Annotated in this window: 110 protein-coding genes, 1 tRNA gene and 2 pseudogenes (2 of these 113 cut by a window edge); 68 read left to right on the top strand and 45 right to left on the bottom strand. The window is 72.7% G+C overall.

Annotation, left to right across the window (positions count from 1 at the left end; all coding sequences use genetic code 11):
* Positions 1-173, top strand: the final stretch of a protein-coding gene (locus G5V58_RS19215; protein ID WP_165236368.1) for an enoyl-CoA hydratase/isomerase family protein. 640 nt of this gene lie to the left of the window's left edge; 173 of the gene's 813 nt are visible here — the last part of the coding sequence; its start codon lies off the left edge, out of view; the stop codon is at positions 171-173.
* A gap of 241 nt (positions 174-414) precedes the next feature.
* Here the strand turns inward: G5V58_RS19215 and G5V58_RS19210 are convergent, their stop codons facing one another.
* The 6 genes from G5V58_RS19210 to G5V58_RS19185 form a co-directional block, all read right to left on the bottom strand.
* Positions 415-2,103: a P-loop NTPase gene (locus G5V58_RS19210; RefSeq protein ID WP_456237808.1), complete on the bottom strand. Its 1,689-nt coding sequence runs from the start codon at positions 2,101-2,103 to the stop codon at positions 415-417.
* Between the two features lie 85 nt (positions 2,104-2,188).
* Positions 2,189-3,064, bottom strand: a complete 876-nt coding sequence (locus tag G5V58_RS19205) for an SIR2 family protein (RefSeq protein ID WP_165236364.1) — start codon at positions 3,062-3,064, stop codon at positions 2,189-2,191.
* A 385-nt stretch (positions 3,065-3,449) separates the two neighbouring features.
* Complete coding sequence (locus G5V58_RS19200) at positions 3,450-4,013, bottom strand: carboxymuconolactone decarboxylase family protein (protein ID WP_165236362.1); 564 nt, start codon at positions 4,011-4,013, stop codon at positions 3,450-3,452.
* A 4-nt stretch (positions 4,014-4,017) separates the two neighbouring features.
* Positions 4,018-4,803, bottom strand: a complete 786-nt coding sequence (locus tag G5V58_RS19195) for a crotonase/enoyl-CoA hydratase family protein (RefSeq protein ID WP_165236360.1) — start codon at positions 4,801-4,803, stop codon at positions 4,018-4,020.
* A complete protein-coding gene (locus G5V58_RS19190) occupies positions 4,800-5,564 on the bottom strand; it encodes an SDR family NAD(P)-dependent oxidoreductase (RefSeq protein ID WP_165236358.1) in 765 nt (254 codons plus the stop codon). The genes G5V58_RS19195 and G5V58_RS19190 overlap by 4 nt, the downstream gene beginning before the upstream one ends.
* Complete coding sequence (locus G5V58_RS19185; RefSeq protein WP_165236356.1) at positions 5,561-6,742, bottom strand: thiolase family protein; 1,182 nt, start codon at positions 6,740-6,742, stop codon at positions 5,561-5,563. The genes G5V58_RS19190 and G5V58_RS19185 overlap by 4 nt, the downstream gene beginning before the upstream one ends.
* A gap of 95 nt (positions 6,743-6,837) precedes the next feature.
* On the opposite strand from G5V58_RS19185, the gene G5V58_RS19180 reads away from it, so the two are divergent.
* Genes G5V58_RS19180 through G5V58_RS19165 form a run of 4 tightly spaced genes read left to right on the top strand, consistent with a single transcriptional unit; the run spans position 6,838 to position 8,981 of the window.
* Complete coding sequence (locus G5V58_RS19180; RefSeq protein WP_165236354.1) at positions 6,838-7,362, top strand: pyridoxamine 5'-phosphate oxidase family protein; 525 nt, start codon at positions 6,838-6,840, stop codon at positions 7,360-7,362.
* Positions 7,363-7,366: 4 nt separating this feature from the next.
* Entirely contained in the window at positions 7,367-7,756 is a 390-nt protein-coding gene (locus G5V58_RS19175) for a hypothetical protein (RefSeq protein WP_165236352.1), read from the top strand.
* A gap of 29 nt (positions 7,757-7,785) precedes the next feature.
* The gene (locus tag G5V58_RS19170) at positions 7,786-8,526 is read left to right on the top strand and encodes an SDR family NAD(P)-dependent oxidoreductase (RefSeq protein WP_230486753.1); all 741 of its coding nucleotides are present in this window, start codon (positions 7,786-7,788) and stop codon (positions 8,524-8,526) included.
* A complete protein-coding gene (locus G5V58_RS19165) occupies positions 8,523-8,981 on the top strand; it encodes a nuclear transport factor 2 family protein (RefSeq protein WP_165236350.1) in 459 nt (152 codons plus the stop codon). Before G5V58_RS19170 ends, G5V58_RS19165 begins: the two co-directional genes overlap by 4 nt.
* A 3-nt stretch (positions 8,982-8,984) precedes the next feature.
* On the opposite strand, the gene G5V58_RS19160 is transcribed toward G5V58_RS19165, so the two are convergent.
* Entirely contained in the window at positions 8,985-9,569 is a 585-nt protein-coding gene (locus tag G5V58_RS19160; RefSeq protein WP_230486752.1) for a nuclear transport factor 2 family protein, read from the bottom strand.
* A gap of 103 nt (positions 9,570-9,672) precedes the next feature.
* Here G5V58_RS19160 and G5V58_RS19155 point away from each other — a divergent pair, with 103 nt between their 5' ends.
* From G5V58_RS19155 to G5V58_RS19130, 6 genes are all read left to right on the top strand, one after another.
* Complete coding sequence (locus tag G5V58_RS19155) at positions 9,673-10,446, top strand: SDR family NAD(P)-dependent oxidoreductase (RefSeq protein ID WP_165236346.1); 774 nt, start codon at positions 9,673-9,675, stop codon at positions 10,444-10,446.
* Between the two features lie 4 nt (positions 10,447-10,450).
* The gene (locus tag G5V58_RS19150; protein ID WP_165236344.1) at positions 10,451-11,503 is read left to right on the top strand and encodes an LLM class flavin-dependent oxidoreductase; all 1,053 of its coding nucleotides are present in this window, start codon (positions 10,451-10,453) and stop codon (positions 11,501-11,503) included.
* An 89-nt stretch (positions 11,504-11,592) separates the two neighbouring features.
* Positions 11,593-12,639, top strand: a complete 1,047-nt coding sequence (locus G5V58_RS19145; protein WP_230486751.1) for an LLM class flavin-dependent oxidoreductase — start codon at positions 11,593-11,595, stop codon at positions 12,637-12,639.
* A gap of 2 nt (positions 12,640-12,641) precedes the next feature.
* Positions 12,642-14,300 (top strand): AMP-binding protein, encoded by a 1,659-nt coding sequence (locus G5V58_RS19140; protein ID WP_165236340.1) that lies wholly within the window; start codon positions 12,642-12,644, stop codon positions 14,298-14,300.
* Positions 14,300-15,790, top strand: coding sequence for an aldehyde dehydrogenase family protein (locus G5V58_RS19135; protein WP_165236338.1), 1,491 nt, complete (start codon positions 14,300-14,302; stop codon positions 15,788-15,790). The genes G5V58_RS19140 and G5V58_RS19135 overlap by 1 nt, the downstream gene beginning before the upstream one ends.
* Entirely contained in the window at positions 15,790-16,998 is a 1,209-nt protein-coding gene (locus tag G5V58_RS19130) for a CaiB/BaiF CoA transferase family protein (RefSeq protein WP_165236336.1), read from the top strand. Before G5V58_RS19135 ends, G5V58_RS19130 begins: the two co-directional genes overlap by 1 nt.
* A gap of 3 nt (positions 16,999-17,001) precedes the next feature.
* Here the strand turns inward: G5V58_RS19130 and G5V58_RS19125 are convergent, their stop codons facing one another.
* The 3 genes from G5V58_RS19125 to G5V58_RS19115 are packed head-to-tail and all read right to left on the bottom strand — an operon-like array spanning position 17,002 to position 18,658.
* Positions 17,002-17,511 carry a carboxymuconolactone decarboxylase family protein gene (locus G5V58_RS19125; protein ID WP_165236334.1) on the bottom strand — a complete coding sequence of 170 codons (510 nt, stop codon included), beginning with the start codon at positions 17,509-17,511 and terminating at the stop codon, positions 17,002-17,004.
* Complete coding sequence (locus tag G5V58_RS19120; RefSeq protein ID WP_165236332.1) at positions 17,508-17,885, bottom strand: carboxymuconolactone decarboxylase family protein; 378 nt, start codon at positions 17,883-17,885, stop codon at positions 17,508-17,510. The genes G5V58_RS19125 and G5V58_RS19120 overlap by 4 nt, the downstream gene beginning before the upstream one ends.
* The gene (locus G5V58_RS19115; RefSeq protein ID WP_165236330.1) at positions 17,882-18,658 is read right to left on the bottom strand and encodes an SDR family NAD(P)-dependent oxidoreductase; all 777 of its coding nucleotides are present in this window, start codon (positions 18,656-18,658) and stop codon (positions 17,882-17,884) included. Before G5V58_RS19115 ends, G5V58_RS19120 begins: the two co-directional genes overlap by 4 nt.
* Before the next feature lie 162 nt (positions 18,659-18,820).
* On the opposite strand from G5V58_RS19115, the gene G5V58_RS19110 reads away from it, so the two are divergent.
* The 14 genes from G5V58_RS19110 to G5V58_RS19045 are packed head-to-tail and all read left to right on the top strand — an operon-like array spanning position 18,821 to position 33,388.
* Positions 18,821-19,987, top strand: coding sequence for an acyl-CoA dehydrogenase family protein (locus G5V58_RS19110; RefSeq protein ID WP_230486750.1), 1,167 nt, complete (start codon positions 18,821-18,823; stop codon positions 19,985-19,987).
* Positions 19,984-21,141 carry an acyl-CoA dehydrogenase family protein gene (locus G5V58_RS19105; protein ID WP_230486749.1) on the top strand — a complete coding sequence of 386 codons (1,158 nt, stop codon included), beginning with the start codon at positions 19,984-19,986 and terminating at the stop codon, positions 21,139-21,141. The genes G5V58_RS19110 and G5V58_RS19105 overlap by 4 nt, the downstream gene beginning before the upstream one ends.
* A 34-nt stretch (positions 21,142-21,175) precedes the next feature.
* On the top strand, positions 21,176-21,943 hold the full coding sequence (locus G5V58_RS19100) for an amidohydrolase family protein (protein WP_230486748.1): 768 nt from the start codon (positions 21,176-21,178) through the stop codon (positions 21,941-21,943).
* Positions 21,940-23,307 (top strand): acyclic terpene utilization AtuA family protein, encoded by a 1,368-nt coding sequence (locus G5V58_RS19095; RefSeq protein ID WP_165236326.1) that lies wholly within the window; start codon positions 21,940-21,942, stop codon positions 23,305-23,307. The genes G5V58_RS19100 and G5V58_RS19095 overlap by 4 nt, the downstream gene beginning before the upstream one ends.
* Position 23,308: 1 nt before the next feature.
* A complete protein-coding gene (locus G5V58_RS19090; protein ID WP_165236324.1) occupies positions 23,309-23,620 on the top strand; it encodes an AtuA-related protein in 312 nt (103 codons plus the stop codon).
* The gene (locus G5V58_RS19085) at positions 23,617-24,411 is read left to right on the top strand and encodes an enoyl-CoA hydratase/isomerase family protein (RefSeq protein WP_165236322.1); all 795 of its coding nucleotides are present in this window, start codon (positions 23,617-23,619) and stop codon (positions 24,409-24,411) included. The genes G5V58_RS19090 and G5V58_RS19085 overlap by 4 nt, the downstream gene beginning before the upstream one ends.
* Complete coding sequence (locus G5V58_RS19080) at positions 24,404-25,555, top strand: acetyl-CoA C-acyltransferase (protein ID WP_165236320.1); 1,152 nt, start codon at positions 24,404-24,406, stop codon at positions 25,553-25,555. Before G5V58_RS19085 ends, G5V58_RS19080 begins: the two co-directional genes overlap by 8 nt.
* A gap of 23 nt (positions 25,556-25,578) precedes the next feature.
* Positions 25,579-26,991 (top strand): MFS transporter, encoded by a 1,413-nt coding sequence (locus G5V58_RS19075; protein ID WP_165236318.1) that lies wholly within the window; start codon positions 25,579-25,581, stop codon positions 26,989-26,991.
* 49 nt (positions 26,992-27,040) lie between these two features.
* Positions 27,041-28,315, top strand: coding sequence for a cytochrome P450 (locus G5V58_RS19070; protein ID WP_165236316.1), 1,275 nt, complete (start codon positions 27,041-27,043; stop codon positions 28,313-28,315).
* Positions 28,312-29,835: an AMP-binding protein gene (locus G5V58_RS19065; protein WP_165236314.1), complete on the top strand. Its 1,524-nt coding sequence runs from the start codon at positions 28,312-28,314 to the stop codon at positions 29,833-29,835. The genes G5V58_RS19070 and G5V58_RS19065 overlap by 4 nt, the downstream gene beginning before the upstream one ends.
* The gene (locus G5V58_RS19060) at positions 29,832-31,268 is read left to right on the top strand and encodes an acyclic terpene utilization AtuA family protein (protein WP_165236312.1); all 1,437 of its coding nucleotides are present in this window, start codon (positions 29,832-29,834) and stop codon (positions 31,266-31,268) included. Before G5V58_RS19065 ends, G5V58_RS19060 begins: the two co-directional genes overlap by 4 nt.
* Positions 31,255-31,575: a DUF4387 family protein gene (locus G5V58_RS19055; RefSeq protein WP_165236310.1), complete on the top strand. Its 321-nt coding sequence runs from the start codon at positions 31,255-31,257 to the stop codon at positions 31,573-31,575. The genes G5V58_RS19060 and G5V58_RS19055 overlap by 14 nt, the downstream gene beginning before the upstream one ends.
* Positions 31,572-32,576 carry an LLM class flavin-dependent oxidoreductase gene (locus G5V58_RS19050; RefSeq protein WP_165236308.1) on the top strand — a complete coding sequence of 335 codons (1,005 nt, stop codon included), beginning with the start codon at positions 31,572-31,574 and terminating at the stop codon, positions 32,574-32,576. The genes G5V58_RS19055 and G5V58_RS19050 overlap by 4 nt, the downstream gene beginning before the upstream one ends.
* On the top strand, positions 32,573-33,388 hold the full coding sequence (locus G5V58_RS19045) for an SDR family NAD(P)-dependent oxidoreductase (RefSeq protein WP_165236306.1): 816 nt from the start codon (positions 32,573-32,575) through the stop codon (positions 33,386-33,388). The genes G5V58_RS19050 and G5V58_RS19045 overlap by 4 nt, the downstream gene beginning before the upstream one ends.
* A gap of 169 nt (positions 33,389-33,557) precedes the next feature.
* Here the strand turns inward: G5V58_RS19045 and G5V58_RS19040 are convergent, their stop codons facing one another.
* Both G5V58_RS19040 and G5V58_RS19035 read right to left on the bottom strand, forming a co-directional pair.
* Positions 33,558-34,322 carry an SDR family NAD(P)-dependent oxidoreductase gene (locus G5V58_RS19040; RefSeq protein WP_165236304.1) on the bottom strand — a complete coding sequence of 255 codons (765 nt, stop codon included), beginning with the start codon at positions 34,320-34,322 and terminating at the stop codon, positions 33,558-33,560.
* Between the two features lie 20 nt (positions 34,323-34,342).
* Positions 34,343-36,346 carry an oxidoreductase gene (locus G5V58_RS19035; RefSeq protein WP_230486747.1) on the bottom strand — a complete coding sequence of 668 codons (2,004 nt, stop codon included), beginning with the start codon at positions 36,344-36,346 and terminating at the stop codon, positions 34,343-34,345.
* An 89-nt stretch (positions 36,347-36,435) separates the two neighbouring features.
* On the opposite strand from G5V58_RS19035, the gene G5V58_RS19030 reads away from it, so the two are divergent.
* The gene (locus tag G5V58_RS19030; protein ID WP_165236302.1) at positions 36,436-37,308 is read left to right on the top strand and encodes an amidohydrolase family protein; all 873 of its coding nucleotides are present in this window, start codon (positions 36,436-36,438) and stop codon (positions 37,306-37,308) included.
* Positions 37,305-38,732: an MFS transporter gene (locus G5V58_RS19025; RefSeq protein WP_165236300.1), complete on the top strand. Its 1,428-nt coding sequence runs from the start codon at positions 37,305-37,307 to the stop codon at positions 38,730-38,732. Before G5V58_RS19030 ends, G5V58_RS19025 begins: the two co-directional genes overlap by 4 nt.
* Before the next feature lie 115 nt (positions 38,733-38,847).
* Here G5V58_RS19025 and G5V58_RS19020 read toward each other — a convergent pair whose 3' ends face one another.
* The 3 genes from G5V58_RS19020 to G5V58_RS19010 form a co-directional block, all read right to left on the bottom strand.
* Entirely contained in the window at positions 38,848-39,303 is a 456-nt protein-coding gene (locus G5V58_RS19020) for a MaoC family dehydratase (protein ID WP_165236298.1), read from the bottom strand.
* 49 nt (positions 39,304-39,352) lie between these two features.
* Entirely contained in the window at positions 39,353-40,060 is a 708-nt protein-coding gene (locus tag G5V58_RS19015) for an HpcH/HpaI aldolase/citrate lyase family protein (protein ID WP_230487380.1), read from the bottom strand.
* A gap of 199 nt (positions 40,061-40,259) precedes the next feature.
* Positions 40,260-41,426 carry an acyl-CoA dehydrogenase family protein gene (locus G5V58_RS19010; RefSeq protein WP_165236296.1) on the bottom strand — a complete coding sequence of 389 codons (1,167 nt, stop codon included), beginning with the start codon at positions 41,424-41,426 and terminating at the stop codon, positions 40,260-40,262.
* Positions 41,427-41,541: 115 nt separating this feature from the next.
* Between G5V58_RS19010 and G5V58_RS19005 the strand changes: the two genes are divergently transcribed.
* The 4 genes and pseudogenes from G5V58_RS19005 to G5V58_RS18995 all read left to right on the top strand — a co-directional run bounded on the left by G5V58_RS19005 (position 41,542) and on the right by G5V58_RS18995 (position 44,398).
* Complete coding sequence (locus G5V58_RS19005) at positions 41,542-42,300, top strand: SDR family NAD(P)-dependent oxidoreductase (RefSeq protein WP_165236294.1); 759 nt, start codon at positions 41,542-41,544, stop codon at positions 42,298-42,300.
* A gap of 91 nt (positions 42,301-42,391) precedes the next feature.
* Positions 42,392-42,964: pseudogene (locus G5V58_RS26765) on the top strand (acyl-CoA dehydrogenase family protein); the annotation flags it as partial.
* Between the two features lie 46 nt (positions 42,965-43,010).
* Entirely contained in the window at positions 43,011-43,559 is a 549-nt protein-coding gene (locus tag G5V58_RS26110; RefSeq protein ID WP_230486746.1) for an acyl-CoA dehydrogenase family protein, read from the top strand.
* 2 nt (positions 43,560-43,561) lie between these two features.
* The gene (locus tag G5V58_RS18995; protein WP_165236292.1) at positions 43,562-44,398 is read left to right on the top strand and encodes an SMP-30/gluconolactonase/LRE family protein; all 837 of its coding nucleotides are present in this window, start codon (positions 43,562-43,564) and stop codon (positions 44,396-44,398) included.
* A 17-nt stretch (positions 44,399-44,415) separates the two neighbouring features.
* Here the strand turns inward: G5V58_RS18995 and G5V58_RS26425 are convergent, their stop codons facing one another.
* Positions 44,416-44,544: a hypothetical protein gene (locus tag G5V58_RS26425; protein ID WP_268991233.1), complete on the bottom strand. Its 129-nt coding sequence runs from the start codon at positions 44,542-44,544 to the stop codon at positions 44,416-44,418.
* A 29-nt stretch (positions 44,545-44,573) separates the two neighbouring features.
* Positions 44,574-46,463, bottom strand: coding sequence for a translational GTPase TypA (gene typA / locus G5V58_RS18990; protein ID WP_165236285.1), 1,890 nt, complete (start codon positions 46,461-46,463; stop codon positions 44,574-44,576).
* A 75-nt stretch (positions 46,464-46,538) separates the two neighbouring features.
* Here typA and G5V58_RS18985 point away from each other — a divergent pair, with 75 nt between their 5' ends.
* Genes G5V58_RS18985 through G5V58_RS18975 form a run of 3 tightly spaced genes read left to right on the top strand, consistent with a single transcriptional unit; the run spans position 46,539 to position 48,985 of the window.
* The gene (locus G5V58_RS18985; RefSeq protein ID WP_165236283.1) at positions 46,539-47,165 is read left to right on the top strand and encodes a hypothetical protein; all 627 of its coding nucleotides are present in this window, start codon (positions 46,539-46,541) and stop codon (positions 47,163-47,165) included.
* Between the two features lie 48 nt (positions 47,166-47,213).
* Positions 47,214-47,687: a PPOX class F420-dependent oxidoreductase gene (locus G5V58_RS18980; protein ID WP_165236281.1), complete on the top strand. Its 474-nt coding sequence runs from the start codon at positions 47,214-47,216 to the stop codon at positions 47,685-47,687.
* Positions 47,684-48,985, top strand: a complete 1,302-nt coding sequence (locus tag G5V58_RS18975) for a protealysin inhibitor emfourin (protein WP_165236279.1) — start codon at positions 47,684-47,686, stop codon at positions 48,983-48,985. The genes G5V58_RS18980 and G5V58_RS18975 overlap by 4 nt, the downstream gene beginning before the upstream one ends.
* Here G5V58_RS18975 and G5V58_RS18970 read toward each other — a convergent pair.
* Both G5V58_RS18970 and G5V58_RS18965 read right to left on the bottom strand, forming a co-directional pair.
* Positions 48,982-49,689, bottom strand: a complete 708-nt coding sequence (locus G5V58_RS18970) for an aspartate/glutamate racemase family protein (RefSeq protein ID WP_230486745.1) — start codon at positions 49,687-49,689, stop codon at positions 48,982-48,984. The genes G5V58_RS18975 and G5V58_RS18970 overlap by 4 nt on opposite strands.
* A gap of 43 nt (positions 49,690-49,732) precedes the next feature.
* The gene (locus G5V58_RS18965) at positions 49,733-50,485 is read right to left on the bottom strand and encodes an SDR family oxidoreductase (RefSeq protein WP_165236277.1); all 753 of its coding nucleotides are present in this window, start codon (positions 50,483-50,485) and stop codon (positions 49,733-49,735) included.
* Positions 50,486-50,515: 30 nt separating this feature from the next.
* Here G5V58_RS18965 and G5V58_RS18960 point away from each other — a divergent pair, with 30 nt between their 5' ends.
* The 3 genes from G5V58_RS18960 (at position 50,516) to G5V58_RS18950 (ending at position 52,801) form a co-directional block, all read left to right on the top strand.
* Entirely contained in the window at positions 50,516-50,902 is a 387-nt protein-coding gene (locus tag G5V58_RS18960; protein ID WP_165236275.1) for a hypothetical protein, read from the top strand.
* A gap of 97 nt (positions 50,903-50,999) precedes the next feature.
* A complete protein-coding gene (gene mshA, locus G5V58_RS18955; RefSeq protein WP_165236273.1) occupies positions 51,000-52,256 on the top strand; it encodes a D-inositol-3-phosphate glycosyltransferase in 1,257 nt (418 codons plus the stop codon).
* The gene (locus G5V58_RS18950; RefSeq protein ID WP_165236270.1) at positions 52,253-52,801 is read left to right on the top strand and encodes a type III secretion system chaperone family protein; all 549 of its coding nucleotides are present in this window, start codon (positions 52,253-52,255) and stop codon (positions 52,799-52,801) included. The genes mshA and G5V58_RS18950 overlap by 4 nt, the downstream gene beginning before the upstream one ends.
* Here the strand turns inward: G5V58_RS18950 and G5V58_RS18945 are convergent.
* Positions 52,757-53,110 carry a DUF1304 domain-containing protein gene (locus tag G5V58_RS18945; RefSeq protein ID WP_196240526.1) on the bottom strand — a complete coding sequence of 118 codons (354 nt, stop codon included), beginning with the start codon at positions 53,108-53,110 and terminating at the stop codon, positions 52,757-52,759. The two genes, G5V58_RS18950 and G5V58_RS18945, sit on opposite strands and share 45 nt — an antisense overlap.
* A gap of 77 nt (positions 53,111-53,187) precedes the next feature.
* Positions 53,188-54,135, bottom strand: coding sequence for a DMT family transporter (locus G5V58_RS18940; protein WP_230486744.1), 948 nt, complete (start codon positions 54,133-54,135; stop codon positions 53,188-53,190).
* A gap of 111 nt (positions 54,136-54,246) precedes the next feature.
* Here G5V58_RS18940 and G5V58_RS18935 point away from each other — a divergent pair, with 111 nt between their 5' ends.
* Together G5V58_RS18935 and G5V58_RS18930 are read left to right on the top strand one after the other, a co-directional pair.
* The gene (locus G5V58_RS18935; protein ID WP_165236266.1) at positions 54,247-55,680 is read left to right on the top strand and encodes an MFS transporter; all 1,434 of its coding nucleotides are present in this window, start codon (positions 54,247-54,249) and stop codon (positions 55,678-55,680) included.
* A complete protein-coding gene (locus G5V58_RS18930; protein WP_165236263.1) occupies positions 55,655-56,254 on the top strand; it encodes a TetR family transcriptional regulator in 600 nt (199 codons plus the stop codon). Before G5V58_RS18935 ends, G5V58_RS18930 begins: the two co-directional genes overlap by 26 nt.
* A gap of 1 nt (position 56,255) precedes the next feature.
* On the opposite strand, the gene G5V58_RS18925 is transcribed toward G5V58_RS18930, so the two are convergent.
* Together G5V58_RS18925 and G5V58_RS18920 are read right to left on the bottom strand one after the other, a co-directional pair.
* Positions 56,256-56,933 (bottom strand): response regulator transcription factor, encoded by a 678-nt coding sequence (locus G5V58_RS18925; protein WP_165236261.1) that lies wholly within the window; start codon positions 56,931-56,933, stop codon positions 56,256-56,258.
* On the bottom strand, positions 56,930-58,111 hold the full coding sequence (locus G5V58_RS18920; protein WP_165236257.1) for a sensor histidine kinase: 1,182 nt from the start codon (positions 58,109-58,111) through the stop codon (positions 56,930-56,932). The genes G5V58_RS18925 and G5V58_RS18920 overlap by 4 nt, the downstream gene beginning before the upstream one ends.
* 122 nt (positions 58,112-58,233) lie before the next feature.
* On the opposite strand from G5V58_RS18920, the gene phoU reads away from it, so the two are divergent.
* Complete coding sequence (phoU, locus tag G5V58_RS18915; RefSeq protein WP_165236254.1) at positions 58,234-58,890, top strand: phosphate signaling complex protein PhoU; 657 nt, start codon at positions 58,234-58,236, stop codon at positions 58,888-58,890.
* Positions 58,891-58,909: 19 nt separating this feature from the next.
* Here phoU and G5V58_RS18910 read toward each other — a convergent pair whose 3' ends face one another.
* From G5V58_RS18910 to G5V58_RS18900, 3 genes are read right to left on the bottom strand one after another with little or no spacing between them, the layout of a single operon-like run.
* Positions 58,910-59,653, bottom strand: a complete 744-nt coding sequence (locus G5V58_RS18910; protein WP_165239309.1) for a phosphoglyceromutase — start codon at positions 59,651-59,653, stop codon at positions 58,910-58,912.
* 5 nt (positions 59,654-59,658) lie between these two features.
* Positions 59,659-60,339, bottom strand: coding sequence for a hypothetical protein (locus tag G5V58_RS18905; RefSeq protein WP_165236251.1), 681 nt, complete (start codon positions 60,337-60,339; stop codon positions 59,659-59,661).
* 32 nt (positions 60,340-60,371) lie between these two features.
* A complete protein-coding gene (locus G5V58_RS18900; protein ID WP_230486743.1) occupies positions 60,372-61,178 on the bottom strand; it encodes a UbiA family prenyltransferase in 807 nt (268 codons plus the stop codon).
* 310 nt (positions 61,179-61,488) lie between these two features.
* Between G5V58_RS18900 and G5V58_RS18895 the strand changes: the two genes are divergently transcribed.
* Entirely contained in the window at positions 61,489-61,974 is a 486-nt protein-coding gene (locus G5V58_RS18895; RefSeq protein WP_165236245.1) for a CarD family transcriptional regulator, read from the top strand.
* 71 nt (positions 61,975-62,045) lie between these two features.
* Positions 62,046-62,591 carry a 2-C-methyl-D-erythritol 4-phosphate cytidylyltransferase gene (locus G5V58_RS18890; RefSeq protein WP_165236242.1) on the top strand — a complete coding sequence of 182 codons (546 nt, stop codon included), beginning with the start codon at positions 62,046-62,048 and terminating at the stop codon, positions 62,589-62,591.
* Between the two features lie 78 nt (positions 62,592-62,669).
* On the opposite strand, the gene G5V58_RS18885 is transcribed toward G5V58_RS18890, so the two are convergent.
* Both G5V58_RS18885 and G5V58_RS18880 read right to left on the bottom strand, forming a co-directional pair.
* Entirely contained in the window at positions 62,670-62,867 is a 198-nt protein-coding gene (locus G5V58_RS18885; protein ID WP_165236239.1) for a hypothetical protein, read from the bottom strand.
* A gap of 34 nt (positions 62,868-62,901) precedes the next feature.
* Positions 62,902-63,573 carry an IspD/TarI family cytidylyltransferase gene (locus tag G5V58_RS18880; RefSeq protein ID WP_165236236.1) on the bottom strand — a complete coding sequence of 224 codons (672 nt, stop codon included), beginning with the start codon at positions 63,571-63,573 and terminating at the stop codon, positions 62,902-62,904.
* An 84-nt stretch (positions 63,574-63,657) separates the two neighbouring features.
* Here G5V58_RS18880 and nirD point away from each other — a divergent pair, with 84 nt between their 5' ends.
* Positions 63,658-64,017, top strand: coding sequence for a nitrite reductase small subunit NirD (gene nirD, locus G5V58_RS18875; protein WP_165236233.1), 360 nt, complete (start codon positions 63,658-63,660; stop codon positions 64,015-64,017).
* Here the strand turns inward: nirD and G5V58_RS18870 are convergent.
* The 4 genes from G5V58_RS18870 to G5V58_RS18855 are packed head-to-tail and all read right to left on the bottom strand — an operon-like array spanning position 64,014 to position 74,346.
* Positions 64,014-65,759 carry a hypothetical protein gene (locus G5V58_RS18870; RefSeq protein WP_165236230.1) on the bottom strand — a complete coding sequence of 582 codons (1,746 nt, stop codon included), beginning with the start codon at positions 65,757-65,759 and terminating at the stop codon, positions 64,014-64,016. The two genes, nirD and G5V58_RS18870, sit on opposite strands and share 4 nt — an antisense overlap.
* Positions 65,756-68,578 (bottom strand): outer membrane protein assembly factor BamB family protein, encoded by a 2,823-nt coding sequence (locus tag G5V58_RS18865; protein WP_165236228.1) that lies wholly within the window; start codon positions 68,576-68,578, stop codon positions 65,756-65,758. Before G5V58_RS18865 ends, G5V58_RS18870 begins: the two co-directional genes overlap by 4 nt.
* A gap of 3 nt (positions 68,579-68,581) precedes the next feature.
* Positions 68,582-71,440, bottom strand: a complete 2,859-nt coding sequence (locus G5V58_RS18860; RefSeq protein WP_165236225.1) for a M4 family metallopeptidase — start codon at positions 71,438-71,440, stop codon at positions 68,582-68,584.
* Positions 71,440-74,346, bottom strand: a complete 2,907-nt coding sequence (locus G5V58_RS18855; protein ID WP_165236222.1) for a M4 family metallopeptidase — start codon at positions 74,344-74,346, stop codon at positions 71,440-71,442. The genes G5V58_RS18860 and G5V58_RS18855 overlap by 1 nt, the downstream gene beginning before the upstream one ends.
* A gap of 216 nt (positions 74,347-74,562) precedes the next feature.
* Here G5V58_RS18855 and G5V58_RS18850 point away from each other — a divergent pair, with 216 nt between their 5' ends.
* Together G5V58_RS18850 and G5V58_RS18845 are read left to right on the top strand one after the other, a co-directional pair.
* A complete protein-coding gene (locus G5V58_RS18850; RefSeq protein WP_165236220.1) occupies positions 74,563-75,759 on the top strand; it encodes a zinc ribbon domain-containing protein in 1,197 nt (398 codons plus the stop codon).
* Positions 75,756-76,670 carry a hypothetical protein gene (locus G5V58_RS18845; protein WP_165236218.1) on the top strand — a complete coding sequence of 305 codons (915 nt, stop codon included), beginning with the start codon at positions 75,756-75,758 and terminating at the stop codon, positions 76,668-76,670. The genes G5V58_RS18850 and G5V58_RS18845 overlap by 4 nt, the downstream gene beginning before the upstream one ends.
* On the opposite strand, the gene ispF is transcribed toward G5V58_RS18845, so the two are convergent.
* Entirely contained in the window at positions 76,667-77,131 is a 465-nt protein-coding gene (gene ispF, locus G5V58_RS18840; RefSeq protein ID WP_230487379.1) for a 2-C-methyl-D-erythritol 2,4-cyclodiphosphate synthase, read from the bottom strand. The two genes, G5V58_RS18845 and ispF, sit on opposite strands and share 4 nt — an antisense overlap.
* A gap of 103 nt (positions 77,132-77,234) precedes the next feature.
* Between ispF and G5V58_RS18835 the strand changes: the two genes are divergently transcribed.
* Positions 77,235-78,833, top strand: a complete 1,599-nt coding sequence (locus G5V58_RS18835) for a molybdopterin-dependent oxidoreductase (RefSeq protein WP_230486742.1) — start codon at positions 77,235-77,237, stop codon at positions 78,831-78,833.
* Complete coding sequence (locus G5V58_RS18830; protein WP_165236214.1) at positions 78,830-79,600, top strand: SDR family NAD(P)-dependent oxidoreductase; 771 nt, start codon at positions 78,830-78,832, stop codon at positions 79,598-79,600. The genes G5V58_RS18835 and G5V58_RS18830 overlap by 4 nt, the downstream gene beginning before the upstream one ends.
* 237 nt (positions 79,601-79,837) lie before the next feature.
* Here G5V58_RS18830 and G5V58_RS18825 read toward each other — a convergent pair whose 3' ends face one another.
* On the bottom strand, positions 79,838-80,389 hold the full coding sequence (locus G5V58_RS18825; protein WP_165236212.1) for a DUF6000 family protein: 552 nt from the start codon (positions 80,387-80,389) through the stop codon (positions 79,838-79,840).
* A gap of 10 nt (positions 80,390-80,399) precedes the next feature.
* A complete protein-coding gene (locus tag G5V58_RS18820) occupies positions 80,400-81,623 on the bottom strand; it encodes a peptidase C39 family protein (RefSeq protein WP_230486741.1) in 1,224 nt (407 codons plus the stop codon).
* 143 nt (positions 81,624-81,766) lie between these two features.
* Here G5V58_RS18820 and G5V58_RS18815 point away from each other — a divergent pair, with 143 nt between their 5' ends.
* The 3 genes from G5V58_RS18815 to G5V58_RS18805 are packed head-to-tail and all read left to right on the top strand — an operon-like array spanning position 81,767 to position 84,916.
* Positions 81,767-82,924 (top strand): SpoIIE family protein phosphatase, encoded by a 1,158-nt coding sequence (locus G5V58_RS18815; protein WP_165236210.1) that lies wholly within the window; start codon positions 81,767-81,769, stop codon positions 82,922-82,924.
* Positions 82,921-84,492: a sensor histidine kinase gene (locus tag G5V58_RS18810; protein WP_165236207.1), complete on the top strand. Its 1,572-nt coding sequence runs from the start codon at positions 82,921-82,923 to the stop codon at positions 84,490-84,492. The genes G5V58_RS18815 and G5V58_RS18810 overlap by 4 nt, the downstream gene beginning before the upstream one ends.
* The gene (locus G5V58_RS18805; protein ID WP_165236204.1) at positions 84,461-84,916 is read left to right on the top strand and encodes a response regulator; all 456 of its coding nucleotides are present in this window, start codon (positions 84,461-84,463) and stop codon (positions 84,914-84,916) included. The genes G5V58_RS18810 and G5V58_RS18805 overlap by 32 nt, the downstream gene beginning before the upstream one ends.
* Here G5V58_RS18805 and G5V58_RS26420 read toward each other — a convergent pair.
* Positions 84,871-85,005, bottom strand: a complete 135-nt coding sequence (locus tag G5V58_RS26420) for a hypothetical protein (RefSeq protein WP_268991232.1) — start codon at positions 85,003-85,005, stop codon at positions 84,871-84,873. The two genes, G5V58_RS18805 and G5V58_RS26420, sit on opposite strands and share 46 nt — an antisense overlap.
* A 266-nt stretch (positions 85,006-85,271) precedes the next feature.
* On the opposite strand from G5V58_RS26420, the gene G5V58_RS18800 reads away from it, so the two are divergent.
* Positions 85,272-85,844 (top strand): DUF6624 domain-containing protein, encoded by a 573-nt coding sequence (locus G5V58_RS18800; RefSeq protein ID WP_165236201.1) that lies wholly within the window; start codon positions 85,272-85,274, stop codon positions 85,842-85,844.
* A 137-nt stretch (positions 85,845-85,981) separates the two neighbouring features.
* Here the strand turns inward: G5V58_RS18800 and G5V58_RS18795 are convergent, their stop codons facing one another.
* Positions 85,982-87,454: an NHL repeat-containing protein gene (locus tag G5V58_RS18795; RefSeq protein ID WP_165236198.1), complete on the bottom strand. Its 1,473-nt coding sequence runs from the start codon at positions 87,452-87,454 to the stop codon at positions 85,982-85,984.
* 108 nt (positions 87,455-87,562) lie between these two features.
* On the opposite strand from G5V58_RS18795, the gene cysS reads away from it, so the two are divergent.
* The 9 genes from cysS (at position 87,563) to G5V58_RS18750 (ending at position 98,816) form a co-directional block, all read left to right on the top strand.
* Positions 87,563-88,939: a cysteine--tRNA ligase gene (gene cysS, locus G5V58_RS18790; protein WP_165236195.1), complete on the top strand. Its 1,377-nt coding sequence runs from the start codon at positions 87,563-87,565 to the stop codon at positions 88,937-88,939.
* Positions 88,939-89,889, top strand: coding sequence for a 23S rRNA (guanosine(2251)-2'-O)-methyltransferase RlmB (rlmB, locus tag G5V58_RS18785; protein ID WP_165236192.1), 951 nt, complete (start codon positions 88,939-88,941; stop codon positions 89,887-89,889). The genes cysS and rlmB overlap by 1 nt, the downstream gene beginning before the upstream one ends.
* Before the next feature lie 2 nt (positions 89,890-89,891).
* Positions 89,892-91,445 carry a metallophosphoesterase gene (locus tag G5V58_RS18780; protein ID WP_165236189.1) on the top strand — a complete coding sequence of 518 codons (1,554 nt, stop codon included), beginning with the start codon at positions 89,892-89,894 and terminating at the stop codon, positions 91,443-91,445.
* 106 nt (positions 91,446-91,551) lie between these two features.
* Positions 91,552-93,072, top strand: coding sequence for an ABC transporter substrate-binding protein (locus G5V58_RS18775; RefSeq protein ID WP_165236186.1), 1,521 nt, complete (start codon positions 91,552-91,554; stop codon positions 93,070-93,072).
* Between the two features lie 10 nt (positions 93,073-93,082).
* Positions 93,083-95,047, top strand: coding sequence for a branched-chain amino acid ABC transporter permease (locus tag G5V58_RS18770; protein WP_165236183.1), 1,965 nt, complete (start codon positions 93,083-93,085; stop codon positions 95,045-95,047).
* Positions 95,037-95,828 (top strand): ABC transporter ATP-binding protein, encoded by a 792-nt coding sequence (locus G5V58_RS18765; protein ID WP_165236180.1) that lies wholly within the window; start codon positions 95,037-95,039, stop codon positions 95,826-95,828. Before G5V58_RS18770 ends, G5V58_RS18765 begins: the two co-directional genes overlap by 11 nt.
* The gene (locus G5V58_RS18760; protein WP_165236176.1) at positions 95,825-96,532 is read left to right on the top strand and encodes an ABC transporter ATP-binding protein; all 708 of its coding nucleotides are present in this window, start codon (positions 95,825-95,827) and stop codon (positions 96,530-96,532) included. Before G5V58_RS18765 ends, G5V58_RS18760 begins: the two co-directional genes overlap by 4 nt.
* Entirely contained in the window at positions 96,529-98,256 is a 1,728-nt protein-coding gene (locus tag G5V58_RS18755) for a choice-of-anchor P family protein (RefSeq protein WP_165236173.1), read from the top strand. The genes G5V58_RS18760 and G5V58_RS18755 overlap by 4 nt, the downstream gene beginning before the upstream one ends.
* Positions 98,256-98,816, top strand: a complete 561-nt coding sequence (locus tag G5V58_RS18750; RefSeq protein ID WP_165236170.1) for a hypothetical protein — start codon at positions 98,256-98,258, stop codon at positions 98,814-98,816. Before G5V58_RS18755 ends, G5V58_RS18750 begins: the two co-directional genes overlap by 1 nt.
* 4 nt (positions 98,817-98,820) lie before the next feature.
* Here G5V58_RS18750 and G5V58_RS18745 read toward each other — a convergent pair whose 3' ends face one another.
* Complete coding sequence (locus G5V58_RS18745; protein ID WP_165236167.1) at positions 98,821-100,050, bottom strand: DUF4032 domain-containing protein; 1,230 nt, start codon at positions 100,048-100,050, stop codon at positions 98,821-98,823.
* A 17-nt stretch (positions 100,051-100,067) separates the two neighbouring features.
* Positions 100,068-100,508 carry a redox-sensitive transcriptional activator SoxR gene (gene soxR, locus G5V58_RS18740; RefSeq protein WP_165236164.1) on the bottom strand — a complete coding sequence of 147 codons (441 nt, stop codon included), beginning with the start codon at positions 100,506-100,508 and terminating at the stop codon, positions 100,068-100,070.
* Positions 100,509-100,564: 56 nt separating this feature from the next.
* Here soxR and G5V58_RS18735 point away from each other — a divergent pair, with 56 nt between their 5' ends.
* From G5V58_RS18735 to G5V58_RS18710, 6 genes and pseudogenes are all read left to right on the top strand, one after another.
* On the top strand, positions 100,565-101,005 hold the full coding sequence (locus G5V58_RS18735; protein WP_165236161.1) for a nuclear transport factor 2 family protein: 441 nt from the start codon (positions 100,565-100,567) through the stop codon (positions 101,003-101,005).
* Entirely contained in the window at positions 101,002-101,712 is a 711-nt protein-coding gene (locus G5V58_RS18730) for an SDR family NAD(P)-dependent oxidoreductase (protein ID WP_165236158.1), read from the top strand. The genes G5V58_RS18735 and G5V58_RS18730 overlap by 4 nt, the downstream gene beginning before the upstream one ends.
* 34 nt (positions 101,713-101,746) lie before the next feature.
* Positions 101,747-101,819: transfer RNA gene (locus G5V58_RS18725), tRNA-Thr, on the top strand.
* A 23-nt stretch (positions 101,820-101,842) separates the two neighbouring features.
* Positions 101,843-103,956: pseudogene (gene malQ / locus G5V58_RS18720) on the top strand (4-alpha-glucanotransferase).
* A 16-nt stretch (positions 103,957-103,972) separates the two neighbouring features.
* Positions 103,973-104,701, top strand: coding sequence for a DUF2510 domain-containing protein (locus tag G5V58_RS18715; RefSeq protein WP_230486740.1), 729 nt, complete (start codon positions 103,973-103,975; stop codon positions 104,699-104,701).
* Between the two features lie 57 nt (positions 104,702-104,758).
* Positions 104,759-105,364 (top strand): hypothetical protein, encoded by a 606-nt coding sequence (locus G5V58_RS18710; protein WP_165236152.1) that lies wholly within the window; start codon positions 104,759-104,761, stop codon positions 105,362-105,364.
* On the opposite strand, the gene G5V58_RS18705 is transcribed toward G5V58_RS18710, so the two are convergent.
* Complete coding sequence (locus G5V58_RS18705) at positions 105,361-105,957, bottom strand: trimeric intracellular cation channel family protein (RefSeq protein ID WP_165236149.1); 597 nt, start codon at positions 105,955-105,957, stop codon at positions 105,361-105,363. The two genes, G5V58_RS18710 and G5V58_RS18705, sit on opposite strands and share 4 nt — an antisense overlap.
* Positions 105,957-106,808 (bottom strand): pyridoxal kinase PdxY, encoded by an 852-nt coding sequence (pdxY, locus tag G5V58_RS18700; RefSeq protein ID WP_165236146.1) that lies wholly within the window; start codon positions 106,806-106,808, stop codon positions 105,957-105,959. Before pdxY ends, G5V58_RS18705 begins: the two co-directional genes overlap by 1 nt.
* A 62-nt stretch (positions 106,809-106,870) precedes the next feature.
* Here pdxY and G5V58_RS18695 point away from each other — a divergent pair, with 62 nt between their 5' ends.
* A complete protein-coding gene (locus G5V58_RS18695; protein ID WP_165236143.1) occupies positions 106,871-108,511 on the top strand; it encodes a GMC family oxidoreductase in 1,641 nt (546 codons plus the stop codon).
* Position 108,512: 1 nt separating this feature from the next.
* A complete protein-coding gene (locus G5V58_RS18690; protein WP_165236140.1) occupies positions 108,513-110,072 on the top strand; it encodes a succinic semialdehyde dehydrogenase in 1,560 nt (519 codons plus the stop codon).
* A 2-nt stretch (positions 110,073-110,074) separates the two neighbouring features.
* Here the strand turns inward: G5V58_RS18690 and G5V58_RS18685 are convergent, their stop codons facing one another.
* The 4 genes in view from G5V58_RS18685 to G5V58_RS18670 are tightly spaced (at most 50 nt apart) and all read right to left on the bottom strand, a layout consistent with a single transcriptional unit that may run on beyond the window.
* Positions 110,075-111,544, bottom strand: a complete 1,470-nt coding sequence (locus G5V58_RS18685) for a PAS domain-containing sensor histidine kinase (RefSeq protein ID WP_165236137.1) — start codon at positions 111,542-111,544, stop codon at positions 110,075-110,077.
* A gap of 50 nt (positions 111,545-111,594) precedes the next feature.
* Positions 111,595-112,368: a dioxygenase family protein gene (locus G5V58_RS18680; protein ID WP_165236134.1), complete on the bottom strand. Its 774-nt coding sequence runs from the start codon at positions 112,366-112,368 to the stop codon at positions 111,595-111,597.
* A 21-nt stretch (positions 112,369-112,389) separates the two neighbouring features.
* The gene (locus G5V58_RS18675; RefSeq protein ID WP_165236131.1) at positions 112,390-113,103 is read right to left on the bottom strand and encodes a uracil-DNA glycosylase; all 714 of its coding nucleotides are present in this window, start codon (positions 113,101-113,103) and stop codon (positions 112,390-112,392) included.
* Between the two features lie 31 nt (positions 113,104-113,134).
* A protein-coding gene (locus G5V58_RS18670) for a flavin monoamine oxidase family protein (protein ID WP_165236128.1) crosses the window boundary here: on the bottom strand, positions 113,135-113,617 show its final stretch. 1,029 nt of this gene lie beyond the right edge of the window; the window shows 483 of its 1,512 coding nt (coding positions 1,030-1,512); its start codon lies off the right edge, out of view; its stop codon occupies positions 113,135-113,137.

Genomic DNA, 113,617 nt, shown 5'->3' with positions numbered 1-113,617 from the left:
CCCGCTACATCGAGATCACCAAGATCAGCTCCAACCTCTGGTGGAACGCCGCCCGCGACTCCTTCAGCACCGGCCTGGGCATGCTCGTCCAGGCCATCGGCTCACCCGACATGCGCGAGGGCGCGCAGGCCTTCATCGACAAACGCAAGCCAGAGTTCCCCGACCCCGCCTGACGGCGGGCCCGGCGAACTCCGGCCCGCGTTTGTCGATGAAGGCCTGCGCGCCCTCGCGCATGTCGGGTGAGCCGATGGCCTGGACGAGCATGCCCAGGCCGGTGCTGACTTGCCGGGACGTCGAGCCCTGCTGCTGTCCAACTTCTCGGATCACAAATTCTCTGCCGAGCAAAGCGTTGTGTAGTTGGAATCCAGGAAGCGCCTCGTGCCTGTTAGTGCAATGGCCTCGGACGTGCGTCAGTCATCGACCTTGGCCGATTAGCGGTTCGATGGTCGCCGAAAGAAGCCCGGGGTTCGGAACGCGTAACGTCTGCAGGGCTGCGGCCTCCCTGGTAAGTTGAACGAGACATTTTTCAAGCAGTCTCAAGGCTAGTGAGGAGTCGAGTTGAGAAGTGGACGGAGCTTTTCCCTGACTTGATAAGTTTCGGCACGCCTCTAGATCGTCCGCGGGAACAAGGGTAGATTCGGCCAGCTTGAAGACGGCCGCGAGCCCGAGTCTTGCTCGCTCCGATCCGGTATCGCGTCCGATCCGAACGAGGGATCGAGCGATTACAACGAAGTACCGCCCGGCCTCGGTGCGAGTCAGTTTGGCCCGCTCGCGACTCAGGCCAACCGCGGCAACAAGAAGCGCGCTCGCAGGCTCGTCCGCGTCGAGATATGAGAGAGACCAATCGTAGAAGAATCCGCTTGCTGACCGCTCGCGATCACGATATAGGTGCATGCGAGTATACGCGGCGGCGTAGCGCTCTGCGGCAACCTCCGGCTGGCCCATCTTCCGATATAGTGATCCGAGATCGGTTTCGTACACGAGCAGACTCGGCTCTGCCTCCGCGGCCTCGCTGGCAGCGTTTACGGCGATTTGGTATGAGCTAATCTTGGAGTACCCAGCCTCCCGTAGACCGTCCGATATCTTCGTGGGTAGATGCACGACGCGCGAGTAATCGGCCAGCTCTAGGTGACGACCTAGGGCTATCGCCGACCGGACTATATCGCCGTATATCTCTCCGAGGTCAAGACCACGACTACGTCCTCGCAGCAGCCTGATGGCACTTCTTGCAATTTCGGGGTGGCGAACCTGAACAAGCCCTCCCGCTCGTGCGGTCGCGGCTTCGGTTCCTAGGCTGAATTCGACAGTTCGTCTCAGTTCCTTTACGTCGATGCCTAGCAGTTCAGCCCAAAGCCTGCGGTCGATCCCAGCGAGGCCACCGATCTCAAACGCGCACACATAGATAAATGCTTTAAGTAGTGAAACGTGCGAGCCGTCGATAGTGTGCTCTTCAAGATTGTCTAGCATTTCGTTGACGTGTGCATCGAGTCGCGACTGATCGAACCGTAGTCGAAAGAGCCCGCCGAGCAGCGAGCCGTTACTACGCTTATCTGATTCGACAGCGTCCAAAAGGCGTTTGAGTTGCTCGTCCAGACCGCCCTTGTCGCCGAGCAGGCCGAGACCCTTGGGAATCGACGACCAAGCGGCGATGATCGCCCGGCCCTCTCGCCTGCTCAAACGTCCAAAAGTCTCCTCAGACGCAGTAACGTTCGCGAATCGCGAGATATCACCGCGCGCATTCCGCCAGTCCGACAATCGGGCGCCCGCGACGACGTCGAGTTGGCGCCCTTCCAGGGCCCCTGCCAACTCTTCGAGGGCCGGTACGCAATTGTCAGCTTCGTCAACAATTAGTAGAGGGGCTTCCTCTGTAGCAAGGTCTGCGATGGCTGAGACGTCCAACGTGACGCCGGCGTGAGGTCGCCAATATACGTTCCTTCCCGCCTTATGCATCCTGTATGCAACCTGCATCAGCGCGGTCGATTTTCCGTCGCCCGCGGCAGCGAGGAGCATGAGCCACCGGGGCCGTGATTGCTTACCACTCTCTAACGTTGAGCAGATGCGGTCTACGACATCTAGGGATGGGATGGTTGAGGAACTCGCCAACGCCCAGTCAGGGGCGCGACCGTCGAAGAACGCCGACAGGTCCTGTTCGGAATGAAGAGCTTGGGCGCCTGAGATTAAGGAGTCGTCAAGTAGGACTAGACCCTTCGGCGCCCCGTGGACGGCAGGAACTGCCTCGTCCGAATATATCTCCAACTCTCGGGCTAAGCGGGGGGAAAAACGCGTGGCAGTCGATGCCCGAATATCTGTGAAAGAGGCCGTCAATAATCAATCGACCGACGCGGCCAAGGAGAGTCCGATGCCGCGCTTGAATAACGGCCTCGTCGGATTCATAAAAGCACCACATGACCTCGGCTGTGGCGCCATCGTCGACGGCTAGAGCCTCAAGCGCCCCGGTCACAACATCGTCCCAGCCGCCATAACCCACGACGAGAGCGTCTGCGTTCCCGATGGTCCGGACTATGGCAGTCTGTAGTCGAGGGCGCGAGTACATCAGCTGCTCGGGCGTGTGCATGGTCGGCGCTTGGTGCCAGAACCCATGAACGTACACGACCTCCACGACCCCGTCGACTGAGGCAGTCGTGTCATTGGCAATGGGCGCATCACCCGTTACGACCCGACGACGAGTCTGAACTCCAGCGCGAGCTAAGGCGACCTCGATTAGGGGATCGAAGTTGGTGGTTATGATCACCGAGAATGCCTCGGGGTTGGCCGCAATGATCTCGCCGAGCCCGATCAGGCCATCGGTCAGACTCCAATCGGCGTTCTCCGCGGCAGCGGTGCCGTCCCCAGTCGGAACTCCGTTTCCAGCCCATGCGGCGAGCACCGCGTCGCGTACGAGCCCGTCGGCGGCGGAGCGACCGCGGAACTTGATCAAGCGACCCATGAAGATTCGGTAGATCTCGCCGAGGTCGACGGCTGAACTCTCTAAAGCTCGCAAGAGCGACTGATCGGGATCGACATCGCCAAATTGGGCCAGTCCAGCCTGCACGATCCCTTTCACGCCTGTCACGCCTCTGCCATCTTGCTGACAGATTGCGGACCCAAGGATTAGCGCCAAGGGGCGCCGGCGCTGGCTGATCCGGTCCGAAAGCCTCCCCAAGAGGAGAGCTGACTCGTCTAACATCCAAGTCCCCATGCTCGATCCCGCGCTAAGGGTAGGACCGTACACCGCCGCGCCCTCGGAATCCGATAGAGCGAAGCGGTCGATCGACTTGACACTCTCAGTAGCTTTGCCGCACTTCTCGGCTCGCCGCCGGCAGACTCGGAGACGTCTGGTCTTGTCACAGATCCATCACTCTGACCGACGACCTCCCGCAGGAGTACGCCGATCCGGACGCGGTGCTGGCGCCGTGGACGCAGGCGCCGAGGGAGGGAGGCTGACGAAGTCAGACGACTGACTGAGGTGTTTGCGTCCACGGCGCCAGCACCGCGTCCGGATCGGCGTACTCCTGCGGGAGGTCATCGGTCATGGCGAGGGCGGAGCCCAGGCGGCCGTAGCCGACGAAGGTGGCGACCTGGAAGCAGAGGTCCATGCGTTCCTGGTCGGTGAAGTGGGCGGCGAGGTCTCTGAAGGTCTGGTCGTCGACCTGGAGGTGGTCGGTGGCCATCTTGTCGGCGAAGGCGAGGGCGGCTCGTTCGGCTGGGGTGAGGTCGTCTGCTTCCTGGGGCTTCTCGAGGCTGCAGACGAGGTCCTCGGTGAGGCCGTCGTCGATGCCGTCGGCGTAGCGGATGGCCATGCAGCTTCGGCACTGGTTGTGGAAGCTGATGCGGAGGCGGACGAGCTCGACGAGACGTCTCGCGAGGACGGAGTTGTCGCGCAGGGCCTTCATGAACTGCAGGTACGGGCCGGCAATGGCGGGGGCGTTGGCGTAGACCTGCTGGCGAAGCGGCGCTTGGTCGCCGAAGAGCGGTCCATAGACGTCGGGGCTGGCGGGTGGGATGCGGGTCATGTCTCTACCGGGCTTTCCACTGGGGGGCGCGCTTCTCCTTGAAGGCGGTGGCGCCCTCGCGGGCGTCCTCGGACTCGCGGACGGGGAGGGTGATCTCGCGCTGCTTGTCGAACATCTCCTCGCGCGTCCAGCCGGGGGACTCGACGATCACGCGCTTGGTGGCCCGTACGGCGAGGGGCCCGTTCTGGGCGATGGCGCGGCCGAGCTCGAGGGCGGCGTCGAGGGCTCCGCCCTTCGGGGTCAGGCGGTTGACGAAGCCGACCTCGTGGGCGCGGGTGGCGGGGACGAGCTCGCCGGTGAGGGACCACTCCATGGCCAGGTGGTACGGCACGCGCTCGGGGAGGCGCATCAGGCCGCCGCCGGCGGCGACCAGGCCGCGCTTGACCTCGGGGAGGCCGAACTTGGCGTCCTCGGCGGCGACGATCATGTCGCAGGCCAGGGCGATCTCGAACCCGCCCGCGAGGGCGTAGCCCTCGATGGCGGCGATGATCGGCTTGGCGGGCGGGCCCTCGACGATGCCGGCGAAGCCGCGGCCGGGGATGGAGGGCTTCTCGCCGGCGAGGAAGGCCTTGAGGTCCATGCCGGCGCAGAAGGTGCCCCCCGCACCGGTGAGGACGCCGGCGACGAGGGTCGGGTCGTCGTCGAGGCGGTCCATCGCGGCGCCGATCTCGACGGCGGTGGCGGTGTTGATCGCGTTGCGGGCCTCGGGCCGGTCGATGGTGACGACGAGGACGCCGTCGACGACCTCGGTGGTGACGTTCTCCGTCGCAGGTGCCTGGGTGTCGGTCATCGAGGGGTCATCCGGATGGCGCCGTCGAGGCGGATGGTCTCGCCGTTCAGCATGGCGTTGTCCACGATGTGCATAGCCGTGGCGGCGAACTCCTCGGGCCGGCCGAGGCGGGCGGGGTGGGGGATCTGGGCGGCCAGGCCGTCCTTGATCTCCTGGGAGAAGCGGTTGAGGATCGGGGTGTCGAAGACGCCGGGGGCGACCGAGCAGACGCGGATGAGCGCGCGGGACAGGTCGCGGGCGGCGACCAGGGTCATGCCCACCACGCCGGCCTTGGCCGAGGCGTAGGGGATCTGGCCGATCTGGCCCTCCCACGCGGCGACCGAGGCGGTGAGCACGCAGACGCCGCGCTCGTCGTCGACCGGCTCGTTGGCGGACATGCGGGCGGCGCTGAGGCGCAGCACGTTGAAGGTGCCGGCCAGGTTGATGTCGACGATCTCGCGGTAGAGGTCGTAGTCGCCCGGGCTGCCGTCCTTGTTGACCAGGCGCACGGTGCCGCCGCGACCGGCGCAGTGCACGAGCACGCGCAAGGGCGCCTTGCTGGTGGCGATGTCGAGGGCGCGGTCGACGCCCTCCTCGTCGCGGACGTCGGAGGGGGAGAACGACGCGAGGTCGCCCAGCTTCTCCGCGACCGCCTCGCCGTCGGAGGAGGGCAGGTCGACGATCGTCGTGTGCACGCCGCGGTCGACGAGCTGCTGCACGGTGGCCAGGCCGAGGCCGGAGGCCCCGCCGGTGACGAGGGCGGAAGCGTGGGTCAGGTTCATCGGAGCACCTCGAAGATCGTCGCGTTGGCCATGCCGCCCGCCTCGCACATCGACTGCAGGCCGTAGCGGCCGCCGGTCTGCTCGAGGTGGTTCAGCAGGGAGGTGAACAGGCGGATGCCCGAGGCGCCCAGCGGGTGCCCGAGCGCGATCGCGCCGCCACGTGGGTTCAGTCTGGCCATCTCGACGGGGAACTCCGCCTGCCAGGCGAGCGGCACCGGCGCGAAGGCCTCGTTGATCTCGACGGCGTCGATCTGGTCGATGCTCATCCCCGAGCGCTCCAGCACCTTGGCGGTGGCGGGGATCGGTCCGGTGAGCATGAGCGTCGGGTCGTCGCCGACGACCGAGGACGCGACCACCCGGGCCCGGGGCCGGAGGCCGAGAGCCGCGGCCCGCTCCGCGCTCATCACGAGTACGGCGCCCGCCCCGTCGGTGATCTGCGAGGCGTTGCCCGCGGTCACCTTCCAGTCGATGTGCGGCAGCTTGGCCCGGTTCTCCTCGGTGCCGAAGACGGCGTCGAGACCGGCCAGCTTCTCGGCCGTCGTACCGCGGCGGATGGACTCGTCGGCGGTGACCTTGGTGCCGTCGGGGGTGGTGATGGTGACGATCTCGTCGTCGAAGCCACCGGAGTCGGCGGCCGCGGCCGCGAGCTCGTGGGAGCGGGCGGCGTACTCGTCCAGCTGCTGGCGCGACAGGCCCCACTTCTCGGCGACCAGCTCGGCCGAGACGCCCTGGGGGACCAGGTCGGGGAACCGCTCGCGCACCGTCGGGCCCTGCGGGTCCTGGTCGAGCCGGTTCACCCCCATGCGCACCCGGCTCATCGACTCGATGCCGCCGGCGACCACGATGTCGTAGGTGCCAGCGACCACGCCCTGGACCGCGAACTCCAGCGCCTGCTGCCCCGAGCCGCACTTGCGCTCGATGGTCACCGACGGGACGTGGACCGGGTAGCCGGCGGCGAGCCACGCCTGGCGGCCCGGCGTCCCGGACTGCTCCCCGGCCTGGGTCACGCAGCCGACCATGAAGTCCTCGACCGTGCCCGGGTCGATGCCCGTGCGCTGCACGAGCGCGGCGAGGGTCTGGCTGAGCAGGTCGACCGCGTGCAGCCCGGAGAGCGCGCCACCCGGCTTGCCCTTCCCCATCGGCGAGCGGACGGCGTCGACGATCACGGCCTCAGGCATGCGTACCTCCGGGTTGCGGACTCTTGCGGTCCCGACTGTAGTCGGTAATCATGCTCATGAACATCATGGTTTTGCTCACAACCGGGAGGCGGGCGATGAGCGGCGAGCTCGGCACCAAGAACCTCGAGAAGCTCCAGGGCACCCACCTCGACGACGAGGCCCAGGAGGAGCTGCTCACCACCCAGACCGAGTGCAGCTTCGTCTTCAGCACCGCGGACGGCTGGCCGACCGGCGTCATCATGAGCTTCATCTGGGTCGACGGCCGCTTCTGGCTCACCGCGGTCGAGGGGCGCCGGCACGTCAAGGCCGCCGACCGCGACGAGCGGGTGACCGTGATCGTCTCCAGCGCCGGTGCGCTGCCCGGCCGCCGGATGGTCGCGGTCCGCGGCCGCGTGGTGGTGCACCGGGACCGGGAGACCCTCGACTGGTTCCTGCACGAGTTCACCCACCGCCTCCAACCCGAGGGCCCGGACCAGTGGCGGGCGCTGCTCGACAGCCCCCACCGCGTGGTGTTCGAGGTGGTCCCGGAGGCCAAGCCGACGAGTCACGACCAGCGCAAGATCCCCGGCAACGGCCGCGGCCTCGACACCGAGCCGGCCCGCCCGCACAAGGTTGTCTGACCCCGTGCCCCAGCACCTCATGCTCGTGCTGAGCAACGCCAAGGACGGCCGGGAGGCCGAGTTCCACGCGTGGTACGACGTGCACATGCGCGAGACCATCGACAAGCTCGACGGCTTCGCGGCGGCCCAGCGCTTCGAGCTCGCCGACCTCGAGGGCGCGCCCGACGTGCCCTACCGCTACCTCGCTCTCTACGCGATCGAGGACGACCGGGTCGCCCGCGCCTACGAGCAGTTCCTCCACGGCCGCCGGGAGCGCGCCGAGGCCACGGCGGCCGGCCGCGAACCCCTGATCGCGGTCAGCGACAGCCTGGACCCGTCGGCGTTCCTGGTCGGCTTCTTCTCCGCGCTCGGACCCGAGGTGCCCTCCCGGCGACTGGGCGGCGGCGGCGCGTGACCCCACGACCAGCGCGCCTCGAGGGGCGCGTGGCGCTCGTCGTGGGCGGCGGGTCCGGGATGGGGCGGGCGACCTCGCTGCGGCTGGCCGAGGAGGGTGCGCACGTCTACGTCGCGGACCTGTCGGCCGACGGCGCCGCGGCGGTGGCGGAGGAGATCGGCGACGCCGCGCAGGCCGTCACGCTCGACGCCACCGACACCGACGCGCTGCGCGCGCTGTACGCCCACATCGACGCCGAGCACGGCAAGCTCCACGTCCTGCACAACCAGGTGGGCATGCCCGGGGCCGGCGGCCTCGACGTCAGCGAGGCCGACTTCGACCTGGCCATCGACGTCAACGTCAAGCAGGCCTTCTACGTGGCCTCGCTCGGCTACGAGCTGGTCAAGAAGGCCGACCGCCTGGGCTCGATCTCGATGACCGCGTCGACCGCGGCCCTCGTCGGCTCGCCGTTCAGTCCGCTCTACTCGCTGACCAAGGGAGCGCTCACGGCGTACACCCGCGCGCTGGCGCTGGTCGGCGGGCCGGACGGCGTGCGGGTCAACGTGATCTGCCCCGGCCCGGTGGACACCCCGATGCTCCCCACGTTCTTCGGCCGCGACCCCGGTGCGGACATGGCCGACCTGATGGAGGCGTTCATCGCCCTCATCCCCCTGCAGAGGCCCGCGACCCCGGCGGAGATCGCCGGCGTGGTCGCGTTCCTCGCCAGTGACGACGCCGGCTTCGTGACCGGCGCGACCATTCCCGTCGACGGAGGACAGACAGCCCGATGAGCCACGACACCACGACCGACCTCGGCGTCCTGGGCGCCCAGAGCGCCCGTCTCTACTACCGCTACGCCCGCGCGGTCGACGAAGGCGACCTCGACGCGCTGCGCGCCATGGCCACCGACGACATCCAGATCACGCGCGGTGACCACCCGACCGAGGACGGGGTCGAGGCGTTCCTCGACGTCTACCGCGCGCACAACGCGCTCGAGATCCCGGTGTGCAAGCACGTGGTCACCAACGTGCTGGCCGAGCGCGACGGCGACGACGTCGTGACCCACGCCTACTTCGAGGCCACGATGCTCGAGGAGGGCCGGACCCGCGTGGTCATCGGGGTGTACGACGACGTGCACCGTGAGGTGGACGGCGAGCTGCGGCTCGCGCACAAGAAGATCCGCGTGCAGCGCCAGCTCGTGCTGCCGGCCGCCGAGGGCAGCTACGCCCACGTCGGCAAGGGCTGAGGCTCAGAGGAGGTCGCGGTACGTCGTCCAGGTGGGCAGCGTCTCGGGGATCGCGGCCTGGGCAGGCTCCGCGCCGGGCATCCGGACCCGGCGGGAGTCGGCGAAGCCGTGCGGCATCTCCTCGATCGGCATCACGTACATCGAGCGCAGGTCACGGGCGGCGAAGACCCAGCGGCCGTCCTCGAGCCGGACGTAGCGGTCGTCGTAGCGGAAGGCGGTCATGAGCAGCCGGCCCTCGAGCGCGAGCTCGCCGTGGCCGGTGGCCAGGCCGGTGCCGCTGCCGGCATGGGTGTCGAGATCGAGGACGTGCGAGTGCGACACGTGCAGGGTGGTCACGTAGCGGTCCATCATCGAGGCGTAGAACGGCCGCAGCTCGTCGTGGCCCCGGTAGGTCACGCCGGCGCGGGTGAAGGTGCCGTCCGCGGCGAAGCAGCGCACGACCGTGGCCAGGTCGTGGTCGTCGACCGCGACGGAGTAGAGCGCGTTGAGCGCGCGGACCGCCTCGGTGTCCGCGAGCCTCCGCACCTGCCGGGCGAGCTCCTCGGGCGAGGTGGCGAGGGTCGTGGTGGTGGCGAGGTCCAGATCCACGGGGCTCCAATCAAGGCGCATCATTGTCAGAGTAAGCACGCCGATGCTAGCGTCGCGGGACCCGGCCCGCCAGCCTCGTGGTGGGCCTGAGCGGAGGAGCGCGATGCCCAGCGGACGGCCCAACGGAGTGGTGGTCACTGGAGCCGCGCAGGGTCTGGGCAAGGGCATCGCCGAGTGCCTCGCGAGCGCTGGGCACACGGTCGTCGGGATCGACCTGCACGAGTCCGTGACCGACCTGGGCCTCGAGGGCGAGGGCCACCTCGGCCTCGTCGGTGACGTGACCGACCCGGCCGTCGTGGACCGTGCCTGCCAGGAGGCCGCGGCGCGGGGCGACGGTCTGCGCGCGGTCGTGTTCAACGCCGGCGTCGCCTCGCCGGGCGAGACCGTGACCTACGACGTGGCGGAGTGGGACCGCGTCCTGGGGGTCAACCTGCGCGGGGTCTTCCGCGGTGCCCAGGCCGCGCGTCCGCACCTGTCCAGCGGCGGCAGCATGGTGATGCTCTCCTCGATCGCCGCCCACCAGGGGTTCGCCGCGCGCGCGGCGTACTGCGCCTCCAAGTCCGGGGTCGACGGCCTGGTCCGCTCCCTGGCCATGGAGTGGGGTCCGGACGGCATCCGCGTCAACGCCGTCGCGCCCGGGACCATCGAGACCGAGATGCAGCGCGCGATGATAGCCTCGGGCCGGCTGTCCAACGAGCTCGCGCTGACCCGCATCCCGCTCGGCCACGTCGGGCACCCGCACGACATCGGCCACGCCGTGACCTTCCTGGTCTCCGAGCAGGCGCGCTACATCAGTGGTGTCGTCCTGCCCGTCGACGGTGGGTGGGACGGCGGCGGGCTGCCGGCGGTGGCGCCGGCGGTCGCCGGCCAGGCCTGAGCGCATGGTCCAGATGGGAGTCCACCTCAGCGACGTCCCGACCTCCCTGCCGCCCGCCGAGCACTTCGACGCGGTGCGGCGGATGGTCGAGGCCGCGCAGGAGGCCGGCTTCACCCACATCGCGATCGGCCAGCACTTCCTGTACGGCGAGCTGCGCTGGCTCCAGCCGGTCCCGCTGCTCGCGCGCCTGGCCGCGGACGTGGACCCCCACGTGCGGCTCGCCACCAACATCATGGTCGCGCCGCTCTACCACCCGGTGCTGCTGGCCGAGGAGCTCGCCACCCTCGACGTGGTGACCGAGGGACGGTTCACCTGGGGCTGCGGCCTGGGCTACCGACCCGAGGAGTTCGACCACCTCGACGTGCCCTTCAAGCAGCGCGCCAGCCGCTTCGACGAGATCCTCGAGCTCCTGCCGCGGCTCTGGACCGAGGACGAGGTCACCCACCACGGCCGGCACTGGCAGCTCGAGGGCGTGCGACCGCACCTGCGCCCGGTGCAGGACCCGCACCCGCCGATCTGGGTCGGCGCCCAGGCGCTCCCCGGCGTGCGCCGGGCCGCGCGGTACGCCGACGCCTACGCCTGCTCGCCGGAGGCGACGGTGGCCGAGATCGCCGAGCGGCACCAGGTCGTGATGGACGGCTTCGCCGCGCGCGGGAAGGCGTTCACGCCCCAGCCGGTGCGCCGCAACGGGATGGTCGCCGACACCACCGAGCAGGCGCGCGCGGAGTTCGCCCGGGTTGCGCAGGGGCGCTACGTGGCCTACGCCCAGACCGGCTTCGACGCGATGGACCTCGGCGAGCTCGAGCGCCGGTTCCTCGACACCGTCGCCGACCACGCGGTCATCGGCACGCCCGACGAGGTGGTCGCCCAGCTGACCGACCTCGCGACCCGCCTGCCCGTCGACCCGATCGTGTGGCGGCCGGGGTGGCCATCGATGTCGGCTGACGAGGTGTGCGCCGCGATCCGCCGGCTCGGGCGCGACGTGGTGCCCGGCGTACGCGAGCTGGAGGCGCGGACGACCATCGAGCCGTCGGCGTTCACCACGCCGACACATTGACGAATCCATGAGCATCAATATGATGGTTATGGCGTGAGCGGCACGGCCGCCCGTGACTCCAGGAACCGAGGGACAACAGCATGGTCAAGATGGGTCTGCTCCTGAGCGACGTGCCGAAGTCGGTGACCCCGGCTCAGCAGTTCAAGGACGTGCTCCGCATCGTCGAGGCCGCCCAGGCCAACGGCTTCACCTACATCGCGATCGGCCAGCACTTCCTGTACGGCGAGCTGCGCTGGCTCCAGCCGGTGCCGCTCCTGGCCCGCCTGGCGGCCGAGGTCGACCCCGACGTCAAGCTCGTCACCCAGATCATGATCGCGCCGCTCTACCACCCGGTGATGCTGGCCGAGGAGATCGCGACGCTCGACGTGGTCACCGAGGGCCGGCTCGTCTTCGGCGCCGGGCTCGGCTACCGGCCCGAGGAGTTCGACTACCTCGACATCCCCTACAAGCAGCGTGCCGGCCGCTTCGACGAGTCGCTGGAGCTGATGAAGCGGCTGTGGACCGAGGACGAGGTCACTCACCACGGGAAGTACTTCCACCTCGAGGACGTCCGCCCGCACCTGCACCCGGTGCAGGACCCGCACCCGCCGATCTGGATCGGCGCCCACGCCATCCCCGGCGTCCAGCGCTGCGCCAAGTACGGCGACGCCTACGCCTGCCCGCCCGAGACGCCCATGCACGAGATCGCTGAGCGGCACCAGATCGTCATGGACGGCTTCGCCGCACGCGGCAAGGAGTTCACGCCGCAGCCGCTGCGCCGCAACTGCCTAGTGGCCGACTCGCGTGACGAGGCGATCGTCGAGTTCGCCCGCGTCGCGCAGGGCCGCTACCTGACCTACGCCAACAAGGGCCTCGACGTCATGAAGGACCAGGACCTGCAGAACGAGTTCGCCAAGGCGGTCTCGGGCCACGCGGTCATCGGCACGCCCGACGACGTGGTCGCCACGCTCACCGACTACGTGCACAAGCTCCCGGTCGACCCGCTGCTGCTGCGCCCGCAGTGGCCGACGATGGACGGCGACGAGACCGTCGCGGCCATCCAGCGCCTCGGCAAGGACGTCGTGCCGGCGATGCTCGCGCTCGAGCCGCGCACCACCATCGACGAGTCGGCCTTCGCGGCGCCCGCGGAGGCCTGAGCATGCAGTACTACGAGGACCTCGTCCCGACGTTCCCGGACCCCGAGACCTGGACCTTCGGCCACGTGCTGCGCCACCACGCCGCCGAGCGACCGGACGCCGTCTGCCTCGACACCCCCGAGGAGCAGCAGACCTGGACCTACTCCGAGGCGCTGGACTTCTCCGAGCGCATCGCCTCCGCGCTGTACGCCGCGGGCGCGGCCCAGGGCGACCGGGTGGTCCTCATGGCCTACAACTCCTCGCGCTTCGTCCGCACCTGGTGGGGCATCTCCCTCGGCGGTCTGGTCGAGGTGCCGATCAACACCAACTACGAGGGCGAGTTCCTGCGCCACCAGCTCGACGTCGCGCAGGCGCGCTACGCCGTCATCGACGACGTGATGGCCGAGCGGTGGGTCGCGGTGGCCGAGCACGCCCGTGGCATCGAGAAGTTCTGGGTCATCGACTCCGGCGCCGGCATCCGCGACAAGGCCGTCGACCTGCTGCGCGAGCACGGCTGGGAGGCCGCCGAGTGGGAGGAGCTCGAGGCGGCCGAGAAGGCCGAGCTCCCGCAGGTCCGCCCGCAGGACCTGGGCGCGATCTTCTACACCTCCGGCACCACCGGCCCGTCCAAGGGCGTGGCCATGCCGCAGTCGCAGCTGTACTTCTTCGCCCAGATCGTCGTCTCCCTGTGCCGGCTCACGCCCGAGGACGTCTACCTGACGACCACGCCGCTGTTCCACGGCAACGCGACGTTCATGGCCGTCTACCCGGTCATCGTCGCGGGCGGCCGCGCCGTCGTGCGCCCCAAGTTCAGCGCCAGCCGCTGGATCGACCACGTCCGCGACTCCGGCGTGACCGCGACCAACTTCGTCGGCGTGATGATGGACTTCGCCTGGAAGCAGGACCCGCGCGCCGACGACCGCGACAACCAGCTGCGCGTCGTGTACGCCGCGCCGACGGCCAGCACGATCGTGGAGCAGTTCAGGGAGCGCTACGGCATCGAGGCGTTCGTCGACGCCTTCGGTCTGACCGAGACGTGCGCGCCGATCATGTCGCCCTACGCCGTGCCGCGGCCCGCGGGCGCGGCCGGGCTGCAGAACAAGGAGTGGTTCGACATCCGCCTGGTCGACCCCGAGACCGACCGTGAGGTCGCGGTGGGCGAGATCGGCGAGCTCGTGGTCCGCCCGGTGCACCCGTGGACCTGCTCGGGCGGCTACTACAACATGCCCGAGAAGACCGTCGAGGCCTGGCGCAACCTGTGGTTCCACACCGGCGACGCGCTGCGCCAGGACGAGGACGGCTGGTTCTACTTCATCGACCGCTACAAGGACGCTCTGCGGCGCCGCGGCGAGAACATCAGCTCCTACGAGGTCGAGCAGGCCCTGCTCGGCCACCCCGACGTGGTCGAGGCCGCCGTCGTCGGCGTGCCCGCCGACCAGGAGGCCGGTGAGGACGAGGTCCTTGCGGTCGTGGTCACGACGGGACCCGACGCGGTCAGCGCCGGCGACCTGCTCGCGTGGGCCCAGGGCAAGATCCCCGCCTTCGCGATCCCGCGCTACCTGCGCATCGTCGACGCGCTCCCCAAGACGCCCTCGGAGAAGGTCCGCAAGGCCGCGCTCCGCGACGACGGCGTCACCGCCGACACCTTCGACAGCACCCAGCCCCGAGGAGAGACCCGCTGATGTCCGTCACCACCGACCGCCCCCTGACCGAGGACGAGATGCGCACCTGGGTCCCCGACACCAGGACGCTGCTCATCGGCGGACACATGGTCGACCCCGAGGGGGAGCGCTGGGACGTGTTCAACCCGGCCACCGAGGAGGTCATCGCGACCGTGGGCGGCGCCTCGCCCACGCAGGTCGACGATGCCGTCGCCGCGGCCCGCACGGCGTTCCCGGCCTGGGCGGCCCTGTCCGGGGAGGAGCGGTCGCGCCACATCCACCGACTGGCCGACGTCCTCGAGGGCGCGGCCGACCGGCTGCTGCCCTCGATCGTCAACGAGGTCGGCACGCCCGTCGCGCTGGCGGAGTACCTCCAGGTCAAGATGGCCGTCGACGAGCACCTGCGCTGGGCGGCGGAGGCCGCGAAGCGCGACCGGACCGAGCACCTCGGCGGCTACGACAAGCCGGTGCCGACCGAGAGCGACGTGGTCCACCAGCCCGTCGGCGTGGTCGCCGCCATCACCGGCTACAACTACCCGCTCAACCTGGCCATCTTCAAGTTCGGTGCCGCGCTGGCCGCGGGGTGCACCGTCGTGCTGTTCCCCTCGCCGCGGACGCCGCTGACCACGCTGCTGCTCGGCGAGTTGATCCAGGAGGCCGGGCTGCCCGCCGGCGTCATGAACGTCATCGTCGGCGGCACCGAGGTCGGCGTGCAGCTCTCCTCGCACCGCGGCGTCGACCGCGTCTCCTTCACCGGCTCCGACGGCGTCGGCTCGAAGATCATGGCCCAGGCCGCGGAGAACCTCGCCGGCGTCACCCTCGAGCTCGGCGGCAAGTCGCCCAGCATTGTCATGCCCGACGTCGACGTCTCGAAGATCGCGGTCGAGATGCACCTGCGCTGGTCGCGCAACGGCGGGCAGGGCTGCGCGGCGCTCGCGCGGCTGCTGGTGCACAAGAGCCGCTACGACGAGTTCCTCGAGGCGGGCGCCTCGGCCTTCGACCAGATGGTCGTGGGCGACCCGTGGGACCGCGCGACCAACATCGGGCCGATGATCCGACCCGACCACCAGGCCCGCGTGCGGGGCTTCATCGACGGCTCCGTCGCCGAGGGCGGCACCAAGCTGCTCGAGGTGACCAAGCCGCTGCCGGAGAAGGGCTGGTTCGTGAACCCCGTCCTGCTCGGCGACCTGCCGCACGACGCGCGTGCGGTCCAGGAGGAGATCTTCGGTCCCGTCGCGGTGATCCTGCCGTTCGAGGACGAGGAGGACGCGGTCCGCCTGGCCAACGACACGGCGTACGGCCTGGCCGCGAACATCTGGTGCGACGACCCGGTCCAGGCCCGCCGGATGGCCGAGGCCGTCCGCGCCGGCACGGTGTGGATCAACGGCGGTGGCGCGATGCGTCCGGACGCACCGTTCGGCGGCTACGGCCGCTCCGGCGTCGGGCGTGAGCTCGGCGAGTGGGGGATGCGCGAGTACCTCGAGGTCAAGCACATCCAGTGGCGGCTGTGATGGCGCAGTCCCAGGGGCCGCTCGCGGGGGTCAAGGTCCTCGAGCTCGGGTCGATGTACGCCGCGCCGACGTGCGGGCGGATGCTGCGTGACTTCGGTGCGGACGTGGTCAAGGTCGAGGACCCGGCGACCGGTGACTACGCCCGCCAGTGGACGCCGATGAAGAACGGCCAGTCCTTCGGCTTCGGCCGGCTCAACTCCGGCAAGCGCTCGCTGGCCCTCGACCTGCGCACCGAGCAGGCCCACGACCTGATCCGCCGGCTGGCCACCGAGGTCGACGTGGTCATCGAGAACTTCCGGCCCGGGCGGGTCGACGCCTGGGGGATCGGCTACCAGGCGCTCTCGGAGATCAACCCGCGCATCGTGGTCACCAGCGTCTCCGGCTTCGGCCAGTTCGGGCCCAACAAGGCCAAGCCCGGGTTCGGCACGGTCGCCGAGACCGGCAGCGGCTTCGCCTACATCAACGGCTGGCCCGAGACCCCGCCGACGTCGCCGCCGTTCGGCTTCGCCGACTCGATCTCCGGCATCGCGGCCGCGATGGGCACCGCGATGGCGCTGTACCGCCGCGAGCGCGACGGCCGCGGGGACCAGGTCGACGTGGCGCTCTACGAGCCGCTCATGTTCATCGTGGGCGACATGATCATGAACTACACCGGCACCGGCTTCGTCCAGGGTCGGGTCGGCAACGGCACGGGCTCGGCCTCGCCGCGCGGGGTCTACCAGGCCGCCGACGGCAAGTGGCTGTCCATCGCCGCGTCGAACCAGCGGATCGCCAAGCGGCTCTTCGCGGCCATGGGTCAGCCCGAGCTCATCGAGGACCCGCGCTACGCGACCAACGCCGTCCGCATGCAGCACAACGACGAGCTCCAGGAGAAGGTGACCGCCTGGGTCGCCGAGCGCCCCCGCGACGAGATCCTCAAGATCCTCGACGAGCACGAGGTCGTCTGCTCCCAGGTCAACGACGCCAGCGACATCGTCCAGGACGAGCACTACCTGGAGCGCACCCTGGTCGAGCTCCAGGGCAGCGAGGCGCTCGGTCGCGTCCTCATGCCGGGCCCGGTCGTGCACCTGCACGACTACCACGGGCCGACGTACGACGGGATCCCGAGCATCGGCGAGCACACCGACGAGGTCCTCGAGCAGTGGCTGGGCCTGGGCCAGGCCGAGCGCGACGAGCTCGTGGCCGCGGGCGTCGCCGGCCGCGGCTGACATCTACAGCGCGCCGCCCACCCGCGCCTGTCCGTCGGCGTCGAAGGAGAGCTCGCTCAGACCCTCGCGCGGCGCGACCTCGATGCGCAGTGCGACCGAGGCCTTCTGCTGGCTCCACTTCACGACGTCGAGGAGCAGCTCGGCGATCTCGGTCTCGGTGAAGAGGCGGCGGGCGTCGGCGCGCAGCGCCTCGTCGGCCGCCGACGGGTCGAGGATCATCGCGTCGGTCAGGCGCAGCGCGACCCGGTGCCGCTCGCTGAGGACGCTCGTCTCGTGGTGGTCGACCTGGGTCGCGAGGGACTCGTCGACCTCGCCGGCCTCCACGTTGCGCACCGACTGGCACAGCCGGCAGTCGTGGACGCGCGCGCACCGCAGGCGCACCAGCTCGGTGGTGGTCGGGTCGAGCGCGCGCTGGCGCACGACCGCGGCGGCGAAGGCGGCGACGGCGAAGTCGACGGGGGTGCCGTACTTCGGGACGGACGGGTCGGTGGGGAGCGGGATCCGGCTGCTCACGACAGCACCACCCCGGCGACCAGGTCGAGCCGGGTGCCGAGGTCGACGGCCCAGACCAGGTTGCAGAGCTCGTGGACGCGGATCGGGTCGGCGTGCTCGAGCAGCGCGGCGACCTGGGCGTCGTCGAGGCTGGAGACCGAGAAGACGAACTGCTCGACGAAGTCGAGCACCGCGCGGTCGGCCGCGTCGAGGTCGGTGCGCGAGCGCCAGTCGTCGAGGTCGGAGGGGACACCGCCCAGCACGGAGGCCACCCGGTCGCGGACCAGCTCGAGGACGTGGGGGTCGACGCTCGCGGCCGCCACGCGCTCGACCTCGGCCAGTGCCGCGGTGGGCTCGGGGGCGAGCCGGGCCAGGGCCGCGCGAGGGGCGCTCACGGCTGACCGCCGTCGACGGTGAGCACCGAGCCCGTCGTGTACGACGCGAGGTCGCTCGCGAGGTAGAGCGCGGCGCCGACGATCTCGTCGGGCTGCCCGCCGCGCTGGGCCGCGAAGGTCTGTGCACGCCGGGCGAAGGCCTCCTCGTCCCAGGCCTTGCTGACGTCGGTGAGGAAGGTGCCCGCCATGATCGCGTTGACGCGCACGTCGGGGCCGAGGGCGTGCGCGAAGCCGACGGTGATGGCGTTGAGACCCGCCTTCGCCGCGGCGTACGGGAGGATGCCGGGGCGGGGGTGGACCGCGCCCGCGCTGGAGATGTTGATGACCGAGCCGCCGCCGGACTCGGCCATCCGGGTGCCGAGCAGGGCGGTGAGCCGGAACGGGCCCTTGAGGTTGACGTCGATGACCTTGTCGAACAGGGCCTCGGTGACGTCGACCTCGCGGTCGTAGACCGGCGACATCCCGGCGTTGTTGACGAGCACGTCGACCGACCCGAACGCCGACCAGGCCGCATCGGCGAGCGCATCGAGCTCGTCCCAGTGACCGACGTGGGCGCCGAGCCCCTGGGCGGGCACACCGGTGGTCTCCGAGAGCTCGGCCGCGAACTCCTCGCAGGCCTCGCCGTTGCGGCTGGCCACCACGACACGGGCCCCGCAGCGGGCGAAGCCGTAGGCCATCGCGCGGCCGAGGCCGCGGCTCCCGCCGGTGACCAGCACGGTCCGGCCGGCCAGGTCGAAGCCGGGTCCGGGGGGCGGGGTCGGGTCCTGCGTCATGGCCTCTCCTCGGGTCGGGCTCGCGGCGGGGCGGCCTGCCGGCCAGTGTGGCCGCCGCCTTGACGGGTGGCAATCTATCAGTACCATGATCATAGTTATCATCCACTCACGACGCCGGACCCGGCGTCCTCACGACGGGGAGCCGACGTGCAGGGCTTTCTCTTGTCCCCCGAGCAGCACCACCTCCGCGAGGTGGCGGCCGACGTGGCCCGCGAGTGCTACGCGCCCTACGCCGAGGCCTGGGACCGCGACCGGACCGCCCTGCCCGCCGAAGAGGTCCGTCGACTGGCCGAGCTCGGCTTCCTCGGCATCGCGATCCCCGAGCAGTACGGCGGCCACGGCGGCACCCTCATGGACGCGCTGATCGTCCAGGAGGAGCTGGCCAAGGAGTGCCGCCCGGCCGCGTTCCAGATCTTCGAGGCCAACGTGGGCCCGTGTCGCGTCATCGAGTTCTTCGGCACCGAGGAGCAGAAGCACTCGATCCTCCCGCGGGTGGCCACCGGTGAGGTCACGATGGCCATCGGCATCAGCGAGCCGGACGCCGGCTCGGCCGCCACCGACCTCAAGACGCGTGGACGTCGCGACGGCGACGAGATCGTCATCGACGGCAACAAGCGCTGGATCTCCAACGGCGGCCACGCCGACCACTACCTCGTCTACTGCCGCCTCAGCGACGAGCCGGGCGCGAAGGGCATCGGTGCGGTCATCGTGCCGGCCGACACCCCGGGGGTGAGCTTCGGTGCCCCCGAGCGGCTCATGGGCTTCCGGGGCATCCCCAGCGCCGACATCCACTTCGACGGGGTGCGCGTGCCGGCCTCGAACGTGGTGGTCGAGGCCGGCGGCTTCCACAAGCTCTTCGGCGTCTTCTCCATCGAGCGGCTCGGCAACGCCACGATGTCGCTGGCCATCGGCCAGGCTGCGCTGGACCGCACGCGCAGCTACGTCGAGCAGCGCGAGCAGTTCGGCCGCCCACTGGTGGAGTTCCAGAACGTGCAGATGGTCGTGGCGACCATGGCCATGAAGGTCGAGGCCGCGCGCCTGCTCATCCAGCGCGCCGCGACCAACGCCGGCACCGGCCTGCCCCACGCCTACGAGGTCTCGGTGGCCAAGTGCTTCGCCAACGAGATGGGCAAGGAGGTCTCCGACCTCGCCATGCAGATGCACGGCGGCAACGGCTACACCGAGGAGTACGGCATCGAGCGACTCCACCGCGACGCCCACGGGTGGGCGATCGCCGGCGGAACGCCCGCGATCCAGCGTGTCAGGATCGCCTCGGAGCTGTTCGGCCGGAACTTCAACCAGCGTCCCCCGGAGGCGATCGCCCAGTGAGCGTGACTGACGAGCAGACGGGTCTCTTCGAGCTCCCCCAGCGCTACGTCGACCTGCAGGCCGAGGCGCACCGGCTCGCCGCGTCCTGCGAGGACGTGGCCGACCGCGCCGACGAGGCCGACCGCTTCGACCCCGACGTCCGCGAGCGGCTCGCCGCCTCCGGTCTGTGCGAGGTCGTCGTCGCCGCGGAGTACGGCGGCCGCTTCGAGGCCGTCGACTCCCTCGCGGTCACGGTGGTGCGCGAGCAGCTGGCCGCGGTCAGCGACCACCTCGACTCGATGTTCGCGATGCAGGGCATCGGCAGCTTCGCGGTCTCGGTCGCGGGCTCCGACGCGGTCCGCAAGCAGTGGCTGCCGCAGGTCGCCGCGCTGGAGGCGATCGCCGCGATCGGGCTCACCGAGCCCGGGGTCGGCTCGGACCTCCGGGCCATCACCACCACCGTCGAGGAGCACGACGGCGAGCTGGTGGTGAACGGCCACAAGTCCTTCATCACCAACGCGCCCGACGCCTCGTTCTTCGCCGTCCTGGCCAAGGAGGACGACGGCTACTCCCTGGTGTTCGTGCCTGCCGACGCCCCGGGCGTGACCGTCACCACCCCGCACCAGATCCTCGCGCCCCACGTCCTCGGCGACGTCGTCCTCGAGGACGTCCGGGTGCCGGTCGACCACCGCCTCGGCGAGCCGGGCCAGGGGTTCCGGCTGATGCTGTCCACCCTGGCGACCTTCCGCGTGTCGGTCGCCGGCGCCTCCGTCGGCCTGGCCGAGGCGGCCCTGCACGAGGCGGTCGCGCACGCGACCACCCGCGAGCAGTTCGGCATGCCGCTGGCCAAGCTGGGCGGCGTACCGGCCAGCCTCGCGACCTGCTGGGTGGAGATCGAGGCCGCCCGGGCGATCACCTACCGCGCCGCGGCCGCCGCCGCCCGCGACCCGCTGGCCGGGTTGCACCTGTCCTCGATCGCCAAGGTGCACGCCACTGAGGCCTGCGGCCGCGTGGTCGACCGCTGCGTGCAGGTCATGGGCCGCTTCGGACTGGTCCGCGGCGGCAAGATGGAGCGGATCTACCGCGAGGCCCGCCCGATGCGCATCTACGAGGGCTCGACCGAGGTCATCCTCGACTCGCTGGCCAAGAAGCTCGTCAAGGACCTGGCTCAGTGAGGGCGGCCCGGTGATCGTCGACTGCCATCTCCACGTGTGGCCCGACCACATCGCCGACGCGATGCAGGCCCAACGCCCCTCGGGGATGCCGCTGCTGTTCAACGGCAAGCTCTCCGGGCTGCTGGAGACCATGGACGCGGCCGGGATCGACATGGGGCTCGCGCTCGGCGTCGGCATCAAGGCCTCGGTCGTGGCGCGGACCAACGAGTTCATCGGCACCGTGCCGCGCGACCGGCTCGTGCCGTTCGGCACCGTGCACCCCGAGCTCTCCGTCGAGGAGAACCTCAAGAGCCTGCGGGACAACGGCATCGTCGGGGTCAAGCTGCACCCGCTGTTCCAGGACGTCTCGCTGGCCGACTCCCGCGTCCACGAGATCCTCTCGGCCCTGGCCGAGGAGGGCCTGCCGGTGGTCTGCCACGTCGGCGCCGGTGGCGACGAGGCCGCCAACGAGCGCGGTCGCCCGCACCTGCTGCGCAAGATCGCGGACACGATCCCGGACCTGGAGCTAATCGCCTGCCACTACGGCGGCTACCACCTGCTCGACGAGGCCGAGGAGCACGTCGTCGGCAGCTCGGTCCACCTCGAGACCTCCTGGCCGCCCACCATGGCCGAGCTCGAGCCCGAGAGGGTCGTCCGCCTCATCCGCACCCACGGCGCGGACCGGGTCGTCTACGGCTCGGACTGGCCGATGGCCGACCCCGCCCGGGAGATCGCGGCCATCCGCGCCCTCGGCCTGACCCAGGAGGAGGAGGACGGGGTCCTCGGTGGCAACCTCGCCCGTCTCCTCGGGCTGCCCGCATGAGCGGCCGGACCGTCCGGCTCGGTGCCGGCATGGCCTTCTGGGGCGACCGGGTCCAGCCGGCCATCGAGATGGTCGAGCGCGGCGACATCGACTACCTGTGCTGCGACCACCTGGCCGAGCTGACCATGTCGATCCTGGCCAAGCAGCGCGCCAAGGCCAGCGACCGCGGCTACACCCGCGACATCCTCGACCTGCTGCGCGGCGCACTGCCGGCCATCGTCGAGAAAGGCGTCAAGGTCGTCACCAACTCGGGCGGTGCCAACCCCCGCGCGGCCGCCGAGGCGATCGCGACGATGGCCAAGGAGCTCGGGATCTCCGGGCTGCGCATCGGCGTGGTCACCGGCGACGACATCGAGGCCGACATCGACGACCTCATGACCTCGGGCGTGGGGTTCGAGAACCTCGACACGGGACGACCGCTGTCCGAGGTCCGCGAGCGGCTCACCCACGCGGCCGTCTACACCGGGTGCGAGGGCATCGTCGACGCGCTGCGCCAGGGCGCTCAGATCGTGGTCTGCGGCCGGGTCACCGACATCGCGCTCTATCTCGGCCCCCTCATCCACGAGTTCGGCTGGGCCCGTGACGACTGGGACCGGCTCGGCATGGCGACGGTGGTCGCCCACGCCATCGAGTGCGGCGGACAGGCCACCGGAGGGCTGTACGCCGGCGACTGGCAGGGCGTGCCCGGGCTGGAGGAGCTCGGCTACCCGATCGCCGAGGTCGCCGAGGACGGCACCGCCGTCTTGACCAAGACCCCCGGCACGGGCGGTCGCGTCGACGTCGGCACGGTCAGCGAGCAGCTCGTCTACGAGATCCTCGACCCCGGCAACTACCTCACCGCCGACGTCACCGCCGACTTCACCCAGGTGCACCTGGAGGACCTCGGCGACGACCGGGTCCGCATCACCGGCGGCACCGGCAAGCCCGCGCCCGCGACGCTCAAGGTCAACATGGGCTACCGCGCGGGCTTCGTCGGCGAGGCCGTGTTCACCTACACCTGGCCCGACGCCTACGCCAAGGCCCAGCGCGGGCTCGAGTTCCTGCGCACCCGCCTCGAGCGCGCCGACTTCCAGTACACCGAGGACCACGTGGAGTACGTCGGGCAGACCTCGATGTTCCCCGGCGTCGTGGCCGAGCCCGACGACCCCGAGCTGACCGAGATCGTGGTGCGCTACGCCGCGCGCTGCCCGGACGCGGAGAACGCCCGCAAGGTCTTCACCGAGAGCGTGCCGCTCTACAACAACGGCCCCGCCGGCGTGGCCGGCGTCGGCACCCGGCCGCCGCTCAAGGAGCTCTACGCGATCTGGCCCTGCCTGATCCCCCGCGAGCACGTCACGCAGTCCGTCGAGATGCTGGAGGTCTGAGGTGCCCACCCGTGTCGCCGACCTCGCCCACGGCCGCTCCGGCGACAAGGGCGACACCTGCAACGTCGGCCTGGTCGCGTGGGACGACGCCGGCTACGAGGTGCTGTGCCGGGAGGTGACCGAGGAGCGCGTGACCGCGCACTTCGGCGACCTCGTGCAGGGCAGCGTGACCCGCTACGAGCTGCCGGGCATCAGGGCGCTCAACTTCGTGCTCACCGGGGCCCTCGACGGTGGCGGCACCATGTCGTTGCGCTCGGACCACCTCGGCAAGGTCATGTACGCCTGGCTGCTGCGCATGGAGCTGCCCGGGTGAGCGCGCCCGTCCTGGTCTCCACCCGGGGCTCGATGACGGTCCTCACCCTGGACCGGCCCGAGGCCCGCAACCCGCTCAACGGCGAGCTCGCCGACGCGCTCCTCGACGCGCTGCGGACCGCGCTGGAGGACGACGGGACCCGGTCGGTGGCGATCGCGGCCCACGGCCCGGCGTTCTCCGCGGGCGGCGACCTGAGACAGATGAAGGAGCTCGCCTCGACGCCGGGCGAGGTGGCGTGGGCGTGGCCGCAGTCGATCGTGGACCTGCACCGGCTCGCGCTGCGCGCACCGAAGCCCCTGGTCGCCCTGGTCGACGGCCCGGCGTACGCCGGCGGGATGGGCCTGGCCGGGATGTGCGACGTGGTGCTGGCCACCCGGCGCGCGAGCTTCGCCATGCCCGAGGTCAAGATCGGGCTCTTCCCGATGATCATCGTCGCACCGCTCGTCCGCGCGCTGCCGCGCAAGCTGGTGATGGACCTGGTGCTCACCGGCCGGGCGATGGACGTGGCCGAGGCCGACAAGGCCGGCTTCCTCGCCCGCGTCTGCGAGGGCACCGAGGAGCTGTGGGCCGCCGCCGACGAGTACGCCGCGATGTTCGCCGACACCAGCCCGCTCGCCGTGCGCCTGGGTCGTCGCGCGTTCGCGCACCTGGCCGACCTGCCGGCCGACCAGGCCCTCGACGCGGCCCAGTTCATGAACCTGCCGTTCTTCCTCGGCAGCGACCTGCCCGAGGGGGCCGCGGCGTTCCTCGAGAAGCGACCACCCCGGTGGAAGGAGTCCCCCGATGGCTGAGCAGGCCTTCGTCGTCGGCGCGGTGCGGTCGGCGGTGGGCCGCCGCGGCGGCGCGCTGTCCGGTGTGCACCCCGTCGACCTCGGCGCCGCCGTGCTGCGCGAGCTCGTCTCCCGGACCGGGGTCGACCCCGAGGCCCTCGACGACGTCCTCTGGGGCTGCGTCGGTCAGGTCGGCCCGCAGGCCTCCAACACCGCCCGGATCACCGCCCTCTCGGCCGGGCTGCCCGAGCGGGTCCCCGGCACGACCATCGACCGCCAGTGCGGCTCCTCCCAGCAGGCGCTGCACTTCGCCGCGCAGGCGGTGCTGTCCGGCACCCAGGACGTCGTGGTCGCCGGCGGCGTCGAGGTGATGAGCCAGGTGCCGATCGCCTCGCCGACGCTGATCGGCCTGGAGAAGGGCATGGCCCACCCGCGCGGCGGCACCGGCTGGGCCCAGCGCTACGGCGACCAGGAGATCTCGCAGTTCCGCGGCGCCGAGCTGATCGCCGAGAAGTGGGCACTCCCGCGCGCGGCGATGGAGGCCTACGCGCTGGAGAGCCACGCCCGCGCGCTGCGATCGCAGGCGGCCGGGGACTTCGACGCCGAGATCGTGGACGTCGCGGGTCTGAGCCGCGACGAGGGCCCCCGCGCGGACACCACCGCGGAGAAGCTGGCCTCGCTCAACCCGCTGACCGAGGGTGGTCGCCTGACCGCCGCCCTGGCCAGCCAGGTCTCCGACGGCGCGGCCGCACTCCTCGTCGCCTCGAGTCGCGCGGTCGAGAAGCACGGCCTCGCTCCTCTCGCCCGGGTCCACACCATGGTGGTCGAGGGCTCGGACCCGGTCCTCATGCTCACCGGCCCGATCCCCGCCACCGCCAAGCTCCTCGACCGCTCCGGCGTGCCGCTGGACGAGATCGGCTCGTTCGAGGTCAACGAGGCCTTCGCGAGCGTCCCGATGGCGTGGCTCGCCGAGACCGGGGCGGACCCGGGGCGCACCAACCCCCAGGGCGGCGCCATCGCGCTCGGTCACCCGCTCGGCGGCACGGGCGCGCGGCTGACCACCACGCTGCTGCACCGGATGCGGCGCGAGGGCCAGCGCTACGGGCTGCAGACGATGTGCGAGGGCGGCGGCATGGCCAACGCCACGTTGTTCGAGCTGGTCTGACCCGCGGGGTGACCGCCGGCCAGGTGACGCACGCGGCGACCGACCGCGGACTCATCGCCTGCCTGTCCTTCGCCGCCCTCACCGGCGCCATCGTCGCCGGCCTGGGCAGCCCGATCGTCTACGAGGTCGCGGTGACCCGGGACGTGACGGTCGCCGACGCCCAGTGGGGACTCATCGTCACCCTGGTCGTCGGCGCGGTCTGCACTCCCGTGCTCTCGCGGCTGGCCGACGGCCGGTTGCGGCGACACCTGCTCGTGGGGTCGCTGCTCGTCGTCACCGCGGCGAGCCTCGTGGCCCTGGTACCGACGTTCTCGGCCCTGCTGACCGCGCGGTCCCTGCAGGGCTTCGGCTACGCGATGGTGCCGCTGACCGTCAGCATCGCCCGCGAGCAGCTCGAGGGCGCGGTGCTGGCCCGGACCCTCGGCGTGCTGTCGACGAGCGTGGCCGTCGGGGTCGGCCTCGGCAACCCGGCCATCGGCCTGTGCGTCCTGCTCGGCGGCTACCGGCTCGCGTTCCTGCTCGCCGCGGTCGTCGCGGGCAGCGCCGCGCTCTGGGTGTGGCGGCGGGTGCCCGTGTCGACCGGCGGCGGGGCCGTCGCCGTCGACCTGCCCGGTGCCCTCCTGCTCTGGCTCGGGCTCGCTGCGACGCTGCTGGCCATCGCCCGCGGCAGTGTCTGGGGCTGGACGTCGACGCCGGTCCTCGGCCTCGGCGCGTCGGGCGTGGTGCTGCTCGTGGCGTGGTCGGTGCTCGAGCTGCGGGTGCCGGCCCCGCTCATCGACCTGCGGCTGGCCACCGCCCCCGGCGTGCTGGCGGTGAACGTCGCGGCCCTGCTGCTCGGCGTCGGCATCTTCGGCGGGGTCTCGGTCGTGGTGCTCGTGGCGCAGTCACCGACGGCGACCGGGTTCGGGCTCGGCTACTCGGTCCTGGTCTACGGACTGTTGATGCTGCCCATGGCGTTGGCCAGCCTCGTGTGCCCGGGCCTCGCGCGGGTGCTCGCGCGACGCATCGGGTTCCGCGCGGTGCTGACCCTCGGCTCGGTGATGGTCGCGGCCTCCTTCGGCGTCTTCGCCCTGCGGCACGCCGGCCCGGTCGACGTGCTGCTGATGATGCTCCTGCTCGGCGTCGGTATCGGCCTGGCCTACTCGGTGATGCCCGCGCTGATCGTGGCCCGCACGCCCGACGAGCGCACCGCCAGTGCCACGGGCGTCAACCAGGTGCTGCGGCTGCTCGGCGGCGCCTTCGGTGCCGCGCTGGTGGCGACCGTCCTCGCGGCGTACACGCCCGTGGGCGAGGACGGGCCGCGGGAGACGGGCATCGTCGTGGCCTCGCTGGTCTCCTGCACCGGTGCCCTCGTCTCGGCCGGGGTCGCGTGGCTCCTGCTGCCGCGCCGCACGGTCGTCAGTGCGACGGTTGACAGCCACTTCACCGCGGAATAACGTGCTCGCAATCCATGATCAACATAAGCAGGGTAGAGAGCGAGCCGAGATGAGCGCGACGGCGACCGCCCGGGTCCGCGACGAGGAGATCACGGCCTTCTTCTCCGCCGACCCTGCGACCATCGCCTGGCCCTACCCGATGTACGAGCGCTGGCGCTCCGGCAGCGGTGTGGTGCGGTGGGAGAGCGGTCCGGCGACCGTGGTCACGCGCTACCGCGACGTGAAGGACGTGATGGCGGGCCGCTACCCGATCATCCAGAACGCCTACCGCTTCGGCGAGCTCGCCGAGGGCACGATCGCGCGGCTGCCGCTCGACCAGCACGACACGTTCTTCAAGGTGCTCGACTTCGAGAGCCTGTTCATGAGCCGGCAGGACGCGGAGTCCCACGCGCGGCTGCGCCGGATCTCGGCCCGCGGCTTCACCGCCCGCCGGATCGCCCAGCTGCGCGACTCGGTGCAGGCCCACGTCGACGACCTCATCGAGGAGATGAAGGCGGCGCCGGTCGCCGACGTGAAGCAGCACCTGGCCAACAAGCTCCCCGTCCGGGTGATCGTCGACATGCTCGGGGTGCCGCAGTCGGACCGCGAGCTGATCTGGGAGTGGTCGGAGGCCGTCGGCCGGCTGTTCTCGCTCGACGAGCGCTCGCTGCACGAGGCCGACGAGGCCATCGACGCCTTCCGGGAGTACGTCGGTCGGACCGTCACCCGCTTCCGCCAGACCGGTGAGGGCCCCGAGCTCGCCGCGGCGCTGCTGGCCTCGGCCGACGACGAGGTGCTCACCGAGGACGAGCTGGTCGCGATGTACCTGCTCATCCTCTTCGGTGGCAGCGAGACCACCACCAACCTGCTCGGCAACGGCTTCCTGGCCCTCCAGCGCAACCGGGACCAGTGGGACCTGCTGCGTGAGCGGCCGGAGCTGGTCAGTGGCGCGAGCGACGAGCTCATCCGCTACGACTCGCCGCACCACTACCTGCCGCGCGTCGCGGCCGGCGACTTCGAGATCGGTGGCGTGCCGGTGCGCGAGGGCCAGACGGTCGTCGTGGTGATGGGCGCCGCCAACCGTGACGAGACCGTCTTCGCGGACCCGGACCGGCTCGACCTCACCCGGGCCAACAAGAACGAGCACCTCTCCTTCGCCTTCGGTGCGCACTACTGCCTCGGGGCAGCCCTTGCGCGCCTCGAGGGCGACGTCGTCTTCTCCACGCTGTTGCGGCGCTTCCCCGACGCGCGGCTGCTCGACGAGGACCCGGCGTACGCCGGCAGCGCGATGCTGCGCGCGGTCCAGTCGCTGCCCACCGACCTGGGCGAGGACCGGGGCAGGTGAGCGGCCCGTACCGGCTGGCCGACCAGGCCCGGGAGTGGGCGCGGAGCCGACCGGACCACCCGGCGTTCGTGCGGGCCCGGCGGGTGCAGACCTTCGCCGAGCTCGACGCCCGCGCCGACCGCTTCGCGCGCGGGCTGCTCGCCGCGGGGCTGCGGCCGGGCGACCGCGTGGCGCTGATCCTGGCCAACGCGCTGGAGACGTTCGAGGCGCTGCTCGGGTGTGCGCGCGCCGGGGCCGTCGCCGTGCCACTCAACTGGCGGCTGGCGCCCGCCGAGCTGAGCGAGGTGGCGGCCGACGCCGCGCCCCGGGCCACCGTCCTCGAGCCGCGGACCGCCCACCTGTTCCCGGCGCTGCGCGCCGTCCCTGGCTCGCTGCTCGACCTCGAGCTCGGCCCGGCGTACGAGGCCTGGCTGGCCGCGGCCCCGGCCGTCGACCTGGCCGACCTGCCCGAGGACCTGGACCGCGTCGTCCTGCAGGTCTACACGTCCGGGACCAGCGGCCGGCCCAAGGGCGTGCTGCTCACCGACCGCAACCTCGGCACCAAGGCCACCGGCGTCGTGCCCTGGTGGCGCCTGGAGCCGGACTCGCGGACCCTGCTCGCCACGCCCCTGTTCCACGTCGGCGCGCTGAGCTGGGGCCTGGCCGGCCTGGTCGCGGGCTCCACCTCGGTGCTCGCCTCCGACGCCGACCCGGCGACCCTGCTCGGTCACCTCGAGCGCGACGAGATCACGCACACGTTCCTGGTGCCGGCGATCATCGACCGGCTGTGCGCGGAGGCCCCGGCCGGCTCACGCTTCCCGCACCTGAGCCGGGTGCTCTACGGCGCCTCGCCCATCAGCCCGGCCACCCAGCGTGCGGCCCACACCCTGTTCGGGCCGGTGCTGACCCAGCTCTACGGGATGTCGGAGACCACCGGCGCGTTCACCGAGATGCCGGCCGATCCGCAGATCGACCCGGCGTCGCCGCGCTGGCGCTCGGCGGGACGGCCCTACCCCTGGGTCGAGCTCGAGGTCCACGACCCGCAGACCGGGGCGCGCTGCGGGGTGGGGGAGTTCGGCGAGGTGTGGACGCGCTCCGCCCAGAACTCACCGGGGTACGCCGGGCGGCCCGAGGAGACGGCCGCGCTGTACGCCGAGGACGGCTGGCTGCGCACCGGCGACGGGGGTCACCTCGACGAGGAGGGCCTGCTCTACCTCACCGACCGGGTCAAGGACCTCATCATCTCCGGCGGCGAGAACGTCTACCCGGCCGAGGTCGAGCGCGTGCTCCGGGAGCACCCGGACGTCGCCGAGGCCGTGGTGGTCGGCGTACCCGACGAGCGCTGGGGCGAGGTCGTCGCGGCCGTCGTCGTGCCGCGCGACGGGCTGGACCCCGACGAGCTGACCGCGTGGGCCGGGACCCGGCTCGCGGGCTACAAGCGACCGCGCCACGTCGTGGTCGTCGAGGACCTGCCGCGCAACGCGGCGGGCAAGGTGCTCCGCCGCCGGCTGCGCGAGGAGCTGGTGGAGGTGCAGGCATGAGCGGACTCCCTGTCGAGCCGGTGCGCCTGCTCGGCTTCGTCAACCACATCGCGCCGTCCGCGGACGTCGAGGAGGCGATCGCGCGCGCCTTCGAGTGGGGTGTCGACGCGGTCGTCGCTCAGGGGACCGGGAGTGACTGGGGCCCCTACTGGCTCGGCTCGGGCGAGCAGGTCGCGGCCAACCAGGCCGCGAACGTGGAGCCCTACGTCCGCGCCGCGCTGGAGCACGGCGTGCCGTTCGTCTTCTCCTTCGGGATCGCCGGCGGCGACGTCCACCTCGAGAGCTGCCTGCGCCGGTTCGACGAGATGTGCGAGCGGAACGGCTGGCGGCCCCGGGTGGGCGTGATCCGCTCCGAGCTCTCCCGTGCCGACCTGCGGGCGGCCGTCGAGCAGGGCCCGCCGGTCGTGCCGTGCGCCGCGGGCGCCGGGCTCGCGGACCCGCTGACCGTCGAGGACGTCGACCAGGTCGAGCGCGTGGTCGCCCTGATCGGCCCCGAGCCGGTCATGGCCGGTCTCGAGCAAGGGGTCGACGGCGTCATCACCGGCCGAGCGCTCGACATCGGGCTGTTCATGGCCCTGCCGATGCTGCGCGGCATCCCGACCGCGATCGCCGCACACGCCGGCAAGATGCTGGAGTGCGGCGGGCTGGCGCTCGAGCCGGGCGACTCGGGGCGCTGCATCTGGGCCAGCCTCGACGCCACCGGCTTCACGGTGCGCTCGCCGCACGAGGGCGCGGCTCCCACGATCCGCTCGCTGGTCTCGCACACCTTCTACGAGCGCTCGCACCCGACGCAGGAGGACAACCCGGGCGGCACCCTCGACCTCTCGGCGGCCACCTACGCCGAGGTCGACGGCGGCATCCGCTGCGAGGGTGCCCAGTGGCACGAGGCGCCGTACACCCTGCTGCTCGAGGGGGCGCGGCGCGAGGGCTTCCGCGCCGTCTCGCTCCTCGGCGTCCGCGAGCCGGCGCTGCTGGAGCAGGCCCGCTCGTGGACCGACGCGGCCGAGCAGGCGACGCTGACCGCACCGCGCTTCGCCCAGGCCGTCGCCGAGGGCCGGCTGCGGCTGCACACGCGGATCTTCGGACTCGACGCGGTGCTCGGCGACCTGGAGCCGCACCACGCGGTGACCGGACACGAGGCGGGCGTGCTCGTCGACGTCGTCGCCGACACCGCGGAGCTGGCCCAGGAGGCGGCGTACTACGCGTTCATCCGGCTGTTCATCGGTCCCTACCCGGGACGCAAGACGACCGCCGGCAACGCGGCCGCGCCGCTGATGCCGGTGGTCGTGCCGGTCTCCGACGTCTACAGCTTCTCGATCTACCACCTGCTCCCCGTCGCCGATCCGGTGGCGGCGTTCCCGGTCGACGTCACCGCCTTCCCCCGGCGGGTGTCGGCACCCAGCAACCCGGAGGTGGCGCATGCGGCTCTATGACTGCGCAGACATCATCCGCAGCAAGAACGCGGGCCCGTTCGCGGTGACCATCGACCTGTTCTTCGGCGACGAGGAGCGCTACCGGATGGCGCGGGAGTCGGCGCTGCTGACCCCCGAGGGCGTGGCCGCGGCGTACGACGTCGCGGTGGACCGCGTGAAGGGCGTGTGGTGGGACGACCGCATCCGCGCGGCGAAGGTCTCGTTGATGCGCTGGTCGTCGAGCACCGATCCGTACTGCGCCGACCTGTTCGGTGCGCACCTGCACACGCCGCTCGCCGCCGGGTCGCTCACCGGGGAGGCGTCGTGAGGTTCGGGATCCTGCTCACCTCGGTGCACGACGCCACGACCGACCCGCGCCAGCAGGTCCGCGAGCACGAGGAGCTGGTGCGGACCTCCGAGGAGCTCGGCTTCGACCTCATGGTCTGCGGCCAGCACTTCCTCGGCTCCGAGCTGCGCTACTTCCAGCCCGTGCCCTGGCTGACGCACATGGGTGGCGTGGCACCGTCGATGCGGACCGCGACCGGCATCGTGCTGCTCTCGATGGTCAACCCGGTGGAGATCGCCGAGCAGATGGCGACCCTGGACGTGCTCACCGACGGGCGCGCCGTCTTCGGTGTCGGTCTGGGCTACAGCCCGCACGAGTTCGCGGCGTTCGGCGTGGAGAAGGGCAGCAAGGTCAAGCGCTTCGAGGAGTCCCTGGCTCTGGTGCGCCGGCTGTGGAGCGGCGAGGTCGTCGACTTCGAGGGCGAGTTCTTCTCCGTGAGCGGAGCGCAGCCCTCGGTGCGACCGCTGCAGCAGGGCGGGATCCCGGTGTGGATCGGCGGCCAGGCCGCGGGCGCGGTCAAGCGCGCGGCGCGGCTCGGCGACGCGTGGTACACCCCTCCCTTCCCGACGCACACCGAGCTCCGCGGGCTGCGCGAGCTGTTCCTGACCACCCGCGCCGAGGCCGGCCTGCCGCTGGACGGCGACTTCCCGGTGCGCCGCGAGCTGCTCATCGCGCCCTCGAGGGCGGCGGGCCTCGAGGCGGCGCTGGAGCGCTACCGCGCGCGCTACGAGGTCTACAAGAAGTGGGGGCTCTCGGGGGAGAACACCCCGGTCGAGGACGGCGCCGAGCTGCGCGCCGACATCGAGGACCGCTTCATCCTGGGCACCGCCGCCGAGTGCGTCGACCAGCTCGGTCAGCTCGGCGAGGACATCGGGATGACCCACTTCGTCTACAAGCCGCACTGGCCGGGGCTCTCGCACCGCGACGCGATGGCGCAGCTCGAGGAGTTCGGCTCCCAGGTGCTGCCGGAGCTGGCCTCGTGAGGCTCGAGGCGGGCCAGGTCGCGGTCGTCACCGGTGGTGCGTCGGGGATCGGTCGCGCGATCGTGGACGCCTTCGCGGCGCGCGGCCTGACCGTCGTCATTGCCGACGTGGAGCCCTCGTCGCTCGACGAGGCGGTCGTCGCGGTCAACGCGACCGGGGCGACGGCGGCCGGAGTCGTCGTCGACGTGTCCTCACCCGACTCGGTCTCGGAGCTCGCCGAGCACGTCCTGGCCGAGCTCGGACGGGTCGACGTGCTGGTCAACAACGCCGGCGTGATCGCCCCGCGCCGCCCCCTCTGGGAGCACACGCCCGACGACTGGCGCTGGACGCTCGACGTGAACCTGCTCGGCGTCGCGAACGGCGTGCGCGCCTTCGTGCCGGCGATGATCGCGGCGGGCCGCGGCCACGTCGTCAACACCGCCTCGATGGCCGGGCTGACCACGATCCCCGGCGGAGGCAACGGCGCCTACTCGGCTTCCAAGCACGCCGTCGTCGGGCTCTCCGAGACCCTGCGGGTCGAGCTCGACGACGTGGCGCCCCAGATCGGCGTCACCGTGCTGTGCCCGGGACCGGTCCCGAGCCGCATCCACGAGTCCTCGCGCAACCGGCCGGCGGCCCTGGCCGACACCGGCGCCACCCCCGTCCCGGCTCGCACGACCACGATGACCCCGCTGGCGGCCGTCGAGCCGGCCGTCGTGGGCCGGCAGGTGGTCGAGGCCGTCGAGGCCGACCGGATGTACGTCGTGACCTCACCCGAGGTCGCCGCACTCGCCCTCGACCGCCTGGACCGGGTCCGCGCCGACCTGACCTGAGCCACGACGACCCGAGGCCCCGCGGACTCCGTCCGCCGGGCCTCGTCGTCGGGACCGCTAGTGGTGCGAGAAGGGCCTGGGCGGCTCGCCCAGCGCCGTGAACCGGTGGAGCCGCGCGCCGCCGGCGCCGCCGGCGGTCACCTCGGCCTTGCCGGTGCGGCCAGGCGGGTCACTTGGCCGTGATGCCGCCGTCGACCGGGATCGTGACGCCGGTGACGTAGCTGCTCATGTCGCTGGCCAGGAACAGGGCGACCTGGGCGATCTCCTCGGGCTGGCTCGCGCGACCCATCGGGATGGTCGCGAAGAAGGCCTGCTTGCGCCTCTCGATCTCCTCGGGGTCGTCGATGCGGAAGAACCCGGGCAGGCCGGGGGTCTCGACCGAGCCGGGCGCGATGGCGTTGACCCTGATGCCCTCGGCAGCGTGGGCGAGCGCCATCGAGCGGACCAGGGCGATGACGCCACCCTTGGTGAAGGAGTACATGGGGCTGAACGGCGAGCCGACCAGCCCGGAGGTCGAGCTGGTGAAGATCACCGACGCGTTCTGGGCCGCCCGGAGCGAGTCCAGGAGGTAGCCGCTGAGGAAGAAGCTCGCACGGCCGTTGACCTCCAGCCCGAGGTCCCACTCCTCCTCGGTCAGCTCGAGACCGGCGGCGCCCGGGATGCCGACGTTGTTGTAGAGCACGTGCAGCTTGCCGTGGTCGCGGGTGACGCCGTCGGCGAGCTCCTTGAGCGCACCGAGGTCGCGCACGTCGACCACGGCGTACGCCGCGCTGCCGCCCTCGCTCTCGATGCCGGCCACGGTCTCCTTGGCCGCGGTCTCGTTCACGTCGACGACGATCACGTGGGCGCCCTCGCGGGCGAAGGCCTCGGCGCCGGACCGGCCCATGCCGGAGGCACCGGCGGTGACGAGGGCGACCTTGTCCTTGAGCAGCATTGCGTTCTCCTTCGGGTGGGTCAGGCGGGCTCGAGGGCCGAGCCGGCCGTCACGATCTGCTGGGCCAGGGCCCTGGCCTGCTGGGTGGCGAAGACGAGGCGGCGGGGGGCGTAGGCGTCACCGAGCACGTGCACGTCCGGGTGCCGGCCGCGCAGCTCGTCGTACAGCGTGGCGTCGGAGACGCTGCCGCACGCGAGCACGACGGTGTCGAACCCGCCCAGCTCGCGCTCCCTGCCGGAGTAGACGTTGCGGGTCGTCACGCTGCCGGCTCCGATGGCGACGACCTCCTCCATGAACACGAACCGCACGTCGGCGGCGTCGAGGCGGCCGAGGATCGCGCCGATGTAGTAGCGGCCGAGTAGTGGGGCGGGCTGGTGGGTCGCGTAGACCACGGTGACCTGCTTGCCCTGCTGGGCGAGGTGGTCGGCCACCGACAGCGGCGGCACGTGGTCGTCCTGCGCGACCACGAGCACCCGCTCGCCGGTCTCGACCTCGCCGGCCAGGACCTCGCGGACCTCGTGCACGTGCGCGCCGTCGACCCCCGGTACGGCGGGGCGCCGCGGCCCGGCGCCGGTCGCCACGGCGACCACGTCGACGTCGCGGGCGAGCACGTCGTCCACGCCCAGCCGCGAGCCGGTGTGCACCCGGACGCCGAGGGACCCCAGCCGGCGGACCTGCCAGTCGAGGTACTTCTGGTAGCCGTCGTGGCCGGGTGCTCGCACGACGTACCGCAGCTGGCCGCCGAGCTCCGGCCCGGCCTCGTGCAGCTCGACGTCCACGCCGGACTCCGCGCTGAGCGCCGCCAGCTCCATGCCGGCCGGGCCGCCGCCGACGACCAGCAGCCGCCGGCCGGGCCGCGGGTTGAGCCACACGCCCTCGACCTCGTGGCTGGTGCCGGGGTTGACCGCGCAGCCGAAGGGCAGGCCCTCGACGTAGCGCCGGCTGATGCAGTCGTTGCCGCCCACGCACGGGCGCACGTCCTGCGGCCGTCCCTCGCGCGCCTTACGGAGCAGGTCGCCGTCGGCGATGTGGGCCCGCGCCATGCCGACGAGGTCGGCGTGGCCCGCGGCCAGCACCCGTTCGGCCACGTCGGGGTCGGTGATGCGGCCGGTGTGCACGACCGGCAGCGACAGGGCCTGCTTGAGCCGGCCGGCGAGGGCGGCCCACTGGCCGGGCTCGAAGTACGTCGGCTGGATGTAGCTCGGGTTGCCCCAGGGCGTGCCCACCACACCGTGTACGTAGTCGATGAGACCGGTGGACTCCAGGTACTGCGCGATCGCGACGCCACCGTCGGTGTCGTAGCCGCCGGGCAGCTCCTCGCGGATGTTGAGCCGGACGCCGACCGTCATCGAGTCGCCGACCGCGTCGCGGATCGCGCGGAGGCACTCGACCGAGAAGCGGGCGCGGTTCTCCAGTGACCCGCCGTAGGCGTCCTCGCGCTGGTTGGTCAGCGGCGAGAGGAACCACTCGTGCAGGTCGTCGTGGTTGAGGTGCAGCTCGACCCCGTCGGCGCGGCCCTGCTGGGAGCGGACCGCGGACTCGGCGTACTCCTGGACGAACGCGGCGATGTCGTCGGTGTCCATCACGTGCGGCATGAGGTTGATCGTCGGCGCGCTCATGACCGGGCTGGGCGCGTGCGGCATGCCTCCCTGGTGGACCATCTGCACGGTCACCGCGGTGCCGCGCGCGTGCATAGCGTCGCAGAAGGCCTGGACCCGCTCGACGAAGTACGGCAGGCGGAAGAAGCCGGTGGTCGCGGCTCCGACGCCGCTGGGGTCGAAGCCGGGGACCACGCGGTTGCGCAGGTGGGTGCTCAGGCTGCCCACCCACGCGACGCCGGCGTCCGCACGCTGCTCGAAGTAGGCGATGTTGCGCGCCGCGTCCTCGTCGGTGCCGTAGATGTTGCCGATGGCGGAGGCGTGGGGAGGCAGCATGACGCGGCCGTGCAGGCTCATGGTCCCGACCTGGATGGGCTCGAACAGGTGGGGGTACGCCTCGCTCACCGTGACGCCTTCCATGTTCATGATTGGCAGGGTTAGGTCAATCTACGGCGCTGTGCCGACATCGGCAAGAGCGTTGACGCCTCCCGGATCCATGCACATGATGAGCCTTGATGTCCGAACCGGTGGTCGACGCCCACGTCCACGTCTGGGACCTGGCGCGCCGCCCGCAGCGCTGGATCGACCCGGTCACGATGTCCGAGATCGCCCGCGACCACCCCGTCGGTGAGCTCGAGGCCGAGCTGCGGTCCGCCCACGTCACCGGGTCCGTGCTGGTGCAGGTGCTCAACGACCCCGGCGAGACCGACGACTTCCTCTGGGCCGGCCGCTCGCCGGTGGTCGACGGGGTGGTCGGGTGGGTGGACCTGCTCGACCCCGGCGTGGGCGAGGCGCTCGACGCGCTGGGCGCGCACCCCTCGGGCACGCCGCTGGTGGGCGTGCGCCACCAGGCCCTCGCCGAGGCCGACCCCGCGGCCTGGCTCGCCCGGGCGGGAGCGGGTCCGGGCCTCTCCGCGCTGGAGGAGCGGGGGCTGGCCTGCGACCTGATCCTGCGACCGGAGCACCTCGACGTTGCCCGCGACGTCCTCGGCGCGCACCCGGGCACCACGTTCGTCCTCGACCACGCCGGCAAGGCGCCGGTGCTGAGCGGGTGGGGCTCCGCGGACGCCGACCACTGGGCCGCGCGGGTGGCGCGGCTCGCCCGTCTGCCGCACGTGCTGGTGAAGCTGTCGGGCCTGACCACGATGGGCGACCTCGCACGGTGGGAGGTCGCGGACCTGCGGCCCTGGGTCGAGCACCTGCTGGAGCTGTTCGGCGCGGACCGGGTGCTGTTCGGGTCCGACTGGCCGGTGAGCCGGCGCGCAGGGGACTACGCGCGGACGCTCGAGGCCGCGCGGGCGCTGGTCGCAGGGCTGAGCCCCGGCGAGCGCGCGGCGGTGATGGGCGAGACCGCGCGTCGGGCGTACCGCCTGGAGACGCCACGGTGAGCACGACCACCACCCGCGTCGACAACCAGGCCGGGCTGACCGCCGCGCTGGTGCTCGTCGTCGTGTGCGTCGGGGTGGTCAGCAGCCTGGGAGCCCCGCTCATCCCGGCCATTGCCGAGTCGCGTCACGTCAGCCCGAGCGCCGCGCAGTGGTCGCTCACCATCACCCTGCTCACGGGCGCGGTGCTGGCGCCCGTGCTCGGCCGGCTCGGCGACGGGCCGCGGCGCCGCGAGGTCGTGCTGGTCACCCTCGCCCTCGTGGCGGCCGGCTGTGTGCTGGCCGCACCGGACTGGGGCTTCGCGACCCTGCTGGTGGGTCGGGCGCTCCAGGGGCTCGGCCTGGGGCTGATGCCACTGGGCGTCGCGGTGCTGCGCGACCACCTCGACCCGCCGCGGGTGCGCCGGGCGGTCGTCCTGGTGTCGATCTCGTCGGTCGCGGGCGCCGGCGTCGGCTACCCGGTGAGCGGCGCCCTGGCCGCGGTCGGCGGCGTGGGGGCGAGCTTCTGGTTCGGGGCGGGGGTCGTCGTGGTCGCGCTCGCGGTGGCGGCGCGCGTGCTGCCGACCGGTCGCCACCTCGACCGCGCGCACCTCGACGTGCCGGGAGCGGTGCTGCTGGGACTGGGCGTGGCCGGGCTGCTGCTGGTGCTCAGCCAGGGCCGGCAGTGGGGCTGGTCGTCGCCCGAGGTGGTCGCGCTCGCCGTGCTCTCGCCGGCGCTGCTCGCGGTCTTCGTGCGGCACGAGCAGCGCGCGGCCACCCCGCTGGTCGACCTGCGGCTGCTGCGCCACGGGCCCGTGCTGGTCGCGGACCTCACCGCCCTGACCGCGGGCGTCGGCGTGTACCTGCTCATGTCGTCGGTCAGCTGGCTCCTGCAGTCGCCGGCCACCGGAGGCGGCTTCGGCCTGTCGACCCTGGTCGCGGCCGGCGCGATGGTGCCGTTCTCGGTCACGAGTGTCGCGACCGCTCAGCTCGCCGTCCCGCGCCTGGTCGAGCGGCTCGGGGACGCCTGGTCGATGCCGATCGGCTGCCTGGTCTTCGCGGTCTCGATGGGCCTGCTCGCGGTGCTGCGCGACCAGCCGTGGCAGGCCTACCTGGTGATGGGGGTCGGCGGCGTCGGCGCGGGCTGCACGTTCTCCTCGATGCCGAGCGTGATCGTCCGCGCCGTGCCTTCCGGCGAGGTGGGCAGCGCCACGGGTCTCAACCAGGTCATGCGCTCGATCGGCTACGCGACCGGAGCCGCGGCGTTCGCGGCCGTCCTCGCGGCGTACGCCGACCCACGCACCGGCTCGACCCCGCCCGGCGGGTTCGCGGTCGCCGCCTGGATCGGCGTCGCCGTCTTCGCCGGCACGGCGATGGTGGACCTGGTCCTGCTGCGGGGACGCCGCGCCCCGGCCCGTCACGAGCCCGAGCTGGTCACGCCGCCGTGATCGGGCCTTCGGGAGAGGACCAGTCATGGAGACCGAAGCCATCGTCAGGGTCATCACCGGCGGCGCGTCCGAGCTGGGACGGCGAGCGCCCGGGGGTGCGGAGGGCAGGCGCGCGTCAGTCGACCGGCTTCTTCAGCATCAGCCCGGCGCGGTGGGCGATGTGGACCACCTCGTCGCGCTGGTTGATGCCGAGGTGCTCGAAGTAGACGATGCCGGAGTCGGTGCGGGACTTGGACTCGCGCTTGTCCATGATCGTCGACTCCGCGCGCAGCGTGTCGCCGTGGAAGACCGGCTTGGGGAAGTCGAACTTCGTGTAGCCGAGGTTGCCCAGGGTGGTGCCGAGCGTCAGGTCGTTGACGATCATCCCGCCGATCACGCCCGCGGTCCACAGGCTCGGCACCAGCCGCTGGCCGTGGATCGTGCCCTCCATGTAGTGCTGGTCGAGGTGGATCGGCGCGGGGTTCATCGTGATGCCGCAGTAGAGGATCGTGTCGGTCTCGGTGACCGTGCGCGTCCAGTCGTGCTTGTACTGCGTGCCGATCTCGAACTCCTCGAACCACAGGCCGGTCATGGGTGCTCCTCGCGGGTACGTCGTGGGGTGGGCTGGGCAGGGGCGGCGGTCAGAGGCCGCCGTTGAGCGAGGCGAGCTCGTCGACGCGGGCCAGCCACTCGGTGGCCTTGTCGGCGTGCGCCTTGTCGATGTGGATCTCGCCGTACATGACGGCGCCGTCGCCGCGGGCGTCCGCCTCGTTATAGGTGTCGAGCAGCCCGCGGTAGAAGTCGATCTGCTCCTGGTCGGGCGTGTAGGCCTTGTTCACCACCGGCACGTGCGAGGGGTGCAGCACCACCTGGCCGCGGAAGCCCATCGCCCGGCTCCGGTCGCTGAAGACGGCGAGCCCCTCGAGGTCGTGGATCCGCTCCCAGAGCGCGGTCAGCGCGTGCCGGCCGGCCGCCTTGGTCGCCAGCATGATCTTGGTGCGGTGGTACGCCGACTCCGTGCCCTCCGGCGTCCACTCGTAGCCGACGGCCTTGGCGATGTCGGCGTGCTCCGCGGTCGGTCCGATCATGGCGCCGACGCGGGGCGACGCGGCCGCGATCTCCTCGCAGTTCTGGATGCCGTGGATCGTCTCGACCGGGACGATGTACTCCAGCCCCGAGGCCCCGTTCTCCCTCTCGAACAGGTCGACGAGCGCGTCGTACTTGTGCACGTCGATCGCGCTGTTGACCTTCGGCGCGAAGATGCCGGTCAGCCCCGGCACGACGGCTGCGCGCAGGTCGGCGCCCACGTGCTGGGTCGCCATCGCGTTGCACCGGACGAACAGGCCCAGGTCGGGGTGCGACGCGGACAGCCGCTCGATCCCGGCGGCGACCTCCTCGCGGGCCCCCCGGCTTGAGGTGCTCGGGGACCGAGTCCTCCAGGTCCAGGCACACCGCGTCGGCCCCGGCCTCGGCGGCGCGGTCGTACCAGCTGGTCTTGTGGGCGGGGACGAACAGGACGGTGCGGTAGGGGCGCATCGGCGACTCCGATCAGTAGGAGCGGGGGAGACCCAGCACGTGCTCGCTGAGGTAGTTCAGCACCATCTCCTGCGAGATCGGTGCGATGCGCTTGAGGCGGGCCTCACGGAAGTAGCGCTCGACGTGGAACTCCTTGCCGAAGCCGAAGCCGCCATGGGTCTGCAGGGCCACGTCGGCGGCGTTGAAGGCGGCGTCGGCGGCGAGGTACTTGCCCTGGTTCGCCTCCTTGCCGCACTCGAAGCCGTTGTCGAGCAGCCAGGCCGCCTGGTCGATGACGAGCTGGGCCGCGTCGAGCCGCATCGAGGCCTCGGCCAGCGGGTGGGCGATGGCCTGGTTCTGACCGATGGGCCGGCCGAACACGTGCCGCTCGTTGGCGTAGGCGACGCCCCGCCGGATCGCCGCGCGACCGATGCCGGTCGCGGCGTTGGAGGCGATGATGCGCTCGGCGTTGAGGCCGGCGAGGATCGCACGGAACCCCTTGCCCACCTCCCCCACGACGTCCTCGTCGGCGACGAAGAGGTCGTCGATGAAGACCTCGTTGGTGTTGACGGCGTTGCGACCCAGCTTGGGGATCTCGCGGATCTGCACGTGCTCGGGGTCCATCTCGGCGAAGAGCAGCGTCATGCCGTCCGTGCGCTTCGCGACGTCCTCGCGCTTGGTCGTGCGCACCAGCAGCAGCATCCGCTCGGCCTGCTGCGCCTTGGTGATCCAGACCTTCTTGCCGGTCACCCGGAAGCCACCGTCGACCTTGCGCGCGAACGTCGTGATGCCGGTCGTGTCGGTGCCGGCGTCCGGCTCGGTCACCGCGAACGAGATGTGCAGGTCGCCGTTCGGCACGCGCGGCAGGAAGCGCTCCTTGAGGCTGTCGCTGCCGTGCCGGATGATCGGGTCGAAGCCGAAGATGCCGATGTGCACGGCACTGCAGGCGTTCATGCCACCGCCGGAGGCGGAGATCTCGTGCTCGACGATCGCCGCCTCGGTCACGCCGAGCCCGCCGCCGCCGTACTCCTCGGGGATCGTGATGCCGAGCCAGCCGGCCTTGGCCACCGCGTTGTAGAACTCCCAGGGGAACTCGTGGTCGCGGTCGTGCTCCATCCAGTACTGGTCGTCGAACGGCTTCATCATGTCGCGCACACCGGCGCGGATGTCGTCGTGCAGAGGGTTCTTGCTGAAGTCCATGGTGACCGCCCGGTCTGTCGCTCGACTCGACCGCCGGTCTCGGAGGTCGCCAACTGATGCTAATTATGCGCATGATTGTCGTCAACATCGGGTGGAGACGACGAGGAGGTCCGTGGTGCGCAGAGCGGTGGTGGTGACCGGGGCGGCCCGGGGGATCGGAGCGGCGATCGGCCGGCAGCTGGCCGATGTCGGGTACGCCGTGACGGGGCTCGACCGGAGCGGGACCGTGCACGATACGGTCGCGTCGTGGCCGGGCGACGGCCACGTGGCGCTGGTCGGCGACGCCGCGGACGAGGACCTGCTGGCCCGGGCGTGCCTCGAGGCGCACGAGCGGGACGGCCTGCACGGCTTCGTGGCCAATGCCGGTCTCGCGCGCCCCGGGCCCAGTGCCGACTACGCGCGCTCGGACTGGGAGGAGCTGCTGACCGTCAACCTCACCGCGCCCTTCCTCGGCGCGCGGGCGGCTCGACCGCACCTGGTCGCGGGCGGCAGCGTGGTGATGATCAGCTCGGTCAACGCCACGTTGGGGATGGGCGGCCGGGCGGCGTACTGCGCGGCCAAGGCGGGGGTGAACGGGCTGGTCCGCTCCCTGGCCGTCGAGTGGGGGTCCGAGCGCATCCGGGTCAACGCCGTCGCACCCGGGACGATCCTGACCGAGATGGCGCGGGAGTTCGTGGCCACCGGCACCGCGACCTTCGAGCAGTACGCCGAGCGGGTGCCGATGGGCCACTCCGGCGGGCCGACCGACGTCGCCGGCGCGGTGGCGTTCCTGCTCTCGCCCGCGTCGACGTACGTGACCGGGACGGTGCTGCCGGTGGACGGGGGCTGGGCCGTCAACGGGGTCGGTGCTCCGTCGACCGCGGAACAGGGCTGAGGACCCCGGTTGCCAACCTCGCTCATTTGAGCATAATGGTGATCATCAATTACCGCCCGACTCCAGGGTCGGACATCGATCGGAGCACCAGATGAGCAGCGCCGCGCTGACCGATGAGCAGCAGCAGGTCAAGGAGACCGCTGCGCGCATCGCGCGGGAGGTGTACGCCCCACGGGCCCTGGAGTGGGACCAGGACCGCACCCCGTTCCCCGTCGAGGAGCGTCGCCGGTTGGGCGAGCTGGGGCTGCTCGGCATCGCCCTGCCCGAGGAGTACGGCGGCTCGGCCGCCCCCATCCTCGACGCCCTGGTCGCCATCGAGGAGCTGGCCAAGGTCTGCCGTCCGGCGGCGTTCCAGGTCTTCGAGTCCAACACCGGCCCGGCGCGCGTCGTGGCGCACCACGGCTCGGAGCGGCTCAAGGAGAAGTACCTGCCCTCGATCATCTCCGGCGACCTCTCGATGGCCGTCGCGATCTCCGAGCCCGACGCCGGGTCGGCCGCGACGGACATGACGACCAAGGCGGTCCGCGAGGGCGACTCCTACCGCATCAACGGCGCCAAGCGCTGGATCTCGAACTCCGGTCACGCCGAGCTCTACCTGCTCTACGTCCGCATGGACGACCAGCCCGGGGCCAAGGGCATCGGGGCGGTCATCGTCGAGAAGGACATGGACGGCGTGCAGTTCGGCGTCCCGGAGAAGCTCATGGGCTTCCGTGGCATCCCCCTCCTGCGACATCTACTTCGAGGACGTGCTGGTCCCGGCCGAGAACCTGCTGGTCGAGCCGGGCGACGGCTTCCGCAAGCTGTTCACCGCCTTCTCGTGGGAGCGGCTGGGCAACGCCACGGTCAGCCTGTCCATCGCCCAGGCCGCGCTCGACCGGACGATCGACTACGTCACCACCCGCGAGCAGTTCGGCAAGCCCCTCATCGAGTTCCAGGCTGTGCAGACCGACCTGGCCGACATGGTCGTGCAGGTCGAGGCGGCGCGGTTGCTGGTGTACCGCGCGGCGCGCGAGGCCGGCACCGGGCTTCCCGACAGCCTGCAGGTCTCGATGGCCAAGCGGGCGGCCAACGAGGCCGGCAAGCGGGTCTCCGAGCTCGCGATCCAGCTGCACGGCGGCAACGGGTTCTCCGAGGAGTACGGCATCGAGCGCCTGCACCGTGACGCCCACGGCTGGGCCATCGCCGGAGGTACGCCGACCATGCAGCGGGTGCGCATCGTCTCCGAGCTGCTGGGGCGGCGCTTCGACCAGCGCGGCTGAGGGTGCACGCGGTCACGCCCGCGCGCGACCTCCTCGGCGAGGGGCCGTGGTGGGACCCCGACGCCGGTGCGCTCACCTGGGTCGACATCGTCGGCCACGCCGTGCGTACCTGGAGGCCGTCGGAGGAGGTCCGGTCGCGGAGCCTGCCCGACGACGTCAGCCTGGCGCTTCCGTGCGCGGACGGCCGGCGCGTCGTCGCCCAGGTCGACCGGCTGTTCCTCGACGACGGCGAGCGCCTCGAGCCGCTGTGCGAGATCGACCCGGACAACCCGCACACCCGCCTCAACGACGGGGTCTGTGACGCACAGGGGCGGCTGTGGGTGGGCACCTGGTCGACGCGCGGCGAGCCCGAGGCCGGGCTGCACGTCGTGACGCCCGACGGCGCCGTGCGCCCGGTGCTGACCGGGGCGGTCGCCGCCAACGGCGTGGGGTTCTCGCCCGACGGTGGCGTGCTCTACGCCACCGACACCGGGCACGCGCGCATCGACCGCCTCCGCCTGGTCGGGGAGGACCTCGTCCCCGACGGCACGCTGATGGCGGCCGGGGACGGCGAGGGACGTCCGGACGGGCTGACCGTCGACGCCGAGGGCTGCGTCTGGACGGCCCTGTGGGGCGGCGGCACGCTGCGGCGCTACGCGCCCGACGGCACGCTGCTCGACGAGGTCGTCACGCCGGTGACCTACCCCACCAGCGTCGCGCTCGGCGGACCGGCGCTGCGCACGCTCCTGGTCACGACCAGCGCGCACCACCTCGAGGACCGCGCCGCCGAGCCTTGGGCCGGCGCCGTGCTGGCCCACGAGGTCGACGTCCCGGGGCTGCCGGTCCGGCGCTTCGGCTGAGGGGTGCCGGCCCGAGGTCAGCGACCCCGGCGGGCGCGGACCTTGTCGACGGCGGCCCGGATCCGGGCCTGGTTCTCCGGGCGGCGGGCCACGTCGTAGGCCTTCTTGGCCACCCCGATGGCCACGGCTCCTCGCATCAGCTTCATGCGTGTGGGGGTACCCGCTGGGGCGAGCGTCAGGCGTTGGCCTTGCGGGCCCGGGAGGCGGTCTTGGCCCGGGCGTTCTGGTCGAGCACGACCTTGCGGATGCGGACCGAGTCGGGGGTGACCTCGACGCACTCGTCCTCGCGGCAGAACTCCAGGCACTGCTCGAGGCTGAGCCGGCGCGGAGGGACGAGCTTCTCGAAGTTGTCGGCCGTGGAGGAGCGGATGTTGGTCTGCTGCTTCTCCTTGGTGATGTTGACGTCCATGTCGTCGGCGCGGGAGTTCTCGCCGACGATCATGCCCTCGTAGACCTCGGTGGTCGGCTCGACGAACATGATGCCGCGCTCCTGCAGCGAGGTCATGGCGTACGCCGACGCCTTGCCCGCGCGGTCGGCGACCAGCGAGCCGGAGTTGCGCGAGCGGATCTCGCCGGCCCAGGGCTCGTAGCCCTCGGAGATGTGGTGGGCGATGCCGGTGCCGCGGGTGTCGGTGAGGAACTCGGTGCGGAAGCCGATCAGGCCGCGGGCGGGGACGATGAACTCCATGCGCACCCAGCCGGTGCCGTGGTTGGTCATCTGCTCCATGCGGCCCTTGCGGCTGGCCAGCAGCTCGGTGATGGTGCCGAGGAACTCCTCGGGGGCGTCGATGGTCAGGCGCTCCATCGGCTCGTGCACCTTGCCGTTGACCTCGCGGGTGACGACCTGCGGCTTGCCGACGGTGAGCTCGTAGCCCTCGCGACGCATCTGCTCGACCAGGATGGCCAGCGCCAGCTCGCCGCGGCCCTGGACCTCCCAGGCGTCGGGGCGGTCGGTGGGCAGGACCTTGAGCGAGACGTTGCCGACCAGCTCGGAGTCGAGGCGGTCCTTGACCAGGCGGGCGGTGACCTTGGCGCCCTTGACCCGGCCCACGAGCGGGCTGGTGTTGGTGCCGATGGTCATCGAGATGGCCGGCTCGTCGACGTGGATGAGCGGCAGCGGCTCGGGGTTCTCGGGGTCGGCCAGCGTCTCGCCGATGGTGATCTCGGGGATGCCCGCGACCGCGACGATGTCGCCCGGCCCGGCCAGCTCGCCCGGCTTGCGCTCGAGGCCCTCGGTGATGAGCAGCTCGGTGATCTTGACGTTCTTGACGTCGCCGTCGCGGCGGATCCAGGCGACGTTCTGGCCCTTCTTGAGGGTGCCCTGGTGGATGCGCAGCAGCGCGAGGCGGCCGAGGAACGGCGAGGCGTCCAGGTTGGTGACGTGGGCCTGGAGCGGCGCGCCCTCGACGTACGTCGGCGCGGGGATCGTCTCGAGGATCGTCTTGAACAGCGGCTCGAGGTCGGTGCCGTCGGGCAGCGAGGCGTTCTCGGGCTTGGTCAGGCTGGCGATGCCGGCCTTGCCGGAGGCGTAGACGACCGGGAAGTCGAGCGCGTCCTGGCTGTGGGACTCGTCGAGCAGGTCCATGAACAGCTCGTAGGTCTCGTCGACGACCTCGTCGATGCGCGCGTCGCCGCGGTCGACCTTGTTGACCACGAGCACGACGGGCATGTCGGCGTTCAGCGCCTTGCGGAGCACGAAGCGGGTCTGGGGCAGCGGGCCCTCGCTGGCGTCGACCAGCAGCACGATGCCGTCGACCATCGACAACCCGCGCTCGACCTCGCCGCCGAAGTCGGCGTGGCCCGGGGTGTCGATGATGTTGATGGTCATGCCGTCGGGCGCCGAGGGGCCGGTGTAGTGGATCGCGGTGTTCTTGGCGAGGATCGTGATGCCCTTCTCGCGCTCGAGGTCACCGGTGTCCATGACCCGCTCGCCGACGCTCTCGGCCTGGTGCGCGGAGAAGGCGCCGGCCTGCCGCAGCATGGCGTCGACCAGCGTGGTCTTGCCGTGGTCGACGTGCGCGACGATCGCGACGTTGCGGAGGTTCGCCTGGCGGGTTTCTGGCACGAGGATCAACTGTAGGAGTCCGGACCCAGCCGACCCTCATCCGCGACGCCTCCGGGGAGTGCGAGGCTGGTCACCGTGCGTCTCGTCCCCCACCTGGTCGCCGCTGCGCTCCTCCTGGCCCTCCCGGCCCCGTCGCACGCCGCCCGCGACCACCTCGTCCCGTCCCTCGGCCCCGTCGTGCGGGAGCTGCCCGCCCTCCAGCACGGCACCCGTGAGGTCTCCGACTTCACGACCTACACCGTCCCCGGCCCCGACTGCGCGGCCCAGACGCCGGTCGGCAGCGCCGTGCGCGGGGAGCGCGCCAACTACATCGGCAAGCGCCGCGGCGGGCGCTCCGCCACCGCGGTCGCGGTCATCGGCGTGCAGAAGTACGCCGGCCGGCACGCCGCCGACCAGGTCGTGCTGGCCGTGCGCTCCTACGTCCGCGCCTGCCGTGGCCCGCACGTCGCCGGGACCGTCCGCAACCGGGTCAAGCCGATCGGCCTCCCGCGGCGGCTGCCCGCCGGCCAGCGCGCGGTGGCCTACCACGTGCTCTCGCAGTCGCTGGCCGCCGACGGCAGCGTCACCGACCACCTCGACCAGGTCTGGTACGTCGCCCGCTCGGGCAAGACCCTCGTCGTGGCGGTGACCGGCCGTCGCGCCGGCCAGCCGACCCTCGACCAGGCCGTGGCGCTGGCCAGGCTGGGGCTGCACCCGCGCTGAGTCGCGGAGCAGCGACTGCCCGTCGGCGGTCGTGGCTACCGTGGCGACATGCCCTCGATCGCGACGAACACCCGGGTCTCCCTCGACGAGCTGCTCGACTTCGCGCGGACCCGCCACCACCTGGTGCTCCTCACCCGGCGCCACGACGGCAGCCCGCAGGTCTCGCCGGTGACCGGCGGCGTGGACGCCGAGGGGCGGATCGTCATCTCCACCTACCCCGACCGCGCCAAGGCCACCAACCTGCGCCGCGACCCGCACGCGAGCGTGCTGGTGCTGGGCGAGGAGTGGAACGACGCGTGGGTGCAGGTCGACGGCACCGCCGAGGTCCTCGACATGCCCAGCCAGGAGGCGGAGGACGGCCTGGTGGAGTACTTCCGCTGCATCTCCGGTGAGCACCCCGACTGGGAGGAGTACCGCGCCGCCATGCGTGCGCAGGGCAAGTCGCTGCTGCGGATCACGCCCGAGCGGTGGGGGCCGGTCGCGACCGGGGGCTTCCCGCCGGACCGGGTCCCGCAGTCGTGAGCGCGCGGTGCATCGTCCCGCCGTACCTCCTGCAGCGGCTGGCCGAGTCCCGACCCGAGGCGGCGGCGTGGCTGGAGCGGCAGCTGGCGCACGACGACGACGTCCGGCTCCAGCGGACCCTCACCGTGCCCGCGGCCGCGTCGGGCGAGTCGTGGGTGGTCCACGACGCCGGCCACGGGTCCACCCTGCCCGGGCGGGTGGTGCGCCGGCCCGGTCAGCCCGCGAGCGGTGACGTGGCCGTCGACGAGGCGGCCGAGGGGGTGGCGGGCGCGCTGGCGCTCTACGCCGACGTCTACGGCCGCGACTCCTACGACGACGCCGGCGCGACGGTGGTGGCGACGGTGCACTACGAGCGCGACTACGACAACGCCTTCTGGAACGGCACCCAGCTGGTCTTCGGCGACGGTGACGGCGAGGTCTTCGGGCGCTTCACCGCGGCCGTCGACGTGCTCGGCCACGAGCTCACCCACGCGGTGACCGAGAGGACCGCCGGCCTGGCCTACGAGGGCCAGTCCGGCGCGCTCAACGAGTCCATCTCCGACGTCTTCGGCAGCTGCCTCAAGCAGCGGCTGCTCGGCCAGGACGCGGTGGCCGGCGACTGGCTGATCGGCGCCGGGCTGTTCCTGCCCGGCGTGCAGGGCCGCGCGCTGCGCGACATGGCCCACCCCGGCACGGCGTACGACGACCCGCGGCTGGGGCAGGACCCGCAGCCGGCGCACCTGGACGACTACGTCGAGACCACCGACGACAACGGCGGCGTGCACATCAACTCCGGCATCCCCAACCGGGCCTTCCAGCTGGCCGCGGTGGCCGTCGGCGGCTCCTCGGCCGAGGGAGCCGGCCGGATCTGGTACGCCGCGCTCACCGGCGGCTTGTCGTCGCGCACCGACTTCGCCGGCTTCGCCGCCGCCACCGTGGCGGCCGCCGGCGAGCACGCCGACGCGGTCGAGGAGGCCTGGCGCACCGTCGGCGTCACCCCGCAGTCCGCGACCTCCGGGGCCGGCCAGCCGCCGCCCGCCTCACCCGAGCGCAGCGAGCGGACCGTGCGCGTGCGCCGGTCCGGCGGCTTCGCCGGGCTGGTCGCCGACGGCCGGGTCGACCTCGACGCCGACGACACCCGCGGGCCCGAGCTGGCCCAGCTCGTCGACCGCATCGATCTGCGCGAGGTCCGGGCGGGCGAGCCCAGGCCGGACATGTACGTCTACGCCTTCGACCTCTGCGGCGACACCGCCACGGTGCCCGAGCAGCACCTCACCGCCGACCTGCGGCGGGTGGCGAGCCTGGTGCTCGAGGGCTAGGGCTGGGCCAGCGCCTCGTCCAGCGCGGCCGAGACGTGCAGCGTGGTGCACGGGAAGACCGGCAGGTCGACGTCGGCCTGCTTGATGAGCAGCTCGAGCTCGGTGCAGCCGAGCAGGACGCCCTCGGCGCCCTCGTCCCACATCCGGTGGATGAGGTCGACGACGCGGGTCCGGGTGCGGGGGAGGACCACGCCGTGCACGAGCTCCTCGTAGATCGCGGCGTTGAGCCACTCGTGCTCGCTCGCGTCGGGCACGACGACGCTCAGGCCGTGGTCGGCCATCCGCGAGGTGAAGAAGCCGTCCGACATGGCCACGGTCGTGCCGACGAAGGCCACGTTGCGCACGCCGGCGGCCTGGCACGCGGAGGCCACGACGTCGGCCAGGTGCAGCAGCGGGATGTCCACGGCGGCCGCGACCTGGTCGGCGACCTTGTGGAACGTCGTGGTGCACAGCAACAGGAAGTCCGCGCCGCCCCGCTCCACGCCCTGGGCGGCGTCGGCCAGCAGGGCGCCGATCTGGTCCCAGCGCTCGGCGTCCTCGAGATCGGTGAGCTCGGCGAAGTCCACGGTGCTGAGCACCAGCTTGGGCGAGGACAGCCCGCCCAGGCGCTGCTGCACGCCGAGGTTGAGCTCGCGGTAGTACGCCGCGCTGCTCTCCCAGCTCATCCCGCCGACCAGGCCGATCGTCTTCATGGAGCTCGCCACGGGCGTCACTCTCCCATGCTCGACGTGAGGCGGGCGGGGGCCCTCACTCGGGCGTCGGCTCGCGGTGGACCTTGTGCTGCGCCGCCTGGCGCCGCGGCCGGATGACGAGCTCGTCCACGTTCACGTGCGAGGGCCGGGTGACCATCCAGGTGATGGCGTCGGCGATGTCGTCGGCGGTCAGCGGGTCGGGCACGCCGGCGTAGACCGCCTCGGCCTTGCCCCGGTCGCCGTCGAAGCGGACCATCGCGAACTCGTCGGTCTTCACCATGCCCGGGGCGATCTCGCAGACGCGGACGGGCTGGTCCCACAGCTCGAGTCGCAGGGTCTCGGTGACGACCTGGGTGCCGTGCTTGGCCGCGGTGTAGCCGCCGCCGCCCTCGTAGGCGATCCGGCCGGCCGTGGAGCCGACGTTGAGCAGCACGCCGTCGCCGCTGGCGACGAGGGCCGGGAGCAGGGCGCGGGTGACCTGGACGAGGCCGATGACGTTCACCTCGTACATCCGCCGCCAGTCGTCGCTGTCGGCCTGCGCGACCGGGGTGGAGCCGAAGGCGCCACCGGCGTTGTTGACCAGCACGTGCAGGGTGTCGCCCACGGCGGCGGCCAGCTGCTCGACCGAGGCGGGGTCGGTGACGTCGCAGACGACGGGCGTGCCGCCGATCTCGGCGGCCAGCGCCTCGATCCGGTCGGCCCGGCGCGCGGCGCAGAAGACGTGGAAACCGGCCGCGGCCAGGTGCCGGGCCGTCGCCGCCCCGATGCCGCTGCTCGCTCCGGTCACGACTGCCGACGGCTGACTCATGGACCCATTGTGGTGGCAGACTCTGCGGCCATGACGCCGACCTCCCTGACCCGCGTCGCCGGGGTCCTGGGCGGCCTGTGCTGGGTCGTGCGGGCCGTGCTCGACGACGGCGACGGTCCGGAGTCCCTCATCAACGGCCTGCACTACGGCGGCCTCGCCCTCCTCGTCATCGCGCTGCTCGGGATCGGCGCCGGCCTGGTCTCCGGTCTCGCCGCGCTGCGGGTGGTGGTCGCGGTCTGCCTGGTGGCGCTGGCCTGGGCGGTGCTGGAGTTCCTCCACCACGAGTACGTCGACCGCGGGGTCGACGGTGTCCTGGGCGCGCTGATGGCCGGCTACTGCCTCGCCGGGCTGCTGCGCCGGCGCCGGCGGCCCGCCGTGGCGTCCGAGTCGCGGTCCCGGGGGTCGCACGCCGCTTGAGCGCGGGTACCGCGGGGACCGGGAACAAGCACCCCACGCCCCCTGTTGTCGCCACGGGGGCGTGTGTGACCAGGGTGCCCAGGGTGCAGGAGGTGTGATGGGCGAGCTCCGCCGGCTGGCCATGGTCAGCCTGCACACCTCACCGCTCGACCAGCCGGGGACGGGCGACGCGGGCGGCATGAACGTCTACGTCATCGAGCTCGCCAAACGCCTGGTCCGCCACGGGGTCGAGGTCGACATCTTCACCCGCGCCACCAGCTCCGCGCTGGATCCGGTCGTCGAGGCCTGCGACGGCGTGACGGTGCGGCACATCCACGCGGGCCCCTTCGAGGGCCTGACCAAGCACGAGCTGCCGGCCCAGCTGTGTGTCTTCGCCCGCGAGGTGCTGCGCACCGAGGCCGCCCAGCCGGTCGGCCACTACGACCTGGTGCACAGCCACTACTGGCTCTCCGGCCAGGTCGGCGCGCTGGCCCGAGACCGCTGGGGCGTCCCGCTGGTGCACTCCATGCACACCATGGCCAAGGTCAAGAACGCCGCGCTGGCCGAGGGCGACACCCCCGAGCCGGCCGCGCGCGTGATCGGCGAGGAGCAGGTCGTCGAGGCCGCGGACATGCTCATCGCCAACACCGCCCAGGAGGCCCAGCAGCTCGTCGAGCTGTACGCCGCCGACCCGGCCCGGGTCGCGGTCGTCCACCCCGGCGTGGACCTGGACCTGTTCCGCCCGGTCCCCGAGGCCGAGGCCCGCACCGCGCTCGGCCTCCCGCGGGACGCGGACGTGCTGCTGTTCGCCGGGCGCATCCAGCCCCTCAAGGCGCCCGACGTGCTGCTGCGCGCGGTGGCCGAGCTCGTCGCGCGCGAGCCCGCCAGGCGTGCCCGGCTCGTCGTACCGGTGGTCGGTGGCCCCTCCGGCTCCGGCCTGGACAAGCCCCAGGCCCTGGCCGACCTGGCCGCCCACCTCGGCATCGGCGACCTGGTCCGGTTCGTGCCGCCGGTCTCGCAGACCGAGCTCGCGCAGTGGTACGCCGCCGCCTCGCTCGTGGCCGTCCCGTCCTACAACGAGTCCTTCGGCCTCGTCGCCGCCGAGGCCCAGGCCAGCGGCACCCCCGTGGTCGCCGCCGCCGTGGGCGGACTCACCACCGTGGTCCGCGACGGCCACAGCGGCCTGCTCGTGCCCGGCCACGACACCGCCGCGTGGGCCGACGCCCTGCAGCGCGTGCTGGCCGACCGGGCCTTCCAGGACCGGCTCCGCGAGGGCGCGGTGCGCCAGGCTCAGCGCTTCTCGTGGGAGGGCACCGCCGAGGCCACCCTCGACGTCTACGCCCGCGCCCGGCACGCGCTGGCCGCAGCCTCGTGAGCGCGCCGACCCCGGACCCGGCCGCCAGGCTCCGCGCGTACCTCGAGGCCAACGACCTGGAGTACGACGAACCGTCCCCCGGCCAGTTCTCCTTCGCGCTGCCCGGCGAGAAGAAGCTGCAGACCCCGGTGCGCATGGACGTCGGCACCCACGCGCTCGGCGTGCACGCCTTCGTCTGCCGGCGCCCCGACGAGAACCACGAGCGGGTGTACGCCTGGCTGCTGCAGCGCAACCTGCGCCTGTTCGGCGTGGCCTTCGCCATCGACGCCGTCGGCGACATCTACCTCGACGGCCGGCTGCCGCTGTCCGCGCTCGAGGACGACGAGCTCGACCGGTTGCTCGGCACCGTCCTGGCCACCGCCGACGAGTCCTTCAACCTCCTGCTCGAGCTCGGCTTCGCCTCCTCGATCCGCAAGGAGTGGGAGTGGCGCACCTCGCGTGGGGAGTCGACCACCAACCTCGAGGCGTTCCGGGGCTGGCTAGAGGACGGGTCGTCCCCCTCAGCCGGCCAGCAGGACGAGCACGAACCCGACCACCGCGGGTAGGGCCTGCACGACGAGGATCTTGCGGCTGACCGTCACCGCGCCGTACGCCCCGGCCACGATGACGCAGGCCAGGAAGAACAGCTGCACGTCCTGGCGGTCTGCGACCAGGCCCCAGACCAGCCCGGCCACCAGGAAGCCGTTGTAGAGGCCCTGGTTGGCCGCGAGCACCGTGGTCTGCGCCGCGAACTCCGGCTCCAGCCCGAACGCCGCCCGCCCGGTCGGGGTGTTCCACAGGAACATCTCGAGCACGAGGAAGTACAGGTGCAGCGCCGCGACGACGCCGACGACGATGCCCGCCACGATCTCCACGGGGGCAGCATGGCAGGCCGCGCGGCCCCGTGCGGCCCCGTGCGGCCCCGTGCGGCCACGCCGGGAGAGGAGCGGGGTCAGGCGGGTGCGGGAGCCTCGTCGGCGAGCGTCCTGGGCTTGCGGCGGGCCACGCCGACGCCGACGAGCGCGAGCACGCCGCCGACGTAGGCCATGGTCGGCGGGGTCTCGCCGAGGAGGAGCCAGCCCATGACGATGGTGATGGGCGGCACGAGGTAGGTCGTGACGCCGAGGTTGCTGGCCGTCATGGTGCGCAGTGCGTAGGCGAAGGTGGTGAAGGCGATGGCCGTCGGGAAGACGCCGAGGTAGACCACCCACCACACGTCGGAGACCGAGGCGTCGCGGACGTCACCGACCAGCTGTCCGGCGAAGGGCAGGCAGACCACGGCGCCGATGGTGCAGGCCAGCCAGGTCACGTGGATGGCCGGCAGGGCGGCGACCAGCGGCTTCTGCAGGACCAGGCTGACCGAGTAGACGGCCGCGGAGAGCAGGCACAGCAGCACGCCGAGGACGCTGCGGTCACCGCCGTCGTCGCTGGACGCGGTGGCGATGAGCGCGATGCCGGCGAAGGCGAGCCCGAGGCCGACGGCGAGGTGGGCCGTGAACCGCTCGTGCAGGAACGTCGCGGCCAGCAGGGCCACCAGCACGGGGGAGACCTGGATGAGCATGACCGCCGTGCCGGCGTCGACGTGCTGCTCGCCGGCATTGAGCGCGACGTTGTAGACGCCGAACCACAGCACCCCGATCGTGACCAGCGCGGCCCACTGGCGGCCGCTGGGCCGGGGCAGCCCGCGGCTGAGGGCGACGACGCCGAGGCAGACCGAGCCGACCAGCAGCCGTCCCAGGGAGAGCGAGCCCGCGCCGAAGGTGCCGGCCAGGTGCCGGATGGCCACGAAGGCCGAGGCCCACAGCACCAGGGTCACCCCGACGGCGGCCAGCGGCAGCCAGGCCGGGGGCGCGGGAGCGGTGGGTCGGGTCGCCTCCTCGGCAGGCGTGGTCGCGGTCACCGGCTCAGCCTAGGGACGGGCACCGACGGTGGACACGCGGTCATCGGACATCGCACCACGACTTCCCGCCAGCGGCTTGCCCCGGACAATACTGACAGTTACTGTCAAAACATGGTGACTTCCACAAACGGCCGCTGGTGGGCTCTCACCGCCACCGCGCTCTCGCTGCTCGTGGTCGGTCTGGACATGACCGTCCTCAACGTCGCGCTGCCCGACATCGCCGCGGACCTCGACGCGTCGACCTCCCAGCTGCAGTGGTTCGCCGACGCCTACCTGCTGGTGCTGGCCGCGGTCATGCTGCCGGCCGGCATGCTCGGCGACCGGCTCGGGCGCAAGGGGCTGACCGTCGGTGCCCTGGTGGTGTTCGGGGCCGGATCGCTCTGGTGCGCGTACGCCGGCAGCCCAGGCGCGCTCATCGCCGCCCGGTGCGTGCTGGGGCTGGGCGCCGCCGTCCTGGTCCCGCTGGCCATGTCCGCGGTGGTGGTGATGTTCGAGCCGCACGAGCGGGCCCGGGCGGTCATGGTGCTGAGCCTGGCCACGATGGTGGGGCTGCCGCTCGGCCCGGTCGTCGGTGGGGCGCTGCTGCAGTCGTTCTGGTGGGGCTCGGTGTTCCTGGTCAACGCGCCGGTGGTGCTCGTCGCCCTGGTGGCGGTCGTGACATTCCTGCCCCGCGGCGGTGTCGCGCAGGAGGGTGGGGGCTTCGACGCGGTCGGGGTCGTGCTGGCTGCGCTCGGGCTGGTCGGGCTGACCTACGGCGTCATCGAGGCACCGGAGCGGGGCTGGACGGACCCGCTGACCCTGGGCTGCGCCGGCGGAGCGGTGGTCGTGCTGGCGGCGTTCCTGGTCTGGGAGCGGCGACTGCGCGAGACGGTCCCCGTCTTCGACTTCGCGGTGTGGGCGCACCCGGCGTTCCGCTGGGGCGCCGTGACCGCGGCGGTCGGCAGCCTGTCGATGTTCGGCGTGATGTTCACCGTGCCGCAGTACTTCCGCCTCGTGCTCGGCGCCGACGCCCTCGGCACCGGGCTGCGGACGCTGCCGCTGGTGCTCGGCATGCTCGTCGCCATGCAGGTGTCGATGCGGCTCGGCGCCCGGGTGGCCCCGCGGGTGCTGGCCGCGGCCGGCTCCCTGGTGGTCGCCGCCGGCATGGCCCTGGGGGCCACGACCGGACTGGACGACGGCTCGGTCCGGGCCGCGGTCTGGACGGCCCTGGTGGGCGTCGGCACCGGCGCGACCCTCTTCGCCGCGCAGAACGCCGCCCTGGTCAGCCTGCCGCGGCACCGCGCCGGGGCCGGGTCGGCGCTGGTGCAGACGCTGCGCCAGGTCGGCAGCGTCCTGGGCATCGCGGTCCTCGGTGCCGCGCTGAGCTCGCGCTACGCCGGCGCAGGGGACAGCGCCGCGCACTTCGTGGAGGGCATGGACCTCGCGTTGTGGGTCTCGGTCGGCGTCGCGCTGGTGGCCGCCGTCCTGGCCGCGGCCCGGCTGCCGCGCACCCCGCACGCCGCCCAGGCAGAATCGGAGGGTGTCGACCTCGCCCGGGCTGCGTGAGCGCAAGAAGGCCCGCACCCGCGCGACCATCCAGCGCGAGGCCCTGCGGCTCTTCGCCCGCGACGGCTACGCCGCCACCTCGGTCGAGGCGATCGCCGAGGCGGCGGAGGTCTCGCCGAGCACGTTCTTCCGCTACTTCCCGACCAAGGAGGAGGTCGTCCTCGCCGACTTCATCGACGAGGCCACCATCGAGCGGTTCGTCGCGGCCCCGGCCGACCTGTCGGTGCCGGCCGCGCTGGGCCACGCCGTGCGCACCGGGATCGCCGAGCTGCCGGCCGAGGACTTCGAGCTCGAGCAGCTGCGCAACCGGCTGATCCACGACGTGCCCGAGCTGCGCCGGGGCATGGCCGCGGAGATGCTCCGCCCGGCTGAGCTGCTCGCCGAGGCCATCGGTCGGCGGCTGGGCCGCGCGGTGGACGAGGACGTGCGGATGTACGCCGGCGCCGCCATCGGTGCGCTGGTCCTCGCCGCGCCGTACGACGCCGAGGCGCAGGGAGAGGACCCGCACGCCCGCATCGCCGACGTGGTCGAGCGGGCGCAGCGGCTGGACCGGATCCTGGCCCTGCCGGACTGACCTACAGGTCGAGCTTGTAGCCCAGGCCGCGCACGGTGACGAGGTACTTCGGCTCGCTCGGGTCGGGCTCGAGCTTGGCCCGCAGCCGCTTGACGTGGACGTCCAGCGTCTTGGTGTCGCCGACGTAGTCCGAGCCCCACACGCGGTCGATGAGCTGACCGCGGGTGAGCACCCGCCCGGGGTTGCGCAGGAACATCTCGAGGAGCTCGAACTCCTTGAGCGGCAGCCGCTGCTCCTGGCCGCCGACGGTCACGACGTGCCGCTCGACGTCCATGCGGACCGGGCCGGCCTCGAGCGTGGCCGGGGCCAGGTCCGGCTCGACACCGCGGCGCAGGACGGCGCGGATGCGGGCGACGAGCTCGCGCGGGGAGTAGGGCTTGGTGACGTAGTCGTCGGCGCCCAGCTCGAGCCCGACCACCTTGTCCACCTCGTCGTCCTTGGCGCTGACCATGATCACCGGCACGCTCGAGGTCTGCCGGATGGTCCGGCACACCTCCGTGCCGGGGATGCCGGGCAGCATCAGGTCGAGCAGCACGATGTCCGCGCCGTTGCGGTCGAACTCGGTGAGGGCGGTGTTGCCGTCGGCCGCGATGGCGACCTCGAAGCCCTCCTTGCGGAGCATGTAGGCCAGGGCCTCGCTGTAGCTCTCTTCGTCCTCGACGACGAGCACGCGGGTCACTTGAGTACCTCTTTCTGGACGTTCTCGCTGGGGGCCGACCCGAGCTGGCCGGGGGCGTGGTGGGGCAGGTGCTGGGGCAGGGTCAGGGTGAACGTCGAGCCCTGGCCCTCCACGGACCAGACGCGCACGTCGCCGCCGTGGGTGGCCGCGACGTGCTTGACGATCGAGAGCCCGAGGCCGGTGCCCCCGGTGGAGCGGTGCCGGGCCGGGTCGACCCGGTAGAACCGCTCGAAGATCCGGTCGATCTCGTCCGGCGGGATGCCGATGCCCTGGTCGACCACCGAGATCTCCACCGCGCCGTCGTCGGCCTTGGTCGTGACCAGCACGGTGGAGTCGCAGGCCGAGTAGGAGACCGCGTTGGCCACGAGGTTGGCCACCGCGGCGGTCACCTGCTCGTCGTTGCCGAAGACCTCGAGACCCGGCGTGCCGCCGGTGACGATGTCGATGTTCTTGGAGTCGGCGTCGATCGCGCTGGTGTCGACCGCGACGCCGATGACGTCGTCGATGGCCACCGCCGTCGGCGTCTCCAGCGGGTCGTCGGCCTGCAGCCGGGAGAGCTCGATGATCTGCTGCACGAGGCGGGTGAGCCGGTCGCTCTCGAGGTTCATCCGGCCCGCGAAGCGCTTGACCGCCTCCGGGTCGTCGCTCGCGTCGGCGACGGCCTCGGCCAGCAGCTTGATCGCGCCGACGGGCGTCTTGAGCTCGTGGCTGACGTTGGCGACGAAGTCGCGGCGCACGGCCTCGACCCGGCGCTCGCGGGTGCGGTCCTCGACCAGGGCCAGCACCAGCCGGCTGCCCAGCGGCGCCACGCGCGCGGTCACGTGCCGGGCGGGCGCGGCGGGACGGCTCATCAGCAGCTCGGTCTCGCGGATCTGCCCGTCGCGGCGCACCTCGCGCACCATGGCGTCGAGCTCGTCGGAGACCAGCTGGGTGCCGCGGACCAGGCCGAAGGCGTACGCCGGCGCGGAGGCCTTGACCACCGTGTCGGTGTCGTCGACGATCACCGCGCTGCTGCGCAGGACGCTCAGCACGGTCGCGACCTCCGGCGGCACGACCGGCTCCTCGGTCACCGTCCGGGTGGTCTGCTGCCGGTCGCTGATGTGCCACGCCAGCACGGCGCCTCCGGCGACGACGGCCCCGAGGACGGCAGCCAGGAAGGCCTGGGTCGTCGGGTCCACACCGTCGATGGTAGGCCGGTCCGCGTCCGCCCTCCGCTTTCCTGGACGGCGGCGTACCGAACGTTCACCCCTCGTTCACGTCTCGGCCCCGGCTGGTCATCTGGGCTGCCTACGTTGCGGGCATGCGCGAAGTGTTCCACGATCAGCTCGAGTCGATCTTCGGCGACCTGGCTGCGATCTGCTCCCAGGTCGAGACGGCCGTCTCCGACGCGACCTCCGCCCTCCTGACCGGCGACGCCGAGGTCGCCGAGCGCGTCATCTCGGCCGACCGGGCCATCGACGAGGCCCGCACCCGCGTGGAGGAGACCGCGTTCTCGCTGCTCTCCCTCCAGGCCCCGGTGGCCGGCGACCTGCGCGTCGTCGTCGCCGCGCTGCGCATGGTCACCGAGCTCGAGCGCATGGGCGACCTGTCCGTGCACGTGGCCAAGATCGCCCGGCTGCGCGTCCCGAACATCGCCGTGCCCGCCCAGATCCGCCCGACCATCGCCCGGATGGCCGAGGTCGCCGAGGACATGGTCTCCCGGGTCAAGGACGTCATCACCTCCCGCGACATCACCGCGGCCCTCGCCGTCGGCAAGGACGACGAGGAGATGGACTCCCTGCGCCGGCTCAGCTTCACCGAGCTGCTCTCCGACAGCTGGACCGACGGCGTCGAGGCGGCCGTCGACGTGGCCCTGCTCGGTCGCTACTACGAGCGCATCGCCGACCACGCGGTGTCGGTGGCCAACCGGGTCGTGTTCGTGGTGACCGGGGAGTACCCCCAGGCCCTGCGGGCCTGAGTCGCGGGGACCAGCGGGTCTAGCGCCCCTGGTTGGCGACCGCGGCCGCGGCCTCGGCGGCCGCGTCGGGGTCGAGGTAGCGACCACCCGCGACCGTGGGCCGCAGCTCGTCGTCGAGCTCGTAGACCAGCGGCATGCCGGTGGGGATGTTGAGCCCGGCGATGTCGTCGTCACTGATGCCGTCGAGGTGCTTGACCAGCGCCCGGAGGCTGTTGCCGTGGGCGGCGACGAGCACCGTGTGCCCGGCGCGCAGGTCGGCGGTGACGTCGGACTCCCAGTAGGGCAGGAAGCGCGCGATGACGTCCTTGAGGCACTCGGTGCGCGGCATCTCGGCGCCGAGGTCGGCGTAGCGGGGGTCGCCGTCCTGGCTGAACTCCGAGCCGGGCTCGATCGGCGGCGGCGGGACGTCGAAGGAGCGGCGCCAGAGCATGAACTGCTCCTCGCCGTACTCCTCGAGCGTCTGCTTCTTGTTCTTGCCCTGGAGCGCGCCGTAGTGGCGCTCGTTGAGCCGCCACGAGCGGCGCACGGGGATCCAGTGGCGGTCGGCGACGTCGAGGGCGATCGAGGCGGTGGTGATCGCGCGGCGCAGCAGCGAGGTGTGCACCACGTCGGGCAGCAGCCCCGACTCGGCCAGCAGCCGGCCGCCGTGCTCGGCCTCGGCGCGGCCCTTCTCGCTGAGGGGCACGTCGACCCAGCCGGTGAAGAGGTTCTCGGCGTTCCAGACGCTCTCGCCGTGGCGGAGCAGGACGAGGGTGTGGGCCACGTCGCTCACTGCTCCTCGAGGACCGAGTTGCAGTCGTACGGCTGGGCCGTGGCGGACGCGCTCGGGGACGCGCTGGAGGAGCCCTCGGGCTCGATCGGGGTCTCCTCGTCCCCGGGGTCGGCGCTCTCGGAGGTGCCGTCGGTGGGCACGTCGCCGGGCGAGACCGACTCGCTGGCCGAGCTCGACGCGGACGGCGCGAGCGGCGCGGAGGCGGAGGTGTCCAGGCCGGACCACTCGTCGCAGGCGTAGACGACCGGGACGCCCATGGTCGTGGACTGGCCGTTGCCGAAGGTCATGGTGAGCTGCATGAAGTCGCCGGGGAAGAAGTCGCCGTCGATGGGGACACCGCCGTCGTCGGCCAGGTTGACGTAGCCGCGGGCCGGGATGTCGGCCTGCTCGACATCGCCGACCTGCAGGTCGGTCCACTCGCCGGCGCCCTCGAGGCCGTCGAAGGTGACGGCGTCCAGGCTGTCGGCGGAGTTGCTGAACGTCGCGATGAACGTCCCGGAGTCGGCCTGGGCGGAGACCACGACCGCGGACAGGACCTTGATGTCCTGGGTGCGCTCGTTGGTGCCGGCGGCGGGGGTGTAGACCTTGTCGGTCGCCTTGCCGAACCCGCACGAGGTGAGCAGGGGCGCGGCGAGGACGAGGGCTCCCGCCACGAGCCGGAACGAGCGTCGACGCATGGTCAGAACAGTAGTGGACGCCCCGGGCGCACTCAGAGCGGCTCCTGCGCCAGCCCCACGTGGGTCCCGGCGAAGGCCAGCGCGACGAGCACCACCACGGTGGCCGTGCCCGCGACCCACAGCAGCCGGGACGCCCCGATGCGCAGCCCGAGCCTGAGCGGCAGGTAGGTCCAGCGGTCCTCGTTGTCGGGCACCAGGCCCCACAGGGCGGTCAGGAGGTGCACCGCGACGCCCAGCAGCGCGGCCAGCACGGTCATCAGGATCTCCGGGGGCGCGCCCTCGGTCCGCCCGCCCCAGCCGCCGTAGGAGAGGAACGCCGGGTAGAGCGCGAACGCCGCCGCCCACGGCACCCAGGAGAAGAAGCCCCTCCGCAGCCGCGGCCACTGCCCGGCGAGGCCGATGGCCAGGGAGAGGAGGTACGCCGTGCCGGCGTACCGCCCGTTGCCGATCGAGAGCGGCACCACCAGGAAGACGCCGATGGCCAGGCAGAACCACACCGTGCCCGGGTCCAGGCGGCCGTCGGCCACCGGCTTGCCCGCGAGGTGGTGGCGCGCGTCGCGGCGCCGGTCGACCAGGTCGTTGGCCCAGCCCAGGACGACCTGGCCCACCAGCACGGTCGCGAAGACCAGCAGGACCTCGCGGCTGGGCCGACCCGCCAGCGCGGCGGCGACGGCCAGCCCGGCCGCGGTCAGCACCGCCTGGCGGGGGTGCGCGGCGCGGACCAGGAGCAGGGGCGTGAGGTCGCCGAGGCGGAACCCGGCGGGCTCGGGCTCGCCGTCCGGCTCCGCCGTCGGGCTCGTGAGGGTCGGGTCGGGCTCGTCCCGTTCCGTGGTCGTCACAGCAGCCTCACCCGTCTCAGCGTCGGGCCCATCGCTGCGCCCCCGACGACCCTCCCTGGCCATGCTCCGCAGTATTGACCAGATCGGCCCGGATGGAACCCCTCCGACCGCCGGTGACCTGCGATTTCGCGGGTCGTGAGGCTGGGAGGAACCTGAGAACGGAAGCCTCCGGAGGGCCCGCTGAGGGCGTTGCGCAGCACGCACCACGGGCGTTTGTCAAGTACGGAATGGGCCTCTGACCTGCGGAAACGTCGAACGGGGTCGCCCAGGGACGTGTTAGACTGGTCACCTAGGAAGGGGAACTCCACATATGACTTTCACCGTCGGCGAAACGGTCGTCTACCCGAATCACGGGGCGGCCGTCATCGAGGACATCGAGATGCGGACGATCAAGGGGGAGGACCGCCAGTACCTCGTGCTGCGCATCGTCGCCCAGCAGGACCTCGTGGTCCGCGTCCCGGCCTGCAACCTGGACCTCGTCGGGGTCCGCGACGTGGTGGACAAGGAGGGCCTGGACCAGGTCTTCGACATCCTCCGCGCCGCGCACGTCGAGGAGCCGACCAACTGGTCGCGCCGCTACAAGGCCAACCTCGAGAAGCTGCACTCCGGTGACGTGAAGAAGGTGTCCGAGGTCGTGCGCGACCTCTGGCGCCGGGAGCGTGACCGTGGCCTGTCCGCCGGCGAGAAGCGGATGCTGGCCAAGGCTCGCCAGATCCTGGTCTCCGAGCTGGCGCTGGCCGAGCACACCAACGAGGACAAGGCCGAGGCCCTCCTCGACGAGGTGCTCGCCTCCTGAGCGAGCCCTACCCGATCGACGCCCTCGACCCGCCCGAGCCTCTGCTCGGGCGGGTCGATGCGTTGGGGACCGTGGTCGAGACCGGCCGCGGGTCGCTGCCCTTCGCCCTGGTCCACGGCGAGCCGCTGGTGGCAGCTGCCGCCTGGGCGCTCGGTGAGGCCGGCGTGACGCTGGTGGACCTCGGGACGCCGTGGGCCGCGCTGGCCGACGCCGACGAGCCGCTGGTCCTCCACGACGCGCTCTGCCCGCTCACCCCGCCGGCGTTCCTGGCCGCCTGCGTCGAGCACGCCGCGGAGCACGAGGCCGTCACCGTCGGCGTACGTCCCGTCACCGACACCGTCAAGGAGCTGCGCGACGGCCGGCTCGGCGCCACCGTGGACCGCACCACGCTGCTCCAGGTCGTCTCGCCCGTCGTGCTCCCGCCGGCGGTGGTGGCCGCCCTGGACGGGCCGCCGTCCCTGGACTTCGCCGAGCTCGTGGCCGCGCTGGCCGAGCGCTTCCCCGTGCGCACGCTCGAGGCGCCCGCCGAGGCCCGCCGCGTGCACGACCAGGACGACCTGCGCGTGCTCGAGGCGCTCACCGCGCCGACTCAGAGCTGGCCCGTGAGCGACGGGTAAGCGTCCCACCGTCGCGGGGCGCCCGCGACCCCGGCCTGGTCCGGCCCGCTGCCGGCGAGCCCGGAGCCGCGTTCCAGCTCACGCCGGGGGCAGCCGTAGGTCGTCGAGGGTCCAGGTCGGACAGCCGAGCGCCTCGGCGCAGCCCGGGGTCGGGTCCTGGCCGAAGGTGCCGAGGTGGTCACCCGAGGCGTCGTCGGCGCTGACCTGGGGGTCGCGTCCCCGACCCGCGAGACCTCGCCGGCCGCCCCGTACGCCGACGCCCGCTCCGGCCCTCACGGGAGCAGGACGGACCGGGCAGCGCGGTCGGTTGTCACAGGAGCCGCTCGGCGACGGCGAGGTCCTCGGGGAAGGTCACCTTGAGGTTGGCCGCGCCGCCGTGGACGGCGACGACGGGCAGGTCGGTGTAGCGCTCGAAGCAGGCGGCGGTGTCGGTGGACTCGAAGCCGTCGGCGGCGGCGCGGCGGTGGGCGTCGAGGAGGGGGGCGGCGCGGAAGGCCTGGGGGGTCTGCACGCCGGCGAGCCCGGACAGCGCGGGGCGCAGGTCGCGGCCCAGCAGGCCGGGCAGGTCGACGACGGGGATGGCGCCGCCGTGCTCACGGGCAGCGGCGATGGTGGCCTCGAAGAGGGCCGCGCCGGCGAGGGGGCGGGCGCCGTCGTGGACGGCGACGACGTCGAGCTCGCCGGCGTCGACCTCGTCGGCCAGGGCCTGCAGGGTGGCCCACTCGGTGGCGTGCCGGGTGGCGCCGCCGACGACCAGGCGGGCCTCGCCGGCCCCGAGGAGGGGCGCGACGGCCGCGCCGACGGCGTCCTCGTCGCCGGCGCGCACGCCGATGACCAGGCGGGTCACGTCGGCGACGTCGAGCACGGCGCGCACCGAGTGGCCGAGCACGGTGGTGTCGCCGAGCGGCCGGAGCACCTTGTTCACGTCCCCGCCGACGCGGGTGCCGGAGCCGGCGGCGACGATGACGACGGCGGCGGGCACCGGGCCATCGTAGGGAGCCGAAGAGTTCACACGGTTGTTGCACAGGCGGCGTCAGGGGTAACACGTCCTGCCTACGTTCGCGGCGTGGCGCCTCGGTCCGACCCCGTCGAGTGGGCTCCCGTGTGCCGGCTGGCCGAGCTCGAGATCGAGCGGGGCGCCGCGGCGCTGGTCCACGGCCAGGCGGTCGCCCTGTTCCGCACCGACGAGACGACCGTCTACGCCCTGGCCAACCCGGATCCGTTCGACCGCCACCAGGTGCTGGCCAAGGGCATCGTGGGCGTGAGCGAGGGCGTGCCGTTCGTGGCCTCGCCGCTGCACAAGCACGGCTTCGACCTGCGCACCGGGCAGTGCCTGGACGAGCCGCACGTCTCGGTCGCGGCGTACGACGTGCAGGTGGTCGAGGGCGTGGTGCTGGTGGGCCAGCGCAAGTCGGTCGCCGCCTAGTCGGCCGAGGGGCGCGGCACGATCCGGCGGCCGGCCAGCCAGGCGGCCATGGGGATGCCGAGGGTGGTGAAGCCGAGGAGCGCGAGGTCGTCGGGATCGCTCTCGTGGGTGACCTCGACCCAGAACAGGATCGAGACCGAGACGAGCAGGTAGCCGACGAAGAGCAGCGGCCGGGCGTCGGCGGGCAGCCGTCTCGACCCGGCCGAGGCGAACGACGAGCCGCTGGCCAGGGTGAGCACGATGCCGAAGACGACCACGACGGTGGCGGGCAGGCCGACGAGGGCGCCCAGGAAGGACAGGTAGTCGCCGCGGCTGGTGACCAGCCACGAGAACAGCAGCAGGGTGAGCAGCGCGACCAGCGCGGCCGGGCTGAGCCGGCGCCACCGGAGCGCGAGGACCAGGGCCACGCCGAGGGTCACCACCAGGTCGACGGTGGGCACGGAGAAGCCGAGGTGGAGCCCGAGGGCGTTGGGGATGCGGACGCCCAGGGTCCAGGCTCCGAGGACGACGAGGACCGAGCCGAGCTCGTCGCCGAATCCCCCGGCGCTGCGTCGCATCAGCAGCAGGCCACCGACCACGGCCAGGCCACCGAGGATCGACAGCCCGTCGCCCGACAGCCACTCGCTCGGCAGGTGCCGGTTGAGGCTCTCCCCGAGATCGCTGCCCAGCTCGCCGCTGACGAAGAGCGCCACCCCGATGCCCACGACCGTGAGCAGGAAGGGCGCGGAGAGCACGGCGCTGCCGGCGTAGGTGGCCCGCTCCTTGGCCAGCGGGAAGTCCTCGGAGGCCGGGAAGCGGGTCACCAGCGCGACCAGGACGACGAGGGCCACGGTGTACGCCGCCGTCCGCGCCAGGGCCACCGGCTGGTAGGTCAGCTGAGCGCTCCACGTGTCCCAGGCCAGGACCACCTGGACGAGCACCTTGACCGCGACGGCGGTGGCCACGGTGAGCAGGAGCCAGCGGCGCTCGAGCACCCGCGCCGGCTCGGACAGGCTGGTGGACACGTCGAGGGCGAAGTCGATGACGGCGACCGCGGCCGCGAAGACCAGGGGGACGAGGAGGCTGTTGAGGGTGTAGAGCGAGGAGTCGACGAGGCCGGGCACGGTGACCGGCTGACCCTCGCGCTGCGCCTCGACGTTCCCCCACGCCAGCGCGCCGAACTGCACGACCAGGGCGAGGAGCACCAGCGCCCGCAGCACCCAGGCCGAGACCGCGGCGGTGCGCGGCCGGTGCCGCACGAGCGGGTGCAGCACGGCGGAGAGGACGAGCACCCCGATCACCCCGAGGTAGCCGATCTCGAGCAGCCCCGCGAGGTGCCGGAGCACCCAGGCGTCCGCGCCGACGGTGAAGCCACTGCCGAACGAGACGGTGGCGAAGCAGAGCAGGTAGGCGACCGCGACCACCACGCGCACGAGCGGGCTGGCGTCGAGCGCGCCCCACATCAGGGTGATGAGCCCGAGCAGCAAGCCGAGGAGCAGCACCGGTACGGCGGCCGCGGGCGCGAAGCTCAGCGTGTTCCCCGATCCCGTCAGCTGCAGCAGCGTGCCGGAGCGCCAGACGCCGGGGGCGAGCACCGAGACGAGGAGGACCCCGAGCAGCACCAGGGCGGCCCGGGCCAGGTGCCGCTCGGTCCGGGACAGCGTGTCGAGGCGCAGGTGGCCCTCGCGCACGGGGTCGCGCAGGGTGCGCACCCACAGCGGTCCGAGGAGGACGACGAGCAACCGCCGCAGCCGGGTGCTCACGGGACCACCTGGACCACGGCCAGGCCGAGGGACGGCATCAGCAGGCGGCCGTCGGGAGTGACGGCGGTCAGCGCGGTGCGCCCCGGGGGTGTGCCGGGCGCCTCCCACGCGGCGAGGAGCCGGCCGGTGCGGGCGTCCTGGACCGAGAGGCGGTACTCGTCGTCCTCGAGGTCGTCGTTGTTGCCCCGCTGCACCAGCAGCACCCGCCCGTCCACGACGGCGGGTCCGCCGGCGGCGGGCCGTGAGCCGGTGAGCGTCCACAGCTCGTCGCCGGTGGTCGCGTCGTAGGCGTGGGCCGTCGGGCCGTCGTAGGCCACCACCACCCCGGCGCCGACGGCCGGACCGAGGTAGAGCGGAGGCAGGGTCAGCGGGACGCTCCAGCGCCGCTCCCCGGTCGCGGCGTCGACGGCCACCAGCCGGCCCTCGTTGGTCGCGGGGTCGTAGCCCGCCGCGTAGACCGTGCCGCCGGCGTACGCCGCGGGGCCGAGCAGGTGCGTGGCGGGGTCGCGCCAGCGGACGTCACCGGTCGCGCCGTCGTAGCGGGCCAGGCCGCCGCCGCCGTACACCACGTCGCCGTCGGGGAGGAGCAGCGGCTGGCTGCTGCCGTTCTGCCCGTCGAGCGGGGCCGTCCAGCGCACGTCGCCGGTGCGCAGGTCGGCCGCGACGAGCACCCCGTCGGTGTGGGCGTAGACCACGGTCGTGCCGTCGGTGGCCGGGCTGGCGCCGTACTCCGGGTCGCCGGAGGGCAGCTCCCACAGCTGCGTCCCGTCGTCCAGGCGACGGGCCTCGACGTGCTTGCCGTTGCGCGAGACGACGACGTCGCCGGCCACCACGGGCGTGGTCTGCACCCCGACGTCGCCGGTCTGCACGGTGCGGGAGGCGTCGTCCGGGCCCACCGCGACGAGGTCCTGTCCCACCGGCACCAGCACGTCGTCACCGGCCAGGGCGGCCGCCTCGTTGGGGTAGCCCGGGACGTCGCGCAGGTCGACGCGCAGGCTCACCCCGCCGGCGGCGGCCCCGTCGCGCACGGGGTAGGCGAACAGCACGGTGTCGGTCGTCCCGTTCGCGGACCCGGTGAGGACCAGGTCGTCGCCGACCAGGGCCGGCGCCACGTCGTTGAACCAGCGGTCGCCCGGAGCGAGGGTCGGGAGGGTCCAGCGGTCGCGGACCTCGCCGTCGGCCAGCCCGAGCACCTCGACCTGCCCGGCGGTGCCGCTGGCCACCACCTCGTCGCCGATCACCGCCACGGTGGTCCGCTGCGGCGCCACCTCGCGGGTCCAGAGCCGGTGGCCGTCGTCGAGGTCGTAGGCCCTGAGGTCGTGCAGGTCGACGGTGACGAGCACACCGTCACCGGCGGCCAGCGGCCAGGCGCCCTCCTCGCGACCGCGGGTCTGCCAGTCGACGTCGCCGTCCGCGTCGAACGCGTGCACCACCCCGTCGCCGTCCTGGACCAGCACGTGGCCCTCGGCCACGACCGGGCCCTGCCGGACGCCGCTGTCGAACGACGAGGACCAGTCCGCGTCGCCGTCGTCGGGGTCGAGCGCGGTGAGGGTCCCGGAGTCGTCGGCCACCAGGACGTGCTCGGCGTCGGCCGCGAGGGCGGTGCGGGCCGGTCCGCCGAGCGTGGTGGACCAGGCGGTGGTGCCGTCGGTCAGCGAGAGCGCCGTGACCGCGCCGTCGTCGGTCGGCACGACGACCTGGTCGCCCACCACGACGGGGGAGGCGGAGACCACGTCGGGCAGTCGTCGCACCCACAGGGCCCGCCCGTCGTCCAGGGACAGGGCGGTCACCTGCTTGCCCGGGTCGGCCACGACCACCGCGCCGTCGGCGAGGACCGGCGCGGCGAGCACCGGTCCTCGGAGCCGGACCCGCCAGCGCACCTCGCCGGTGCCGACCGTGCGCAGGGTGACCCCGCCGTCGGCCTCGGCCAGCACCATGACCTCGCCGTCGGAGACCGGCGGGTGCAGGCCGCTCTCGCCGCGGCCGTCGGTCCAGGCCAGGTCCCGCCCGAGGGTGCCGTCCGGCGCGGCGAAGGTGCGGCCCGCCCCGAAGCCGTACGTCGACCCGGGGACGTCGGTCGCCGCGACCGGCTCCGGGTCGTGCCCGGCGGCGTACCACTCGTGGGCCACGCCGTGGAACTGCGTCAGCTCCTCGGTCACGTCGGAGTCGGTGGCCTCGGTGTGGTCGCGGGTCTTGACGGTGCCGTAGCCGGGGCAGGTCCACTCGTCGAAGGTGCGCTCCGCGTCGGGCTGCCCCTCGACCGCGACGGGCGTGTGGGTCACGAAGTGCGCGCAGCCGGTGAAGGTCCGGCCGCTCGCCTCGATGTCCCCGACCTCGGTCAGCTCGGTCCTCGAGGAGTAGTCGGCGTCGCCGACCGTGCCGTCGTAGTCCCAGGACAGCCCCGGCTCGGCGGGGAGCCGGTAGCTCGGGATCCGCGGGCTGATGGCGTACCAGGTGCCGCCCTCGTCCTGGGCGTACTGGTAGACGCTGTCGCCGTCGACCCGGTAGTAGGCGTCGTAGCGCCGGGGCCCGGTGCCGGGGTAGTCGGTGTAGCGGGCGGTCACCTTGACCGTCGGGACCAGCAGGCCGCGGTCGTCGATCAGCGAGGCCGAGGCCGCGACCTGGCTGGTGCGGGTGCCGGACGGCTGACCGTGGTCGGTGACGTCGTAGACCCACGTCGTGCCCAGGTCGAGCGGTTGCTCCTCGCGCATCGCGGCCACGTCGTCGTCGGGGACGCTGACGACGACGGCGGCCGCGGCGAGGGCGGGCACCAGCACGAGCGCCGGCAGCCAGCCGACGATCGCTCGGGTGGTGGCCATGGCTCAGAGGTCGTCCGGGACCTCGGCGGTCAGCACGTCGTCGCCGCCGAACGCCGCGTCCTGCCAGACCAGCCGGTCGCCGGACAGCGACGGGAAGCCCTGCTGGCCGCCCTCGGGGACGATGTCGTAGATCTTCCCGCTGGCCAGCGAGGCCAGGTAGAGGTCGGTGTCGGGGTAGTTGGACACGCCACCGGCCACGCCCGCCTTGAGCGGCCCCTTGGCCTCGGCCCACACGACGTACTGGTCGTTCATGGTGACGCCGAACGGCGTGGCCGAGCCGCTGAGCTGGAAGCTCTGGCCGTCGGTGGTGAACAGGGCGGCGGTGCCGCTGTCGTCGACGGCGACCACCTTCTCGCCGTACGCCGCGACGTCGATGACCGCGCCGTCGAGCTGGCCGACCTGGCGCGGGGCGCTGCCCGGCTGCCAGAGCAGCACCTTGCCGCCGTCGGTGCCGATGCCGACGATGCCGTCGCCGGCGCCGAGCCCGGTGACCGTGTCGCCCTGGAGGCCGCCGATCTTGGTCGAGGTGACCTGGCCCGCCGCGTCGACGTAGGACACCCCCTGGGCGCTGACCCAGGCGCCGCCGGCGTCGGAGCCGGCCAGACCCGCCGCCACGGCGTCGTTGGCCGGCGGCTGGTCGAGCAGCGTGGACGACCCGTCGGGGGCGTAGCGGGTGATCCGGCCGTTGGCGTCGAAGGTCAGCAGGGCGTCGCCGGCGAAGCCGACCTCGACCACGTCCGAGCGGCTGCCCAGGGTCGGGGTGGCGCCGCCGAGGTGGGTGGAGGCGGCGTAGCCGAAGATGTCGTCGGAGCCGCTGACGTCGAGCCAGGCCACGCTGTCGCCGCTGACCACCGGGTGCAGCTGGGTGGCCGGCGAGGTGTAGACGGGGTCGCCGCCGAGCTCACCGGTGTCGGGGCAGCCGGCACAGATCTTGTTGGCGTCGAAGACCTCGCGCGCCACGCGCAGCACGACCGGGTCGAGCTGGGAGTCGATGATGACCTGCTCGACCGCGGCGCGGGCGTCGAGGAAGCCGGAGGTCGGACCGAGCCGGGTGGCCAGCGCGCCGTACACCGCGCGGTCGAAGGCCTGGGCCAGCGGCGAGTCGTTGCCCGGCTCGTTGTCGATCTTGGCCAGCTGGACGCGGATCGACCACAGGGCGTTGTTCCAGATCGCGGAGTTGTAGTGCACGCCGCCGTGGTCCTGGCCGCTGTAGCCGAGGTACTGCAGCCGGAAGCCGGGGTCGAGCACTCGCAGGTAGTCGTCGAAGTCGTTGCCGTTGAGCATGTAGCGCAGCGACAGGCTGCCGTCGGGGTTGCGGGTGCAGAACAGCGTCTCCGCGGTGTAGCCGGTGCAGCCGCCCTCGAAGATCGCGACGCTGTCGGTGCCCTTGACCCGGTTGCCGATGACGTTGCCGAAGTAGTCGGAGAACGCCTCGTTGAGCGCGCCGGACTGGCCGGTGTACTTCAGCCCGGCCGTGGTGTCGGTGACGCCGTGGGTGATCTCGTGGCCCGCGGTGTCGATCTCGACCTCGGTGACCTCCTGCGCGCCGTCGCCGGTGGTGCACGGGTTGCCGTAGACCATCTGCGGCGGGTTGGTCGACGTGGTGAACATCGAGTTGCAGTAGTCCGAGGGTCCGAAGTGCACCGAGCTGCGCAGGGTGCCGCCCTGGCCGTCCCAGGAGTCGCGGCCCAGGCTCTCGTAGTAGTCCACGACGTCGCGGCTGAGCGCGTGCGCGGCGATCTCCTCGCCGTCGCGGATCGTGGTGCTCGGGCTGACCACGCGCTTGCCGGGCAGGTCGGAGGAGTCGCGGACCTTGGCCGCGTCGAAGGTCTCGATGACCCCGTCGCCCGTCGCCGCGTCGTACCACGGGGTGGTGGTGTCGACGAGCGCGACGCCGTTGTCGGTCTGGAGCCCGTGACCCTTCAGCTCGCCGCCGATCGGGTTGGTGCCGGTGACCTCCACGTCGCGGGGATCGGGCGCACCGGCGCGGGCGGCGCCCACGGACCGGGCTGCGGCGCGGCGCGTCGCCACCGTGCGCGGACGGAACGTCGGCAGGGCCACGCGTCCCTCGCCGGACACGGGGGCGACGCTGAGGACGTCGCCGGTGGTGGCGTCGACGTAGTAGTCGCCGCCGGTGAGCGGGGTGGTGCCGCCGCCGTCGGCGGGCGCGGCCACCGTGACCAGCCAGGCCAGGACGCCCGCGCCGCGGGGCAGCACGATGAGCGACGGCGCGGAGGTGGCCCGGCCGCCCGAGATCTGCTCGGCCCTGGCCTGGGCCTGCTCGGCGGTGAGCACGGGCGTGGTGGACACGGTCAGGTCGGGGAACAGCCGGCCGCGCACGCCGGTCAGCCGGGCGTCACGCGCGGTGAAGACCAACCGCGCGTCCTGCACCGGCACGTCGCCGACGGCCTGCGTGGCGCTGGTCGTCACGATCCCCGGGACCGTCACGCTGTCCGGCTCGCCCAGCCGGATGACCGAGGAGTCGGTGCCGAACAGGGCGGGGCCGTAGTCGTCCATGAACGCCGCGGGCGTGCCGGCCCACGAGCCGCCGCTGAGGTCGGCGAGGTAGCCGGTCACGTCGTCCTGGGTCCCCACCCAGCCGGTGCGGGTCTCCTGGCGCAGCCGGCCGACCTCGCGCTGGAGCGAGGCGAGGCGCGCCTGCACCTCGGCTCCGCCGGACGCGCCGCCGCCGCTGCCGTCGCCCTGGTGGTCGTGCACCCACGCCTGGGAGACGACGAGGGTCACCGGCGGCGGCGGTCCGTCGTCGCCGTCGATGCTGTCGAAGGAGCCGTCGCACCCGCTCGCGAGCACGCCGAGGGCGAGCACGAGGGGGGCGAGGAACCAGCGGCGGGCGCGGAGCATCAGAGTCCTTCCGGTACGGCGGCGGTGAACACGTCGTCGCCGCCGAAGGTCGCGTCCTGCCAGACCAGCGTGCGTCCCGAGATCGAGGGGAAGCCCTGCTGGGCCGGGGCCGGGTGCAGGTCGTAGATCTTGCCGGACGCCAGCGACAGCAGGTACAGGTCGGTGTCGGGGTAGGGGCTGCGCCCTCCGGGGACCACGCCGGACTGCATCCCGCCGACGGCCTCGGACCACACGACGTACTCGCTGGACATGGCCGCGCCGAACGGCGCCGCCGAAGTGGTGACGTCGAGCTGCTGGCCGTCCGCGGTGAACAGGGCCGAGGCCTGGGCGTCGTCGATGACGAACACGTTCCCGGCGTACGCCGCGGCGCTGAGCACCGCGCCGGCGACCTGGCCGACCTGGCGCGGGTCGCCGCTGCCGGGTGTCCACGCGAAGACCTTGCCCTGGTCGGTGCCGATGGCCACCGTGCCGCCACCGGTGGCGACCGTGGTGACGGTGTCGCCGCGCAGCCCGGGCACCTGGGCCCGGGTCAGCGTCCCGGCGGCGTCGACGAAGGTGACGGTGTCGTCCGGGGCGAGCCAGGCGCCACCGTCGTCGGAGCCGCTGAAGCCGGCCGCCAGGGTGGCGTCGACCGGGACCCGGTCCAGGACCGAGGTGGCGCCCGAGGCGTCGGTGCGGGTGACCTGGCCGCGCACGTCGAGCGCGATGACGGCGTCGCCGGCGAAGGCCACCTCGAGCGCGTCGGACCCGGAGGAGAGGCGCGGGGCACCACCTTGGCCGAGCGTGGTCGCGGCGGCGTACCCGGCGTAGTCCGAGGTCGAGCTCAGGTCGAGCCACAGGACCTGGTCGCCGGAGACCGACGGGTGCAGCTGGGTCTGCGGGGAGGTGGACACCGCGTCGCCGGCCAGCTCGCTGACCGCCGGGCAGCCCGTGCAGATCTTCTCCTGGTCGAAGACCTCGCGCGCGGTGCGCAGCACCACCGGGTCGAGCTGGGAGTCGATGATCACCTGCTCGACGGCCGCGCGCGCGTCGACGAACCCGCTGGCCGGGGTGAGCCGGGTGGCCAGCGCGCCGTACACCGCGCGGTCGAAGTCGTGGGCCAGCGAGGAGGTGTTGGCGGGCTGGTTGTCGATCTGGGCGAGCCGCGTCCGGATGGTCCAGAGCGCGTTGTTCCAGATCGCGGAGTTGTAGTGCACACCGCCCTGGTCCTGGCGGTAGCCGGCCAGCAGGCTCAGCCGGATGCCGGGGTTGAGGATGCGGAGGTACTGGTCGAAGTCGTTGCCGTTGAGCATGTTGCGGAACGACGTGGTGCCGTCCGGGTTCTGCACGCACACCGGGGTGGGCCCGTCGACCTGGGAGCAGGAGTCCTCGCCGAGGGTGCTGCCCTCGGTGCCGTGGATGAGGTTGCCGATCACGTTGCCGAAGTAGTCCGAGAAGCTCTCGTTGAGGGCGCCGGACTGGCCGGTGTAGAGCAGCCCGGCCGTGGTCTGGGTGACGCCGTGCGTCACCTCGTGCGCGGCGATGTCGGGTTCCACGAACGTCCCGCTCAGCTGGCGGCCCTGCTGGACGCACGGGTTGCCGTAGACCATCTGCGGCTGGCGCAGGTAGCCCGCGAAGAACGCGTTGCAGTAGGTCTCCGGGCCGAAGTGCACCGAGCTCAGCAGCGGGCCGCCGGCGTCGTCCCAGGAGTCGCGGCCGAGGCTCTCCCAGTACTCCACGATGTCGTGGCTGTAGGCCTGCGCCGCGATCGCGTCCGCGTCGGTGATGGTCGTGCTGGGGCTGGTGACCAGCCGGCCGGGCAGCTGGCTCTCGTTGCGGACCGTCGAGGCGTCGTAGGTCTGCACCGCGCCACGGCCGGTCTGCGCGTCCCAGGCCTCCGTGGTGGTGTCGGTGAGCTCGATCCCGCCGCCGGTGCGCACGCCGTACGCCGTGAGGGCGCGGCCGAGCGGATCGGTGCCCGTGACCTCCACGCTGCCGGGATCGGGCGCCGTCCGCGGCGTGCCCCCGCGCCGCAGCTCGCGCACCGCCTCGGTCACCCCGGCCGCGTGCGGCAGGGGGGCGGCGACGTCAGCGGAGACCGGGCGGACGTCGACGAGGAGGCCGGTGGCCGCGTCGAGGTAGTAGCGCCCCGCCGTGGCGGCGCCCTGCACGTCGGTGCCGAGGAGCACCACCTCCCAGGCCAGCACGCCGGCGCCGGTGGGCAGCACGACGAGCCGGGCGCTGCCGTCGGTGGTCGAGCCCGCGCCCGCGGCCTCGGTGGCCGCGGTCGCCGCCTGCTCGGCGGTGACGACCGGGGTGGTGCCGACCGTGAGGCCGGGGAAGACGCGGCCGTGCACGCCGGTGACGCGCAGGTCGTCGGTGGCGGCGCTGCTGCCGCGACCGCTGAAGACCAGGCTGGAGTCGAGCACCGGGACGTCGCCGACGGCCTGGGTCGCCTTGGTGGTGGCGACGCCCGGGACGGTCTGGGTGTCGACGGCGCCGAAGCGCAGCACGGAGGAGTCCACGCCGAACAGGGCCGGGCCGTAGTCGTCCATGAAGTCGGCGGTGGTGCCGGGCCACGAGCCGCCCGAGATCTCGGACAGGTAGCCGGTGACGTCGTCCTGGCGGCCGACCCAGCCGGTGTGCGTCTGCTTGCGCAGCCGGTCGACCGCCTGCTGCAGCGAGCGCAGCCGGGCTGTCGCGTCGCCGGCGTCCGCGCCGCTCCCGCCACCGCCCTGGTGCTGCTGGACCCACGTCTGCGACACGATCAGGGTGACGGGCTCGCGCTGCTCGCCGCCCTGCACGGCGGGCTGGCAGGCCGAGGCGAGCACCGCCAGCGCCGCGACGACGGGCAGGGTCCACCAGCGGCGGACCGACCGTCGTCCGGGCAGGCGGGCAGGGCCGGGACGTCGCAGAGGGTGAGGCATGGTGACGCGATGCTCCGGGGCCGGGTGTCCTGGCGTCAATGACTCAGGTGGGCCGGATGACCCGGGCGGGTCGGGACCACGTCGGGACACGTGGTCATCGACGGCCGGGCTCCCGACTGACTACATTCCCTCAGGCGCGTGCCGTGGGGCGCGCGGAGACGAGCTGAGGGGTGAGTACACGTGGCGTGTCCAACGTGTCGGTCCGAGAACCCGGAGGTGGCGTCGTTCTGCCACCGCTGCGGTACGTCGCTGCGGGCCGGTGACGCCAAGCGGATGGGCGACTACGCCGTCCAGACCGCCGAGGGGGTGACCCAGCTCGCCCTGATCTCCACGGTCATGCCGCACACCTCGCGGCGTTCGGCCGACAACTACCGCTGGGCCATGGTGCTGTCCGGGGTGCTGATCCTCGGCGCGACCGCGCTCGGCCTGCTGCCGATCGCGATCGCCGCCGCGGCGTTCCTGGTGCCCCTGACCTACATCGTCTACATCGACGACGTGAACCTGTGGGAGGAGGCGCCCGCCGCGGTCGTGGTGGGGCTCTTCGTCGCCACCGGCGCGCTCGCGGTGCTGGTCTCGCTCTTCTTCTACGAGTGGGTCTTCGACGGCCAGTGGGCCAGCTTCTCCGGCGGCGGTCGCTCGCGCGGCGGCATCGGGGCGCTGTCCTTCCCGGCGCTGCTCATCTTCGCGGTGCTGCTGCCGGTCGTGGCCGAGGTCGCCAAGAACGTCTTCGCCGTCCTGCTCGCCTCGCGCGACGCCTTCGACGACATGATCGACGGGCTGACCTTCGGCGTCGCCGCCGGCACGGCGTACGCCGCGTTCGAGACGCTGGTGGTCTACTCCTCGGTCTTCACCGCCCAGGAGTTCCGCACCGAGTCCGGCATCGGCTCCTGGATCGTCGTCGTGCTCAACGTGATGGTGGTGAAGTCGCTGATCTACGGCACCGCCACCGGCATCGCGGTCGCGGCGTTCTCGGGCAAGGGGGAGGGCTACGACGGCTTCACGCCGGCGTACTTCGCCAACTTCGGGCTCGCCGTGGTCGCCAACATCGCCTTCTGGCTCGGCGTCCGGCTGCTGGCCTACCTGCCGTTCGGCAACATGCTCGGTCTGCTCTGGGGCCTGGTCATCCTCGCGGCACTCATCCTCAAGATCCGGATGATGCTGCAGGTGGCGCTGCTCGAGGCCGCCGTCGAGGCCGCGGCCAAGGGCGACGGCTCGGAGGACAAGCGCTCGACGTTCCTCGAGACCTTCTGCCCCGAGTGCGAGAACATGCTGCTGCCCAACGCGTCGTTCTGCATCGTGTGCGGCACCTCGGTGCGCTCGAGCTCGCGGCAGGCCAAGCGCGCGATGGGGGTGGGCAGCGTGCCCGCTGCGTCGACCCCACCCGCGGCTCCGACGAACGGCGGTGCGGCGTGAGCGCCCCGACCCCCGCTCCTCGCCCCACCGCTCCGGTGGCGGGCGCACAGGACTACTTCAACAGCAGCCGCCTCAAGGTCATCGGCCTCATCACCGCGGCCACGGTCGCGGTCGGCGCGCTCGGCGGCATCGCCGGCGTGGCCTTCGACCCCGACCCGGTCTCGGTGCAGCCGCGGCTCGAGCCCGGCAGCGGCACCGGGGTCGGCTCGGCCGGCCAGAGCGCCCCGCGGGTCGCGGCCCACGCGCAGGCCCCGACGGTCCGCGGCTTCGCCGCCGCCGGCGGTGGTGCGGTGCGCGACGACACCGGCGACTCCTCGGACGGGCCGTCCTCGGTCGGCAGCGTCTCGCCCGGCACCGGCGGCGGCTTCTCGTCCTCGCCGAGCGCCGAGCCGAGCGACGGCGGCGACGAGCCCACGCCGGACCCCGGCACCTCGGGCGGTGGCAGCGCGCAGACCATGGCGGCCACCGACGTCGACGTGTTCGTGCCCGACGGCTGGGAGGTGACCTTCTCCGACGACCAGAACGTCGGCCAGACCAACGGCTCGGGGAGCTACTCGTTCGCCTTCACCACGACCCTGGACCCGTCGGTGGCCGCGAGCGACGTGATCGCGCAGAACCTCGACGTCTTCCTGCCGCCGGAGAGCTACACCCAGCGCCAGACCAGCGACGTCGTGCCACTGCAGCCGTTCGGCTCCGTGGTGTCGGTGGCGGCGCTCGGCTACGAGGCCCTGTGGGTCGACAACCAGGGGTCGATGAGCGTCCACGGTGAGATGTACGTCGGCATCCGCCAGGACGGCACCCTGCTCGTCGTCCTCATCGAGCACCTGCCCGCGGAGGACTTCGAGAGCTCCTACGAGGAGATGGCGCCGATCGTGGACAACACGTTCAACCGGTTCGCCGGGCTCGGCTAGATCTGCTCGGTGCTGGCCACCAGGGCCGTGGCGAGGGCGGCGACGCCCTCGCCCCGGCCGGTCAGGCCCAGGCCGTCCGTGGTGGTCGCCGAGACCGTCACCGGCGCGCCGACCGCGGCGCTGAGCGCGGCCTCGGCCTCGGCGCGCCGCGGACCGAGCCTGGGCCGGTTGCCCACCACCTGCACGGCGCCGTTGCCGATCTCGTAGCCGGCCGCACGCACCCGCCGGGCGGTCTCCTCGAGCATCGCCACGCCGGAGGCGCCGGCCCACTGCGGCTCGGAGGTCCCGAAGTTCGAGCCCAGGTCGCCGAGGCCGGCCGCCGACAGCAGCGCGTCGCAGAGCGCGTGGGCGGCCACGTCGGCGTCGGAGTGGCCCTCCAGGCCGGCGGGCTCGTCGGGCCAGGCCAGGCCGGCGAGGTGGAGCGGCACACCCTCGGCGTACCGGTGCACGTCGACGCCCATCCCGACCCGCGGCAGCTGGCTCACCCGCCGCATCATGCCCCGTCCGCGTCCGGTCCGGACGCCGCGTCGGCTCCGAACTCCACCCGTGGGGGACAATCGCCGGGTGAGGTCGTTCCGCGGAGCGTGGTCGCTCGCCGGCCTCGCGGCCGGCGCCGCGGGGTTGGCCACCAGCTACTTCGTGGCGATGGCCATGACGATCCGGGAGTCACCGGTGGTCGCGGTGGCCGAGCTGGTCATCCGGCTCACCCCCGGCTGGCTCGCGGAGTACCTCATCGGGCTCGTGGGCCGGCTCGACAAGCCGCTGCTGCTGCTCGGGATCTTCGTCTTCTGCGGGCTGCTCTTCGCCTGGGCCGGCCGGCTGGCCCGGCGGATCTGGTGGGCGCCGACGCTGGTGTACGCCGCGCTCGCCGCGGTGGGTGCCGTCGGCGTGGCCACCCAGCGTGGCGCCACGCTCACCGACCACATCCCGGTCGCCGTCGGCTTCGTGACCTGGCTGGTCACGCTCTCGCTGCTCACCGAGCCGTTGCGGCGCGGCGAGCTCGCGGCCGCGCACGAGCTCGTGACCGTGCCCGGCGAGGCCCGCGTCGAGTCCCTCGACCTCGTCGGCGGGGGCGGCGAGGCCGAGCTGGCCCCGCCGGAGCACACCCGCCGGTCCTTCCTCCTCCGCGCCGGCGTGGTCGCCGCCGGCGCCGCGGTGCTCACCACGGTCGGCCGGGTCGTCGGGCGCGGCCGGCGCCGCGTGGAGGAGAGCCGCCGGCTGCTGCGGCTGCCGCAGGTGAGCGAGCCGAGGGTGCCGGCCTCGGCGCGCGTCGGGCTCGACGGCGTCGCGGCGTGGCAGACCCGCAACGACGACTTCTACCTGATCCACACCGCGATCGTGGTGCCCACCATCGAGCCGCGCGACTGGCAGCTGCGCATCCACGGCATGGTCGACCGCGAGATCACGCTCACCTACTCCGACCTCGTCGAGCGTCGCTTCGACGAGGCCTGGATGACCCTCAACTGCGTGTCCAACGAGGTCGGCGGCTCGCTGGTCGGCAACGCCTGGTGGAGCGGTGTGAAGACCGCGGACCTGCTGACCCTCGCCGGCGTCGACGCGGGGGCGGACGCCGTGCTGCAGACCTCCGAGGACGGCTGGACGTGCGGCACCCCGCTCGCCGCCCTCACCGACGAGCGCAACGCCATGCTCGCCGTGGCCATGAACGGCCAGCCGCTGCCGATCGAGCACGGCTTCCCCGTGCGCACCGTCGTGCCCGGTCTCTACGGCTACGTCTCGGCGTGCAAGTGGGTCGTGGACTGGGAGGTCACCCGCTTCGAGGACATCACGGCGTACTGGACCGAGCGCGGCTGGGGCGAGAGGGGCCCGGTCAAGATCGCCTCGCGCATCGACGTGCCCCGCTCCGGCGACGAGGTCGCCGCCGGTCAGGTCGCGTTCGGTGGTGTGGCGTGGATGCAGCACACCGGCATCAGCGGCGTGGAGTTCCAGGTCGACCGTGGCCCGTGGACCCGCGCCGAGATCGGTCAGGTCGAGACCCTCGACACCTGGGTGCAGTGGAAGGGCGTCGTCGACGTCGAGCCCGGCGACCACCTGGTCCAGGTGCGCGCCATCGACGCCGACGGCAACGTGCAGACCGGCGTCGACCGCGGCGTGCTCCCCGACGGCGCCACCGGCTGGCACCAGGTCGACTTCACCGCGTCGTGAGCGACTTCGCGGACCGCCCCGGCGCGGCGCTCGTCACCGGCGGCAGCGGCGGCATCGGCCTCGCCGTCGTGCGGCTGCTGGCCGAGCGCGGCGCCTCGGTCGCGCTGACCTACCGGGCCAACGCGGCCGCGGCGGAGCTCGCCGTCGAGGAGGTGCGGGCCTGGGGTGGCCGCGCCTCCGCGCACGCTCTCGACGTCACCGACGCCGCGGCCTGCGCGACGCTCGTGGCCGACGTCGCGTCGACGTACGGCGGGCTGCACACGCTCGTCCACGCGGCCGGCCCGCATGTGCCGATGCGCCACCTGTCCACCGTCGCGCCGGCCGAGATGGCCGCGCAGCTGGCCGAGGACGCCGCAGGCTTCTTCAACGTCGTGCACCCCGCGCTCCCACACCTGCGCGACGGCGCGGGTTCGGTCGTGGTGGTCACCACCGCCGCCACGAGCCGCTACCCGGTGCGCGACGGGCTCTCCGCGGGACCCAAGGGCGCCGTCGAGGCGCTGGTCCGCGGGCTCGCCGCGGAGGAGGGACGCTTCGGCGTGCGCCTCAACGCCGTCGGCCCCGGCATGCTCACCGACGGCATGGCCGCGCGGCTGATCGACTCGGGCGACCTCTCCGAGGACGCCCTCGCCGTCACCCGCGCCAACATCCCGCTCGCCCGGTTCGGCACGGCGGTGGACGTGGCCGAGGCCGTCGCGTTCCTGGCCTCGGACCGCGCCGGCTTCGTCACCGGCCAGAAGCTCGACGTGGACGGCGGCTGGTCGGTCTAGGTCCCGGGGTGCGACAACGCCCCCGCGGCCCTCCCCAGACGGGGCCGGACGGGGGCGGTGTCAGGAGACCTGCCGGTCAGAGCCGGCGGCGGCCCCGGACGTTGTTCAGGATGAACAGGGCCAGCGCGATGATCGCCAGGATGATCAGGATGGTCCACAACATTGGTTTCTCCCTCTGTCGGTGGGGCGTCTGGTACCCCATCGGCTGAGCGGACCGGTACCCACGTGACGCCCGCCTCACCCCTCCAGGTGTGCGAGCAGTCGCTCCAGGTGGGCCACCCGCTCACCGAGGGGCTCTGCCCGCCCGTCGCCGGTGACGAACGGGCCGGCGTCGGTGCTGCCGTCGCGCCTGTCCGCCACGAGCAGGGCGGCCAGCGCCCACTCCCGGTCGGAGCGGACGTCCGAGAGGGACCGCAGACGCTCGAGGTACGCGAGGAGGTGGCCACGCGCGGGTGCGCCGCCCACCGCAGCCAGCGCCACGCAGTAGCCCTGACCGGCGTAGGTCGACTCGTCCCGCAGCAGGTGACCGCCGAGCGGGTCGACGTACGCCGCACGCCGGTCGGCCGCCACCAGCCAGGCGGCGGTCAGCCGCGCGCGCCACTCGTGGCCGAGCAGCAGGTCCAGCTCGTCGTCGCTGACGCGAGCGGCGTCCGACCTCAGGGCCTGGACGAACGCGTCGGCGTCGGCGTCGTCCAGGAAGGCGCCGTGCAGGAGCCGCAGGTAGCGGCGCTCGGGCACGACGTAGCGCGCGACGGCGGCGTCCAGCTCGGGGCTGCCGTGGCCGGGCACGGGTGCAGGCCTACCAGTTCCCCGGGCTCGCCGGCAGCGGGTGCGCCGCGTCGTGGAGGACGTACGCCGTGCCGCCCGAGCCCTCGAGCCAGGCCCGCTCGAGCTGGCCGCGGTCGTAGGTGCGGCGCACGCCGGCGGAGGTGGAGGCGGCCGGGTCGTTGACCACCGGGTTGCCGGTGGCGTCGAAGCCGACGACGACCAGCAGGTGGCCGGCGGTCGAGGAGATGGGCGCGCCGGCGAGGGCGCCGGAGGAGAAGGACACCGAGATGATCACCGGGATGCCGGCGGCGACCAGGGTCTCGGCCTCGGCCAGTGAGCGCAGGCGGGTGACGAAGGCGTCCAGGCCGCGGGAGGCGGCGTAGGCGGTGTTGAAGGGCCAGTTGCCGGTCCCCTCGTACGCCGCGTCGTAGGTCCGGCGCGCGACCTCGTCCACCCAGGGCTCGGTGCGCGGCCCGGCCCAGGCGTACGCCGAGGCGGCGGGCAGCCGGCCGTAGTAGCCGAGCACCATCGCGGTCGAGGTGGGTGAGCACCAGGCCTCGCCGCCGCCGCCGAACTGCGGGAACTCGCCGCTGTGGACCATCTGCGAGAACCGCGGCACGTCGAGGACCACGCCGCGCGCGACGCCGGGGGCCGAGGTGGCGGGCGCCGAGGCCGGCAGCTGGGAGGCCACCGCGCCGGCGTACGACACCGACGGCGAGGCGGAGCGGGCGCCCGCGCGGCGCATCAGGCGCAGCTGGAGCTGGTAGGAGGAGGCGCCGGTGGCCGACTTCCAGGTGTCCACGTCGACGCGGCCCAGGGCGTCGGACTGGCCGGGGAGCGAGGTGCGGCGCACGTGCTTGTCCTGCGACGCCCAGCGCCCGAGGACCAGCCACCGGCCGGTGGTGGCGCCGGTGACGCGGACCCGGACCTCGACCCAGCTGTTGCGGGGGGTGGTCGCGGACCACGACGCCACGAGCTGGGTGAAGCCGAAGCCGGGGGCGACGGGGTCGGAGGTCCAGGTGCCGACGCTGTAGCGGGTGCCGCGGTAGGCCCGGCTGCGCTGCGCGCCGTCCTTGAGCACGAGCGCGCCGTCGCGCAGCCGCAGTCCGGTGCGCTCGCCGCCGATCAACGGCAGCCGGGTGAAGGAGACGAGCCGATCCGCGGGCGCGGGAGCCGCGGAGACGGGCACGCTGGCCAGCATCCCCGCCGCCAGGGCGAGGGAACAGGCCGCGGTCAGGGGGAAGAGCCGACGCACCGCTCGAGGCTACGTCACTCCCACCACACCCGTCACAGGAACACTTCAGCCACTTCGGCCCCACGAGGCGGCGTCCGGGCTAGGGTGCGACTGCCCGGAGCCCACAGGGACGGCGCCCGGAGACGACAGAGGTGTGCGGGGACGTGACCCAGAGCCTGTCCGGGGTCCTGCTCGTCGAGGACGACGAGGGGGACGCGCTCCTCGTGCGCGAGTGCCTCAAGGACGCGGGGCTCGCCGAGGCCGACGTCACCTGGTGCCGCACCGTCGCCGAGGGCGTCGAGGCGCTGGCCCTGGACCCCGCCTGCGTGCTGCTCGACCTGGGCCTGCCGGACGCCTCCGGGCTCAGCGCGCTGCACACCGTGGTCGCCGAGGTCACCAGCATCCCGGTCATCGTGCTCACCGGCCGCCACGACAAGGCCGGCGTCGAGGCGGTCGCCGCGGGCGCGCAGGACTACCTGATCAAGGACGACCTCACCCCCGAGCTGCTCGACCGCACCATCCGGTACGCCGTGCAGCGCCGCCAGACCGCGGTCACCGAGCTCCAGCTGCGCGAGGAGCGCCTGCTGGCCGCGGAGAACTCCCGCCTCGAGCGCGGGCTGCTGCCCCGCCCGCTGCTGCGCTCGGACTTCGTCAGCTGCCACAGCCACTACCGGCCCGGCCGCGCGCAGGCCGTGCTCGGCGGCGACTTCTTCGACGTGGTCGAGACCGAGGACGGCCGGGTCCGCGCGATCATCGGCGACGTGATGGGCCACGGGCCGGACGAGGCCGCGCTCGGCGTGCACCTCCGGGTCGCGTGGCGCGGGCTGGTCCTGGCCGAGGTGCCGCCCGAGCAGATCCTCGACACCATGTCGCGGCTGCTGGACGCCGAGACCTCCGGCGGGATCTTCGTCACCGCCTGCGACCTCACCATCGACCGCGACCTCGCCGTCGAGGTCCGGGTGGCCGGGCACCCGCCGCCGCTGCGCTGCGTGGGCGGCGAGGCGTCGTACGTCGACGTCGGCTTCGGCCCGCCGCTCGGCATACACGTCGACGGCGACGACCAGTCCGAGTTCCCGGTGACGCGGTCCGCGCTGGCGCCGGGGGCGTCGCTGCTGCTCTACACCGACGGGCTGCTCGACGCCTACCGGAGCGTGGACGACCTCGGCAGCGTCGGCCTGGACGAGCTGCTCGCGGTGACCGCCGACGTGCTCACCGGCGGCGCCACGCCCGAGCAGCTGCTCAGCTCCGTCGTGCACCGCGCGCCGACCCAGGCCGTCGACGACACCGCGCTCGTCGTGCTCACCGTGGGAGAGCCGGCGTGAGCTCCGCGGGCGCCTGGAGCCTGCGCACCCGCACCTTCCGCGCCATCGCCGGCGTGCTCGCGCTGCTGCTGGCCCTCCTGGTGGCCGTCGCCTACCTGCTCTGGAACGTCAAGCAGACCGGGGACGAGCTCCTCGACCACTGGGACCCGGCGTACCAGGTCAACCAGAACCTCCTCAACGCCATGGTCAACGAGGAGACCGGCATGCGCGGCTACGCGCTGGGCCAGGACGAGGCGCTGCTCGAGCCCTACGACGTCTACACGCTGCTGGAGACCGGCGCGCAGGGCACGCTGCGCGCCTACGTGCGCGACGAGCCCGAGCTCCTGCGGCTCTACGACGCCACCGTCACCGCGATCACCGCCTGGCACACCGACTACGCCGAGCCGATCATCGCCGCCGTGCGCGCGGGCGACACCGGCGCCGGCGAGCGCGCGGCCTCCGAGGAGGCGCGCGCGTCGTTCGACCGGATCCGCGCGGCCTCGGCCCAGCTCACCCAGGCCCTGGACGACAAGCGCGCCGAGGTCTCCGACGAACGCGAGCGCGCCTTCACCTATCTGTGGATCGCCGGCGGCGTGGGGACGGCGCTGCTGCTGTTGACCGGCCTCGCGCTGGCCCGCGGGCTGCGCCGCGGCGTCCTGCGACCGATCGACGGTCTGGTCGCCCAGACCCGCCAGGTCGCCCGCGGCGACCTCGACCTGGAGATCGCGCAGGAGGGTCCGGCCGAGATCCAGGGGCTCGCCGCCGACGTGGACTCCATGCGCGGGTCGCTGGCCAGCCAGATCGGCCGCCTCGAGCGCGCCCGCGAGCGCATCGCCGAGCGCAGCGCCGAGCTGGCCCGCTCCAACGCCGACCTCGAGCAGTTCGCCTACGTCGCCTCCCACGACCTCTCCGAGCCGCTGCGCAAGGTGACGAACTTCTGCCAGCTCCTCGAGCGCCAGTACGCCGACCAGCTCGACGACAAGGCCCGCACCTACATCGCCTTCATGGTCGACGGCGCCAAGCGCATGCAGATCCTCATCAACGACCTGCTCGACTTCTCCCGCGTCGGCCGCACCACCGACCAGTTCCGCCCCGTCGACCTCGAGCTCAAGCTCGAGCGCGCCCTGAGCAACCTCGAGCTCGAGCTCCAGGAGTCCGACGCCGTCGTCGAGCACGACCCCCTGCCCACCGTCCCGGGCGACGCCACCCTGCTCACCGCGCTGCTGCAGAACCTGGTCGGCAACGCCGTGAAGTACCGCGACCCGTCCCGCCCCCCGCACGTGCGCATCTCGGTCGAGCAGACCGCCGACGAGTGCACCATCACCGTCGACGACAACGGCATCGGCATCGACGCGCAGTACGCCGAGCGGATCTTCCAGATCTTCCAGCGCCTGCACCTGCGCGACCAGTACGGCGGCACCGGCATCGGCCTCGCCCTGTGCCGCAAGATCGTGGAGTTCCACCGCGGTCGCCTGTGGTTGGCCGAGAAGGACGGGCCGGGTGCTAGGTTCCAGTTCACCCTCCCCACCACGCAACCCCACCCGGAGACGGCGGACGATGATGAACCCGCGCTACCCGTTGCGACCTGACCAGCCGCTCTCCGTGCTCCTCGTCGAGGACGACCCCGGCGACGTGATGATCGCCCGCGAGGCCCTCGCCGCCGGCCGGCTCTCCACCGACCTGAACGTCGTCTCCGACGGCGTCGAGGCCATGAGCTACCTGCACCGCGAGGCGCCGTACGGCGAGGCCATCAAGCCCGACCTCATCCTGCTCGACCTCAACCTGCCGAAGAAGTCCGGCCACGAGGTCCTCGCCGAGGTCAAGCAGGACCCCGACCTGCGCCGCATCCCCGTCGTCGTGCTGACCACCAGCCAGGCCCAGGACGACGTGATGAAGTCCTACGACCTCCACGCCTCCGTCCACGTCAGCAAGCCCGTGGACTTCGACCAGTTCGCCGAGGTGGTCCGTCAGATCGACGACTTCTTCGGGAACGTGGCCGAGCTGCCCGAGTAGCCCTCCTCCTCGCTCGTCCCTCGCTCGTCGTCGGGCCACTCCAGCAGCTCGGCGACGTTCCCGAAGAAGTCGTCGATCTGACGGACCACCTCGGCGAACGGTCCCAGGTGTCGGTTCGGGTGGTGCGACGATGGCGTCAGGTCATCGAGCGCGACGAGGAGGTGACCTCGTGGTCCGTGGTGGGCGGAGGCCGTGGCGCCTCGCGGTCGGCTCCTGCGTCGTGGTGCTCGGGCTGGCGGGCTGCTCGTCGGGTGCGTCGCCGCGCGCCGGGTCGACGCCCGATCCGACCCTCGCCTCTTCGTCCCTCGGTTCGTCCTCTGGTTCGTCCTCGTCGCCCCGACAGACGCCGTTGAGCGTGCCGACCGCGACCCCACTGGATGCCCCAGTCCCCACGGACGACGAGCAGCTGCGCGACGAGCTGCTGGACATGCTGGCCGCCGACCAGCTGGAGCGGACCGGGGGCGGGCTGCCGCCGGGGACCAAGCTGCCGCCGGCGCGCGACTACGACCGGGCGCAGCGGCTGCGGCGCATCGTCGAGGTGCGTGGCTGGCCGACCCACGACCAGGTGGGGAAGCAGGGCGGCACCGCGGCGTGGCTGGTCGCGCAGCACGCGGACTTCGACGTGGCGTTCCAGCAGTGGGCGCTCGCGCAGATGACGGTGGCCCTCCGTGCCGGGCAGGCCGACCGGACCGAGGTGGCCTACCTCGCCGACCGGGTCGCGGTGAACACCGGCGTGCCCCAGGTCTACGGCAGCCAGGTGCGGTGCCGGGACGGGGAGCCCCGCCCCGCGACCCCGCTCAAGCGGCCCGACGACGTGGACAGCCTCCGGCACCGCGCCGGCATGGACCCCCTGGCGACCTACTACGCCGAGCTGGCCCTGATGTGCTCCGACGAGGCCGCGGCCGGTCAGGAGGCGGGCCCGGGCTGACCCCTGGGGTCGGCTCGCCCCACAGAGCTGCTCCACGCGCCGGAAGGTCGAGCGGATGGCCGTCGAGTCGCCGTCGAGCGTCGCGGTCACCAGGCCGAGCGAGCCGGCGGGCGAGGTCGTGCAGCACCCGTCGCTGGTCAGGGGTGAGGCGCTCGGGGACCTCGAGCCCCAGGACGCCTCCTCGGGCGGGTGGGTGGTGCCGTCAGCAGGCCGAGGGCTGCCGGGCGCCCGGAGCCAGGCAGCTCGTGGTCACCTTCGGCTTCTTGCCGGCACGGGTCTTGGCCGTGGTGACCGTGCCGACGAGGCCCGGGGCGGTGACCGTGACGGTGATCTTGGTGCCGCGCGGCAGCGAGGCGCCGGCGAGCTTCTTGCCGACCTTGAGCTTGCCGGGCTTCTTGGCCTTCGAGGTCTGCGACCTCGTCCCCTGGGGGCACGCCTTCCCGCGGCAGGAGACCTTGATCGTCTCCCCGCCGGCCAGGCCCTTGACGGTGATCGTGCGCCAGCGCGTGACGTCGCCCTTGGCGGACGCCGCGACCTTGACCTTGGCGGCCACGCGCTGGGGAGCCGGCGGCGGGGGGCGGAGCGAGGCGGAGGAGCCGGCCGTTCGCCCGGTCCGTGACGTACGCCGTGGTGCCGGCGGCGGCGACGTCCCAGGCCTTGGTCCCGGCGGGCAGGGTCAGCGACTCCCGGGTGCCGTCGGGGTGCACGACGAGCACGCTCGACGTACCCCCGTTCAGGGCGGAGGAGGCGACGTAGACGTCCGAGCCGACGCTGGCCACGCCGTACGGGTCGGACAGGCCGGTGGCGAAGGAGCCGAGCGGTCCGCTCGCCGCGGCGGGGGCGACGCGGCCGACGCCGCCACCTCCGTCGTAGGTGACCAGCACCGCGCCGTCCGGCGCGATCCCGATGCCGGTGGGGCCGGAGGAGCCGGCCGGGGCGGTCCAGGTGGCGGTCACCGGGAGGCTGTCCGCGGCGTCCAGGGTCAGGCGTCGTACGACGTCGCCGTCGTGGTCGGGGACGATCAGGCTGCCGGCGCCGACCACCAGGTCGAAGGCCGTGCCCTTGCCGGACCGGTAGGTCAGGGCGTTGGAGCCGTTGCCGTAGTTGACGACCGCGATCTCGCTGGCGCTCGCGCAGCCGTCGGTCTGGGGCAGGCTGAGGTAGGCCTTCCCGTTCCCTCCGTCGACCACGCCGACCGGCCCGCAGTGGCCGGCCGGGACGGAGAGGAAGGTCGGGTTCGCCGGGTTGGCCGGATCCACCACGGCGATCTTCATGAGGGAGGGGACCGTCGCCCAGATCCGGTTGCCGACCACGGCCACGTTGGCCGGCAGTCCGCCGAGTGCGGCGGTCTGCGTCACCTCACCGGAGGGGGCGATCCGGGCCAGCGTGCTGGGGGTGGGCTGGCCGGTGGAGCCGTCGTACCGCTCGACCGCGACCCACGCCGACCCGTCCGCGGCCACCGCCACTCCGTTGGTCGCCTGCGCACCCGGGATCGCGATCGGCGTCACGACCGGGGCCGCCTGCGCCGGTGCCGCCGCCCCCAGGGCCAGAGCGGACGCGAGCAGGGCGAGGGTGATCGAGACGGCCGCGCGGCCGCGTCCCCGTGTCATGTCGCCGACCCTAGGGAGCCGGTACGCCGAGCGCCAGCCTCGTCGAGTGGAGGGTATCTCGCCCGCCGCGTGTCGGCCGGAGGCGGCCCAGCGCACTAGAATCGGGCAGTGCTCAGGCTCTACGACACCCAGACCCGCGAAGTCCGTGACTTCGTGCCCCTCGAGGAGGGCAAGGCTGGGCTGTACCTCTGTGGCCTGACGGTGCAGTCGGAGCCGCACGTCGGGCACGTGCGGAGCGCGGTGAACTTCGACGTGCTCCAGCGCTGGCTGCGGCACTCGGGCTACGAGGTGACGTTCATCCGCAACGTCACCGACATCGACGACAAGATCCTGACCAAGTCGGCCGAGCAGGGCCGGCCCTGGTACAACCTGGCCTACGACATGTCGCGCGAGCTGGCGCGGGCCTACGAGGCGCTCAACGTCGCGCGGCCGACCTACGAGCCGGCGGCGACGGGGCACGTGCCGGAGATGGTCGAGCTGATCTCGGAGCTGATCGAGCGGGGCCACGCCTACGCCGCGTCGGACGGCAGCGGGGACGTCTACTTCGACGTGCGGTCGTGGGCGTCGTACGGCGAGCTGACCCACCAGCGCATCGACGACATGGAGGCGGCGGCCGACGCCGATCCGCGGGGCAAGCGCGACCCGCGCGACTTCGCGCTCTGGAAGGGGCACAAGGCGAGCGAGCCCGAGACCGCGAGCTGGCCGAGCCCGTGGGGCCGGGGGCGGCCGGGGTGGCACATCGAGTGCTCGGCGATGGCCGGCAAGTACCTCGGCGCGGCCTTCGACATCCACGGCGGCGGCGTGGACCTGCGCTTCCCGCACCACGAGAACGAGCAGGCCCAGTCGCGCGCGGCGGGCCGGCCCTTCGCGTCGTACTGGGTGCACAACGCCTGGATCACGACCGCGGGCGAGAAGATGAGCAAGTCGCTGGGCAACAGCCTGCTCATCCCGTCGGTGCTGGAGCGGGTGCGGGGCATCGAGCTGCGCTTCTACCTGGTGGCGGCGCACTACCGCAGCCACGTCGAGTTCTCCTTCGAGGCGCTCGACGAGGCCGCGGCCGGGTTCCAGCGGATCGAGAGCTTCCTCGAGCGCGCCGGTGGCGTCGAGCGCGCCGAGGTGCCGGAGGCGTTCGCGGCGGCGATGGACGACGACCTCGGTACGCCGGCCGCGGTGGCGGTCCTGTTCGACACCGTGCGCGACGGCAACCGCGCCGACGACCCGGCGCCGTACGCCGCGCAGGTGCGGGCCATGCTCGACGTGCTCGGCCTGGACCCGGCCGACCCGGCGTGGCCGAGCAGCGGCGGGGCCCAGGACGAGAAGCTCACCAGTGCGGTCGACGCGCTGGTCGCCGGGCTGCTCGAGCAGCGGCAGGCGGCACGCGAGGCCAAGGACTTCGCCACCGCCGACGCCATCCGCGACCGGATCAAGGCCGCGGGCATCGAGGTCGAGGACACCCCGACCGGACCGAAATGGAGTCTGGCCTGATGCCAGGGAACAGCCAGCGCAAGGGCTCGATCCGCAAGACCGCCAAGAAGCCGACGGCGGGGTCGGGCGGCCGGGTCCGTCGCGGCCTGGAGGGCAAGGGTCCGACGCCCAAGGCCAAGGACCGCCCGTACCACAAGGCCCACAAGGCCGCGAAGAAGGCGGAGAAGACCGCCGCCTCGCCGAGCAGGAGCCCGAAGCGCCGCACCACCGGCGACGCCGAGTGGATCGCGGGCCGCAACTCCGTGGTCGAGGCGCTGCGCGAGGGCATCCCCGTCCAGACGCTGTACGTCGCGGAGGGGGCCGAGCGCGACGGCCGGCTGCGCGAGGCGTTCCGGCTGGCCCAGGACAAGGGCATGGGGCTGCTCGAGGTCACCAAGAACGAGCTGGACCGGATGACCAGCGGCGCGGTCCACCAGGGGCTGGCGGCGCGGATCCCGGCCTACGAGTACGCCCACGCCGACGACCTGCTCGAGCGCGCCCGCGAGGCCGGCGAGGAGCCGCTGATCGTGGCCCTCGACCAGGTGACCGACCCGCGCAACCTCGGCGCGGCCATCCGCAGCGCGGCGGCGTTCGGCGCGCACGGCGTGCTCATCCCCGAGCGGCGCGCGGCGGGCATGACCGCCTCGGCGTGGAAGACCAGCGCGGGCGCGGCCGCGCGCATCCCGGTGGCCCAGACCGTCAACCTCACCCGCCAGCTCAAGGCCTACCAGGACGCCGGCTGCATGGTGGTCGGCCTGGCCGCCGACGGCGACGTCAGCCTGCCCGACCTCGACCTGGCCGACGGGCCGCTGGTGGTGGTCGTGGGCTCGGAGGGCGACGGCCTGTCCCGGCTGGTGGCCGAGACCTGCGACCAGCTCGTCTCCATCCCGATGGCCAACCAGGTCGAGTCGCTCAACGCCGGGGTGGCCGCCTCGGTCGCGCTGTACGCCGTCGCTCAGGCGCGCGCCTAGGAGTGCGCCCGGGAGTCCGCCGAGGGGTGCGCCGCCGGCTGCTCGTCGGCACCGCCTACGTCCTGACGTGGGTCGTGCTCACCGTGGTGTGCGCGGGCGCGCTGTTCCTGCACAGCAGCCGCGAGACCACGCTGGCCAGCCACGACGCGGTGCTGCGCCCGGACCTGTCCGGCCACGTCGTGCTGCTGACCGGTCCGGTGCTGCCCGACGTGCGGGTGCCGACCGACAGCCGGTTCGGCGTCGAGATCACGCTCGGCAAGACCGACGCGGCCAGCACCGCGGACCTGGTGGACCGCTACGCGCTCATCGCCAGCCAGCCCGAGGGTCCGCAGGCCCGGGTCCAGGAGGTGCTGGCCGACCTGGCCATCGAGTCGGTGGTCCGCGGCGGCGCGCTGGCCCTGCTGCCGATCGTGCTGTGGCTGCTGGTCGGGCCCCGGCGTCGCCACGCGCTCGTCGACCGCCCGCGCAGCCGCCGGCGCACGGTCGCGCTGCTGGCCCTGGTGGCGCTGGTCGGCGTGGTCGCGCTCCAGCCGTGGGAGGACGACGAGGACACCCTGGACCGCGAGGAGGGCTGGGAGAGCCTGGCGCGGTTCCTCGGCCCGGACGTGCCGATCCCCACCGAGCTGCAGCGGGTCGAGGTCCGCGGCGACGTCACCACCAGCCAGACCCGGCGCCTCGTCGAGAGCGCGGTGGGCACCTACCGCAACGGCGAGACCTTCTACCGCGAGGCCGCCGAGGCCGCGGCCGACCTCGACCTGCGCCGGCCGGAGGACGGCGAGAGCCTGGTGCTGCTGGTCAGCGACCGCCACGACAACATCGGCATGGACCGGGTGGCCCGCGCGGTGGGCGACGCGGCCGGCGCCCAGGCCGTCTTCGACGCCGGCGACGACACCTCGACCGGCAGCACCTGGGAGGCCTTCTCGCTGGACTCCCTCGACGCCGCCTTCGACGACGGCCCGTACGCCGACGTCAAGTGGGCCGTCACCGGCAACCACGACCACGGCACGTTCGTGGGCCGCTACCTGGCCGACCACGGCTGGACCGTGCTCGACGGGGACGTGGTCGACGGTCCGGCCGGCGTCCGGCTGCTCGGGGTCGGCGACCCGCGCTCGAGCGGCCTCGGCAGTTGGCGCGACGAGTCGGGGCTCACCTTCGACGAGGTCGCCGACCGCATCGCCGACGCCGCCTGCGCGGCCGAGGCGGACGGCGAGCGCATCGGCACGGTCCTGGTCCACGACGCCAACATGGGCGACGAGACCCTGGCCCGCGGTTGCGCCGACCTGGTCCTCGGCGGTCACCTCCACGTCCAGGGCGGACCGACCGAGGTGACCGGCGCGAACGGCGCGGTGGGCTACAGCTACACGACCGGCACCACCGGCGGCGCGGCGTACGCCATCGCCGTCGGCGCCGCCGTCCGCCGCCCGGCGGGGATCTCGCTGGTGACCTACCGCGACGGCCGCCCCGTCGGCGTCCAGGCGGTGACCCTCGGCACCACGGGCGACTTCACCGTCGACCCGTACGTCGTCCTGGCGCCCACCGGGCCGAGCGAGGAGTAGCGGTACCCCGGAGCCGGGAACCCCCGACCCGTGACCGCCGTCACCTTTCGCGGCAGGCGTCGTTGTCGGACTAGTACACGTTCTAGTTCCGCGCCTGGAGGACCCCGTGCCCCGACTCCCCGCGAGCGCCGCCCTGACGGCCGTGCTGGCCCTGGCGCTCGCCGCCTGCGGCTCCCAGCTCGACCCCGACGAGGTGGCCGGCGCCACCGGCGGCTCCGGTGAGACGGTCAACTCCGCCGGTGAGGCCGTGCCCGGCACGACCACCGGTGGCGACACCACCACGGCCGGCGGGACCACCACCGCCGGGGGTGCGCCGGCCGGCGGTGGCAGTACGACGAGCGGCACGACCGGCGGCAGCACCGGCGGCACCGGCGGCGGCACCGGAGGCACGACGGGCGGCTCGGGCGGCGGCACCACCGGCGGCGGCGGTGGCGGCGGCAAGGGCGACCAGAGCGACGACGACAACTCGGCCAACGGCGGCGGCAAGGGCGCGAGCTGCGACGGCTTCCAGAACGGCCCCGGCATCACCGACTCCGAGATCACCATCGGCAACGTGGCCGACGTCTCCGGCCCGGTCCCGGGTCTGTTCCAGTCCAGCCAGGACGCGGTCAAGGCCTACGTCGCCTACTTCAACGCCACCAGCGACATCTGCGGGCGCAAGCTCAACCTGATCACCTACGACAGCCGCACCGACGCCGGCGCCGACCAGCAGGCCTACACCAAGGCGTGCGCGGAGACCTTCGCGACCGTCGGCTCGATGGGCGCCTTCGACTCCGGCGGGGCCGCGACGACCGCCTCGTGCGGCCTGCCCGACATCCGCTCGGCCGCGGTGACCAAGGACCGCAACTCCTGCGCGACCTGCTTCCCCGCCCAGTCGACCAACACCGGGGAGTGGGAGAACGCGCCGGGGGAGTTCATCAAGCAGAACTACCCGGACGCCGCCGCGCACGCCGCGGTGCTCTACACCAACGCCGGCGCGGCGGCCGAGAACGGCCCGGCGTCGGCCCGGGCGATGGCCAAGCAGGGGCTCACCTTCGACGTGGTGCAGGGCATCGACGTCTCGGAGTTCAACTTCGCGCCGTACGCCCAGCAGCTCAAGGACAAGGGCGTCAAGGCGGTCTTCTGGACCGGGCCCTACCAGTACTCCGTGCGGCTCGCGCAGGCCTTCCAGCAGGTCGGGTACGAGCCCGACGTCTACCTCCGCGACCCCACCGACTACATCCCCGACTACGTCAGCTCCGGCGGCGACGCCGTGGACAAGACCGTCGTGTTCTTGAACTTCGTGCCCTTCGAGGAGGCCGACAGCAACAAGGAGATGCAGCTCTACCTGAGCTGGCTGCAGCAGGTCAGCCCGGGCGCGGACCCGTCGTTCTTCGGCGTCTTCTCCTGGTCGGCGGCGCGGCTGTTCGTGGAGAAGGCGACCGAGCTCGGCGGCAAGCTGAGCCGGCAGACGCTGGTCGACGCGCTGAGCAAGACCGACAACTGGACGGCCAACGAGCTCACCGCGCCGCAGCACGTCGGCAGCAAGCGCACCGGTGACTGCTGGCGCTTCATCCAGCTCAACGGCGGCGCCTGGCAGCCGGTGGGCGGCAGCAAGTACCTCTGCGCCGGCACCAACCAGGGCTGAGGGGACGACGATGAGCAGCTTCCTGGCCTACACGCTCTTCGGGCTGTTCTCCGGTGCGGCGTACGCCATCGCGGCGAGCGGGCTCGTGCTGACCTACGCCACGACCCGGGTCTTCAACATCGCCCACGGCGCCCTCGGCATGCTGCTGTCCTTCGTGTTCTGGGACTTCAGCGTCCGCCAGGGCCTGCCCACGCCGGTGGCCCTCGCGCTGGTGCTGCTGGTGGTCGCGCCGGCCATCGGGTGGTTCCTGTCCCGGTTCGTGGCCAAGGGCCTCGGCGACGCGCCGGCCGGCGTCGCGCTCGTGGTCACCGTCGCGCTCCTGGTGGGCTGCATCGGCGCCGCCCAGCAGATCTACCCGGTCGAGTCGCGCACCGTGCTGCCGTTCTTCGCGGGCACGACGTTCACCGTCGCCGGCGCCACCATCACCGCCCACCAGCTGATCACGATCATCGCCTCGGTCGTCGTCGCGGTCGGCCTGTTCGTGCTCCTCACCCGGACCCGGATCGGCACCGCGATGCGCGCGTCGGTGGACAACCCCGAGCTCCTCCGGCTCTTCGGCGGCAAGCCCGACCGGGTCGCCACGCTGGCGTGGATGATCGGCGTCTCGCTGGCCGGGCTCGGCGGCATCCTGCTGGTCTCCACGGTCGGGCTGGACTACTACGCGCTCACCCTGCTGGTCATCAACGCCTACGCCGCGGCCATGCTCGGGAGGCTCACGAGCCTGCCGCTCACCTTCGCGGGCGCCATGGGTCTCGGCCTGCTCACGTCCTACGTCACGGCCTACGTCCAGGTCGACGGCGTCCTGGGCCAGGCCAAGAACGTCGTGCCGGCGCTGTTCCTCTTCGCCGTCGTCGTCGCCCTGCCGCAGGCGCAGCTGCGCATCGGCCAGGTCAAGGGCACCGTCTCCGCCCCGCTGCCCCCGCTGCGGCGCACGCTCGGCTGGAGCCTCGGCCTGGTGCTGCTGGTCAGCCTCATGGCCGGGGCCGCGTCCGAGGCGAACCTGCTGCTCATCGGCACCGCCGCGACCTTCGCCATCGTGATGCTCTCGCTGGTGCTGCTGACCGGGTACGGCGGGCACGTGTCGCTGGCCCAGCTGACCTTCGCCGGCGTCGGCGCCCTCACCTACGCCAAGCTCGACCAGCCCAACCTCTACGGCCTGCTCGTCTCGGCCCTGGTCGCCGCCGGCGTCGGGGCGCTCGTCGCGCTGCCGGTGCTGCGCCTGACCGGGCTCTACCTCGCCCTGGCCACGCTCGCCTTCGCCGCGATCATGGACAAGATGGTCTTCCAGGCCGACTTCGCCTTCGGGTTCAACAACACCCTCCCGGCCCGCCGGCTCTCCTTCCCCGGTGTCGCGGTGGAGTCCACCGGTCCCTACGTCGTGGTGATGACGCTCTTCCTGGTCCTCATCGGCTGGGCCGTGCTGCTGCTGCGCCGCGGCGCGGTCGGCCGGATGCTCATCGCCATGCGCGACAGCCCCGCCGCGTGCGGGACGCTGGGGCTGGACCTGCGGTGGTTCCGCGTCGGGCTCTTCGCGCTGTCCGCGGGCATCGCCGGGGTGGCCGGGGCGCTGTTCGCCGGGCTGCGCCAGACCGTCGGCGCGGGCGACTTCATCTACTTCAACAGCCTGCTGCTCCTGCTCTGCGCGGCCGTCTTCGGCGTCACCTCGGTGACCGGCGCGGTGCTCGGCGGCGTCGCGCTCATGGAGCTGCCGGTCCTCCAGGCCGACCACCCGTCGGTGGCCGGGCTGATGTTCGTGGTCCTCGCCGTCGGCGCCGTGCTGCTGGCCCGCGACCCCAACGGGCTGGCCAACCAGCTGTTCACGCTGGGCCGACTGGCCGAGCGGCGCATCGGCCCCTCGATCCGGGCCAGCCTCCCGGTCCTGCCGGGACCGGCCGCGCCCGGCGACGAGCCGGAGGCGCCCGTGACCGCGACCGAGACCGCGCCCGAGACGAAGGTGCCGGCCCATGCCCACTGAACCCCTGCTGTCCGTGGAGGACGTCGTCGTCCAGTTCGGCGGCGTCACCGCGGTCGACCACGCGTCCTTCGTGGCCGAGGCCGGCCGGGTGACCGGCCTGATCGGTCCCAACGGCGCCGGCAAGACCACCTGCTTCAACGTGATCAGCGGCCTGCAGAAGCCGACCCGCGGCCGGGTCCGCTTCCGCGGTCGCACCGTCTCCCACACGCCGGTGCACCGCCGGGCCAAGCGGGGGATGGGCCGGACCTTCCAGCGCCTGGAGGCGTTCGGCTCGCTCACCGTGCGCGACAACGTCCGCGTGGCCCACGACATCCACCGCGGCCTGCTCGGCCTCGTGCGGCCCTCGCGCGCCGACGTGGACGGGCTGCTCGAGCGGGTCGGCATCGCGGCCTACGCCGACGAGCGGGCCGACTCCGTCCCGACCGGCACCGCGCGGCTGCTCGAGCTGGCCCGCTGCCTGGCCGGCGACCCGCGGCTGCTGCTGCTCGACGAGCCGTCCTCGGGCCAGGACGAGACCGAGACCGACGCGTTCGGTCAGCTCCTGCGCGACCTGGCCGCGGAGGGTCGCGGCATCCTCATGGTCGAGCACGACATGGACCTGGTGATGTCGGTGTGCGACGAGATCCACGTGCTCGACTTCGGCCGCGTCATCGCCTCCGGCTCGCCCGCGCAGATCCGCCGCGACCCGGTCGTCCAGCAGGCCTACCTCGGCGCGGTCGACGAGCCCGACGGGCCCGACCAGACGCTCGTGCTGCCCGCGGTGCAGGAGGTCGCAGGATGAGCGTCCCCATCCTCGAGGTCGTCGACGTGCACGCGGCGTACGGCCGGATCGAGGTGCTCCGCGGCGTCGACCTGACCGTCCCCCAGGGTGCGGTCGTCGCGCTGCTCGGCCCCAACGGCGGCGGCAAGTCGACGCTCACCACGATCATCAGCGGCCAGAAGAAGGCGACCTCCGGCGACGTCCACCTCGGCGGCGTCAACGTGCGCGACGCCCGGCCGGAGGACCTGGCCCGGGTCGGGCTGTGCACCGTGCCCGAGGGCCGGTCGGTCTTCCCCAACCTCACCGTCGAGGAGAACCTCCGCCTCATGTCGTACGCCGGCGTCGCGGCCCCGGCGGTCCTCGACACGGCGTACTCCTTCTTCCCGCGCCTGCACGAGCGCCGCCACCAGCTGGCCGGGACCATGTCCGGCGGCGAGCAGCAGATGCTGGCCATGTCGCGCGCCCTGGCCTCCGACCCGGCGCTGCTCATCCTGGACGAGCTGTCCATGGGGCTCGCGCCGCTCATCGTCGACGAGCTCTACGCGACGGTCGCGCAGATCGCCGCCACCGGCGTCTCGATCCTGTGCATCGAGCAGTTCGCCCGCACCGCGCTGCGGGTCTCCGACTACGCCGCCGTCATGGTCGGCGGCCGGGTCGTCGCGACCGGCGAGCCCGGCGAGGTGCTGGCCACCATGTCCGACGTCATCCTGGGAGGGGCGGCATGAAGCGCGTCGCAGGTCCTGTCCTCGCCGCCGGACTGGCGGCCACCTCGCTGGGCTGGACCGTCCCGGCGCACGCCGCGGCCGCCGCGAGCGGCACGGGCGGCGCCTACAGCGGCTACAGCAGCAGCGGCGTGGCCACACCGGTCAAGATCGAGGTCTTCGAGCCGACCATCCCGCTGCCCACGGTGCCGCAGGGGGAGGTCGACCTCGGCTACAGCAAGGTCAAGGCCAACTCCGCCGGCTCCAGCGGCCGGGCCAGCTTCCTGTGGCCGGGCGATGCGATCGGCGAGGGGCTCAAGACCTTCTTCGAGCAGCTCGGCCTGCCGTCGCAGCCGGTGGAGGACGGCTACCCCGTCCAGGTCAACTCGCAGTACCCCTCCGACACCACGACCCAGCAGAACACCCCCGCGCCCGGCGCGTCCATGACAACCACGTCGGCCAAGGGCGAGGCCCGCTCCACGGTCGGCTTCTCCACCGACTGCGACGCCGGCGACGGCGGCGACACGGGAGGCGACGACGGGTCCGGTGACGACGGCGGACCCGGGGACGACGGGTCCGGCGACCAGCCCCTGCTGCCCGGGCTGCCCGACCTGCCGCTGGTCGACAACCTCGACGACGTCCTCGGGCTGCTCGGTCTCGGGCGGACGTCGTCGGGCCCGTCCGCGTCGCCCCAGGCCGACCCGTCCGGTGACGCCGAGCCGCCCGCGACGCAGCCCCCCGCCTGCCAGCTGCCCACAGCGCTCGCGGCCGTGGTGGACGTCAACGGCTACGTCGCCGACGCGCACTCGGTCTCCGACGGCGCGAAGGTGACGACGACGTCGCGGGCCGCGCTCGGCGACGTGCGCCTGCTCGGCGGCCTGGTCACGCTGTCCGGCCTCTCCACCACCCTGGTCGCGGCCAGCGACGGGGTCACGGGCGAGGCCAAGGGCCGGGCCGACTACGGCACGCTCACCATCGCCGGACAGACCTTCGGCATCGGCCCGGAGGGGTACGTCGCCCAGGGCACGCCCGCCCCGATCCCCGGGCTGCCGGACGACCCGGCCGCCGCGCTGGCCCAGCTCGGCATCACCCTCGACCTGCCCCAGCCGGTCTACAAGGCCGACGGCGACAAGGCGTCCGGCACCGTGGAGGGGCTCGTGGTCACCGTCGACCTCAAGACGCTCGAGCCGGTGCTGTCCCGGCTCGACCTCGGCCCGCTGCTGGCCCAGGTCCCGTTCCCGCCCGAGGCCGCGCCGCTCAAGAGCCTGCTCGGTGCCGTCGGCCAGCTCTCGCCGCGCCTGGTGCTGCACCTCGGCTACACCACCGCCGCGGTGGACACCGTCCAGCCGCTCAAGATCCCCGCGACCGTGCCGGACAACGACCCGACCGACGAGCCGTCGGACGAGCCGAGCGACGAGCCGACCGACGCGACCACCGGCGGCGCGACCGGCGGCGGCAGCGACGGCGGGGGCGCGGGCGGCGTCGGCACCGGCACCGTGCCGCCACCGGCCGGCGTGCCGACCACGTCGACGCCCGAGGCGACCCCGGCGCCGCTCACCGACGCCGCGCTCACCGCGGGCCTGCCCCCGCTCTTCTCGATCCCGATGTTCCTGCTCGTGGCCGGGCTCGGGGGCGCGGTGTTCGCGGGCAGCCACGTGCGCCGTCTCGGCGCGCTGGTGCTCGGCGGCGCCGGCCCCTGCGCCCACGGTCTCGAGTCCGGTCTGCCCGATCTGCGAAAGGTCCAGTGATGACGACCCTGCCCGCCACCCCAGCCAGCGGCTCCCGCCTCGGCTCCGGCACCGCGCTGCCCCGCGCCGGTGCGTCCCGCAGCGGCGCGGCGCCGCTGAAGGACGACCACTCCCAGCTGTTCCAGAGGATGCTCTTCTGGGTCGGCGCCACGCTGCTGCCGCTCGGGCTCGTGGTCATCCTGCTGGGGTGGTACGGCGTCGCGAACACGCCGTTCGGCTTCGACCAGCAGTCCTACATCATCTCCGGCGGCTTCGGCGGCCTCGCGCTCACCTTCGTCGGCGGCTTCCTCTACTTCGGGGCCTGGCTGGCCCGGATCGCCGAGGACAACCGCGACGCCCAGCGCCGGCTCGCCGACACGCTGCTGGTGCTGGCCGACGTGACCTCGCGCGCGGCCTCGACGACATCGGACGGGCTCGACGTCTCGGCCCTGCCGGTGACCGCGGGCGACGGCACCACGATCCACCGCCGCGACTGCGCGCTCATCGCGCACCGCGACGACCTGCGCGCGGTCGGCGAGGACAACGGCGGCCTCACCGCCTGCCGGGTCTGCCGGCCCTGACCGGTCAGGCGTCCGGCGTCACCGTGGCGGGCGCCGAGGTGATGGCCTCGTCGGGCTTCGTGCGCAGCACGGTGTCGATGTAGTCGGCGGCGGCGTCGAAGGTGTCGATGTCGTGCCCGGCCTGCTCGGCCAGGAACCAGCGGTGCTGGAGCACCTCGTGGAAGACCTCCGCGGGCTCGAGCTTGCCGGTCGCGTCGCCGGGGATCATCGCGATGACCGGCTCGTAGACCTGGTCCAGCCACCGGCTGGCCACCAGGTGCCGGTCCTCGCGGCCCAGGTTGTAGTGCGCGGTGTACGACGCGATGTCGTTGAGCAGGCGCCGGGCCTGGGCGTCCTCGACGTGCAGCCCGGTCAGTCCCTGGAGCTCGCGCTGGTGGTGGCCGGCCTCGACCACCTTGGGCTGGATGCGGACCTGGTCGCCGTCGAAGTCGGTGATGATGTCGAGCTCGTCGACGTCGAAGCCGAGGTCGTTGAGCTTCTCGATGCGCCGCTCGATGCGCCACATCTCGTCCGAGCTGAACTCCTCCTCGCCGGTCAGCTCGTCCCACAGCGCGGCGTAGCGCTGCTCGAGCATGACCACCAGGTCGTGGGCCTGGACGTGCTGGCTGAGCGACTCGCTGGCCTGCAGGTCGAGCAGCTCGGCGAAGACGTTCTCGGTGGCGATGGTGACGTCGTACTCCCGCATCTGCCGCGACAGCGTCGGTCGCAGCTCCCCGGTCTCCGCGTCGACGAGGTATGCCGCGAAGCCGCCCGCGCTGCGCCGGAACAGCACGTTGGACAGCGACACGTCGCCCCAGAAGAAGTCGGCCAGGTGCAGCCGGACCAGCAGCACGACCAGGGCGTCGACCAGGGAGGGCAGGCTGTCGTGGGACAGACCGTGGCTGAACAGCGAGCGGTAGGGCAGCGAGAAGCGCAGGTGCTCGGTCAGCAGGGCGCTGGGCAGCTCCTCGCCGTCGGCGTCGACCCGGCCGGTGACCACGCCCTGCGGCACGACCGCGGGCAGGCCGAGCCGCTGCAGGTCGCGCAGCAGGCGGTACTCCCGGAACGCGATCTCCTCGACCGTCTCCTTGACCGCGTAGACCCGGTCGTGCAGGCGCACGATGCGCACCACGTGGCGCGACAGGCCGCGGGGGAGCGGCAGGACCCAGGGCTCGCCCCACTCCTCCAGCGGCACCGACCAGGGCAGCGTGACGATGGCCGGGTCCGGCCGGCTCGCCACGATGCGCAGGGCCATGGCGCCACGCTAGTCCCTCACCAGGGCAACCTCCGCGGGTCGAGGAGGACGGCGCCCGGGCCGCGCTCGGCCAGGTCGTCGTGCGGGTTGGTGAGTGCGCAGGACTTCAGCGAGAGGCAGCCGCAGCCGATGCAGCCGTCGAGCCGGTCGCGCAGCAGCTCGATGCGCCGGATCTGCTCGTCCAGCCGCGGTCGCCACGCCTTGCTCAGCCGGTGCCAGTCCGACTTGGTCGGCGTCCGGGAGTCCGGCAGCGTGGCCAGCGCCTCACCGATCTCCTCCAGCGTGAGCCCGATCCGCTGGGCCGTGCGCACGAAGGCCACCCGGCGCAGCGTGGACTTGAGGTAGCGCCGCTGGTTGCCGGTGGTCCGCTCCGAGCTGATCAGCCCGCGCTCCTCGTAGAAGCGGATGGCCGACGTCGCCACGCCCGAGCGCTCGGCGAGCTGTCCGATGGTGAGCACGACCTCAAGTTTACTCGAGGTTGCCGACCAACTAGAACGCGTTCTAGTCTGCGTCGGTGCTGACCGCGGGCGACGAGATCCGGTCGCTGCTCGGCGCCTACTGCCGGCTGGTCGACGCCGGCGACTTCGACGGCGTCGGCGCGCTCATGGCCCGTGCCGTGCTGTGCACCGAGGACGGCACGCCGGTCGCCCGCGGCGCCGACGAGGTCGCCCGGCTGTACGCCGCCACGACGCTGCGTCACGAGGACGGCACCCCCGGCACCCAGCACGTCGTGGCGGGCACCGAGCTGGCGGTGGCGGGCGAGCGGATCACCGCGCGCTCGTCGTACGTCGTGCTCCAGGCCCTGCCCGCCCTCCCGCTCCAGCCGGTCGTCACGGGGTCCTACCGCGACACCTTCGCGCGCGACGACGCCGGCTGGCACTTCGTCGAGCGCCGCTTCGGCGTCGGCCGGACCGGCGACCTGTCCCACCACCTCGCCCCGGGAGTCCTGGCATGAGCGCCCGCACCGTCGTCGTCACCGGAGCCGCCTCGGGCATCGGGTTCGCCACCGCCGAGCTGTTCCGCGACCTCGGCGACACCGTCATCGGGCTCGACCTCAGCGCCTCGGTCCCCGAGGGCGTGCGGTACGTCGAGTGCGACCTCGGCCGCACGGAGTCCATCGGCGCCGCCGTGGCCGGCTTCGGCGTGGACGGCATCGACGTGCTGGCCAACGTGGCCGGCATCGTGCAGTTCGGCCGCTTCGAGGGCATCAGCGAGGCCGAGTGGGACCGCGTGCACGCCGTCGACCTCAAGGGCCCGTTCTTCCTGATCCAGGCCGCGATGCCGCTCATCCGCGCGGTCCGCGGCACCGTCGTCAACGTGAGCTCGGTGGCCGGCAACGTGCCGCAGGCCTACTCCGCGGCGTACTCCGCGGCCAAGGGCGGCCTCACCCAGCTCACCCGCGCGCTGGCCCTCGAGCTCTCGCCCGAGGGCATCCGGGTCAACGCGGTCTGCCCCGGCACCGTCGCCACGCCGCTGGTCGACCACGTGGCCACGATCTTCCCCTCCGACCTCGACCCGCGCGTCGCCGACCGGCTGATGATGATGCTGCCCGGCCCCGCCATCGCCCCGGCCGAGATCGGGTCGGCCATCGTCTACCTCGCCTCGGCCGAGGCGCGGATGATCACCGGCACGGTGCTGGCCTTCGACGGCGGCATGAGCTAGGAGCACGCGACACCTAGGATGTCGGGCGCACCGTGCCGGTGTAGCTCAGTTGGTAGAGCGCCTCTCTTGTAAAGAGGATGTCGCGGGTTCGACTCCTGTCACCGGCTCCCTCCCTGACAGACTGCGCCGGGTGACGTCCCCGAGCCCGGCGCTGGTCAGCCTCGCGCAGGCCTACGGCGTGATGACCGAGTACGTCGACTGGCGCGGCCACCAGGTCGAGGTGACGGCGGAGACCATCACCGCCGTGCTGGGCGCGATGGACGTGGACGCGGGCGACCCGGAGCGGGCGCGGCGGGAGCGGGACGAGGCGCCGTGGCTGCGGATGCTGCCGCCGACGGTGGTGATGACGCAGGGCACGGCGCGGTGGGTGCCGGTGCACGTGAGCGACGGCGACCCGGTCGAGGTGTGGGTCGAGCTGGAGACGGGCGGGGTCGAGCGGGCCGACCAGGTCGACCACTGGGTGGAGCCGCGGGAGGTGCGGGGGAGCCGGATCGGGGAGGCGACGTTCGCGCTGGGCGCGGACCTGCCGCTCGGCTACCACACGCTCCGGGCGCGAAGCGGCGACACTGAGGCCAGCGCGCACCTGGTGGTGACGCCGGCGTGGCTCGGCCTGCCGGAGGGCAGCCCGAGGAAGCAGTGGGGCTTCGCGACCCAGCTCTACAGCGTGCGCTCGGCCGGCAGCTGGGGCCTGGGCGACCTCACCGACCTCACCGACCTGGCCGTGTGGAGCGCGAGCGAGCTGGGTGCCGACTACGTGCTGGTCAACCCGCTGCACGCCGCCGAGCCGCTGCCGCCGCTCGAGCCGTCGCCGTACCTCCCGAGCTCGCGCCGCTTCTTCAACCCGCTCTACCTGCGCGTCGAGCGCATCCCGGAGTACGCCGCGCTGCCGCCGCTGGAGCGGGCCGCGGTCGACCAGCTCGCCACCCAGCTGCGTCCCTGGCTGGGGCCGCAGGACCCGGTCGACCGCAACGCCAGCTGGACGGCCAAGCGAGCGGCCCTGCGGATCGTGCACGCCGCCCCGCGCAGTGCCGGGCGCGAGCTCGACCTCGAGGCCTTCCGTCGCCGCGAGGGCCAGGCGCTCGTCGACGTGGCCACGTGGAACGTCCTGGCCGAGGACCACGGCACCGACAGCCGCACGTGGCCGGAGGAGTACCGCCGCGCGGACGGCCCCGCCGTCGCGGCGTACGCCGAGCAGCACCGCGACCGCGTCGACTTCGAGGTCTGGCTCCAGTGGCTGCTCGACGAGCAGCTCCAGCAGGCCCAGGGCCGGGCCACCAACGCCGGCATGGGCCTCGGGATCGTGCACGACCTGGCCGTCGGCGTGCACCCGGGCGGCGCGGACGCGTGGCGGCTGCCCGACGTCTACGCCCCCGGCGTCAAGGTCGGCGCCCCGCCGGACCCCTACAACCAGCTGGGCCAGGACTGGAGCCAGCCGCCGTGGCGCCCGGACCGGCTGGCCGAGCGGGGCTACGCGCCGTTCCGCGACCTGATCCGCACGGTGCTGCGCCACGCCGGCGGGGTCCGGGTGGACCACGTGCTGGGGCTGTTCCGGCTGTGGTGGATCCCGGGTGCCTCGCCCAAGGACGGCACCTACGTCCGCTACGACCACGAGGCGCTCGTCGGCGTGCTGGCCCTCGAGGCCCACCGCGCCGGCGCGGTCGTGGTCGGCGAGGACCTCGGGGTGGTGCCGCCGCAGACGCGGTCGTTCCTGGCCGAGCGCGGGATCCTCGGCACGTCGGTGCTGTGGTTCGAGCGCGACGACGAGGGCCGACCGCTGCCCGCCGAGCAGTGGCGCGAGTGGAGCCTGGCCTCGGTGACCACACACGACTTCCCCCGACCGCGGGCTACCTGGCCGGCGACCAGGTCCGGCTCCAGCACCAGCTCGGCATCCTCGAGGGCGATCTCGACGAGGAGCTCGCCCAGGCGCACGCCCAGGTCCGGGAGTGGCTCGACGAGGTCGGCCGCCGCGGGCTGCTGCCGCAGGAGCCGACCACCGGCGACGTGGTGCGGGCCCTGCACCGCTACCTCGCGCTCACCCCGGCCCGGCTGCTCTGCGTCGCGCTCACCGACGCCGTCGGCGACCGGCGCACCCAGAACCAGCCCGGGACGACCGACGAGTACCCCAACTGGCGGGTCCCGCTGGCCGGCCCGGACGGCGTACCGGTGCCGCTGGAGGAGGTCTTCGCCAGCCGTCGCGCCGCGGCCCTGGCCGACGCGGTGCGCGCAGTCCGCGCAGACGACTGACGGGCACGGAGCCGGTGTGCCACGCTGCGCGTCGGAACGCGCAGGAGCGCTCAGCAGGAGTCGTCAGGAGGCGAAGGTGACGCAGACCCCGAACCCGCCGGCCGGCTGGTACCCCCAGGGTGGCCAGGAGCGGTGGTGGAACGGCTCGGCCTGGAGCGACAACTTCCGGCCGCTGGGCTCCGAGCCGACCCAGCCCTACGCCCAGCCGGCCTACGGCCAGCCGGCGTACGGGCAGCCGGCCTACGGGCAGCCGGCTTACGGCCAGCCGCAGTTCGGCACCCCGCAGAAGAGCCACGTCGCGCGCAACCTGCTCATCGCCTTCGGGCTGCTCTTCCTGCTCATCGTCGGCGGCTGCGTCGCGGTCGTCGCGGTGGTCGGCAAGTCGGTCAACGACGCGGTGAACGACGACACTCTCGGCGGCCCCAACAACCCGCTCACCATCACCGAGGGCCAGGCCTTCGAGGTGCACGGCTTCGAGTACGCCGCGGGCTGGGACATCGTCGACGACCCGCTCGGCGGCCTGCTGGAGATCGAGGACCTCAAGGTCACCAACCACCGGGGCAAGGCCGACCGGCTGTTCGCCACCATCACCCTGCTCAACGGCAACGAGATCGTGGCCACGGCGACGTGTACCGCCGACGGGATCGACAAGATCCCCGACGGCGTGAGCGCCACCGTCGACTGCAGCAGCGCCGACGACCTGCCGGCCGCCTACGACGAGATCACGATCAAGGACGCCTTCTGACCAACCCCTGAGCCCTCGGCTCCGTCCTCCAGACGAACCCACTGTCTGGAGGACCCCGTGAACCGTCCCCGCTACGCCGACGTCGCCGCCACCCTCGCGCTCGTGCTCGCCCTGGGCGGCACGGCGTACGCCGCCGGTCTGCCCCACCACTCCGTCGGCAAGCACCAGCTCAAGCGCGACGCGGTGACCAGCAAGAAGATCAAGAACGGCGCCGTCCGGTCACCCGACCTCGCGGCCGGTGCGGTCGGGGGCGGGCAGCTGCAGGACAACGCGGTGACCGGCGCGAAGATCGCCAACAACAGCGTCGGACAGGCGGACCTGGCGCCCGGGTCGGTCGGCAACCCCGAGCTCAACAACAACGCGGTGAACAGCGCCAAGGTGGCCAACAACTCGCTCAACCTCGACGACCTGGCCGGGGCCGACGTCAACACCGCGGCGTCCTACTCGCTGGTCGCCGGCGCCTGCACCACGCTCACCCTGAGCGTGCCCGGCGCGAGTGCCGGCCAAGCCGGGCTGGTCGGCCTGACGGGGAACGTCGACCCGGGCGACGTCGTGCTCGGCGCGGTCCGCGTGGCCAACGGCAGCGCGACGGTGCGGGCCTGCAACGTGGGTGCCGACGTGACGGTGAACAACCTCGGCCTGCGCGTCGTCACCTTCGGCTAGTCCACCCCGCGCGCGGGCAGTGGCGTCCAACCCCGGCGCACGGCGAGCACCCGCCAACCGAAGACGACGAGCAGCGCCGGCGCGACGACCAGCGGGGTCGCCCAGCCCTCGCGGTCGGCGAACGACGTCCAGGCCGCGCCGGTGAGCGCGGGCACGGCGTACCACCCGCCCTCGAGCACCACCGGCACCCGGTTGGCCAGCACGTCGCGGACGATGCCGCCGCCGATGCCGGTGATCATGCCGAGCAGCGCGGCCGGGACCACGTCGAGCCCGGCCTCGCGCGCGACCAGCGCCCCGTTGACGCAGAACAGCGCGAGCCCGGCGGCGTCCAGCCCGAGCAGCACGCCCTCCCACCGCGAGAACGCCGGGTGCCACAGGAAGGCGACCACGCCGGCCAGCGCGCAGGCCAGCAGGAAGCGCCAGGCGGTGAGCCCGGTGGGCGGCACGTCGCCCAGGAGCATGTCGCGGATGACCCCGCCGCCCAGCCCGGTCGCGCTGGCGAGCACGAGGGTGCCGAAGAGGTCGAGCCGCCCGCGCACCGCCACCAGTGCGCCGGTGACCGCGAAGACGAAGGTGCCGGCCAGGTCGAGCATCAGCGCAGCTGTCGCGCCTCGAAGGTCCGCGGCGGGTCCGCGATCGCGTCCTGGGCCGCGACGAGCTGGATCTCGCGCGTGCCGGCCTCGATCGTCGCCCGGAGCACCGCGAAGACCGACGCGGTGGTCCGCTCGAGCGCGGTGGCGGGGGAGCCGGTGGTGCGCAGGTGGGCCAGGTAGAGCGCCGCGGTCATGTCGCCGCAGCCGTTGGGGCTGATCGGCAGCAGGGGCGTGGTGACGACCCACGCGCCGGCGTCGGAGACGGCCACGACGTCCAGGGACCGGTCGCCCACGCCGGCGTGGATCACCGACGTGACCAGCACGTCGCGCGGCCCCCGGTCACGGACCTCGTCCACCGCCACGAGCAGCTCGTCGAGCGTCGTCGTGGTCCGGCCGGCCAGGAAGTCCAGCTCGAAGTGGTTGGGCGTGAGCACGTCGGCGCGGGGGACGACGGTGTCGCGCATGTACTCCGGGATGCCCGGCGCGACGAACATCCCGCGGCCCACGTCGCCCATCACCGGATCGCAGCAGTAGACCGCCTCGGGGTTGGCCGCCTTGACCTGCGCGACCGCGTCGAGGATGACCGCGCCCACCGCCGGGTCGCCCTGGTAGCCCGACAGCACCGCGTCGCACTCGCCCAGCACACCGCGCTCGGCGATCCCGGCGATCACCTCGCGCACGTCGTCCGGAGCGAGCAGCGGACCGCGCCACGCGCCGTACCCGGTGTGGTTGGAGAAGTGCACCGTGTTGACCGGCCAGACCTCGTGGCCCAGCCGCTGGAGCGGGAAGACCGCCGCGGAGTTGCCGACGTGGCCGTAGGCCACCGAGGACTGGATGGACAGGATCTGCACCCGCCCATCATCGCGGCCCGACGGGCTACCCGGCGAAACTAGAACGCGTTACAGTTCTGCGCATGGCGAAGACCCCTGCCTACTCCAGCGAGGCCGACTACGTCGTAGTGGGCTCGGGCTCGTCCGGAGCCGCGATCGCGGGCCGGCTGGCCCAGTCCGGGGCGAGCGTGATCGTCGTCGAGGCGGGCAAGAGCGACGAGCAGTTCCTGGTCAAGAAGCCCGGGATGATCGGGCCGATGCACGCGGTGCCGGAGATCAAGGCGCGGGTGGACTGGGGCTACTACTCGGTGCCGCAGAAGCACCTGCTCGACCGGAGGATGCCGGTCCCGCGGGGCAAGGTCGTGGGCGGGTCGAGCTCGATCAACGGCATGGTCTACGTGCGCGGCAACCGCGCCAACTACGACGCCTGGGCCGCCGAGGGCAACACCGGCTGGGACGCCGAGACCGTCAACGCGGCGTACCGGCGGATGGAGGACTTCGAGGACGGCGCCAACGACTACCGCGGCGCCGGCGGCCCCATCCGGATCACCCGCAACCACACGCCGCAGGAGGGCTCGCTCCAGTTCATCCAGGCGGCCTCGGACCAGCTCGGCGCCAAGATCCTCGACGACTACAACGCCGAGTCGCAGGAGGGCGTCAGCCGGATGCAGCAGAACGCTGCGCAGGGCCTGCGCTACTCCGCGAGCCGGGGATACATACACCACCTCAAGCCCGGCGGTCTCGAGCTCCAGAGCGAGACGCTCACCCGCCGCATCGTCCTCGAGCACGGCCGGGCGGTCGGCATCGAGGTCGAGGACATCAGCAAGAAGGGGAACGGCGGGCGCCGGACGATCCGGGCCGGCAGGGAGGTCATCCTCAGCGCCGGGTTCGTCGGCTCCGCGCAGCTGCTCATGCTCAGCGGCATCGGGCCTGCGCAGCACCTCAAGGACCACGGCATCGAGGTGGTCGCGGACCTGCCGGTGGGCGACAACCTGCACGATCACCTGTTCCACGCGCTGACCTTCCACACCACGACCTCGCGGATGCGCGGCAACGCCTTCTTCTTCGCGCGCGGGGTGGCCAAGGAGGTGGCGCGGCCGGGGAAGTCGTTCCTGGCCAACTCGGTCTTCGAGGCCGTGGCCTTCCTGCGCACGTCGCTCGCGGGCGACGTGCCGGACCTGCAGCTGCACCTGCTGCCGTGGTCCTACGTCAGCCCCAACCAGGACGAGCCGATCCGCCACGACGTGGACCCGCGCACCTCGCTCACGGTCCTGAGCACGCTGATCTACCCCCGCAGCCGCGGCACGCTGCGCCTGAAGGACGCCGACCCGACCAGTGCGCCGCTCATCGACTTCCACTACCTCGAGGACCCCGACGACCTGACGGTGCTGGCCGAGGGCTCGGAGATGGTCCGCGAGATCATGCGCGGCGGGGCCTTCGGTGGCGCGGTCAAGGAGGAGATCCACCCCGGCCGCGAGCTCACCGGGCAGCCGCTGCGCGATGCGATCCTCAACCGCGCGACGTCGGTGTACCACGGCGTCGGCACCTGCCGGATGGGCGTCGACGAGCTCGCCGTGGTCACCCCCGACCTCCGGGTCAGGGGGGTCGAGGGACTGCGCGTGTGCGACGCCTCGATCATGCCGTCCATCACCGGCGGCAACACCAACGCGCCGGCCATCATGATCGGCGAGCGCGGCGCGGACCTGGTCCTGGGGAGGAGCTGACATGGCCCTGCAGCGCCCGGCCTCGCTGAGCGACGCCTTCCTCGAGCGGCTCGTCCAGCGGGTGCCGTCGACCAGCGGTGGCAGCTGGAAGCTCACCGAGGTCTACACCGGCGACCTGCTCGTCGAGCTGCCGCAGTCGGCGCCGGAGGACGTCGCGGCGGCGTACGCCCGGGCCCGGGAGGTCCAGCGCGACTGGGCGGCCACGCCGCTCAAGGACCGCCTCGCGGTCTTCAAGCGCGCGCACACGCTGTTCCTCGACCACGCGCAGACCACGACCGACCTCATCCAGGCCGAGTCCGGCAAGAACCGGCGGATGGCCATCGAGGAGACCTGCGACCCCGTCATGGTGATGTCGCACTACCTCAAGCGCGCGCCACACCTGCTCAAGCCGGTCCGGCGCGGCGGCCCGATCCCGCTGGTGTCCAGCTCGACCGAGATCCGCCAGCCCAAGGGGATCGTCGGCATCATCGCGCCCTGGAACTTCCCGTTCGCGACCGGCATCTCCGACTCCATCTCCGCGCTGATGGCCGGCAACGGCATCGTGCTCAAGCCGGACAACAAGACCGCCCTCTCCCCGCTCTACGGCGTGCAGCTGCTGGAGGAGGCCGGTCTGCCCCGGGGCCTGTTCCAGGTGGTGTGCGGCGAGGGCCCGGACGTCGGCCCGGCGCTCATCGACCACGCCAACTACGTGATGTTCACCGGCTCCACCGCGACCGGCCGCACCATCGGCGAGCGCGCCGGTCGCAACCTCATCGGCTGCTGCCTGGAGCTCGGCGGCAAGAACCCGATGATCGTGCTCGAGGACGCGGATCCGGACGAGGTCGTGCAGGGCCTGATGTTCGGCGCGTTCGGCAACACCGGCCAGATCTGCATGCACATCGAGCGGGTCTACCTCCCGCGCTCGCAGTACGCCGACTACCGGCGCCGCATCGTGGCCGCCACCGAGGCGCTCACCCTCGGCGCGTCGTACGACTTCGGCCCGGACGTGGGCTCGCTGGTCAGCCCCGACCACCGGGACCGGGTGCGCGCGCACGTCGAGGACGCGGTGGCCAAGGGGGCCCGCGTGCTCACCGGCGGCCGGGTCCGCCCCGACCTCGGTCCGGCGTTCTTCGAGCCGACGGTGCTGGAGGGCGTCACCCAGGACATGCTCGCCGGGGTCACCGAGACCTTCGGCCCGGTCGTCGCCCTGCACGCCTACGACACCGTCGACGAGGCGGTCGCCCTGGCCAACGACACCGACTACGGCCTCAACGCGTCGGTCTGGGGCGGTGACCTCGATCAGGCCTGCGCCGTGGGGCGCCGGATCGAGTCCGGCAACGTCAACGTCAACGACATCCTCGCCACCGCCTTCGCCTCCAAGGGCACGCCCTCGGGTGGGGTCAAGCAGTCCGGCGTCGGCGCCCGCCACGGCGACCAGGGGATGCTGAAGTACACCGACACCCAGAACCTCGCCGTGCTCAAGAAGCAGGTCATGGGCGCCCGGCCGGGCCAGGACTACGACCAGTACGTCAAGGGCATGCTCGGCGGGCTCAAGATGATGCGGCGGACCCGGATCCGCTAGGCCTAGGCCGAGACCAGCCCGCGCACCGGCGCGGGCAGCTCGACGGTGACGATGGTGCCCTGGCCGACCACGCTCTGGATCGAGACGTGGCCGTTCTGCTCCTCGATCAGGCTCCGCACGCTGGTCAGCCCGAGGCCGGTGCCGCCGTCCTCGGTGGCCAGCGAGCCGCGCTCGAACTCCTCGAAGATCGTGTCCAGGTCGTGCTGGGCGATCCCGCGGCCCTCGTCGGAGACGGTGAGGCGGACGCGGTCCTCGGTGCGGCTGACGCCGACGACGACCGGCCCGGAGGTGGAGTACTTCAGTGCGTTGCCCACCAGGTTGGTCACCACGCGCTCGAGCGAGGCGCGGTCGGTGTTCACCGACACGGCGTCCTGCGGCAGCACGACGCGGGCCAGCTCCTCCTCGGTGCCCATGCTCTCGACGGTGTCGCGGGCCAGCTCGGCGAGGTCGAAGAGCTCGGGCCGGCTGGTGGTGCTGATGGCCTTGGCGCTGGCGTAGCTCACCAGGTCCTTCATCATCTGCATGAGCCGGTCGGCGTTCGCGTCGATGCGGTGCAGGAAGTCCTCGCGCAGCTCCTCGGGGGCGTCGCGGACCAGCTCGGTGAAGCCCTTCATCGCGGTGATGGGCGTGCGGAAGTCGTGGGCGATGGTGCCGAGGAACGTCGCCTGGGCCTCCTCGAGCTGCTTGCGCTCGGTGAGGTCGCGGGTCACCTTGGCGAAGCCGCTGAGCCGGCCGTGGTCGTCGTGCAGCGCGGTGATGACCACGTCGCACCAGAAGCGGGTGCCGTCCTTGCGGACCCGCCAGCCGAGCACCTCGACGCGACCCTGCTCGCGGGCCTGGTCGAGCAGCTGGAGCGGGAGGCCGGCCTGCCGGTCCTCCTCGGTGTAGAACATCGCGAAGCTGCGCCCGATCGCCTCGGCCGCGGTGTAGCCCTTGAGCCGCTCCGCGCCGGCGTTCCAGGACTCGATGGTGCCGCTCGCGTCGAGCGCGATGATCGCGTAGTCCTTGACCTGGCTGACCAGCAGCCGGAACCGCTCCTCGCTGCGCCGCAGCGACTGCTCGAGGGTGTGCTCGGCGGTCAGGTCGCGGGTGACCTTGGCGAAGCCGGTCAGGCGACCCTCGTCGTCGTGCACGGCGGTGATGACCACGTCGGCCCAGAAGCGGGTGCCGTCCTTGCGGATCCGCCAGCCGCGGGCCTGCACGCTGCCCTTCTGGCGCGCCTCGTCGAGCAGCTGCAGCGGGAGGCCGGCCCGGCGGTCGTCCTCGGGGTAGAACATCGCGAAGCTGCGGCCGATGGCCTCCTGCGCGGTGTAGCCCTTGAGGAGGCGGGCGCCGCTGTTCCAGGACTCGATGGTCCCGCTGCTGTCGAGCGCGATGATCGCGTAGTCGAAGACCTGGTCGATGAGCCGAGCCGCGTCGACGGTCCGGGGTCGTGTCGGCACCCCTGTGCCGCCCCCGTTGTCGTCGGTCACACAGGTCACGATAGGGCCACGATCGTGACCCTGACCGCGAAACGCCGAGGTCAGGCGACCTGCAGGCTGCGCTTCGACAACCCCATCCAGAAGCCGTCGATGACCTGGAGTCCGGGCTCCTCGGGGTCGGTGGCGGCACCGAGCGTGACGAACAGCGGCGTGTAGTGCTCGACGGTCGGGTGGGCGTACGGCATGCCCGGCGCCCTGGACCGGTACGCCGCGAGCTCGTCCACGTCGCCGCGGGCCAGCGCCTCGCCGGCCCAGGCGTCGAAGTCGCTCGACCAGCCCGGCGCCGGGGCGTCGAGGCGCCACGACTCCAGGAACGGCAGGCCGTGGGTCAGGAAGCCCGAGCCGATGATGAGCACGCCCTCGTCGCGCAGCGGCCGCAGGCGGGCGCCGAGCTCGAGCAGGCGCACCGGGTCGTGGGTCGGCAGCGACAGCTGGAGCACCGGGACGTCGGCGTCGGGGTACATGATCCGCAGCGGCACCCACGCGCCGTGGTCGAGGCCGCGGCTGGCGTGCTGGTGGACCGGCTCGCTGGCCGGCATCATCGCGGCCACCCGCTGGGCCAGCGCGGTGGCCGGCGGGGTCGCGTAGGTCATCCGGTAGTACTTCTCGTCGAAGCCGCCGAAGTCGTAGACCAGCGGCGCACCGTCGGCGCTGAGCATGACCGGCGCCGACTCCCAGTGCGCGCTGACGATGAGCACGGCCTTCGGCCGGGGCAGGTCCTGCGCCCACGCGGCCAGCTGCCCGGACCAGGTCGGGTCGTCGAGCAGGGGCGGGGCGCCGTGACCGATGTAGAGCGCGGGCATCCGGTCGTTCATGTCACAAGTCTAGTTCAGAATTCAACTTCTTGCCAGGCTGATGTCGGTCTCGGGCAGCGACCAGTCCACGGGCGTCGCCCCCTGCTCCTCGAGCAGCCGGTCGACCCGCGAGAACGGCCGCGAGCCGAAGAACCCGCGCCGGGCGCTCAGGGGCGAGGGGTGCGCCGAGGCCACCCACGGGATCGGGCCGAGCAGCGGCTTGAGCGACTGGGCGTGGCTGCCCCACAGGATCGCGGCGCAGGGGCCGCCACGCGCGGCCAGCGCGGTGATCGCCTGCTCGGTGACCTCCTCCCAGCCCTTCCCGCGGTGCGAGGCCGAGTCGCCCGGCCGCACGGTCAGCGCACGGTTGAGCAGCATCACGCCCTGGTCGGCCCACGGGCTGAGGTCACCGTGGCGCGGCGGCACGATCCCGAGGTCCTCGCGCAGCTCGAGGTAGATGTTGACCAGGCTGCGCGGCAGCGGCCAGACGCTCTCCTCCACCGCGAAGCTCAGCCCGATCGGGTGCCCCGGCGTCGGGTAGGGGTCCTGGCCCACGATCAGCACGCGGACGTCGGCCAGCGGGCGCCGGAAGGCCCGGAAGACGTGCTTGCCGGCCGGCAGGTAGTCGCGACCGGCCGCCCGCTCGGCGCGCAGGAACGCCCCCATCGCCGCGATCCGGTCGTCGACCGGTGCCAGCGCCTCGGCCCAGTCGGGGGCCACGAGTCCTCGGTCGACCAGCCGGGCGAGTGCGCTCATCAAGCCGAGAACCTACTGCGTCCTGCCCGGCTCAGCGCAGCGTGGCCAGCACCTCGGCGGCGGCCCGCTGGCCGGAGCTGACCGCACCGTCCATGTAGCCCGACCAGTACGTCGCGGTCTCGGTCCCGGCCCAGTGCACGCGGCCGTGCGGCGTGCGGACGGCCCGGCCGTGCTGGACCAGGGCGCCGGGCGCGTGGATGGCGGTCGGGCCGCCGCGGGTCCACTGCTCCTGGGTCCAGTCGTGCTCGACGAAGTCGATCGGCGAGAGCGCCTGCGGCCCGAACATCTCCGCGAAGCCCTGCAGCACGGCCGTGCGCCGCTGGTCGGCCGACACGGTCCCGAAGGTCCGCCACGTCGAGCCGCCGACGAAGGCGAGCAGGACCCCGGGGCCGCCCGAGGGCGGGGTGTTGTCGAAGACCGCGCGGGCCGCGCCGTGGTCGCTGATGCCGAAGCCGTTGAGCCCGGCCGCGCGCCAGAACGGCGTCGGGTAGATCGCGTCGCACTTCATCAGCTG

It is taken from the genome of Nocardioides anomalus (genome assembly GCF_011046535.1).
Taxonomy (GTDB): domain Bacteria; phylum Actinomycetota; class Actinomycetes; order Propionibacteriales; family Nocardioidaceae; genus Nocardioides; species Nocardioides anomalus.
The sequence above is the reverse complement of the archived record's forward strand: the minus strand, read 5'-3'. Positions and strand labels throughout refer to the sequence as shown.

Bases quoted from the DNA above. Each gene is read 5' to 3' on its own strand.
- G5V58_RS18690 (WP_165236140.1), top strand. From the start codon at position 108,513: ATGGCCCTGCAGCGCCCGGCCTCGCTGAGCGACGCCTTCCTCGAGCGG.
- G5V58_RS19190 (WP_165236358.1), bottom strand. From the start codon at position 5,564: ATGAACCTGACCCACGCTTCCGCCCTCGTCACCGGCGGGGCCTCCGGC.
- G5V58_RS19155 (WP_165236346.1), top strand. From the start codon at position 9,673: ATGCCCAGCGGACGGCCCAACGGAGTGGTGGTCACTGGAGCCGCGCAG.
- G5V58_RS19055 (WP_165236310.1), top strand. From the start codon at position 31,255: ATGCGGCTCTATGACTGCGCAGACATCATCCGCAGCAAGAACGCGGGC.
- G5V58_RS18675 (WP_165236131.1), bottom strand. From the start codon at position 113,103: ATGAGCGCACTCGCCCGGCTGGTCGACCGAGGACTCGTGGCCCCCGAC.
- G5V58_RS18705 (WP_165236149.1), bottom strand. From the start codon at position 105,957: ATGCTCGACCTGGCCGGCACCTTCGTCTTCGCGGTCACCGGCGCACTG.
- G5V58_RS19035 (WP_230486747.1), bottom strand. From the start codon at position 36,346: ATGAACATGGAAGGCGTCACGGTGAGCGAGGCGTACCCCCACCTGTTC.
- G5V58_RS19195 (WP_165236360.1), bottom strand. From the start codon at position 4,803: ATGACCGACACCCAGGCACCTGCGACGGAGAACGTCACCACCGAGGTC.
- G5V58_RS19180 (WP_165236354.1), top strand. From the start codon at position 6,838: ATGAGCGGCGAGCTCGGCACCAAGAACCTCGAGAAGCTCCAGGGCACC.
- G5V58_RS18965 (WP_165236277.1), bottom strand. From the start codon at position 50,485: ATGAGTCAGCCGTCGGCAGTCGTGACCGGAGCGAGCAGCGGCATCGGG.
- G5V58_RS19200 (WP_165236362.1), bottom strand. From the start codon at position 4,013: ATGACCCGCATCCCACCCGCCAGCCCCGACGTCTATGGACCGCTCTTC.
- G5V58_RS18760 (WP_165236176.1), top strand. From the start codon at position 95,825: ATGAGCGTCCCCATCCTCGAGGTCGTCGACGTGCACGCGGCGTACGGC.
- G5V58_RS19165 (WP_165236350.1), top strand. From the start codon at position 8,523: ATGAGCCACGACACCACGACCGACCTCGGCGTCCTGGGCGCCCAGAGC.
- G5V58_RS18730 (WP_165236158.1), top strand. From the start codon at position 101,002: ATGAGCGCCCGCACCGTCGTCGTCACCGGAGCCGCCTCGGGCATCGGG.
- G5V58_RS19185 (WP_165236356.1), bottom strand. From the start codon at position 6,742: ATGCCTGAGGCCGTGATCGTCGACGCCGTCCGCTCGCCGATGGGGAAG.
- G5V58_RS19030 (WP_165236302.1), top strand. From the start codon at position 36,436: ATGTCCGAACCGGTGGTCGACGCCCACGTCCACGTCTGGGACCTGGCG.
- G5V58_RS19080 (WP_165236320.1), top strand. From the start codon at position 24,404: ATGGCTGAGCAGGCCTTCGTCGTCGGCGCGGTGCGGTCGGCGGTGGGC.
- G5V58_RS18745 (WP_165236167.1), bottom strand. From the start codon at position 100,050: ATGGCCCTGCGCATCGTGGCGAGCCGGCCGGACCCGGCCATCGTCACG.
- G5V58_RS19095 (WP_165236326.1), top strand. From the start codon at position 21,940: ATGAGCGGCCGGACCGTCCGGCTCGGTGCCGGCATGGCCTTCTGGGGC.
- G5V58_RS19040 (WP_165236304.1), bottom strand. From the start codon at position 34,322: ATGCTGCTCAAGGACAAGGTCGCCCTCGTCACCGCCGGTGCCTCCGGC.
- G5V58_RS18860 (WP_165236225.1), bottom strand. From the start codon at position 71,440: ATGCTCCGCGCCCGCCGCTGGTTCCTCGCCCCCCTCGTGCTCGCCCTC.
- G5V58_RS19145 (WP_230486751.1), top strand. From the start codon at position 11,593: ATGGGTCTGCTCCTGAGCGACGTGCCGAAGTCGGTGACCCCGGCTCAG.
- G5V58_RS19130 (WP_165236336.1), top strand. From the start codon at position 15,790: ATGGCGCAGTCCCAGGGGCCGCTCGCGGGGGTCAAGGTCCTCGAGCTC.
- G5V58_RS18770 (WP_165236183.1), top strand. From the start codon at position 93,083: ATGAGCAGCTTCCTGGCCTACACGCTCTTCGGGCTGTTCTCCGGTGCG.
- G5V58_RS19140 (WP_165236340.1), top strand. From the start codon at position 12,642: ATGCAGTACTACGAGGACCTCGTCCCGACGTTCCCGGACCCCGAGACC.
- G5V58_RS18805 (WP_165236204.1), top strand. From the start codon at position 84,461: ATGATGAACCCGCGCTACCCGTTGCGACCTGACCAGCCGCTCTCCGTG.
- G5V58_RS18755 (WP_165236173.1), top strand. From the start codon at position 96,529: ATGAAGCGCGTCGCAGGTCCTGTCCTCGCCGCCGGACTGGCGGCCACC.
- G5V58_RS18865 (WP_165236228.1), bottom strand. From the start codon at position 68,578: ATGGCCACCACCCGAGCGATCGTCGGCTGGCTGCCGGCGCTCGTGCTG.
- G5V58_RS18680 (WP_165236134.1), bottom strand. From the start codon at position 112,368: ATGAACGACCGGATGCCCGCGCTCTACATCGGTCACGGCGCCCCGCCC.
- G5V58_RS18980 (WP_165236281.1), top strand. From the start codon at position 47,214: ATGCCCTCGATCGCGACGAACACCCGGGTCTCCCTCGACGAGCTGCTC.
- G5V58_RS18855 (WP_165236222.1), bottom strand. From the start codon at position 74,346: ATGCCTCACCCTCTGCGACGTCCCGGCCCTGCCCGCCTGCCCGGACGA.
- G5V58_RS18905 (WP_165236251.1), bottom strand. From the start codon at position 60,339: ATGCGTCGACGCTCGTTCCGGCTCGTGGCGGGAGCCCTCGTCCTCGCC.
- rlmB (WP_165236192.1), top strand. From the start codon at position 88,939: ATGCCAGGGAACAGCCAGCGCAAGGGCTCGATCCGCAAGACCGCCAAG.
- G5V58_RS19020 (WP_165236298.1), bottom strand. From the start codon at position 39,303: ATGACCGGCCTGTGGTTCGAGGAGTTCGAGATCGGCACGCAGTACAAG.
- phoU (WP_165236254.1), top strand. From the start codon at position 58,234: ATGCGCGAAGTGTTCCACGATCAGCTCGAGTCGATCTTCGGCGACCTG.
- G5V58_RS19070 (WP_165236316.1), top strand. From the start codon at position 27,041: ATGAGCGCGACGGCGACCGCCCGGGTCCGCGACGAGGAGATCACGGCC.
- G5V58_RS18935 (WP_165236266.1), top strand. From the start codon at position 54,247: ATGGTGACTTCCACAAACGGCCGCTGGTGGGCTCTCACCGCCACCGCG.
- G5V58_RS18795 (WP_165236198.1), bottom strand. From the start codon at position 87,454: ATGACACGGGGACGCGGCCGCGCGGCCGTCTCGATCACCCTCGCCCTG.
- G5V58_RS19150 (WP_165236344.1), top strand. From the start codon at position 10,451: ATGGTCCAGATGGGAGTCCACCTCAGCGACGTCCCGACCTCCCTGCCG.
- G5V58_RS19135 (WP_165236338.1), top strand. From the start codon at position 14,300: ATGTCCGTCACCACCGACCGCCCCCTGACCGAGGACGAGATGCGCACC.
- ispF (WP_230487379.1), bottom strand. From the start codon at position 77,131: ATGGGCGTCGACGTGCACCGGTACGCCGAGGGTGTGCCGCTCCACCTC.
- G5V58_RS18750 (WP_165236170.1), top strand. From the start codon at position 98,256: ATGACGACCCTGCCCGCCACCCCAGCCAGCGGCTCCCGCCTCGGCTCC.
- G5V58_RS18765 (WP_165236180.1), top strand. From the start codon at position 95,037: ATGCCCACTGAACCCCTGCTGTCCGTGGAGGACGTCGTCGTCCAGTTC.
- mshA (WP_165236273.1), top strand. From the start codon at position 51,000: ATGGGCGAGCTCCGCCGGCTGGCCATGGTCAGCCTGCACACCTCACCG.
- G5V58_RS18695 (WP_165236143.1), top strand. From the start codon at position 106,871: ATGGCGAAGACCCCTGCCTACTCCAGCGAGGCCGACTACGTCGTAGTG.
- G5V58_RS19060 (WP_165236312.1), top strand. From the start codon at position 29,832: ATGAGCGGACTCCCTGTCGAGCCGGTGCGCCTGCTCGGCTTCGTCAAC.
- G5V58_RS19010 (WP_165236296.1), bottom strand. From the start codon at position 41,426: ATGGACTTCAGCAAGAACCCTCTGCACGACGACATCCGCGCCGGTGTG.
- G5V58_RS18895 (WP_165236245.1), top strand. From the start codon at position 61,489: ATGACTTTCACCGTCGGCGAAACGGTCGTCTACCCGAATCACGGGGCG.
- G5V58_RS26425 (WP_268991233.1), bottom strand. From the start codon at position 44,544: ATGAAGCTGATGCGAGGAGCCGTGGCCATCGGGGTGGCCAAGAAGGCC.
- G5V58_RS18960 (WP_165236275.1), top strand. From the start codon at position 50,516: ATGACGCCGACCTCCCTGACCCGCGTCGCCGGGGTCCTGGGCGGCCTG.
- G5V58_RS19115 (WP_165236330.1), bottom strand. From the start codon at position 18,658: ATGACGCAGGACCCGACCCCGCCCCCCGGACCCGGCTTCGACCTGGCC.